Annotated in this window: 70 protein-coding genes and 1 pseudogene (2 of these 71 running past the window's edge); 37 read left to right on the top strand and 34 right to left on the bottom strand. The window is 73.2% G+C overall.

Features of this window, described 5'->3' with window-relative positions:
* The 10 genes in view from ACFYO5_RS02650 to ACFYO5_RS02605 are tightly spaced (at most 12 nt apart) and all read left to right on the top strand, a layout consistent with a single transcriptional unit that may run on beyond the window.
* A protein-coding gene (locus ACFYO5_RS02650) for an alpha/beta fold hydrolase (RefSeq protein WP_388703351.1) crosses the window boundary here: on the top strand, window positions 1-571 show its final stretch. It extends 605 nt beyond the left edge of the window; only the last 571 of its 1176 coding nucleotides appear in the window; its start codon lies beyond the left edge, outside the window; it ends in the stop codon at window positions 569-571.
* 12 nt (window positions 572-583) lie between these two features.
* The gene (locus tag ACFYO5_RS02645; protein WP_388703348.1) at window positions 584-13315 is read left to right on the top strand and encodes an amino acid adenylation domain-containing protein; all 12732 of its coding nucleotides are present in this window, start codon (window positions 584-586) and stop codon (window positions 13313-13315) included.
* Window positions 13312-35448, top strand: a complete 22137-nt coding sequence (locus tag ACFYO5_RS02640; RefSeq protein WP_388703346.1) for an SDR family NAD(P)-dependent oxidoreductase — start codon at window positions 13312-13314, stop codon at window positions 35446-35448. Before ACFYO5_RS02645 ends, ACFYO5_RS02640 begins: the two co-directional genes overlap by 4 nt.
* A complete protein-coding gene (locus ACFYO5_RS02635) occupies window positions 35448-36437 on the top strand; it encodes an LnmK family bifunctional acyltransferase/decarboxylase (RefSeq protein ID WP_388703343.1) in 990 nt (329 codons plus the stop codon). The genes ACFYO5_RS02640 and ACFYO5_RS02635 overlap by 1 nt, the downstream gene beginning before the upstream one ends.
* Entirely contained in the window at window positions 36421-36684 is a 264-nt protein-coding gene (locus ACFYO5_RS02630; protein WP_388703340.1) for an acyl carrier protein, read from the top strand. Before ACFYO5_RS02635 ends, ACFYO5_RS02630 begins: the two co-directional genes overlap by 17 nt.
* Window positions 36681-37922 (top strand): hydroxymethylglutaryl-CoA synthase family protein, encoded by a 1242-nt coding sequence (locus ACFYO5_RS02625; protein ID WP_388703338.1) that lies wholly within the window; start codon window positions 36681-36683, stop codon window positions 37920-37922. Before ACFYO5_RS02630 ends, ACFYO5_RS02625 begins: the two co-directional genes overlap by 4 nt.
* 12 nt (window positions 37923-37934) lie before the next feature.
* Window positions 37935-38177, top strand: coding sequence for a phosphopantetheine-binding protein (locus tag ACFYO5_RS02620; RefSeq protein WP_356559285.1), 243 nt, complete (start codon window positions 37935-37937; stop codon window positions 38175-38177).
* Window positions 38174-39445 (top strand): beta-ketoacyl synthase N-terminal-like domain-containing protein, encoded by a 1272-nt coding sequence (locus tag ACFYO5_RS02615; RefSeq protein WP_388703335.1) that lies wholly within the window; start codon window positions 38174-38176, stop codon window positions 39443-39445. The genes ACFYO5_RS02620 and ACFYO5_RS02615 overlap by 4 nt, the downstream gene beginning before the upstream one ends.
* A gap of 1 nt (window position 39446) precedes the next feature.
* Window positions 39447-40208, top strand: coding sequence for a thioesterase II family protein (locus tag ACFYO5_RS02610; protein ID WP_388703332.1), 762 nt, complete (start codon window positions 39447-39449; stop codon window positions 40206-40208).
* Window positions 40205-40924, top strand: a complete 720-nt coding sequence (locus tag ACFYO5_RS02605) for a PIG-L deacetylase family protein (RefSeq protein ID WP_388703329.1) — start codon at window positions 40205-40207, stop codon at window positions 40922-40924. Before ACFYO5_RS02610 ends, ACFYO5_RS02605 begins: the two co-directional genes overlap by 4 nt.
* 50 nt (window positions 40925-40974) lie before the next feature.
* Here ACFYO5_RS02605 and ACFYO5_RS02600 read toward each other — a convergent pair whose 3' ends face one another.
* Window positions 40975-41373, bottom strand: coding sequence for a DUF3224 domain-containing protein (locus ACFYO5_RS02600; RefSeq protein WP_356559277.1), 399 nt, complete (start codon window positions 41371-41373; stop codon window positions 40975-40977).
* A gap of 157 nt (window positions 41374-41530) precedes the next feature.
* Here ACFYO5_RS02600 and ACFYO5_RS02595 point away from each other — a divergent pair, with 157 nt between their 5' ends.
* The 6 genes from ACFYO5_RS02595 (at window position 41531) to ACFYO5_RS02570 (ending at window position 48968) form a co-directional block, all read left to right on the top strand.
* Window positions 41531-42997: an AMP-binding protein gene (locus ACFYO5_RS02595; RefSeq protein ID WP_388703326.1), complete on the top strand. Its 1467-nt coding sequence runs from the start codon at window positions 41531-41533 to the stop codon at window positions 42995-42997.
* A 454-nt stretch (window positions 42998-43451) separates the two neighbouring features.
* Complete coding sequence (locus ACFYO5_RS02590) at window positions 43452-44057, top strand: TetR/AcrR family transcriptional regulator (protein ID WP_388703324.1); 606 nt, start codon at window positions 43452-43454, stop codon at window positions 44055-44057.
* Window positions 44058-44183: 126 nt separating this feature from the next.
* Window positions 44184-45371, top strand: coding sequence for an NAD(P)/FAD-dependent oxidoreductase (locus ACFYO5_RS02585; protein ID WP_388703321.1), 1188 nt, complete (start codon window positions 44184-44186; stop codon window positions 45369-45371).
* 298 nt (window positions 45372-45669) lie between these two features.
* Window positions 45670-46035: a VOC family protein gene (locus ACFYO5_RS02580; RefSeq protein ID WP_356559269.1), complete on the top strand. Its 366-nt coding sequence runs from the start codon at window positions 45670-45672 to the stop codon at window positions 46033-46035.
* A 176-nt stretch (window positions 46036-46211) separates the two neighbouring features.
* Window positions 46212-47687 (top strand): class I adenylate-forming enzyme family protein, encoded by a 1476-nt coding sequence (locus tag ACFYO5_RS02575; RefSeq protein ID WP_388703318.1) that lies wholly within the window; start codon window positions 46212-46214, stop codon window positions 47685-47687.
* Window positions 47688-47723: 36 nt separating this feature from the next.
* Window positions 47724-48968, top strand: a complete 1245-nt coding sequence (locus ACFYO5_RS02570; protein WP_388703316.1) for a cytochrome P450 — start codon at window positions 47724-47726, stop codon at window positions 48966-48968.
* 11 nt (window positions 48969-48979) lie between these two features.
* Here ACFYO5_RS02570 and ACFYO5_RS02565 read toward each other — a convergent pair whose 3' ends face one another.
* The 7 genes from ACFYO5_RS02565 to ACFYO5_RS02535 form a co-directional block, all read right to left on the bottom strand.
* Window positions 48980-49519, bottom strand: a complete 540-nt coding sequence (locus tag ACFYO5_RS02565; protein WP_388703313.1) for a DUF1697 domain-containing protein — start codon at window positions 49517-49519, stop codon at window positions 48980-48982.
* A 344-nt stretch (window positions 49520-49863) separates the two neighbouring features.
* Window positions 49864-52077 carry a bifunctional serine/threonine-protein kinase/ABC transporter substrate-binding protein gene (locus tag ACFYO5_RS02560; RefSeq protein WP_388703310.1) on the bottom strand — a complete coding sequence of 738 codons (2214 nt, stop codon included), beginning with the start codon at window positions 52075-52077 and terminating at the stop codon, window positions 49864-49866.
* Window positions 52077-53249: a branched-chain amino acid ABC transporter substrate-binding protein gene (locus tag ACFYO5_RS02555; RefSeq protein WP_388703307.1), complete on the bottom strand. Its 1173-nt coding sequence runs from the start codon at window positions 53247-53249 to the stop codon at window positions 52077-52079. Before ACFYO5_RS02555 ends, ACFYO5_RS02560 begins: the two co-directional genes overlap by 1 nt.
* A 63-nt stretch (window positions 53250-53312) precedes the next feature.
* Window positions 53313-54317, bottom strand: a complete 1005-nt coding sequence (locus ACFYO5_RS02550; RefSeq protein WP_388703304.1) for a serine/threonine-protein kinase — start codon at window positions 54315-54317, stop codon at window positions 53313-53315.
* Window positions 54317-55171: a hypothetical protein gene (locus tag ACFYO5_RS02545; RefSeq protein ID WP_388703301.1), complete on the bottom strand. Its 855-nt coding sequence runs from the start codon at window positions 55169-55171 to the stop codon at window positions 54317-54319. Before ACFYO5_RS02545 ends, ACFYO5_RS02550 begins: the two co-directional genes overlap by 1 nt.
* 98 nt (window positions 55172-55269) lie before the next feature.
* Window positions 55270-55689, bottom strand: coding sequence for a MazG-like family protein (locus tag ACFYO5_RS02540; RefSeq protein ID WP_388703299.1), 420 nt, complete (start codon window positions 55687-55689; stop codon window positions 55270-55272).
* Window positions 55690-55914: 225 nt separating this feature from the next.
* Window positions 55915-56460 carry a DoxX family protein gene (locus tag ACFYO5_RS02535; RefSeq protein WP_388703296.1) on the bottom strand — a complete coding sequence of 182 codons (546 nt, stop codon included), beginning with the start codon at window positions 56458-56460 and terminating at the stop codon, window positions 55915-55917.
* A 153-nt stretch (window positions 56461-56613) separates the two neighbouring features.
* Here ACFYO5_RS02535 and ACFYO5_RS02530 point away from each other — a divergent pair, with 153 nt between their 5' ends.
* On the top strand, window positions 56614-56940 hold the full coding sequence (locus ACFYO5_RS02530; protein ID WP_388703293.1) for a nuclear transport factor 2 family protein: 327 nt from the start codon (window positions 56614-56616) through the stop codon (window positions 56938-56940).
* Window positions 56941-57212: 272 nt separating this feature from the next.
* Here the strand turns inward: ACFYO5_RS02530 and ACFYO5_RS02525 are convergent, their stop codons facing one another.
* The 4 genes from ACFYO5_RS02525 to ACFYO5_RS02510 form a co-directional block, all read right to left on the bottom strand.
* Window positions 57213-57941, bottom strand: coding sequence for an SDR family oxidoreductase (locus tag ACFYO5_RS02525; RefSeq protein ID WP_388703290.1), 729 nt, complete (start codon window positions 57939-57941; stop codon window positions 57213-57215).
* Between the two features lie 462 nt (window positions 57942-58403).
* Window positions 58404-59381, bottom strand: coding sequence for a small ribosomal subunit Rsm22 family protein (locus tag ACFYO5_RS02520; RefSeq protein WP_388703288.1), 978 nt, complete (start codon window positions 59379-59381; stop codon window positions 58404-58406).
* Window positions 59382-59569: 188 nt separating this feature from the next.
* Entirely contained in the window at window positions 59570-60679 is a 1110-nt protein-coding gene (locus ACFYO5_RS02515) for a serine hydrolase domain-containing protein (protein ID WP_388704701.1), read from the bottom strand.
* A gap of 11 nt (window positions 60680-60690) precedes the next feature.
* Window positions 60691-62037, bottom strand: coding sequence for a multidrug effflux MFS transporter (locus ACFYO5_RS02510; RefSeq protein WP_388703285.1), 1347 nt, complete (start codon window positions 62035-62037; stop codon window positions 60691-60693).
* A gap of 80 nt (window positions 62038-62117) precedes the next feature.
* Here ACFYO5_RS02510 and ACFYO5_RS02505 point away from each other — a divergent pair, with 80 nt between their 5' ends.
* The 3 genes from ACFYO5_RS02505 to ACFYO5_RS02495 all read left to right on the top strand — a co-directional run bounded on the left by ACFYO5_RS02505 (window position 62118) and on the right by ACFYO5_RS02495 (window position 64675).
* Entirely contained in the window at window positions 62118-63113 is a 996-nt protein-coding gene (locus ACFYO5_RS02505; protein WP_388703283.1) for a Gfo/Idh/MocA family protein, read from the top strand.
* Window positions 63114-63185: 72 nt separating this feature from the next.
* Complete coding sequence (locus tag ACFYO5_RS02500; protein WP_356559235.1) at window positions 63186-63809, top strand: TetR/AcrR family transcriptional regulator; 624 nt, start codon at window positions 63186-63188, stop codon at window positions 63807-63809.
* Window positions 63810-63943: 134 nt separating this feature from the next.
* Window positions 63944-64675, top strand: a complete 732-nt coding sequence (locus tag ACFYO5_RS02495) for a bifunctional DNA primase/polymerase (protein ID WP_388703280.1) — start codon at window positions 63944-63946, stop codon at window positions 64673-64675.
* 15 nt (window positions 64676-64690) lie between these two features.
* Here ACFYO5_RS02495 and ACFYO5_RS02490 read toward each other — a convergent pair whose 3' ends face one another.
* Genes ACFYO5_RS02490 through efeO form a run of 4 tightly spaced genes read right to left on the bottom strand, consistent with a single transcriptional unit; the run spans window position 64691 to window position 68946 of the window.
* Window positions 64691-65701, bottom strand: coding sequence for a hypothetical protein (locus tag ACFYO5_RS02490; RefSeq protein ID WP_356559231.1), 1011 nt, complete (start codon window positions 65699-65701; stop codon window positions 64691-64693).
* Entirely contained in the window at window positions 65649-66533 is an 885-nt protein-coding gene (gene efeU, locus ACFYO5_RS02485) for an iron uptake transporter permease EfeU (RefSeq protein WP_356559229.1), read from the bottom strand. The genes ACFYO5_RS02490 and efeU overlap by 53 nt, the downstream gene beginning before the upstream one ends.
* A 3-nt stretch (window positions 66534-66536) precedes the next feature.
* The gene (gene efeB / locus ACFYO5_RS02480) at window positions 66537-67790 is read right to left on the bottom strand and encodes an iron uptake transporter deferrochelatase/peroxidase subunit (protein ID WP_388703275.1); all 1254 of its coding nucleotides are present in this window, start codon (window positions 67788-67790) and stop codon (window positions 66537-66539) included.
* Window positions 67791-67806: 16 nt separating this feature from the next.
* Window positions 67807-68946 carry an iron uptake system protein EfeO gene (efeO, locus tag ACFYO5_RS02475; protein ID WP_388703273.1) on the bottom strand — a complete coding sequence of 380 codons (1140 nt, stop codon included), beginning with the start codon at window positions 68944-68946 and terminating at the stop codon, window positions 67807-67809.
* 444 nt (window positions 68947-69390) lie between these two features.
* Between efeO and ACFYO5_RS02470 the strand changes: the two genes are divergently transcribed.
* Together ACFYO5_RS02470 and ACFYO5_RS02465 are read left to right on the top strand one after the other, a co-directional pair.
* Window positions 69391-70035, top strand: a complete 645-nt coding sequence (locus ACFYO5_RS02470; RefSeq protein ID WP_388703270.1) for a PhzF family phenazine biosynthesis protein — start codon at window positions 69391-69393, stop codon at window positions 70033-70035.
* Between the two features lie 111 nt (window positions 70036-70146).
* On the top strand, window positions 70147-70359 hold the full coding sequence (locus ACFYO5_RS02465; RefSeq protein WP_356559221.1) for a hypothetical protein: 213 nt from the start codon (window positions 70147-70149) through the stop codon (window positions 70357-70359).
* Between the two features lie 69 nt (window positions 70360-70428).
* Here the strand turns inward: ACFYO5_RS02465 and ACFYO5_RS02460 are convergent, their stop codons facing one another.
* Together ACFYO5_RS02460 and map are read right to left on the bottom strand one after the other, a co-directional pair.
* Window positions 70429-71076, bottom strand: coding sequence for a heme oxygenase (biliverdin-producing) (locus tag ACFYO5_RS02460; protein WP_388703267.1), 648 nt, complete (start codon window positions 71074-71076; stop codon window positions 70429-70431).
* Window positions 71077-71230: 154 nt separating this feature from the next.
* Window positions 71231-72088, bottom strand: a complete 858-nt coding sequence (gene map, locus ACFYO5_RS02455; protein ID WP_356559217.1) for a type I methionyl aminopeptidase — start codon at window positions 72086-72088, stop codon at window positions 71231-71233.
* A gap of 58 nt (window positions 72089-72146) precedes the next feature.
* Between map and ACFYO5_RS02450 the strand changes: the two genes are divergently transcribed.
* Window positions 72147-72380, top strand: a complete 234-nt coding sequence (locus ACFYO5_RS02450; RefSeq protein WP_388703264.1) for a hypothetical protein — start codon at window positions 72147-72149, stop codon at window positions 72378-72380.
* A 55-nt stretch (window positions 72381-72435) separates the two neighbouring features.
* On the opposite strand, the gene ACFYO5_RS02445 is transcribed toward ACFYO5_RS02450, so the two are convergent.
* Window positions 72436-73035 carry a hypothetical protein gene (locus tag ACFYO5_RS02445; RefSeq protein WP_356559213.1) on the bottom strand — a complete coding sequence of 200 codons (600 nt, stop codon included), beginning with the start codon at window positions 73033-73035 and terminating at the stop codon, window positions 72436-72438.
* Between the two features lie 139 nt (window positions 73036-73174).
* Between ACFYO5_RS02445 and npdG the strand changes: the two genes are divergently transcribed.
* Window positions 73175-73891 (top strand): NADPH-dependent F420 reductase, encoded by a 717-nt coding sequence (npdG, locus tag ACFYO5_RS02440; RefSeq protein ID WP_356559211.1) that lies wholly within the window; start codon window positions 73175-73177, stop codon window positions 73889-73891.
* Between the two features lie 96 nt (window positions 73892-73987).
* Window positions 73988-74167, top strand: coding sequence for a hypothetical protein (locus ACFYO5_RS02435; RefSeq protein WP_356559209.1), 180 nt, complete (start codon window positions 73988-73990; stop codon window positions 74165-74167).
* Here ACFYO5_RS02435 and ACFYO5_RS02430 read toward each other — a convergent pair.
* Window positions 74157-74957, bottom strand: coding sequence for a site-2 protease family protein (locus ACFYO5_RS02430; protein ID WP_388703260.1), 801 nt, complete (start codon window positions 74955-74957; stop codon window positions 74157-74159). The two genes, ACFYO5_RS02435 and ACFYO5_RS02430, sit on opposite strands and share 11 nt — an antisense overlap.
* Window positions 74958-75329: 372 nt before the next feature.
* On the opposite strand from ACFYO5_RS02430, the gene ACFYO5_RS02425 reads away from it, so the two are divergent.
* Complete coding sequence (locus ACFYO5_RS02425) at window positions 75330-78689, top strand: BTAD domain-containing putative transcriptional regulator (RefSeq protein ID WP_388703258.1); 3360 nt, start codon at window positions 75330-75332, stop codon at window positions 78687-78689.
* A gap of 9 nt (window positions 78690-78698) precedes the next feature.
* Here the strand turns inward: ACFYO5_RS02425 and ACFYO5_RS02420 are convergent, their stop codons facing one another.
* The 3 genes from ACFYO5_RS02420 to panB form a co-directional block, all read right to left on the bottom strand.
* Entirely contained in the window at window positions 78699-79529 is an 831-nt protein-coding gene (locus ACFYO5_RS02420; protein WP_388703256.1) for an ABC transporter permease, read from the bottom strand.
* Window positions 79526-80554 carry an ATP-binding cassette domain-containing protein gene (locus ACFYO5_RS02415; RefSeq protein WP_356559201.1) on the bottom strand — a complete coding sequence of 343 codons (1029 nt, stop codon included), beginning with the start codon at window positions 80552-80554 and terminating at the stop codon, window positions 79526-79528. Before ACFYO5_RS02415 ends, ACFYO5_RS02420 begins: the two co-directional genes overlap by 4 nt.
* A gap of 554 nt (window positions 80555-81108) precedes the next feature.
* Window positions 81109-81975 (bottom strand): 3-methyl-2-oxobutanoate hydroxymethyltransferase, encoded by an 867-nt coding sequence (gene panB / locus ACFYO5_RS02410; protein WP_356559199.1) that lies wholly within the window; start codon window positions 81973-81975, stop codon window positions 81109-81111.
* A 168-nt stretch (window positions 81976-82143) separates the two neighbouring features.
* Here panB and ACFYO5_RS02405 point away from each other — a divergent pair, with 168 nt between their 5' ends.
* The 4 genes and pseudogenes from ACFYO5_RS02405 (at window position 82144) to ACFYO5_RS02390 (ending at window position 87323) form a co-directional block, all read left to right on the top strand.
* The gene (locus tag ACFYO5_RS02405; protein WP_388703252.1) at window positions 82144-83736 is read left to right on the top strand and encodes an MFS transporter; all 1593 of its coding nucleotides are present in this window, start codon (window positions 82144-82146) and stop codon (window positions 83734-83736) included.
* A gap of 213 nt (window positions 83737-83949) precedes the next feature.
* Window positions 83950-84660 (top strand): annotated as a pseudogene (locus ACFYO5_RS02400) (TetR/AcrR family transcriptional regulator); the annotation flags it as partial.
* Window positions 84661-84954: 294 nt separating this feature from the next.
* A complete protein-coding gene (locus ACFYO5_RS02395; RefSeq protein WP_388703250.1) occupies window positions 84955-86019 on the top strand; it encodes an endonuclease/exonuclease/phosphatase family protein in 1065 nt (354 codons plus the stop codon).
* An 86-nt stretch (window positions 86020-86105) separates the two neighbouring features.
* Window positions 86106-87323 carry an MFS transporter gene (locus ACFYO5_RS02390; protein ID WP_388703248.1) on the top strand — a complete coding sequence of 406 codons (1218 nt, stop codon included), beginning with the start codon at window positions 86106-86108 and terminating at the stop codon, window positions 87321-87323.
* A 244-nt stretch (window positions 87324-87567) separates the two neighbouring features.
* Here the strand turns inward: ACFYO5_RS02390 and ACFYO5_RS02385 are convergent, their stop codons facing one another.
* The 5 genes from ACFYO5_RS02385 to ACFYO5_RS02365 all read right to left on the bottom strand — a co-directional run bounded on the left by ACFYO5_RS02385 (window position 87568) and on the right by ACFYO5_RS02365 (window position 94935).
* The gene (locus ACFYO5_RS02385) at window positions 87568-88683 is read right to left on the bottom strand and encodes a DUF6215 domain-containing protein (protein WP_388703246.1); all 1116 of its coding nucleotides are present in this window, start codon (window positions 88681-88683) and stop codon (window positions 87568-87570) included.
* A 582-nt stretch (window positions 88684-89265) separates the two neighbouring features.
* Window positions 89266-91311: an NAD(+) synthase gene (locus tag ACFYO5_RS02380; protein ID WP_388703243.1), complete on the bottom strand. Its 2046-nt coding sequence runs from the start codon at window positions 91309-91311 to the stop codon at window positions 89266-89268.
* Window positions 91312-91539: 228 nt separating this feature from the next.
* Window positions 91540-93480 (bottom strand): protease pro-enzyme activation domain-containing protein, encoded by a 1941-nt coding sequence (locus tag ACFYO5_RS02375; RefSeq protein ID WP_388703240.1) that lies wholly within the window; start codon window positions 93478-93480, stop codon window positions 91540-91542.
* Window positions 93481-93664: 184 nt separating this feature from the next.
* The gene (locus ACFYO5_RS02370; protein ID WP_388703237.1) at window positions 93665-94279 is read right to left on the bottom strand and encodes a DUF305 domain-containing protein; all 615 of its coding nucleotides are present in this window, start codon (window positions 94277-94279) and stop codon (window positions 93665-93667) included.
* On the bottom strand, window positions 94276-94935 hold the full coding sequence (locus ACFYO5_RS02365) for a DUF3105 domain-containing protein (protein WP_388703234.1): 660 nt from the start codon (window positions 94933-94935) through the stop codon (window positions 94276-94278). The genes ACFYO5_RS02370 and ACFYO5_RS02365 overlap by 4 nt, the downstream gene beginning before the upstream one ends.
* 448 nt (window positions 94936-95383) lie before the next feature.
* On the opposite strand from ACFYO5_RS02365, the gene glnA reads away from it, so the two are divergent.
* Entirely contained in the window at window positions 95384-96745 is a 1362-nt protein-coding gene (glnA, locus tag ACFYO5_RS02360) for a type I glutamate--ammonia ligase (protein WP_388703232.1), read from the top strand.
* A gap of 112 nt (window positions 96746-96857) precedes the next feature.
* Here glnA and ACFYO5_RS02355 read toward each other — a convergent pair whose 3' ends face one another.
* On the bottom strand, window positions 96858-97559 hold the full coding sequence (locus ACFYO5_RS02355) for a hypothetical protein (protein WP_388703230.1): 702 nt from the start codon (window positions 97557-97559) through the stop codon (window positions 96858-96860).
* Between the two features lie 164 nt (window positions 97560-97723).
* Complete coding sequence (locus tag ACFYO5_RS02350; protein WP_388703228.1) at window positions 97724-98095, bottom strand: hypothetical protein; 372 nt, start codon at window positions 98093-98095, stop codon at window positions 97724-97726.
* Between the two features lie 112 nt (window positions 98096-98207).
* Between ACFYO5_RS02350 and ACFYO5_RS02345 the strand changes: the two genes are divergently transcribed.
* Window positions 98208-99713 (top strand): hypothetical protein, encoded by a 1506-nt coding sequence (locus tag ACFYO5_RS02345; RefSeq protein ID WP_388703226.1) that lies wholly within the window; start codon window positions 98208-98210, stop codon window positions 99711-99713.
* A gap of 67 nt (window positions 99714-99780) precedes the next feature.
* Here the strand turns inward: ACFYO5_RS02345 and ACFYO5_RS02340 are convergent, their stop codons facing one another.
* Entirely contained in the window at window positions 99781-100224 is a 444-nt protein-coding gene (locus ACFYO5_RS02340) for a VOC family protein (protein WP_388703223.1), read from the bottom strand.
* Between the two features lie 169 nt (window positions 100225-100393).
* On the opposite strand from ACFYO5_RS02340, the gene ACFYO5_RS02335 reads away from it, so the two are divergent.
* Complete coding sequence (locus ACFYO5_RS02335; protein WP_388703220.1) at window positions 100394-103390, top strand: bifunctional [glutamine synthetase] adenylyltransferase/[glutamine synthetase]-adenylyl-L-tyrosine phosphorylase; 2997 nt, start codon at window positions 100394-100396, stop codon at window positions 103388-103390.
* 137 nt (window positions 103391-103527) lie between these two features.
* Here the strand turns inward: ACFYO5_RS02335 and ACFYO5_RS02330 are convergent, their stop codons facing one another.
* A complete protein-coding gene (locus ACFYO5_RS02330; protein WP_388703217.1) occupies window positions 103528-104358 on the bottom strand; it encodes a phosphatase PAP2 family protein in 831 nt (276 codons plus the stop codon).
* A 129-nt stretch (window positions 104359-104487) separates the two neighbouring features.
* Window positions 104488-105522 carry a LacI family DNA-binding transcriptional regulator gene (locus tag ACFYO5_RS02325; RefSeq protein WP_356559172.1) on the bottom strand — a complete coding sequence of 345 codons (1035 nt, stop codon included), beginning with the start codon at window positions 105520-105522 and terminating at the stop codon, window positions 104488-104490.
* A 380-nt stretch (window positions 105523-105902) separates the two neighbouring features.
* On the opposite strand from ACFYO5_RS02325, the gene ACFYO5_RS02320 reads away from it, so the two are divergent.
* The 4 genes from ACFYO5_RS02320 (at window position 105903) to ACFYO5_RS02305 (ending at window position 111356) form a co-directional block, all read left to right on the top strand.
* Window positions 105903-107177 (top strand): extracellular solute-binding protein, encoded by a 1275-nt coding sequence (locus tag ACFYO5_RS02320; RefSeq protein WP_388703215.1) that lies wholly within the window; start codon window positions 105903-105905, stop codon window positions 107175-107177.
* Between the two features lie 229 nt (window positions 107178-107406).
* Complete coding sequence (locus ACFYO5_RS02315; RefSeq protein WP_356559168.1) at window positions 107407-108408, top strand: sugar ABC transporter permease; 1002 nt, start codon at window positions 107407-107409, stop codon at window positions 108406-108408.
* Window positions 108409-108421: 13 nt separating this feature from the next.
* Complete coding sequence (locus ACFYO5_RS02310) at window positions 108422-109330, top strand: sugar ABC transporter permease (protein ID WP_388703211.1); 909 nt, start codon at window positions 108422-108424, stop codon at window positions 109328-109330.
* Between the two features lie 277 nt (window positions 109331-109607).
* Entirely contained in the window at window positions 109608-111356 is a 1749-nt protein-coding gene (locus ACFYO5_RS02305; protein WP_388703209.1) for a glycoside hydrolase family 13 protein, read from the top strand.
* A gap of 200 nt (window positions 111357-111556) precedes the next feature.
* Here ACFYO5_RS02305 and ACFYO5_RS02300 read toward each other — a convergent pair whose 3' ends face one another.
* Window positions 111557-115343, bottom strand: partial view of a LamG-like jellyroll fold domain-containing protein gene (locus ACFYO5_RS02300; protein WP_388703206.1) — the 3' portion only. Its footprint extends 623 nt past the window's final position; 3787 of the gene's 4410 nt are visible here — the last part of the coding sequence; its start codon lies beyond the right edge, outside the window — the gene reads right to left on this strand; the stop codon is at window positions 111557-111559.

Here is a 115343-nt window from a genome sequence, read left to right as displayed (position 1 = left end):
CCGCTCCGCCCACCTGCTGGGGTTCTGTGGCGGCAGCGTGATCGCGCTCGCCGCGGCCCGCCGCGCCCCGGAGCGGATCCACTCGCTCAGCCTCTGGCACGGGGCCTACGAACTGGGCCCGGACTCACCGAAGTTGGACCATCACCGGAACATCCAGGCGCTGATGGCCATGGCCGCGGAGGACCGCGAGACCGCCGCCGCCGTGCACGCGGTGTTCCTCGGCACCATGCTCGGCGGCACCCCGCCGGACCTGGCCCACCTGGTGCTCTACCCGTTCGCCACCGCCGAACTCTTCTACCGCTACTGCCGGTTGAACGGCGCGATCACCGATATCGACGTCAACCCGCTGCTGGTCGGCGTCGACCACCCCACGCTGGTCGTCACCAGCGAGGACGACAGCACGGCGAATCCGCTCGGATCGGCCGAGGTGGCCCGGCGGCTGCCCAACGCGACGCTCAGCGTCGAGCCCACCGGCGATCACATCTCACTCTTCAAGTTGGGCGGCCGACTGGGCGAACTCGCGCTGGGCTTTCTGCGCGAGCACTCCGGCGGCCGGGCCGCCCCGCGCTGAGACGGGACTCACGTGGAAACGAGCAACGAGACAGGGACGACGGCTGTCCGGATCCTGCACCGGATACTGGCCGAGGTGCGCCCGGACGGAGCGGAACCACTGCCGCCGGGCGGACTGGCCGACTGGGGCCTCACCTCGCTGGCGCTGACCCGACTGTGGGCGGGCGTACGGCGCGAGTTCGGCCTCGACCTGCCACCGGCCTGGCTCGCCGCTGCCACCCTCGACGAACTCCTCGCGAGGGTGGCGGCGGAGACCGCCGGGATGACCGCCCCGCAACCGGCCGCCGAGGTCCGCGCCGACGAGCGGCAGCCGTTCCCGGTCACCGACCTGCAGCAGTCCTACCTGGTCGCCAAGTGCAGCGACCTGGGCGGTGAGACGGTCGGCTGCCACCTGTACCGCGAGTTCGCCGTCCCCGACCTCGACCCCGACCGGCTGCGGCAGGCCTGGCAGGACCTGATCGACCAGCACGGCATGCTCCGCGCGGTCGTCGACGACGACGGGCGGCAGCACATCCGGCCGGCCGCCGACGACTGGCAGCTGCCCGTGCACCGGCCCGGCGGCGCGGAGGACCGCGACACCGTCCGCGCCCGCCTCTCGCACCGCTGCTACCGGCCCGGCGAATGGCCGCTGTTCGCCATCGAGGTCACCCGCACCGGAACCGGCCCCGACATCGTCCACCTGAGCCTGGACACCCTGATCACCGACGGTCACGGCTACGCGGTGCTGCTCCAGCAGTGGCACCAGCGCTACCACCGCCCCGAGCAGCCGCTGCCCGCCGCCGGGCCGTCCGTCGCCGAACTGGTGCCCGCGCTGCTCGCCGCACGCGGCACGGACGCCCACCGAGCGGACCGCGACTACTGGGCCGCCGAACTGGCCGAGCTGCCGGCCGGGCCCGGGCTGGTCGCCCCGGTCTCCGTCCCCGCCCCCGCCGGCGGCTGCCGCGAACGCCGCCCGCTGGACGCCGTACTGCCCGCCGCCCCGTGGCAGGCGCTGACCGCGCGGGCCGTCCGGCTCGGCGTCTCGCCGACCGCCCTGGTGCTCGCCCTGTTTGCCGAGACGCTGGACCGCCGGCACCCGCAGCAGCGCACCGCCCTGGTGGTCACCACCAGCAGCCGCCCGTACCTGGCCACGGAAACTCCCCACCTGGTCGGGCCGTTCACCTCGACCGCCGTCCTGGTCCTGGAACGCGAGGCCGACGAGACCCTCGACGAGCAGGCGGCCGCGGTCCACGCCCGCCTCGGCGAACACCTGCGGCACGGCCTGGTCTCCGGTATCGAGGCGCTGCGCGAACAGCGCACCGGCCTGCCCGCGCCCGCCGTCGTCTTCACCAGCCTGCTCGACGTCGGCCCGCCGCCCGGCGTCGCCGGCGGCTTCGGCGCGGCCGTCGAGTACGGCGTCAGCCAGACCTCCGACGTCGCCCTCGACCACCAGATGTGGGAGCAGGACGGCGCCCTGCGCTACCGCTGGGACATCGACCCCACCCGGTTCGCCCCCGGCGCCGTCGAGACCGCTTTCGCCGCCTTCGGCAACGCCCTGGCCGCCGCCGGTACCGAAACCACCCTGGATCCGCGGCCGCCCCGCGCCCTCCAGGAGGCGTACATGGTCGCCCGCACGGTCCCCGGCGACGGGCCCGCCGAGGGCTGCCAGTGCTATCAGAGCTTCGAGGTCGACGCACTCGACCTCGAGGCGCTCGCCGACGCGCTGCGCCGCCTGGTCGACGGCCACGCGGTACTGCGCACCGCCTTCGCCGCCGACGGAGTCAGCGTCCGTCAGAACGGCCCGGCGCAGTGGTCGGTCCCGGTGATCCAGGCCGGCGACCCGGCCGCGCACCGCGCGCTGCGCGCGATGATCCGCGAGGAGATGACCAACCGGGCGTTCCCGCTGGGCAGGTGGCCGCTGTTCGACGTGCGGGTGACCCGCGACGACGGCGGGTCCAGCGTCGTGCACTGCGCCTTCGACCTGCTGGTCGCCGACGGCCTGAGCATCCACCGCCTGTTCCGCGACCTGTGGCGGCTGTACGCCGACCCGGCCGCCCGGCCCGTACCGGCCGGATCCGACCCGGTCCCCGCGAGCCCCGCCGCCGAGCAGGCCCGCTACTGGCGCGAGCGGCTCGCCGACCTGCCCGCCGGACCGCGACTCGCTCCGCCCGGCGGCCCCGCCCCGGCCGGCCGCGGCCGCACCCGCCTGGCCGGCCGGATCGACGGCTACCGCCGGCTGGTCCGCCGGGCCGCCGAGCACGGCCTGCACCCCGACGACCTGCTGCTCGCCGCGCTCACCCGGGCCGTCTCCAGCCGCACCGAACAGCCCTACGCACTGCCCGTGGTGCTGTGGCCGGAGAGCGCCGAGGCCGCCCGCCCCGGCGAGCACTCCTTCATGACCTGGGTCACCGCCGCGCCCGCCGAGCTGCCGCTCATCGCCACCGCGGTCCGCTACCGCCGCGTCCTCGACGCCGACCTCGCCGAGGGCGGCTCCGGCGGCCTCGGCGAGATGCGCCGCCAGGTGCTCCGCGGCGGAGACGCCGCCTACCCCGTCGTCTACACCGCCCTCGTCGACCTCACCGGCCGGCCCCTGCCGGACGGCGTCCGCCAGGGCGAATGGCTGACCAGCACCCCCGGCTGCGCCCTGGACAGCGTCGCCGTCGCCGAGGGCGACGAACTGCGCTACTGCTGGGACATCGTCGACGCCGACTTCCCGGCCGGCCTCGCCGAGCGGATGTTCGCCGCCTTCGAGAACGACCTGAGACAGCTCGCCGACGACGCCACCTGGGCCGGACCCCCCACCGGCGGGCTCACGGCGGAGGAACGGCACACCGTGCTGTACACCTGGAACGAGACCGGCGTCCCGGTGCCCGACGACGGCCCCGTGCACCTGATGTTCCAGCGTCGGGCCGCCGGTGCTCCCGAAGCGGTGGCCCTGCGCTGGCGCGGCGGCACCATGACCTACGGGGAACTCAACCGCCGCGCGAACCGGATCGCCCACCGTCTGATCGCCGCGGGGCTCGGCCCCCGGCAGCTCGTCGGCGTGCGGATCCGGCGCACACCCGAGATGGTCGCCGCCCTCTACGGCATCCTCAAGGCCGGCGCCGGCTACCTGCCGATCGACCCCGAGCTGCCCGGCGCCCGGGTCACCGCGATGCTCGAACTCGCCCGGGCCACCACCGTGCTGACCACCTCCGACACCTCCGCCGTGCCGCTGCCCGCCGGGGTCACCGTCCTGGAGACCGACAGCGACCCGGCGATCACCGGGCCCGCCGCCCGCGAGGACGACCCGGAGACCCGCGGCACCCGGGACGACACCGCGTACGTCATCTTCACCTCCGGCTCCACCGGCACCCCCAAGGGGGTCCAGGTCGCCCACCGCTCGGTGCGCAACCTGCTGAACTTCTGCCACCGCACCTTCGAGCTGCGGCCGTCCGACATCGGACTCGCCGTCACCTCGCTCAGCTTCGACCTCTCCGTCTTCGACATGCTCGGCCTGCTCGGCGGCGGCGCGGGTGTCTACCTCGCCGACGAGACCCAGCAGCGCGACCCGGAACTCCTGCTCGACGTCCTGCTCTCCGAGCCGATCACGCTCTGGAACTCGGCACCCACCACCCTGCACCAGCTCGTCCCGCTGCTCACCCCCGACACCGGCGACCCCGCCGCCGCCCACCTGCGGATCGTCGCGCTGGCCGGCGACTTCATCCCGCTGTCCCTGCCCGGTGCGATCCGCGAGGCCTTCCCGAACGCCGAGACCATCGCCATGGGCGGGCCCACCGAGACCACCGTCTGGTCGAACATCTACCGGGTGACCGCGGTCGACCCCGGGTGGCGCAGCATCCCCTACGGCAGGCCGATCGACAACACCCGGCACTACGTGCTCGACGAACACCTCGAGCCCTGCCCGATCGGGGTCGAGGGCGACCTGTACACCGGCGGCGAATGCCTGGCAGTCGGCTTCTGCAACCAGCCGGAACTGACGGCCCGCCTGTTCCTGCCGGACCCGTTCGCCGGCACCCCCGGCGAGCGGATGTACCGCACCGGGGACCGGGCGCTCTGGCTCCCCGACGGCAACCTGCGGATCGCCGGGCGCGGCGACCGCCAGGTGAAGATCCGCGGCCACCGGGTCGAACTCGGCGAGGTCGAGCACCGCCTGCGCGCGCACCCCGCCGTGCAGGAGGCCGTCGCCGTGCTGCGCGACAACGAACCGCCCGGCGGCGACGCCAGACTCGTCGCCTACGTCATCACCGACCCGGCAGCCCCCGCCGTCACCGCCGCCGAGCTGCGCGCCCACACCGCCGAGGCCCTGCCCGCGTACATGGTGCCGAACTTCGTGGCGCTGCTGCCGTCCTTCCCGGCCACCGCCAACGGCAAGCTGGACCGCGAGGCACTGCCCTGGCCACTGGACACCGCACCGCTCGTCGACCCCGAGGCACCGTCGACTCCGGTCACCGAAGCCGCCCCCGAGGCACCGCCGACTCCGGTCACCGAAGCCGCCACCGAGGTACCGCCCGCACCCGCGCCGGGTTCCCCGGCCGCGGCCGGGCTGGCCGAGGAGGTCGCGGCCATGTTCGCCCACCACCTCGGCGTCGACACCGTCGACCAGGCGCGGGACCTCTGGGACCAGGGCGCGACCTCCTTCACCATGGTCCAGGTCTCGGCCGGGCTGCGTCAGCGGTACCGGCAGCGGGTGCCGGTCTCGGCGCTGATCTCCGAGCCGACCGCCGCCGGCATCGCCCGGATCCTCGCCGACCGCCTCGGCCTCCCGGCCCGGCCCGAACCGGCCGCCGCCCCCGCCGTGCCGGAACCGCGGACGGGCCCCGGCACCGTCGACATGTTCTCGCCGCAGGAGCGGGACGCGTTCAAGGCCGCCAACTGGAACCTGCGCCGCCCCGCGCCCGGCGCACACCGCGTCGCGCTGCCGGAGACGACGGTCCACCCCGCGTACTACGACTGGCGCGGCAGCCGCCGCGACTACCGGAACACCCCCTTGCCGGCCGAGGCGCTCACCCGGCTGCTCGGCCTGCTGCGCGAGGCCCCGGCGGAGGGCGGCACCCGCCGCCTGTACCCGTCGGCCGGGGACACCTATGCGGTGCAGGCGTACGTGCACGTCAAGCCGGACGCCGTCGACGGGCTGGCCGGCGGCATCTACTACTACGACCCGCGCGGGCACGCGCTGGAACTGGTCAACGCCGAGCCGCGGATCGACCGCGCCGTGCACTTCTACTACAACCGGCCGGTGTTCGACGGGTCCGCGTTCGGGATCTTCCTGATCGGCCAGACGCGCGGCATCGCCCCGCTCTACCAGGAGGTCGCCGAGCGCTTCCTGATGCTGGAGGCCGGGTACATCGGCCAACTGCTGATGACCGGTCAGGCGGCCTGCGGCATCGGGCTCTGCCCGGTCGGCACACTGACCTTCGACGACATCCGCGACCAGTTCGCCCTCGACGACGGCCACGTCTTCCTGCATTCCTTCCTGGGCGGCGGTGTCGAGCGGACCGCCACCGCCGAACTGCGGCCACCCTTCGCCGAGCAGCCCGCGCGGGCCGCGGCCGGCGAGCAGCCGGAACCCGCCGAGGTCGCGGTGGTCGGCATGGCCGGGCGCTTCCCCGGCGCCGAGGACCTGGGGGAGTACTGGCGGCAACTGCGCACCGGTCAGTGCGCCGTCGGCCCGCTGCCCGCCGGGCGGGGCGTCGCCGAGGACGGCCGGCTGCCCGCCGGACTGCACGGCGGCTTCCTCACCGACATCGACAGGTTCGACAGCCTGCGCTTCCAGGTCGCCCCGGTCGAGGCCGCCACGCTCGACCCGCAGCTGCGGCTGCTGCTGCAGACCGTCTGGACCTGCCTGGAGGACGCCGGTCACACCGCTGCATCGCTGCGCGCCACCGCGCCCCGGGTCGGCGTGTTCACCGCGGCCATGTGGCACGACCACCAGCACAGCGGCAAGGAGACCTGGGACGCCGACGCCGCCGCCCGGGTCGCCGCCCTGGCCGGCGACATACCCGGCCGGATCTCGCACCACTTCGGCTTCGACGGCCCGAGCGTCGCCGTCGACACCGCCTGCTCCTCCTCCCTGACGGCCCTCCATCTCGCCGCCGAGGCCCTGCGGCGCGGCGAGTGCGACGCCGCCGTGGTCGGCGCCGTCAACCTGGTCGCCCACCCGTACCACCTCGCCCTGCTCGCCGAGGCGGGACTGCTCGCCGAGGGCGGACCGGTCCGGGCCTTCGCCGCCGACAGCTCCGGCTGGTGCCCCGGCGAAGGCGTGGCCGCCGTCCTGCTGCGCCCGGCGGCGGCCGCCGACCGGGACGGCGACCGTGTCCGGGGCGTGCTGGAGGCCACCTGGATCGGACATGCCGGCGGCGGCGGACGTTTCGGCTTGCCCAACCCGCAGGCGCTGGCCGGCTCGGTCGGCGCGGTCCTCGACCGGGCCGGGATCACGCCCGCCCAGGTCGACTACGTGGAACTCGCGGTGGCCGGAGCGGGGATGGCCGATGCCGCCGAACTCGAGGCACTCGCCACGGTGTTCGCGGGCAGTCCGGTGCTGGCCGGGACGGTGAAGCCGAACATCGGCCACCTGGAGTCCGCCTCGGGGCTGTCCCAACTGCTCAAAGTGCTCCTCCAGTTCGAGCACGGCCGGATCGCCCCCACGCTCACCGCGGAGCGGCGCAGCGACCTCGTCGACTGGGACGACCTGCCGCTGCGGGTCCCCGAGCAGCTCGTCGACTGGCCGTCGGCCGCGACCCCCCGCCGCGCCGTGGTCAACGCGGTCGGGGCCTCCGGCGCCTACGCCCACGCGGTGCTGCGGGCCGCAGCACCGTCCGCCGCCGACGGAGGGCCCGCGGCCGCCGCCCCTGCCCACGGGCACGCCCCCGGCCGGCAGGCGGTGGTGCTGTCCGCCGGCTCCGCCGACGGCCTGCGGCTCGCCGCCGAAAGGCTCGCCGCGCACCTGGAGAACGGCGCGCCGCCGGCTCTCGCCGACCTGGCGTTCACCTTGCAGGACGGCCGCGTCCCCATGCCGCACCGCCTCGCCGTGGTGACCTCCGACCTCGACGAAGTGCGCCTCGCACTGCGGGAGTTCGCCGCCGGGCGGAGCGCCCCGTCGCTGGCGGACGCGGTGGTGAGGCCCGGCCCTCCGGTGGCCGAGCTGGTCCCGGCGCACGCCGACGCCGCGGCCGCGGGGTGGCTGCGGGGAGCACCCGTCGCCTGGCACACCCTGTGGTCGCCCGGCCGCCGCCGCGTGCCGCTGCCGGGCACGGTGTTCGCGGGGGAGGAGTACCGCCTGACCGAGCCCGCGCGCCCCGCGACCATGGAAGCCCCGGCGCCCGTGGCTGCGCTCGCCCCCGGTGCCGAGGTGCCCGACGCCGTCGAGCAGTACGTGCTCGCCGCCTACGCCGAGGCATCCGGCATCCCCGTCGAACGGCTCGACCCGCGGGTGCGGTTGGAGCACTACGGCCTCACCTCGTACGTGGTCGGGCTGCTGAACGCCCGCCTCGCCGAGGACTTCGCCGAACCCGTCTCCCGCACCCTGTTCTTCGAGCACCAGGACCTGGCCGGCATCGCCGCCGCACTCGCCGTCCGCGCCGACGGCCCCTGGCGGCCCGCCGGGACCGAGGCCTCAGCCGGCCGGCGCGAACCTGCCGGGAACCGGCCCGAGGACACGGCGATCGCCGTCGTCGGCCTCGCCGGCCGCTACCCGAAGGCGGCGGACCCGCACCGGTTCTGGCAGCTGCTGGAGCAGGGCTACGACGCGATCGGGCCGCTGCCCTCCGACCGGCACCGGCCGGGCTGGCCCGTGGACCTGATGTGGGGCGCGTTCCTGGACGGCATCGACCGGTTCGACCCGCTGTTCTTCGCCATCTCCCCGCGCGACGCGGTCCTGATGGACCCGCAGGAACGACTCTTCCTCGAGGTCGCCTGGGAGGCGCTGGAGGACGCCTGCTACACCCGGGCCCGGCTGCGCGAGCAGCACGGCGGACGGGTCGGCGTGTTCGCGGGCGCGATGTACAACGAGTACCCCTTCCTCGGCGTCGAGCAGTCACTCGTCGGCCCGGCCGCCGACACCGGATCCGCGCTCGCGGGGATCGCCAACCGGGTCTCGTACTTCCTGGATTTGAACGGCCCCAGCCTGACCGTCGACACCATGTGCTCGGCCTCCCTGACGGCCGTACACCTCGCCGTCCGCGCGCTTCGCCACGGCGAGTGCGAGGCCGCGCTGGTCGGAGGCGTCAACCTGTCCGCGCACCCGCACAAGTTCCGCCAGCAGCACCGGCTGCGCATGGCGTCCAGCGACCACCGCTGCCGCAGCTTCGGCGCCGGTGGCGACGGCTTCACGCCCGGCGAGGGCGTCGGCGTGGTACTGCTGAAACCGCTGGCCCGGGCGCTCGCCGACGGCGACCGGATCCACGGCGTGATCCGCGGCACCGCCGTCAACCACGGCGGCCGCACCAGCGGTTACATGGTGCCGAACCCGGTCGCCCAGGGCGAGTTGGTCTCCGCCGCGCTGCGCGACGCGGGCGTCGAGGCGAGCAGCATCGGCTACCTGGAGGCGCACGGCACCGGCACCGCGCTCGGTGACCCCGTGGAGATCAACGGCCTGGCCCGGGCGTTCGCCGGGGTCGAGGCGGGGACGTGCCGGATCGGCTCGGTGAAGTCCAACATCGGTCACCTGGAGGCCGCCGCCGGGCTGGCCGGACTCACCAAGGTGCTGCTGCAACTGCGGCACCGCAGACTCGCGCCCTCGCTGCACGCCGAGCAGCTCAACCCCGACATCGACTGGGCGCGCAGCCCCTTCACCGTCCAGCACGAGGCCGCGCCGTGGCCCGTACGCCGCACCGCCGACGGCGGCCCGGCGCCGCGCCGGGCCGGACTGAGCGCGTTCGGCGCGGGCGGGGCCAACGCCCACCTGGTGGTCGAGGAATACCTGCCGGATCCGCCCGCCGAGGTGGTTCGCCCGGCCGGCCCGCAGCTGTTCGCGCTGTCTGCCCGGGACGAGCAGCGGCTCACCGAACTCGCGGTCCGCTGGACCGAGTTCCTGACCCGTCCGGAGCTGCCGCCGTTCGCCGACCTCGCGCACACCACGCAGTCCGGTCGCGAACCGCTGCGCGAACGCCTCGCCGTCATTGCCGCCGACCCGGCCGAGCTGCGCGGAAAACTGCTGCGCTTCCTCGACGGCGACAGCGGCGAGGTGGTCCGCGGCCGCACGCCGGGGGCCGACGCCCCCGCCGGACCGTACCCCGCCGACGGCTCCTACCGTGACCTGCTCTCGCTCGCCCGGCACTGGACGTCCGGAGGCCGGGTCGACTGGTCCCGCCTGCACACCGGCGACCGGCCCCGCTGGGCCGCCGCCCCGACCTATCCGTTCGCCCGCGGACGCTACTGGCCCGAGCCCGCGGTGATCGCGGAGGCGCCACCCGTGCAGGAGCCCGACGGGCGACAGCCCCTGATCTTCACCAAGAGCTGGCGGAGCGCCGCGCGGCCCCGGCCCGAGCCGGTGAGCGGACGGATCGTCTGCCTGTACACCGACCGCTCCCGGGAGGCCGCCCGGCAGGTGGCCGAGGCCTTCGGGCGCGACCGGGTGATCCTGGTCCGCGAGGGCGGACCCGCCGACGGCGACGCCGGGTTCACCGGCGAGCGGGACGCGATCGCCCTGCTGGACGGCCTCGCCGACCGGTACCCCGACCTCACCGGCTGGCTCGACCTGAGCGAACTCGACCGCCCGGTCCTCGACCCCGGCCCCTGGACGGCCCGACTCGGCGCCCTGCAACGTCTGCTGGTCCGCCGTCCCGGCATCGCGTTGCGGATCGTGCACGCGGTGCGCGACCGCCGCGACGCGGACGGCCGCCGCCTGGCGGGCGTGGTGCGGCTGCTCGGCGCGGAGTACCGCATCCGCGCCACCGTCGTCGAGAGCGACGCCGGACCCGCCGAACTGGCCCGCCAGTTGCTCGCCGAATGGGCGGGCCACGAGCCCACCGCCGAGGTCAGGCACCGCGGCGGCGAGCGGCTGGCGCCCGTGCTGGAACCGGTGCGGGTTCCGGCCCACGCCGAGTTCCCGGCCGACCCGGCCAAGGTCTACCTGGTCACCGGCGGCACCCGGGGCATCGGCGCCGAGGTCGCCCGCCGCCTCGTGGAACGGGGCGCTCGCCGCCTCGCCCTGACCGCCGCCCACCCGCTGCCGCCGCGCCACCGCTGGGCGGCACCCGAGCTGACGGACCGGGAGGCGGTCGCGGTGCGCAACGTGCGGGCGCTGGAACGGGCCGGCGCCCAGGTGATGCTGCACGGCGAGGCCCCCGCCACCGAGGCCGGGCTCGCCGCGTTCCTCGCCCAGGTCCGCAGCTCGCTCGGCCCGATCGAGGGCGTGGTGCACTGCGCCGGACTGCCCAGCCGGGGACGGCCCTCCTTCGTGCACAAGGCGGTCGCGGACATCGCCGAGGTGTTCGAGCCGAAGACGGCGGGCGTCGAACTGCTGGTACGGCTGTGCGCCGCCGACCAGCCCGAGTTCTTCGTCCTGATGTCCTCCGCCAGCACCCTGGTTCCCCGTCTCGGCGCGGGCGTCACCGACTACGCCGCCGCCAACGCGCACCTGGAGTACCTCGCCGACCGGACCCGCACCGGCCGCACCCGCTTCCACGGCGTGCACTGGCCGACCTGGCTCGGCACCGGCATGGGCGCCGGCCGGCCGGACGGCTGCGCGCCCGCCGGGCTGGACGCGATCACCGTCGAGGAGGGGCTGCGGGTACTCGAAGCCGTCCTCACCGGCACGCTGCCCGCCCAGCTGCTGCCCGTCGTCCCGCTGCCCGGACGCTTCGACCCGGCGACCCTGCTGCACGCGAACCGCGCGGCGGCAGCGCCCGTCGACGCGCCGTCGGCCACGGTTGCCCCGACGCCCTCCGACACGCCGCCGGACTGGCTGCTCACCCTGTTCTCCGAGGCGCTGGGGATCCCGCTGCCCGACCTCGACCCCACCGCGCCGTTCGCCGACCTGGGCGTGGAGTCGGTGATGCTCGGCGAACTCGTCGAACTGATCGAGCAGCGGACCGGCAGCAGCCTGGAGCCGGCCGTGCTGCTGGAGCACCACACCCTCGAACGGCTCGCCGCACACCTCAGGAAGGCCGGACCGGACCGCACGGCCGTCGACACCCCGCCGGCTCGCGGACCCGCGCCCGCCGCTCCCGCGACGGCGGCCGCCCAGCCCGTCCCGGTTCCGGCCCCGGTCCCGGCCCCGGTCCCGGTCACGCTTCCGGTCGTATCGCAGGAACCTGTCGACCGCAGGATCGCGATCATCGGCCTGGACTGCAGGTTCCCCGGCGCCCCCGACCCCGACGCCTTCTGGGCCGCCCTGGCCGCCGGCCAGGACTGCATCACCGAGATCCCGCCGAGCCGCTGGGACCATCGGGCGCTGTACCGGCCGGAACACCGGATCGGCAGCAGCATCAGCCGGTGGGGCGGCTTCGTCGACGGCATCGAGGACTTCGACCCGGAGTGGTTCGGGATGACCGAGGAAGAGGCCCGCTGCCTCGACCCGGCGGTCCGGCTGGTCCTCGAAGGGACCGTCAACTGCCTCGCCGACGCCGGATACCGGACCGAGGAGCTGGGCGGCCGCGAGGTCGGGGTGTTCGTCGGCGCCCGGCTCGGCGACTACGGTCGGCGGATCGGCCTGCGCCCCGGCGCGGCCGCGCTCGGCGGCGACCAGAACTTCGTCGCCGCCCGGGTCGCCCACCACTTCGACCTGCACGGCCCGAACCTGGTCGTCGACAGCGCCTGCTCCTCCGCCCTCGCCGCGGTCCAGCTCGCCTGCCGCAGCCTGCTGGAGGGCGAGTCCGAACTGGCGGTCGCCGGTGGCGTGGACATCCTGCTGGACGAGCGCCCCTACCTGGAGTTCAGCGCCGTGCGGGCGCTCTCGCCGACCGGACGGTGCGCCACCTTCGACCGGGACGCCGACGGCTTCGTGCCCGGCGAGGGCTGCGGCCTGGTGCTGCTCAAGCCGCTCGCCCGGGCGATCGAGGACGGTGACCGGGTGCTCGCGGTGGTCGACGCGGTGGCCGTCAACAACGACGGCCGCACCATGGGCCTGACCACCCCCAACCCGGTCGCCCAGGCCAAGGCGATCCGCCGCGCGCTGGCCACCGCGGGAATGTCCGCGGAACGGGTCGGCATGGTCGAGGCGCACGGTACGGGCACGATGATCGGCGACCCGATCGAGCTGCGGGCGCTCACCGACGTCTACCGGGAGACCACCGACGCGCGAGGCTTCTGCGCGATCGGCAGCGTCAAATCCAACATCGGCCACCTGCTCAGCGCGGCCGGCGCGGCCGGGCTGGTCAAGGCGGTACTGGCACTGAGGAACCGTCGACTCGTGCCGACCCTGCACTGCGCGAACCCCAACCCGCGCTTCGACTTCGCCGACTCCCCGTTCTATCCCAACACCGCCCTGCGGGACTGGCCCGACCCCGGCCGTCCCAGGGTCGCCGCCGTCAGCGCCTTCGGGCTCGGCGGCACCAACGCCCACCTGATCGTCAGCGAGCCCGACGCGCGGACGGCCGCCGCGCACCCGCCGACCCGCCACCCGCTGCCCCGGCCGGTCTTCGTCCGCCGCCGGCTCTGGCTGGAGGCCCCGGCCGCGCACCGCGCGGCCACTCCGCCGCCCGCGCCCGACGCGCCCGCCACCGCCGGGCGTCCGGTCCGTGCCGCCTCACTCCTCGACCTGCGCTTCGAACCGAACCCCGCCGCAGGGGCCGTCCTTGGCATCCCGGAGAGGACCCACCGATGAGCGACCCCATCATCGACTGTCGACTCGTGCTGCGGCACGGCGACTTCGTCATGCAGAACCACCGGGTGCACGGGGTGTCGGTGATGCCGGGAGTCACCTTCCTCGACATCGTGCTGCGGATCCTCGCGGCCCAGGGCCTGGACCCGACCGCCGTCGAGCTGCGCGGCATCGTCTTCGCCGAGGCGATCGCCACCGCCGAGGGCAACGACCGGGAGATCCGTGTGGTGATCGGCGAGCCGGTGGACGGCGTCCGCCCGGTCACCGGCACCAGCCGCTGGCTTCGGGGCGACGAACCGTACGGCGAGTGGCGGGAGAACATCCGCGCCGAACTGCACCCGGCCGGACCGTCCGCCGTCCCGGACCTGGACGCCGCCGCACTGGTGGCGGGCGCGGCCCGCACCCTGCCGATGGCGGACATGTACGCGCACACGCGCTCCCGGCAGATCGTGCACGGCGCGGCCATGCAGTGCGCGGGACCGATGCACCTCGCACCGGGCCGCCTGCTGGCCGAACTCTCGCTGGTCCTGCCGGAGACCGCCGAGGACCGCGCGTTCCTGCTGCACCCGGCGAAGCTGGACGCCGCGACCATCGTCGCGTACGGGCAGCGCGAGATCACCACCGCCGAGCCGTTCATCCCCATGTTCATCGACCGGTTCCGCGCACACGGCCCGCTGCACGGCACGTTCCTGGTGCACGTACCGCGGCCCGAGGAACTCACCGCGTCCGGCGAGCTGTTCCGCAGCACCTTCTCGCTGCACGACCGGGAGGGCCGCACCGTCGCCGAGTTCGACCGCCTCACCTGCAAGCGGATCCGCCGCCCCGAGTCGATCCGCGACCTGCTGCCGGAGGCGGCCGACCCGCAGCCCGCCGCCGACCCGCAGCCCGTCACCGGCGTGCAACCCGCCGCCGACCCGCAGCCCGTCACCGCGCCCGCCGCCGACTACCGGCACTGGCTGCGCGAGCGGATCGCCCGGATACTCGACCGGAGCGCCGACACCGTCGACAACGGAGCCGGCTTCTACGACATGGGCCTGTCCTCCACCGACATGCTGCGGATCAGCACCGAACTCGAGGAGGTTGTCGGCTCCGCGCTCTACCCGACGCTGCTGTTCGAACACACCACGGTGGACGGGCTGGCCGGTCACCTGGAGGAGACGTACGGCGCACCCGCCCCGGCTGCTCCGCGAGCGCCGGCGTCCGCACCGGCTCCGCAGGTGTCCGCGTCCGCCGTACGGGCACCGCACGCGTCCGGGTCCGCCGTACCGGTACCGCACGCGTCCGGGTCCGCCGGGTCCGCCGAGGCCGTCCGCCCGCACCGGGCGCAGTTGCTGCGCCCGGTCTGGCAGCGGGTCGCGCACTCCGCGCGGACCGTGCCCACCGACCTCGCCGTGCTCGGCGCCGACCCGGCGCTGCTCGCCGCGCTGACCGCGGGGGCCGCCGCGGCGGGCGCGCTGGTGGTCGCGGTCGACCCGGGCGATCGGGCGCTGCTCGGCGCGCAGTTCAGCGCGCTGCCGGAGCGTGACGGCCGGTCCTGGGCACTGCTGGACGCCACCGGGCTCGGCGGTCCGGCCGCCGACCCGGCCGAGGTCGCGGTCGCCGCGTGGGCGGCCTGCGCGGCGGCGAGCGAACGGCGGCCCACCCGGCTGCGCGCGGTGCTGTTCGCACACCGTCAGCAGCCGGAGTACGCGGCGGTCGCCGCGCTCGGCCGCACCGTGACGGCCGAGCTGCCGGCGTTGACCGTCCGCGCCGTCGAGGTGGACGTCGCCGGTCCCGCCGAACTCGCCGCGCTGCTGCTCGCCGAGGCCGCCGACCCGTCCGCGGAGAGCGAGGTCCGGCACGCGGGCAGGGCGCGCCGGGCCCGGCGCTTCCAGCCGGTGGAGAACCCCGCGCCGGCCGGGGACGCGGTGCTGCGCGAGCGCGGCGTCTACCTGATCACCGGCGGGGGCGGCGGCCTCGGCCCGATGCTGGCCGAGCACCTCGCCCGCACCCGCCGCGCCCGCATCCTGCTGTCCGGCCGCTCCGCGCCCAGCGAGGCGCTGCTCGGTCGGATGCGGGAGTGGCGGCGGTACGGCGCGGAGGCGCACTACCGGACCGCCGATGTCACCGACCCCACCCAGGTGCGCGAACTGGTCGCGGCCGTACGCGAGTCGTACGGCCGGATCGACGGCATCGTGCACTGCGCGGGGGTGGTCCGGGACGGCATCTTCCTGGCGAAGCGGCCCGAGCAGATCCGAGAGGTGCTGGCCCCCAAGATCGCCGGCATCCGCCACCTCGACGAGGCGACGCGCGCCGACGGACTGGACTTCCTGGCCGCCTACTCCTCGCTCTCCGCCGCCGTCGGCAACTCCGGCCAGAGCGACTACGCCTACGCCAACGCCTATCTCGACCACTACCTGGCGGCCCGGCCGGGCCGGGGCGTCTCCGTCGACTGGCCGCTGTGGGCCGAGGGCGGCATGCGGGTCGACGCCGAGGTCATCGAGCGGGCCGCCCGCACCCATGGTGCCAGCCCGCTGCCGACCGGCACCGGCCTCGAGCTGTTCGAGCGGGCGCTGGCCGGCGACGACAGCCGACTCGTCGTCACCCACGCCGACCCCGCGCGGCCCGACGACCGCCTGCCGCTCGCCGACCGCCGGCTCGTCGACCCGGACGCCGCAGGGCCGAGCGGGCACCGCCCGGACGCCATCGCGGTGATCGGCCTGGCCGGACAGTATCCGCAGGCCGCCGACGTCGACGCGTTCTGGCGGGTGCTCGCCGAGGGCCGCGACTGCATCACCGAGGTGCCGCAGGACCGCTGGGACCACGCGGCGATCCACGATCCGGAGCACGGCCGGCCCGGCCGCACCTACGGCCGCTGGGGCGGGTTCCTGGACGGCATGGACCTCTTCGACCCGGCGTTCTTCGGCATCTCCCGGCGCGACGCCGAACGGATGGACCCGCAGGAACGCCTGTTCCTCACCACCTGCTGGCAGACCCTGCAGGACGCCGGACACCCGGCGTCCCGGACCACCGCCTCGTCCGTCGGCGTGTTCGCCGGCGTGATGTGGAACCACTACCAACTGGTGCGGGGCGCCGAGGACGGCGTCCAGCCGACCGCGATGCACGCCGCCGTCGCCAACCGGGTCTCGTACACGCTCAACCTGACCGGCCCCAGCATGGCCGTCGACACCGCCTGCTCCTCGTCGCTGACGGCCCTGCACCTCGCCGTGGAGAGCCTGCGCCGCGGCGAGTGCGAGACGGCACTGGCCGGCGGGGTGAACATCGCCGCCCACCCGCAGAAGTACCTGCAACTCGCCCAGGGCCGCTTCCTCTCCGACGACGGCCGCTGCCGCAGCTTCGGCGCGGGCGGCACCGGCTACGTCCCCGGTGAGGGCGTCGGCGCGGTGCTGCTCAAACCGCTCGCGAAGGCCGAGGCCGACGGCGACCACATCTACGGGGTGATCCGGGCCACCCGGCTCAACCACACCGGCCGGACCAGCGGCTTCACCGTGCCCAGCCCCACCTCGCAAGCCGCGCTGATCCGCGACGCACTGGACGCCGCCGGCCTGCCGCCGTCCGGGATCGGCTACCTGGAGGCGCACGGCACCGGCACCGCGCTCGGCGACCCGATCGAGATCGACGGCCTGCGCAAGGCCTTCGCCGCCGCCCCCTCCGGGTCGGGCGGCTGCGCGATCGGGTCGGTGAAGTCCAACATCGGCCACCTGGAGAGCGCCGCCGGAATCGCCGGCGTCACCAAGACCCTGTTGCAGCTGAAGCACCGGCAGCTGGTGCCCTCCCTGCACGCGGAGGTGGTCAACCCGGCCATCGACCTCGCCGCCACACCGTTCCGTCTACAGCGCGAACTCACCGACTGGCCCGCCCCGGCCGACGGCTCCCCGCGCCGGGCCGGCGTCAGCGCCTTCGGCGCGGGCGGCTCCAACGCGCACCTGGTGCTGGAGGAGTACCGCGCCCCCGCGGAACAGCCCGCCCGCGGCGGACGGGAGTTGATCGTGCTGTCGGCGCGCGACGCGGACGCCCTGCGGGTGTACGCCGGGCGGATCAGGGCCGTGCTGCACGGGTCGGCGGAGCCGTCGCCCGCCCGGGCCGCGGAACTGCGCCGGGTGCTCACCGGCGCCGTCGCCCAGGTGCTGGGAGTCCCGGACGAGGCCGTCGACCCGGCCGAGCCGCTGGTCGACCTCGGTGTGGACCGCACCGGCCTGGACCTGGTCCGCAAGGTGTTGGACGAGAACCGGCCCGGCCTCGGCCGGCTGCTGCCGGCCGAGGGCGACCGGTCGATCGACCAGCTCGCCGGACAGCTCGACACCGAGCGGCAGCCCACCGTCCCGCTCGCCGCCCTCGCCCACACCCTGCGGGTCGGCCGCGACCAGCTGAGCAGCCGCCTCGCGGTCCTCGCCGCCGACCACGCCCAGCTGCTCGGCGCCCTCGACCGCTACCTGAGCGGCGCCGCCCCCGGGACCGGCCAGTACTGGGGACGCGAGAGGGCCGGCGCCCCCGAGCCGCGCACCGACCTGAGTGAACTGGTCCGTGCCGGACGGCTGGAGGAGGTCGCGCAGACATGGAGCGCCGGGGCCGACGTGCCGTGGGCGGACTGCGTGCCGAGCGGCCCGGTCCCGCGCCGGGTGTCGCTGCCGGTCCCGCCGCTGCGCGAGGAACGCCACTGGCTGGGCGGCTGGCAGCGCCGCAACGGCGAACCCGCCGTCACCGCAGCGGTGGCGGGAGTGGCGCCCGTCGCGCCCGCCGCCCCCGCGGTGGCCGAGCCGTACCACGGCGACGAGGTCGACCTGCGGGTCCTGGAACACGGGATCGCGCTGGTCACCATGCACGACCACGCGCACCGCAACATGTTCACGACCGGACTCACGCACGGTCTGGAGGCCGCCTTCGCGGAGATCGACACCCGCGACGACATCCGCGCCGTCGTGCTCACCGGCACCGAGACCGTCTTCAACCTCGGCGCGACACCGCAGGCCCTGGAGGAGCTGGCCGAGAAGCACACCAGGTTCACCGACACCCCGTTCGTCTACGAGGGCCTGCTGCGCTGCCGCCGCCCCGTGGTCTCCGCGATGCGCGGCCAGGCCTCCGGCGGCGGCCTCGCCTTCGGCCTCTACGCCGACCTGGTGGTGCTCGCCCACGAGGGCTCGTACGGGGCCAACTTCCTCAAGTACGGCTTCACGCCCGGCATGGGCGCCACGCTGGTGCTGGAGCAGCGATTCGGCCGCACCCTGGCAACCGAGATGTTCCTCACCGGCCGAAGCTACCGCGGCGAGGAACTCGCCCGCCGCGGCGCCTCGGTGACCGTCGTCCCGGCGGCGGACGTGCTGTCGACCGCGCTCGACCTGGCCCGCTCGATCGCCGCCAAGCCCGCCGAGGCGGTCGCCGAGGTCAAGGCGGAACTCGCCGGCCGACTGCTCGCCCAGCTGCCGGAGGTCGTCGAGCGCGAGGTCCGGATGCACGAACGAGTGCTCGGCGGTGGGTCCTTGGACCTGGTCCGGGAGCACTTCCGCAAGGTCCGCGACTACGGTGCGACGGCCACCGCTGAAGCGCCGGCCGAGGTGCCGCTCGCTCCGCCGGTCGCCGTGCCCGATGCGGTGGCGGTCGTCACGCCTGCCGAGCGCGTCGAGGTGCCGCTCGCTCCGCCGGTCGCCGTGCCCGATGTGGTGCCGGTCGTCACGCCTGCCGAGCGCGTCGAGGTGCCGGTGGCCTCGCAGCCGGTCGACGCCCCCGAGGCCGCGCTCCCCGACCCGTCGCAGGTGGAGCGACTGGTGGTCGACGCGCTCTGCGCGATCGTCTACGCCACCGACGAGGAGATCGACCGCCGGCTCAGCTTCAGCGAACTGGGCGTGGACTCGATCGGCGCGGTGGAGATCGTGCGGAGCCTCAACCAGCGCTTCGGCCTCGACATCGACTCGGTCGCCGTCTACGACCACCCCACGGTGGCCCGGCTGACGGGGCACGTCCTGGAGACCGCCGAGCAGGCCCGTGCGCTGCACCGCTCGGCGCTTGCCCCCGCGCCCGCACCTGCACCGGCGCCTGCCCCCGCCCCCGCGCCAGCCCCCGCTCCAGCGGCTGCCCCCGCTCCAGCGTCCGTGCCTGCTTCCGTGCCTGCTTCCGCGCCGGAGCCGCTGTCGGCGACCGAACCGCCCGCCGCGCCGCCGGTGCAGCCCGCGCCGCCGATCCCTGCCGCGCCCGTCGCTTCTACCGCGCCCGTCGCCGCTGCCGTCTCCGTCGCCCCTGCCGGCCCCGGACAGGTGAGCCTTCGGCCGCTGAACGGCGCTCCTGTCCAGCCCTCACAGCCCCGACCCGTGCAGCCCGCCCAGTCCGTTCAGGCCGCGCCACTCGCGCCCCGGGGCGAGCCCGCGGAGCCGACGCGGCGGCCGGCGTCCGACACGGACGGCATCGCGATCATCGGTGTGGCCGGCCGCTTCCCGGACGCCGAGAACCTGGACGCGTTCTGGGCCAACCTGGCCGCCGGCCGGACCAGCATCTCCGAGGTGCCGGAGTCCCGTTGGGGGACCCGCTGGTTCGACCCGGACCGCCGCGTCCCGGACCGCTCGTACAGCAAGTGGGCGGCGCTGCTGCCGGACCTCGGCGGCTTCGACCCGCGGTTCTTCCAGCTGTCTCCGATGGAGGCGGAGGCGATGGACCCGCAGCAGCGCCAGTTCCTGCAGCAGGCGTGGACGGCGCTGGAGGACGCGGGGTACGCGACCCCGGGGGAGCGGCGCCGGTGCGGCGTGTACGTGGGGGCCAGCGGCGGTGACTACTACCACGTCCTGCGGGCGGCCGGTCAGGCGGACACCGGGCAGGCGTTCCTCGGCAACAACATGGCGATCCTGGCGGCCAGGGTGGCGTACCTGCTCGACCTGAGCGGCCCCACGATGACGGTCGACACCGCGTGCTCCTCCTCGCTGACGGCCGTACACCTGGCCTGCGAGGCGATCAGGGGCGGCGACTGCGACGTGGCGATCGCGGGCGGAGTGGCGGTCATGACGACGGCGCAGATGCAGGTGTGGAGCAGCCGGGTCGGCATGCTCTCGCCGACCGGGCGGTCCATCCCGTTCGACGCCGAGGCGGACGGCATCGTGCTCGGCGAGGGCGTCGGCGCGGTGGTGCTGAAGAGTCTGAAGGCGGCGCTCGCCGACGGCGACCGGATCCACGCGGTGATCAGGGCGAGCGGCGTCAACGGCGACGGCCGCACCAACGGCATCACCGCGCCGAGCGCCACCTCGCAGGCCGAACTGCTGCGCGCGGTGCACCGCAGGGCCGGCGTGGAGGCCGGCGACATCGGGTACGTGGAGGCGCACGGCACCGCCACCCACCTCGGCGACCCGATCGAGGTCAAGGCGCTCAACCAGGTGTTGGGCACCGCCGACGGGCCGGGCTTCACCGCCCTCGGCTCGGTGAAGGCCAACATCGGCCACACCACCACGGCCGCCGGCATCGCCGGGCTGCTCAAGGTCGTGCTCGCGCTGCGCCACCGCGCTCTGCCCCCGTTGCCCGGCTTCGACGAGGCCAACCCCAAGCTCGACCTGTCGGGCGGCCGCCTGCGCGTGGTCCGCGAGCTGACGCCGTGGGATCCGGGCCCGAACGGCGTCCGGGTCGGCACGGTCAGCAGCTTCGGTTTCAGTGGCACCAACTGTCATGTGGTGCTGGCCGAACCGCCCGCCCGCCCCGCGCCGGAGCGCCGGCCGGAGGCGGTCCGCCACCTGGTCCCGCTGTCGGCCCGGACGCCCGAGACGCTCACCCAGGTCGCCGCGGACCTCGCGCAGGCGCTGGAGCGCGACCCCGCGCTGGAACCCGCCGACATCGCCCGCACCCGCGCACTGGGCCGCACCCACCTGCCGGTCCGCGCCGCGCTGCTGACCCGAAGCCGCGAGGAACTCCTCACGCAGTTGCGCAAGTTGACGGCCGGCGAGGAGCACCGCGGCTGCTACCTCGCGGACTCCGCGGGCCTGGAGGAGGCCGCCGGTTCGGACGACCCGCTGGTGCGGGCGGCCGCCGCGTACGTCCGGGGCGGCACTCCCGACTGGGCGGCGCTCACGGCCGGCGGGCGGCGGGTGACGGTGCCGACGTACCCCTTCGCGCAGGAGCACTACTGGATCACCGGCCCGTCCGTCACCGACCACGCGGTGGTGCCCGGCACGGCGGACGGCCGCCGGCTCCCGGCTCCGACGGGGCGGCCGGCCCGGGTGCCGGACCCGTCGGCGGGCCCGGACGGTGGTTCCGGCGACGTGGCGGTGGTGCGCCCCGAGGACCCCGTCGCCACCGACCACCGGGTGGCGGGCCGTCCCCTGCTGCCCGGCACGGCGGCGCTCGCACTGGCCGCCGACCTCGCGGGGCTGCCGTACCGGCTGTCCGCGGTGCGCTGGCTGCGGCCGTGCGAGCTGTCGGAGCCGCGCCGGCTGCGGCTGGCGGGGAAGGAGTCGACGGCGGGCCGCTCGGTCAGGCTGGAGACGGAGGACGGGGACGGCCCGTACGTGCGCGCCGAGTTCGCGGCGCCGACCGCCGAGGAGACGGCCGCGTTCGCCGCCGAGCCGCCGCTGGACATCTGGTCGACCGCCGACCGCTGCCGGGGCGTCCGGGACGCCGACGAGCTGTACGGGGCGTTCGACGCCGCGGGCCTGGCGTACGGGCCGTCGTTCCGCCGCCTCGAGCGGGTGCGGGTCGGCGGCGACGAGACGCTGGGCACGCTGCGACCCGCCGACGGGCCCGCCGGGTGGCAGGGGCTGACAGCGGTGCTGGACGCCGGGCTCCAGGTTCTCGCCCCGCTGCTGGACGCGGACGGCCCGCAGGCGCTGCTGCCGTTCGCCGTGGACCGGGTGACGGTGCTGCGCTCGCCCGAACTCGCCCGCTACTCGTACGCCCGGCGCACCGGCAAGGACCGGTTCACCGTGTCGCTGACCGACGGGTCCGGCGTGCTGTGCGTCAGGTTCGACGGCGTCTCGCTGCGCGCTGTGCCCCGCGAGGCAGCCGCTGCCGCCGTGGTACCCGAGGGCCCGGGAATCTACCGGCCGGCCTGGGGGAACGCGGGCCCCGCCCCGGAGGAGGCCGCGGGTGACGGCACCGTGCTGATCTGCCGCCCCGAGGCCGCCGGTGCGCTCGCCGACGCGCTGACGGACCGTCATGCCAGAGGGTCGGTACAGGTGGTGGGCTATGACGACAGCGACGCGGTGACCGAGGTCCCCGACCTCGTCTACTTCCTCACCGATCCCGCGCCCGCCCACCGGCCCGAGCAGGACCGGAGCGTGCCGGCGATGCTCCGGCTGGTCCAGCGGCTGCTAACCCTCGGCGCGGCGCACACCGGACTCGGCGTGCGCGCCGTCCTGTTCGGCGCCGTCGCGGCGACCGGCGGCGAGCCGCTTCAGCCGCACGCTGCCGGCCTGCTCGGCCTGTGCGCCACCGCGGCCGCCGAGTACCCGCGCTGGACGGTCGGCTGCGTGGACGCCGGGACGACACCGGCCGCCCCCGAGCAGTCGGCCGCGCTCCTGTCCCGCGAACCCGCCGCCGACCGGCTGATAGCGCTGCGCGACGGGCAGCGCCTGCGGCGCACCCTGGTGGCCGCCCGGCCGGCCGGCGGCGAACCGCCCTGGCGCGAGGGCGGCGCGTACGTGATCCTCGGCGGGGCGGGCGGCCTCGGCCGCACCCTCGGCCGCCACCTGGCCCGCACCCACCGGGCCCGGCTGGCGCTGATCGGCCGCCGCGCCCAGGACCCGGCGATCGACGCGGTGCTCGCGGAGATCGCCGAACTCGGCGGCGAGGCCGTCTACTTGCGGGCCGACGCCGCTGATCCGGCACAGCTCGACACGGCGGTGGCCGCCGCCCGGGCCCGCTTCGGCGCCCTGAACGGCGCCGTGCACGCCGCCCTCGACCTGCGTGACCGGACGCTGCTGCACGCCGACCCGGGAACCTTCCGCGAGGTGCTCGCGCCCAAGGTGGCCGGCACCGCCGCACTCGCCGAGGCGCTGCGCGAGGACCCGCTCGACCTGCTGGCGGTGTTCTCCTCCGCGGTCTCCTTCACCGACTCGGCGGGCCAGGCCGCGTACGCCGCCGCCAGCACCTTCCAGGACGCCTACGCGCAGTGGCTGGACTCCCGCGTCCGCTACCCCGTGCAGGTGCTCAACTGGGGCTACTGGGGCAGTGTCGGGGTGGTCGCCGACGAGCGCTACGGCGAACGGCTGGCCGGCTTCGGCGTCGGCTCGATCGAGCCCGCCGAAGGACTCGCCGCGCTCGACCGGGTGCTGGCCGCCGGCCTGCCGCAGGCCGTGGTGGTCAAGGCCGACGCGCGCGGACTGGCCCGGCTCGGCGTCCGGGCCGAGGGCGACGACCCGCCGGCCCGGCTCGGTGTCCGGGCTGAGGGCGACGACCCGCCGGCCCGGCTCGGTGTCCGGGCCGAGGCTGACGACCCGCCGGCCCGGCTCGGTGTCCGGGCCGAGGCTGACGACCCGCTGACCCGGGCCAGGGCCGGCTTCGCCGCGCTCGACGTGGTGGCCGCCGACCTGCTCCGCGCCGAGTTCGCCGCACTGCCCGAACTGCCCGCCCTGGGCGAGCCCTCGACGTTCGACGAGTTCGCCGAGCGGCTCGGCGCCGGCGGCCGCGGCCGCTCCGTGCTGGGCGCGGTGCTGCGGGTGCTGGAAGAGGCCGGCGCCGCCACCCTGGACAGCGACGGGACACTGACCTTCCGGCCTGCCCTGCTCGACCCGGCGCGGCTGCCGGTCGCCGAGTTCACCGCCGCCCACCCCGCGATGGCGCCGCATCTGAAGCTGCTCCGGGTCTGCGTGGCCGGCCTCCCGGGCATCCTCTCCGGCCGGGTCGCCGCGACCGAGGTGCTGTTCCCGAAGGGCTCGCCCGCCCTTGTCGAACCGGTCTACGCCGACGGGCCGGGCGCCGAGCACTTCCACCGGCTGATGGCCGCCGAGGTGGTCGGCTCCGCGCAGCGGCTCACCGGCGGCGAGCGGCCGCTGCGGATCGTCGAGATCGGGGCCGGGACCGGTTCCGCCACCCGCCACGTGCTGGCCGCCTGCGCCGCGTCCGGACTGCCGACCGCATACCGCTACACCGACATCTCACCGGCCTTCCTCCGACACGGCGAGGCCGACCACCGCGCGGACGGGATGCGGTACGAGCTTCTGGACATCGAGCGCGACCCCGCCGCCCAGGGCTTCGAGCCGGGCTGCGCCGACGTCGTGCTGGCCACCAACGTGCTGCACGCCACCCGGGATCTCGGCCGCACCCTGGCCAACGTCCGCACGCTGCTGCGGCCCGGCGGCGTGCTCGCGGTGAACGAGGTGACCCGCTCCTCCGCGTTCGTCACCCTCACCTTCGGCCTCACCGAGGGCTGGTGGCGGTTCGAGGATCCGCAGCGCCGCCTCCCGGACTCCGCGTTGCTCGGCCCCGCCCAGTGGCGGGCCGCCCTGGCCGATGCGGGATTCCGGGTGACGGGGGTGTGCGGGATCCCCGGCACCCCCGAGGACGAACTCGAGCAATGCCTGGTGACGAGCGAACGGGAGCCGAACGTGACAGCCGAGCAGACACCGGAGCCGACCGCGGCGCAGGTCCGTGACTACGTGCGGCAGATCTTCGCCGAGGTGCTGAAGTTCCGGCCCGCGGAACTCGACGACCACGCCACCTTCGAGACGTACGGGATCGACTCCCTGGTCGGCCAGAACATCGTCTACCGGATGGAGCAGGACCTCGGCGCGCTGCCCGCCACCCTGCTGTTCGAGCAGCTGACCATCCATCAGCTTGCCCACCACCTGCGCACCGACCGCGCCGAGCAGCTGACCGCACTCCTCCGCCCCGCAGCACCGCAGGTAGAGGCCGCGCCGGTGGACTCCGCGCCGGTCCTCCGCCCCGGCGCGCCGCAGGGCGGGGCCGCGCCGGTCGCCCCGGCTGTCCAGGCCGTGCGGACGCCGCCGCCCGTGCCCGTCGCGGAGCCGGCCCGCCCCCGACCGGCGGCGCACGGCGAGGCCGCCGACGTCGCCGTGATCGCCGTCAGCGGACGCTACCCGGGCGCGCCGGACGTGGAGACCTTCTGGCGCAACCTGGAGGACGGCCACGACGCCGTCACCGAGGTCCCCGCGGACCGCTGGGACTGGCGGGCCACCTTCGACGCCGAGCGCGGCCGCAGGGACCGCAGCTACAGCCGGTGGGGCGGATTCCTCGACGACATCGACAAGTTCGACCCCGCCTTCTTCAACATCCTGCCGCGCGACGCCGCCGACATCGACCCGCAGGAACGCCTGTTCCTGGAGACCTGCTGGGACCTGCTCGACCGCGCCGGCTACCTCGGCGGCTCCACCCACGAGACGATGACCGGGGTGTTCGCCGGCGTCATGTACGGCTCGTACGGGCGGCTCGCCGCCACCGGCTGGGCGCACGGCAAGCTCTCCGGCGCACACTCCGCGTACTGGTCGGTGGCCAACAGGGTCTCCTACCACTTCGACTTCCAGGGCCCCAGCTTCGCCGTCGACTCCGCCTGCTCCTCCTCGCTGACAGCGGTCCACCTCGCCGTCGAGAGCCTGCGCCGCGGCGAGTGCCGGATGGCCCTCGCGGGCGGCGTGAACCTGATCCTGCACCCTGCCCACCACGTGTCGCTGTCCTCGCTCAACATGCTGGCCGGGGACGGCGCCTGCAAGGTCTTCGACGAGCGCGCCGACGGCTTCGTGCCCGGGGAGGGCGTCGGCGCCGTGTTGCTCAAGCCGCTCGCCGACGCCGAGCGCGACGGCGACGAGATCCTCGCCGTGATCAAGGGCAGCACCGTCAACGCCGGTGGCAAGACCGGCGGTTACACGGTCCCCAACCCGCAGGCGCAGGCCGCGCTGATCGCCGAGGCGGTGCGCCGCTCCGGCGTCGACGCGCGCACCATCGGCAGCCTGGAGGCGCACGGCACCGGTACCGCCCTCGGAGACCCGATCGAGATCGCCAGCCTCACCCGGGCCTTCAGGGAACTGGGCGCGGCCCCCGAGGAGTTCCGCTGCGCCGTCTCCTCCGTCAAGGCCGCCATCGGCCACCTGGAGGGCGCGGCCGGAATCGCCGGACTCACCCGGGCCGTGCTCCAGCTCCGGCACGGCAGGATCACCCGATGCGTCAACCTGGAGAACGTCAACCCGAAGATCGCCTTCTCCGGTTCGCCGTTCTACCCGCCGCGCGAGACGGTCGACTGGCCCGCGCCCGCCGACGGCTCCCCGCGCCGGGCCGGCGTCAGCGCCTTCGGCGCGGGCGGCGCGAACGCCCATGTGGTGCTGGAGGAGTACCGCCCCCGCACCGCCCCCGCCAAGCCCGGACCGGACGACGGCGAGCAGCTGTTCCTGCTGTCCGCGCGCACCCGGGGCCAGCTGGTCCGCTACGTCGAACGGGTCGCCGACCTGCTCGCCACCCCCGGCGGCGCCGAACTCCCGCTCGCCGCCCTGGCCCGCACCAGCCAGATCGGGCGCCGCGAGATGGCCGAGCGGCTCGCCGTGCTGGCCACCGACACCAAGCAACTCGCCGATCGCCTGCGCGACTTCGTGAGCGGGACGGAGAACTCCGCGGTGGTCACGGGCAGCGCCGGCGGGGACGCCGGCGGCTGGTCGCTGCTCGACGACGAGGACGGGGCCGCGCTGGTCGCCACCATGCTGGCGAAGCGTCGGCTCCCGAAGCTGGCCCGGCTCTGGACGGCCGGCGTGCCCGTCGACTGGCAGGTCTGCTGGACCGCGCCGCACCCCCGCAGGGTTCACTTGCCGCCCTACCCGTTCGAGCGCAGTCGGCACTGGCTGCCCGACTACTCCGCCGAGCCGCTTCCCGGGACCGCGGCGCCCGCCGCACCGGCCCAGCCGGCCACCGCCTGCCGGTACCTGCGCCCGGTCTGGGAACCCGAGCCGCTCGCGGGTGTCGCCACCCCGCTCCCGTCGACGGCGCTGATCGTCGCGGTGGACGAGGAACTCGGTGAGGAACTCGCTCGCCGGCTCGGTGAACGCGGCACCCGCGCCGTCCTGGCCCGCCCCGGCGCCGGCTTCGCCGCCACCGGCGAGGACCGGTACACGGTGGCCACCGGAGACCGCGAGGACCTGCGGCGGCTCGCCGCCCACCTCGCCGAGACCGGCGCGCCGCCGAACGCGGTCGTCGTCGCGGCGGGCGCCGACGGAGCCGATCCGGACGCGGGGTTCCTCCCGCTGCTGTGGTCCTGTACCGCCCTGCTGGCAGCCGCCCCCGCGGGCACCGCGGTGCGCGCCGTCTACGCGCACCCCGGAGCGCCGCAGGACGCCCAGCCCGAGCACACCGCTGTGGCCGCCGCACTGCGCAGCCTCGCCCTGGAGCACAGCTCGTTCACCGGGAGCTGCCTCGCGGTCGGCCCGGACGGAGACACCGCCGGGCGGATCCTCGCCGCCCTCACCGCTCCCGCCGCGGACGACGCCGTCGTCCAGACCGGCTACCAGGACGGCGCCCGACTGCTGCGCCGGCTCACCGAGTTCACCCCTGCCACCGATGGCGAGCCCGCCGACCTCGCGCTCCGCCCCGGCGGCACCTACCTGATCACCGGCGGCGCCGGCGCCCTCGGCGTCCGGATCGCCGAGTTCATGGCCGTCCACGGCCGCCCGATCAACCTGGTCCTGGTCACCCGCAACGGACCCGACCGCTCCGCCCGCGACCGCCTCGACTCCCTCGCCGGCAGGGGCGTCACCGTGCACTGGGAACGCGCCGACGTCACCGACGCCGAACAGGTCCGCCTGTTGGTCGAGGAGACCGTCGACCTCTACGGCGCACTGCACGGCGTCGTCCACGCCGCCGGGGTCGTGCACGACGGCCGCGCCGTCGGCAAGGAACGCGCCGAGGTCGAGGCCGTGCTGGCTCCGAAGCTCGCCGTCGCCCACCTCGACCACGCGATCGGCGAGCGGCCACTCGACTTCTTCGCCGTCTTCTCCTCAGTGGCAGGCGAGGTCGGCAACATCGGCCAGGTCGACTACGCCTACGCCAACGCCTACCTGAACGGCTTCGCCGAGACGCGCGAACGCCTGCGCGCGCAAGGCCTGCGGAACGGACGTACCGTCGCCATCGCGTGGCCGCTGTGGAAGGACGGCGGCATGAGGGTCGACGACGCCACCCTCCGGCTGTACGCCCAGCGCTGGAACATGATCCCGATGACCACCGAGACCGGCCTGCGGGTGTTCTGCCAGGCACTGGGCGGTGAGGAGCCGGTGCTGGTCGCCGTCGAGGGCGCCGCCACCGCGGTGCCCGCGGCTGCCTCCGCGTCCGCAGCGGCGCAGGTGTCCGCCCCGGCCCCGGCACCCGTTCGTGCGGCGGTCGACCCGGACCTCGCGGTGCGGGCGGAACTGCGCCGGATCGCCGCCGGGTTCCTGCTGGTCGACGAGCACGAGGTCGACATGGACGGGGAGCTGCTGGACTCGGGCTTCGACTCGATCACGCTCACCCAGCTCTCGGTCGACGTCAACGAGACCTACGGCCTCGACCTGCTGCCCACCGTCCTGTTCGAATGCCCGACCCTCGACGACTTCGCCCGCTACCTGGTGACCCACCACGCGGACGTCATCTCAGGGACGGTCCGTCGGGCGACGGCGACCACCGCCGAGTCGGTCCCGCCGCCGGCCGGGCCCGCGGCGGTGGTGACACCCCGGCCGGTCGCATCCGCCGCACCCGCCGCCGCCGCCGCCGTCGTCGAGCCGGAGCCGGAGCCGGAGCCGGAGGCGCTGTACGGCCCGACGCCCATCGCGGTCGTCGGCGTCGCCGGCCGACTGCCCGGCTCGACCGACCTGGACGCGTTTTGGCGGCACCTCGCCGCCGGGGACCACCTCGTCGGCCCTGTCCCCGCCGACCGCACCGACCTGCGCCAGGACCCGCAGACCCGGGAGCTGCGTGGCGGATTCCTGGAGGACATCGCCGACTTCGACGCCGCGTTCTTCGGGATCTCCGCCACGGAGGCGGGCCTGATGGACCCGCAGCAGCGGCTCTTCCTCGAGGTGGTGTGGCGGGCCGTGGAGAACGCGGGCTACCCGCCGTCCGCACTCGCGGGCAGCGCCACCGGCCTGTTCGCGGGAGTCTCCACCACCGACTACGACGACCTGATGCGCACCAACGGCGTCGCGGTCCAGGCGCACACCGCCACCGGCCTGTCGCACGCGGTGCTCGCCAACCGGGTCTCCCGGCTGCTGGACCTGCGCGGCCCCAGCGAGGCGGTGGACACCGCGTGCTCGAGCGCGCTGGTGGCGATCCACCGGGCGGTCCGGGCGATCCTGGACGGCGACTGCGACCTCGCGATCGCCGGGGGCGTCAACGCGACGCTCAGCCCCGGCCTGTTCACCGCGTTCACCAAGTCCGGGATGCTCAGCCCCGACGGCCGGTGCAAGACCTTCGACACCGCGGCCGACGGCTATGTGCGAGGCGAAGGCGCGGGCGCGGTGGTGCTCAAGCGGCTCGACCGGGCGCGGGCCGACGGCGACCACATCCACGGCGTGATCCGCGCCACCGCCGTCAACCACGGCGGCCGCTCCGCCTCGCTCACCGCCCCCAACCCGGAGGCGCAGGCCCAGGTCCTGGTCCAGGCGTACCACCGGGCCGCTCTGTCGCCGGACACCGTCAGCCACATCGAGGCCCACGGCACGGGCACCTCGCTCGGCGACCCGGTGGAGACCGAGGGCCTGAAGCGCGCCTTCGCCCAGCTGTACGCCGAGGCCGGGCTGCCGCCGGCCGCCCGCCCGCACATCGCCCTCGGCGCGGTGAAGACCAACATCGGCCACCTGGAGGCGGCCTCCGGCATCGCCGGCGTGCTGAAGACCCTGCTCAGCCTGAAGCACCGTCAGCTGCCCGCCACCTTGCACCTCACCGAACTCAACCCGTACCTCCGCCTGGACGGCACCCCCTTCTACGTCAACGACCGCGCCGCGCCCTGGGACGGCGTCGTCGACGGCGCCGGCCGTACCGTCCGCAGGGCGGGCGTCAGCTCCTTCGGTTTCGGCGGCTCCAACGCGCACGTGGTGATCGAGGAGTACAGCGACGAGACCCCGGGGTACACCGAACTCCCGCCCGCCGCCCGGCTCTTCCCGCTCTCCGCGCCGACCGCCGCGGCCCTGCGCGACTACGCGGCGGCACTCGCCCGGCATCTGGAGGCCAACCCCGACGTCGAGGCCGCCCGTGTCGCCTGGACCCTCCAGACCGGACGCGACGCCCACGCCGAACGCGTGGTCCTCACGTCCGCCGACCGCGACCAACTGCTGGCCCAACTCGTCGCCCTCTCCGGTGGTGGCTCCACCGACGTCCCGTCCGACCCCGCTGCCCGCGAGTGGCTGGACACCGGCCGGACCGCATGGGCGTCCCACTGGCCCGCCACCCGCCCGCGCCGCCTCCCGCTTCCCGGCTTCCCCCTCAACCCCGTGCGCCATTGGTTCACCCCCCGCACCGCCACCCCCGCCCCGGCGGTCCTCGCGACCGCCGAGCTTGTGGCCCGCTCCGCTCCGCTCCCGGCACCTGACACCACCCCGGTCCGAAGCCCGGGCGGCCTGATCAGGCTGGCAGCGACCACGACACCAACTGCCGCCGCCGCTAAGGCCGGTGTGCCTGCGGCCCGGACCCTTGCCGCTGTCGCCGGTCCTGACCTGGCCGCTGTCTCCGCTCCGGCCTCGGCTCCGGCTCCGGCCTCGGCTCCGGCTCCGGCTCCGGCCTCGGCCTCGGCTCCGGCCTCGGCTCCGGCTCCGGCTCCGGCCTCGGCCTCGGCTCCGGCCCCGGCTCCGGCTCCGGCTCCGGCCTCGGCCCCGGCTCCGGCTCCGGCCCCGGCCTCGGCCCCGGCTCCGGCTCCGGCCCCGGCCTCGGCCTCGGCCCCGGCCTCGGCTCCGGCTCCGGCTCCGGCCTCGGCTCCCGTCCCGGAGCCTGTTGTCGTCCAGGTGTCGTCGGAGGTCCGGGAGGAGATCGCCGGCCTGATCCACCGGCGGCTGGCCGAGATCCTCGGCCTGGATCCGGCGACGATCTCGATGACCAGTTCGTTCGTCGACCTGGGCCTGGACTCGATCTTCCGGATGGAACTGGTCCGCGGCCTCAACGACCACTACGGCCTGGACCTCAAGGCGGCCGACCTCTACGACTACGACAGCGTCGAGCAGTTGACCGCCGCCGTGGTGGTCGCCATGGAGGAGCCACCCGCACCCGAGCAGCAGTCAGAGCCGGCAGCGGCAGCGGCTCCGGCACAGGTACCGGTACCGGCGCCCGAGCAGGAGGCAGCGCCGGCAGCGGCACCGGCACAGGTAACGGCGCCAACACCGGCGCCCGAGCCCGTTCCCCTCTCCCTCCCCACCCCCACTCCCACCCCCAACCCCGCCCCCGTCGGCGTACCGCCCGTCGGGTCCGCGCTCGACCCGCAGGAGCTGCTGGGCGACCTGATCTCGATGATCTCCGGCCGCACCCTCACCCCGGGTGTGGCGTTCACCGACGACGGCCTGACGTCCTTCGACATGCTGCGCACCGTGAGCGCGCTGGAGAAGAGGTTCGGTGCCCAGCGCAAGACCCTGATGTTCGACCACCCGACGGTGCCCGCCCTGACCGAGCACCTGCTCGCCGAGTACGGCCCGGCCACGACCGTCGGCCTGCGCGAGGTGCTGTCCTCGACGGCGGCCGGTCCCGAGCGGCCCGGCGTCCCGACGCAGGTCGCGACGCGGTCGCGACAGCCGGCCGGCGGCTGGACGGTGCTGCGCAAGAGACAGCTGCCGCAGCGTCCGGAGCTGGCGGCGGTGGTCGCGGAGGTCGACGCGCGGTGGGCGAAGGAAGGCGGCCTCGCGGGGCGCGACATCGCGCCGCTGATGTTCCTGGGCACCGAGCGGGAGGGGTACTTCAACTTCTCGCGGAAGGGCGGGGTGCTGTTCGCGTGGAGCTACGTCGGCTCGCGCGAGTACTTCCCGAAGCTGATCGAGCAGTACGTCGCCTACGCGGACCGGCACGGTCTCCAGCCCAACTTCCTCTCGGTGGAGCACATCGGGTCGGTGGCCGGTCAGCCGTTCACGGCCACGCCGTTCGGCGCGGTGCAACGGCTGGACGATCTGAGCACCTTCACCGTGGAGGGCAGCCGGATGCGCCGGCTGCGCTACATGGTGAACCGGTTCGCCGCGGCGGGGAAGTGCGCCACCGAGGAGTACCGGGTGGGCAGCGATCACGCGGTCGACCAGGAGATCGTGTCGATGATGAGCCGCTGGGGCGAGACCAAGCAGATGGTCAACCCGTACGTGGCGGTGGTCAGCGAAGAGATCGGCCGGGGTCAACTCGCCGACCGGCACCGGATGTTCCTGACCCGGGTGGACGGTGAGCTGGCCAGCGCGATCATCGTGACGAAGATCCCGTCGGAGTCCGGCTGGCTGCTCGACCTGGAGTTCTACCCGAAGGAGGCGCCGCTCGGCGGTCTGGAGTTCGCGATCGTCCGGATCATCGAGAGGCTGGCGGCCGAGGGCGTCGAGATCTTCAGCTTCGGCGCGAGCTTCGGCGTCAAGGCGGGCGAGTCCCCCAACTCCTCGCCCGAGGTGGAGAACGGCCTGGCCGAACTGCGGACGGTCGGCATCTTCGACGAGGGCAACTTCCAGTTCAAGAACAAGTTCCGCCCGACCAACTCGACGATCTACCTGTGCCAGCCGGACGACGAGCGGCGCAGCGCGGTCGCCGACGTGATCCTGATGATCGCCAGCCCGGACCTGGAGACCACCGCCCCGGAGGCCCTCGACGACGTCCGGGCCCCATCCGTCTCCGAATCCGGCTCCGAGGCTGGGTCGAGGGCCGTCTCCGAATCCGGCGGCTCCGAGGCTGCGTCGAGGGCCGGATCCGAGGCCGATCCGCGGGCTGCGTCCACGGCGGGATCCAAGGCGGCGTCCCTGGCCGCGGCCGAGGCCGATGAGCCGGTCCGGCCTGCTTCTCCCGAGCCGGCCGCGGCTCCCGCTCCGGAGCGCCCGGCACCCGCTCGGGCCGCCGTCCCGCAGCCGGCCGACAGCGTCTCCGCGTACGGCCACAACCCGATCGCCCTGCCCACCTCCGCGGTGCGGTTCGACCTGATCACCGACTCGTGGGCCGAGCTGGCCACCCCGGCGGTGGCCGAGCGGACGGCCCGGCTGACCAAGGCGGCGGCGGGCGTGGAACTCGGGGCGGAGGGCCTGCCCCGGGTGCCCTGGCTGGACTTCGCGTGCGTGGTGCCGACCCCGTCGGGGCGGACCGCGGAGGCGCTGCTGTGCCGTTCCTGGCCGGGCGTCCGCCAGGCGGCAGTGCACAACGGGCTGTTCCCGACCTTTCTGATGAGCCTGGCCGACAACGGCTTCGAGCCGGTCGCGCTGCCCGACTGCCGGCCTGTCACCAGGACCGGCCCGTTCCGGGATGTCGACCTGGCGGCCCTGGAGCGGGTCCTCGCGGAGCGGCCGGGCGGGGTGTCGATGATCTGCCTGGAACTCAGTGACAACGCCCAGGGCGGCTACCCGATCTCGCTGGCGAACCTGCGCGAGGTGCGCCGGATCGCGGTGGCGGCCGAGGTCCCGCTGGTGCTGGACGCCACCAGGGCGCTGGAGAACGCGGCGTTCGTGGCGGAGCACGAGGAGAGCGCGCAGAGGCGGGGCGTCTGGAAGGTGACGGCGGACCTGCTGGCCACCGCGGACGCGGTGACGATGGGCCTGTCGAAGGACTTCGGCATCGACTTCGGCGGTCTGGTCGCCACCTCCCGGCCGGGCCTCGCCGAGCGGTTGCGGGAGCAGATCTCGACCCGCGGCCACCAGGTCAACCTGGCAGGCCGGCGGCAGATCGCGGCGGCCCTCGCGGACTCCGGCGGTGTGGTCGAGCAGGTGGGCCGGCGCCGGGCCGCGGTGAAGATGCTGTGGGGCCTGCTGTCACGGGCGGGCCTGCCGGTGATCGGCCCGGCGGCCGGGCACTGCGTGCTGCTGGACGCCGGCGCGATGAAGCAGTTCGAGGACTTCGAGCACCCGGTGCCGTCCTGCCTGGACTGGATCTTCGAGCACACCGGCGTCCGGGGCGGCCCGCACCTGGCCACCGGTGCGGGCGCGTCTCCGCTGATCCGGCTCGCGGTCCCGGTCGGCACCGACACCTCGGACATCCGGGAGATCGGCAGGCGGCTGGCCGGACTGTACCGTTCCGGCCCGGCGCCGGTCGCGCTCATCCCGGTCGACCCGACCGCGGCCCCCGCGCAGGCGGTGTTCCACCCCGCGGCGGTGGTGCCGGAGGACATCAAGGCGGCTCTGCGCGAGGGCGTCCGCGCGAAGGACGACAACCTGGGCGTGCTGACCGACTTCGGGGCGCCGGTGGAGCACCGGATCGTCAGTGTCCCGCAAGGGGGCGAGGTGGAGGCCTTCACGGCGGGCACCGGGCCGACGCTGCTGTTCATCCACCCGTTCAACATCGGGGCCGGGTTGTTCCGCCACCAGTTCGCCGACCTCTGCGACCGCTACCGGGTGGTGGTGCTGCACGCTCCGGGCGTCGGCCGCACCAACGCCTCCGCCGACCTCACCCTGCACGGCCTCGCCCAGGTGCACCGGGCGGCCCTGCGCGCACTCGGCGCGACCGGGCCGGTGCACCTCGCGGGTGCCTCGTTCGGCGGCCTGACCGCTCAGACCTACGCGCTGGAGCACCCGGACGAGGTGGCGTCGCTGACCCTGATCTGCAGCTCGTACAAGTGCGCCAACCGGGTCGGCGAGGTCAACCGCCTGGACGTGGTGCTGCAGGAGGACTTCGACAAGATCGCCGCCGGCGGCGCGCAGGCTCCCGACGAGCAGCGGCGCCTGCAACTGGAGGGAGTGCTGCTGCGTTCCGAGAGCATGGATCCGCAGACCGGTCTGCGCTACCTGGACGTGTTCGCCACCGAACCGGACCTGCTGTCCCGGCTGCCCCTGATCGCGGTGCCGACGCTGGTCGTCCAGGGCCGCTACGACTCGGTGATCCCGCAGAAGACCGCACACCTGCTGCACGGCGCGATCGCCGACTCCCGGTACGCGGAGATCGACGGGGCCGGCCACTTCCCGGCGCTCACTCACCCGGAGGCGTTCAACTCCGTTCTCACCGCCTTCCTCTCCGAGCACGACACCGAGCACGACACCGAGCACGACACCGAGCACGACACCGAGCACGACACCGGGCACGACACCGGGCCCGGCACGCCGACCACCGTGAAGGGGGCGCAGTGATGCCCGGCACCCAGGATTCCCTGCTGCGGCCGGAGGCCTGGCGCGCCCCCGACGGCTCGGTCGGCCGGCTGGTCACCGTCAAACCCGGGATGTGCGGGCACAATTCGCTGTTCGTCGGCCAGGTGGGCGACTGGACCTGGGAGACCGTCAGCGAGGTCTGCGACACCGACGCGTTCAACGCGTGCAACGACCGGGGCCAGCCCACCTACCTCTCCTTCTACTACTTCAGGGTCCGCTCCGGGGGGCAGCTCCACCCGGGCGCGCTGACCTTCGGCGACCGCATCGAGACCACCTCGCGGGTGTTCGGCTTCGGCAGCGAGTCGGTGCTGACCCTCCACCGGATCCGCCGACTGCCGCCCGGCTCCGAGGCGAAGCCCGAACAGGGCCTGGATCCGGACGAGTTCTTCGCGGCCCGGCAGCCCGACTGCCTGTACGTGCAGAACTTCAACCGCTGGGTCACCCGTAGTCACGCCGACAGCAACGAGGGACTGATCACCTCCGCGCCGGCCGACTTCCGGCACGCCCACCTGCCGCGGCTGCCCGCCGCCTACTCGCCGCGGGCCGCGTACGGGTCGGCCCGGGTCCGGGGGACCTTCCACGACCCGCAGGACCCGGAGTGGGAGGAGCTGGTCGCCGCGGACGAGGTCGAGTACCCGATCGACATCACCCGTGACCTCAACGGCGTCGGACTCCTGTACTTCGCCTCGTACTTCTCCATCGTCGACGGCGCCCTGCTCAAAATGTGGCGGAACCAGGGACGCGCCGACCGTAGATTCCTCGATCGGACGGTGCTGGATCACCAGCTCTGCTACCTCGGCAACGCCGACGCCGACTCGGTCCTGCGGATCCGGCTGCGTTCCTGGCGGCGCCGCGACGACCCGGCCGAGGAACGCTGGAACGCGGTGGTCGAGGACGCCGCGAGCGGCCGCTGCCTGGCGGTCTGCACCCTGCACGTACGACTGGAGGGCTCGAATGCCGCAGCGCAGTGACACCGACCGCGCCGCAGTGGCCCGCCTGGTGCACGAGACCGTCGCCGCCATCCTGCCCCAGGTGCCCGCCGAGCAGATCACCGGCGACAAGCACCTCAAGGACCTCGGCGCGGACTCGGTGGACCGGGTGGAGATCATCATGGCGCTGATCGACGCGCTCGGAGTGCGCGAGCCGATGGCCGGCTTCAGCACCGTGCCCCACCTCGACGCCCTGATCGACTTCCTGGTGGAGGTGAAGCGGCGATGACCGTCCGGATCGGCATCGAGGCGCTGAACGTCCACGCCGGCTTCGCCCAACTGTCCACCGCCGAGCTGTTCGAGGGGCGCGGCCTGGATCAGGAGCGGATCGGCCACCTGATGATGCGGGCCCGCTCGATCGCCCTGCCCTGCGAGGACCCGATCACCAACGCCGTCAACGCGGCCGCTCCGATCGTCAACCGGCTCGCCCCGCAGGACAAGGAGCGGATCGAACTGATCCTCACCTCCAGCGAGTCCGGCGTCGACTTCAGCAAGTCGATCGCCTCCTACGTCCACGAGTTCCTGGGCCTGAGCCGCAAGTGCCGGGTGATGGAGGTCAAGCAGGCCTGCTACGCCGCCACCGGCGCCCTGCAGATCGCCGCCGGCTACCTGGCCTCCGGCGTCTCCCCGGGCGCCAAGGCGCTGGTGATCGCCACCGACGTGTCCATGGTGGACGCCCGGGCCGGCTACGCGGAACCCGCCACCGGCACCGGCGCCTCCGCCATGCTGCTCGGCGACGACCCCCGGGTCCTCGCCCTCGACCTCGGCGCGTTCGGCGCGCACGCCTACGAGACCATGGACTCGGCGCGGCCGATGCCGGACTACGACATCGCCGACGTCGACGGCTCGCTGTTCGCCTACCTGGACTGCCTGTCCAACAGCTTCGCCGACTACTGCGGCAAGGTCGCCGACGTCGACCTGCGGACCACCTTCGACCAACTCGCCCTGCACACCCCGTTCGCCGGGCTGGTCAGGGCCGCACACCGCAAACTCATGCGGGAACAGGCCCGGGCCACCCCTGACGCCATCGAGGCGGACTTCGCCGCCCGGGTGTCGCCCTCGCTGGTCTACCCCAGCCAGGTCGGCAACCTCTGTTCCGGTTCCGTCTACCTGGCCCTGGCCAGCCTCATCGACCACGCCCCGTACCGGGGCACCGCCCGGGTCGGCCTGTTCTCGTACGGCTCGGGCTGCGCCTCCGAGTTCTTCAGCGGACTCATCGACGAGGGCTCCCGCGCCGCGCTCGCCGAACTGGACATCGCGGGCCGGCTGAACGCCCGGGTCGCCCTGGACTTCGGCGAGTACCTCGAGCTGCTCGCCGAGAACAGCCGTTGCCTCGTCCCGGTCGAGAACCGCAAGACCGAGGTCGAGCGCTACCGGCGCTTCTTCGACGCCGGCCCCGGCGGCCGGGAGCCGGTGCTGGCGTACCGCGGCACCGAGGGCTACCACCGCACCTACGAGTGGGTCTAGGAGAGCAGCGAGATGGACGACAGCGACATCTTCGAGGCGGTCCGGCGGAATCTGGGCGTCGTGGTGTACGACCTGGACACCTCCACCGTCACCCTCGACGACAGCCTCGCCGAACTGGGCTGCAACAGCGTCGACCGGGCCGAGGTGGTGACCCTCACCATGGAGGACATGGGCATCAGCGTGCCCGTGATGGAGTTCCAGCAGACCCGGAACATCCGCTCGCTGGTCGCTCTGCTCGCCCGGCACTCCGCGTGACCCCCGGCGCCGGCGTGGTGGTCACCGGCCTAGGTGTGCACTGCGCGGCCGGCGCGGGCCTGGCGGCCTTCACCGACGCGCTGCGGGCCGGCCGCAGCGCCCTGCTGCCCGCCGCCGACCGGGACGCCGACTCGCCCGGCGCGCCGCTGCCGCCCTTCGACTACCCGGCCCTGCTCACGGAGCGGCGGGCCCGCGGCGGGTGGGTGCCCCGGAAGGCGGCCCGGACGGCGGCCAGGTCGCCGCTCGGCGTGCAGGTCTCCGTGCTGACCGCGGCGGAGGCCTGGGCGCAGGCCGGACTCGCCGAGGGGGCCCTGCCACCCGAGCGGCTGGGTCTGGTGGTGGCCGGCAACAACCTCACCGGCGCGGGTGCGCACCGGGCCGCCGACCGCTACCGGGACCGTCCCACCGCCGTCCCCGGCCGGTACGCACTGCACATGCAGGACACCGATCAGGTCGGCGTGGTCAGCGAGGTCCTCGGCATCGAGGGCGAAGGCTGCACCGTGGGCGGCGCGTCCGCCAGCGGCAACATCGCGCTGATCACCGCCGCCCGGCTGCTCGACGCGGGAACGGTGGACGCCTGCCTGGTGCTCGGCGCACCCACCGAACTCGCCCCCGTGGAACGCCAGGCCTACCGCGCGCTGGGCGCGATGACGCCCGCCGCCACCGGCGCCGACACCGACCACGAACCGCCCTGCCGACCGTTCGACCGGGCGCACCGCGGCTTCACCGACGGTGTCGGCGGCGCCGCCGTGGTGCTGGAGAGCGCCGCGGGTGCCCGCCGCCGGGGCGCGAGGGTGCTGGCCCGGCTGGCCGGGCACGCGCTGCGGCTGAGCGGCAACAGCCTCGCCGACCCGAGCGAGCAGGTGGAGGCCGCGGTGATGCGGGCCGCCCTGGAGCGGGCCGGAGTCGCCCCCGGGCAGCTCGGCTACGTCAACACGCACGGCACCGCCTCGCCGCTCGGTGACCGCACCGAGGCCGCCGCCCTGCTGCGCGTACTCGGACCGGACGCCCCCGCGCTGGTGAACGCGACCAAGGCCCTGACCGGGCACTGCCTGGGCGCGGCCGGGGTGGTCGAGGCGGTCGCCACGCTCGCTCAGCTGGCCGGCGGCTTCGCGCACCCCAACCCGTGGCTCACCGACCCGGTGGAGCCCCGGCTGCGGTTCACCGGTACCACCGCCGTACCGCTGGCCGCCGCGTTCGCGCTGTCCAACAGTTTCGGCTTCGGCGGCTTCCACTCCGCCGTGGTCTTCGCCAACGAGGGGGTATGACATGAGCAGGACCGAGGCGGAGCTGCGGCTGTTCTGCCTGCCGCACGCCGGCGGCGGCGGCGCGTTCTTCCACCCCTGGCGCGCCGCGCTCGCCCCCGGCATCGAGGTCCGCCCGGTGGTGCTGCCCGGCCGGGAGAGCCGGATCCGCGAGCTGCCGTACGTGACGATGGAACAGGCGATCGGCCCGCTGGCCGAACTGATCGGCCCCCAACTCGACCGGCCCTACGCCTTGTTCGGGCACAGTCTGGGCGCCGCCGTCTGCTACGAGCTGGCCCGGCGGTTCGTGGCGCTCGGCCTGCCCGCCCCGGTGCGGCTGTTCGTCTCCTCCCGCCGCGCACCGCATCTGCCCGCGAGCCGCGCGTCCTACGCGCGGCTCGACGACGCGGCCTTCCTCGCCGAGGTGGCCCGGCTCAACGGCACCCCGTCCGACGTGCTGGAACAGCCCGAACTGGTGCGGCTGTTCCTGCCGACGCTGCGTGCCGACTTCGAGTTGAACGACACCTACACGCCGCTGCCCGGGCCCCGCCTGCACTGCCCGATCACGGCGTTCGTCGGGCGGGACGACCCGGAGGCCGACACGGACGAACTGGCGGCCTGGGCGCAGGTCACCGCGGGCGCCTTCCGGTTCCGCGAGTTCGACGGCGACCACTTCTACCTCAAGGAACACGCGGCCGGCCTGCTGGACGAGATCCGGGCGGACCTCGACCTCCGGCCGTCCGCATCGACCAACCGTCAGCTGCCCACCGAAGGAGTGTCCCGATGACCGTCGAGGATCTGCAGAGCCTGCCCGACGACTGGAACCGCGCCCTGGCGGTGGTCGCCCACCCGGACGACATCGAGTTCGGGACCTCGAGCGCCGTCGCCGCCTGGACGGCCGCCGGGAAGAGCGTCTCCTACCTGCTGGTGACGAGGGGCCAGGCGGGCATCGACGGCCTCGCCCCGGCCGAGTCGGCGGTGGTCCGCGAGGCCGAACAGCGGGCCAGCGCCAAGATCGTCGGCGTCTCCGAGGTCGAGTTCATGGACCACCGCGACGGCGAGATCGAGTACGGGCTCGGCCTGCGCCGGGACATCGCCGCCGCGATCCGCCGCCACCGACCCGACTTCGTGCTCGGCTTCAACGGCCGGGAGACCACCTCGACCGGCAAGTGGAACACCCCTGATCACCGGCACACCGCGCACGCCCTACTGGACGCCGTCGGTGACGCCGGCAACCGGTGGATCTTCCAGGACCTGGGCCTGGAGCCCTGGTCGGGTGTCACGTACGTGGCGATGGCCAACTCCCCGCAGCCCACCCACGCCGTCGACGTCACCGACCATCTGGAGGCGGGCATCGCCTCGCTGGAGGCGCACCGCGCCTACCTGGGCGGCCTCAATCCGCCGGTCACCAGCGTCGCCGAGCCGATGAAGGCCTTCGCCGAGCTGGTCGGCCGGCGGTTCGGCGGCCGCCCTGCGGTGGCCCTGGAGATCGTCGCGCGCTGAACGCGCGACGTCCCCGGACCGGCCGCTGCCGGTGCGGGGACGTCGTCGTCTCACGGCAGCTGGTACTCCAGGCGGAAGTACGCCTTCCCCTCCTCGTCGTGGCCGAAGGCACAGGATCCGCTGAGGCCGGTCAGGCCGCCGGTGCCGGAGTTCGGGACCACGAAGCCCATGGACTGCGGCCGGTCGGCGCCCATCGACGCGCCGTGCTGGACCACGAAGGTGCCGGAGAGTCCCGCCAGCGTGGCGACGATGTGCTCGGTGGAGACGTATCCGGCCGATTTCTCGTCCGGGCGGCAGCACAGCAGAACCGCCTCGCCGGTGCCCTCCACATCACCGTGGAAGACGCGCTTCACATCGGCGCGGATAAGCGGCGGACCGTCCGCGGGCTCGAAATAGTTGGATTCTTCCCAGGAGGATGTCTCCCACGCGGAATTAGCAATCCGAGTCATGATCAGCTCTCTCCGGTCGGTCCGAGAAATAGATGCTGGTTCACCAACCTCTCGACGGTATACCGAAAGGCGCCACGGTAGTCGCGCAATTCTGAGCAGATAAGGCGATAGGGGCTTCGTAGCGTGGGATTTCCAGCCCCGCGGTCGAGGAGTCGACATGGAACGAGCGAGCACCGTGGTCCGGGTCACCGATCTGCTGCGCCAGCGGGCCGAACGGTACCCGGACCGTATGGCACTCAACATCGACGGAACCGACGCACTGAACTACGGCGACTGGCAGCGCCGGGTCGACCGCACCGCCCACGGCCTGCTCGCCGCCGGCGTCACCAAGGGCCGCCGGATCGGCCTGCTGTACGGCGGCATGGACTGGACCGGCTACGCGGTCGCCTACCTCGCCGTGCTCGGCGTCGGCGCCACCGCCGTCCACCTCAGCGACCGGCTCGGCGAACGCGAGATCGAACGCCGGCTCGCGGAGTGCCAGGTCGCCGGGGTGATCCACAGCGGCCCGCTGTGCCCGCCCGCGAGCTTCACCGGCTGGACCGCCGAGGTCGCCGAACTGGACAGCGGTGACGAGACGCCGGTCGACGTGCCGCTCGCCCCCGAGGACATCGCCGACGTGCTCTACACCTCCGGCACCACCGGGCCGGCCAAGGCCTTCACCAACCCGCACGGCAATCTCACCTTCGGGCGCGGCCCCGAGGGCCTGCTGCAGTTCGAGAACCCGACCCCGCTGCTCGCCCCGATGCCGCTGGGCACCACGTCCAGCGCCACCACGGTGGCCATCATCGCGGTCACCTCGCCGTCGGCGCTGGTGCTGGTCGCCGTCGACGACGTGGAGCGGATGGCCGAACTGATCAGCCGTCACCGGATCGGCTCGGTGATGATCACCCCGTGGATCGCGATGCGGATGCTGGCCGCCCGGCTCGGCGAACGCCACGACCTCAGCTGCGTCGAGCGGGTGGCGATCGCCTCCGCCCCGCTGGCCCCCGCGCTCAGTCGCGGACTGCTGAAGCTGTTCCCCGCCTCGGAGCTGAACACCGCCTACTCGCAGTCCGAGGCCGTCCCCGCGGTCGTCGTCAACACCTTCGACCCGGCCCGCCCCAGCACCCTCGGCCGGGCCGCCCGCGGCAGCGAGGTCCGGATCGCCGACGCCCTGGGGGCCGAACTCCCGCTCGGCGAGGTCGGCGAGATCCAGTTGCGCTCCGCCGCGCCCGGCCGCCACTACCTGGACGCCCGGCGTGACGCCGAGGTGCGGATCGACGGCTGGATCCGCACCGGCGACCTCGGCCACCTCGACGAGGAGGGCTGGCTGCACCTCTTCGACCGCGGCACCGACGTGCTCGACAGCGGCGCGGGGGTGCGGGTCTCCTCGGTGGCCGTCGAGGCGGCGCTGTACGAGCACCCGGCGGTTCGCGAGGCCGCGGTGGTCGCCGCGGGCTCGGGCCCGGCCGCGGTGGTGGTGCTGGAGGACCCGGCGGCCGCCGCCGAACTGCCCGCCTTCCTCGCCGGGATGCTCGAGCCGCACCAGCTGCCGGTCCTGGTCGAGGCCCGTGAGTCGCTGCCGCGCGGCATCACCGGCAAGGTGCTCAAGCGGATCCTGCGCCGGGAACTGGCCGACCGCTAGCGGGCCCGACACCCCGGGTCCCGCTCCGGCCGCGCCCGTCGCGGCGGAGGGACGTCCGCGATCGGGGCCGCGGGGCCGGACCCGTCGAGGTCCGCCTCGGGCGCGGCCGGCATCGCGGGGATGCGGAGCAGTGCACCCGCGTCGCGGGTGGGTGGTGACCACCCGGGACGGGTTCTCGGTGGGAATCCCGGCGGCGCTCCGGACCCGCGGCAGGGCGACGTCCACGATGGCCGCGTCGAGCACCGCCGTGCGCTGCGCGACGGCGAGCACGGCACGGCCCGTGCCGTCGCGGCGGCCACGCCGTGGCGCCGGGGCCGTCAGGGGGGAAGCGTCCAGCTCGGTCATCGCACTTTCGATCTTCGATAAGGTACTGCACAGTTTCCTATGCGGGGGACCCTACCGTGCAACAAATTGGGAACGCAAGAGTTCACTTGTCGCTCGGATGGGGGATGCCATGACAGCTGACGCCCGGTCGCTCACGGTCGCCGGTACGCCGATTCGGCGCCGGGGGAAGGCCCTTGAGCAGGCCATCTTCGACGCCGTGATCGAACAGCTGGCCCACGTCGGCTACGGGAACCTGACCATGGACTCGGTCGCCGCCACCGCGCACACCGGCAAGGCCGCGATCTACCGGCGCTGGTCCAACAAGGCCGCCCTGGTGATCGACGCCCTCGACAACAGGCTGCCGTCACCCGACGAACTCCCCGAGGGGGCCGACGTCCGCGAGGACCTGATCGAGCACATGCGCGAGAAGGCCACGGTGCTCAACTCCCCGGTCGGCCGCGCCGTACAGAGCCTGCTCGCCGAGATGGACCGGGACCGGCCGTTCATGGGCATCGTCAACGACCGGGTGGTCGCCCCCCGCCAGGACGTGTTCCGGCGGATCCTGGAACGGGCCGCCGAACGCGGCGAGGTCCGCAAGGGCTCGATCAACCCGCTGATCATCGGCATCGGCCCGGCCATGCTGGTCCAGCGCTTCCTGAGCGATCCCTCGCCGGTCCCCGACGACCTGGTGGTCTCCGTGGTCGACGACCTGATCCTGCCGCTGATCCGCCCCTAGCCGCCGGTCGTCGCGGGGCACGCTCAAAAGTGGGCGGCCCCGAACACCCGGGCTGCGTACGGTCGGGCCCGCAGTGGGCGCGGCGCAGACAGCGCGGGCCCGGACCGCTGCGGGAGGTGGCTCGTCGTGGAGTGGGACGTGATCGTGGTGGGCGCGCGATGCGCGGGCGGGCCGACGGCCATGCTCTTCGCCCGGCAGGGCTACCGGGTCCTGCTGCTCGACCGGGCGGCGTTTCGCACCGACACCCTCTCCACGCTGTACATCCAGCAGCCCGGCGTGTCCCGCCTGGAGCGCTGGGGCCTGCTGGACGCCGTCAAGGCCACCGGCTGCCCGCCGCTCGACCGGACCGTCTACGAGATCGACGACGTCCGCCTGGCCGGCTGCGCCGGCCCGAACGGCACGGTGCACGCCTCGTACGCCCCCCGCCGCCACCGGCTGGACGAGATCCTGGTCGAGGGCGCGGTGGCCGCCGGCGTCGAGTTCCGCGACCACTGCGGCGTCAACGAGCTGCTGGTCGAGGACGGCCGGGTGGTCGGCGTGCGCTGCACCGCCCCCGGTGGCCGGTCCGCCGTCGAACGCGCCCGGCTGGTGGTCGGCGCGGACGGCATGCGCTCCACCGTCGCCGGGCTGGTCGGCGCCCGCACCACCGTCGAACACCCGCGGCTGACCTGCGCCTACTACACCTTCTGGGACGGCCCGAAGACCGACTTCGAGCTGTACGAGGGCGAACGCGGCTGGGTCTCCGCCGTCCCCACCAACGACGCGGTGCTGATCTCCGCGTACTTCCCGCAGGACCGCTTCGAGGAGGTCCGCACCGACGCCTTCGCCGCCTACCGGGAGGGTGTCGAGGTCAACGCCCCGGCTCTGTTCGCGCAGATGGAGCGGGCCGAGCAGACCGAACGGCTGCGCGGCACCGGCGACCAGCGCAACTACTTCCGGGAGATGTCGGGCCCTGGCTGGGCGCTGGTCGGCGACGCCGCCCACCACAAGGACTCGATCACCGCGCGCGGCATCGGCGACGCCTTCCTCCAGGCCGAGCTGCTGGTCGACGCGGTCGCCGAGGGCCTGCACGACGAGGCCCGGCTGACCGCCGCCCTGGAGGCCTACGGCACCGAAGTGGTCCAGCAGTTGACGCCCCCCTACCAGGGCACCCTGTTGGTCGCCCAGGCCGACGCCCGCGAGAAGCGCCTGGCGCTGCTGCGGGCGGTCAGCACCAGCGAGGACCTCACCCAGCGGTACTTCGACACGGTGGCCGGGGTCCGCCCGGTCTCCGAGCTGTACACCCCCGAACTGCTGGCCCTGCTACAGGGCTAGGGCCTCTCGTGCGGATCACGCCGTGTCGGATGTCCGGAGAGCGCGCGTGGTTTTCGGCGAGCCAAGTCGCCGACACCTCGGCCGAGTCGAATGTGTGGAACTCCAGGTCCCGAGTCACCACACCGAGTAGCCTTCGACTCGAGAATGCGAGGCCTCGCACATTGCCATTCGTGTGCGGCCACGGTAGTTCTGAAATACAGTCACTATCGGCTTGCCGTCCTCGACCCGAGCCGCGGATGTCGTGCGCTGCTTTTCGGCCACCTCCGAATCCATGTATCTGCACCGAAGGAGTTTCGGCGTGCCCGTGCCCACCAAGTACTACGGTGTCACCCTCGACTGTTCCAACCCCACCGAGCTGGCCGAGTTCTACTCGGAGCTGAGCGGTCTGAAGGTCTCGTACAAGTCGGACGACTTCGCGGGCCTCGACGGCAACGGCGGCCCGGCCATGGGGTTCCAGAAGGTCGCCGACTACCAGGCTCCGCAGTGGCCCGGCCAGAGCGTCCCGCAGCAGTTCCACCTCGACTTCTCCGCCGAGGACCTGGACGCCGCCGAGAAGTGGGTGCTGGAGCTCGGCGCCGCCAAGGCGGAGACCCAGCCCGGCGGTGAGCGCTGGCGGGTCTTCCTGGACCCGGCCGGCCACCCGTTCTGCATCAGCCAGGGCTGACCCGCCCGCCCGGAACGGGCCCGCCGCAGCCGCGGCGGGCCCGTTCCGGCTTGCCCCGCACCACCGCACCGCCGGATCCGCCGATCCCCTCGACTGCTCAATCCTGTACGTCGGTCGGCCGGGCCCGTTGGGTAGCGTCGGCCCGCTGACAATCCCAGGGCCTTGGGGGTACGCACATGTCCGTCGCCACACCCGCGCTGGTTGTTCCCGACCTGCTCCGGCTGCGCGCCGAGATCCATCCCGACCAGATCGTCGTGAACATCAACGGGGAACGGACACTCAGCTACGGCGAGTGGTACAAGAGGGCCAACTCCGTCGCGCGTGGCCTGCTCGACCGGGGCACCAGCCGCGGCGAGCGGATCGCCCTGCTGTTCGGCGGCCTCGACTGGATCGACTACGCGATCGCCTACCTCGGCATCGTCAACGCCGGTGCCACCGCGGTGCACATGCACAGGGACATCTCCGCCGCCGAGTTCGCCCGCCGGATCGCCCAGTGCCAGGTCACCGGCCTGGTCCGCGGCCATGACGTCGCGGTGCCCGAGGGCTTCGAGGGCTGGGCCGCCACCGTCGACGAGATCGACAGCGGCGACTCAACCCCGGTCAAGGTCGACTTGAGGCCCGACGACCTGGCCGACATCCTCTACACCTCCGGCACCACCGGAACGGCCAAGGCGATCGCCACCCCGCACGGCAACCTGACCTTCGGACGCGGCCCCGAGGGCTTCAAGCAGCTCGGCAAGCCGAAGCCGCTGCTCGCCCCGATCCCGCTCGGCACCACCTCCAGCGCCACCACCATGGCCATCGCGCTGACCAACCCGGCGACCCTGGTGCTCTGCCCGGTCAACGACGTCCACCGCATGGGCGAACTCATCGAGCAGTACCGGATCGTCTCGGTGATGTTCACCCCGTGGATCGGCATCCAGATGGTCGCCGGGAAGATCCACGAGACCCACGACCTGTCCTGCGTCGAGACACTGGCCACCGCTTCCGCCCCGCTTCCGCCGGCCACCGCCTCCGCGCTCAAGCGGATGATGCCCAACGCCCAGGTCACCTCGGTGTACGCGGCCCGCGAGGCGGTGCCCGCGGTGATCGCCACCACTTTCGACGTGGACCGGCCGTTCTGCGTCGGCCGCCCCGGCGAGGGCTCCGAACTGCTCGTTGCCGACGCCGACGGCAACCCCGTCGCCACCGGTGAGATCGGCGAGATCTGGCTGCGCTGCGGCGCGCCCAAGCGCCTCTTCCTGGAGGGCGCCGAGCGCGACGAGCAGCTCACCGACGACTGGACCCGCACCCGCGACCTCGGCTACCTGGACGCCGAGGGTGAACTCCACCTGTTCGACCGGGCGGCCGACGCCGTCACCGTCGACGGCAAGCTGGTCTCCACCATCCACACCGAGGCAGCGCTGTACGAGTGCCCCGGCGTCGAACAGGCCGCCGTGCTGGGCGTGCCGGTGGCCGGCACCGACCGGGTCGAACTGGCCGCCGTCCTGGTGCTCGCCGACGACGGCCTGCCCGCCGTCCGGGCGGCGCTCGCCGAGCGGCTCGAGCCGCACCAGATCCCGACCCGCTTCCAGCTCGTCGACGCCCTGCCCCGCGGCGTGATGGGGAAGGTGCTCAAGCACCAGCTGCGCGCACAGCTCACCAGTAGCTGACCATCAGTCACCCTGCGAACAGCGAAGGGAGAACTCATGCCCGCCAGGCCCCCCGCGGAGCCCGTCGTCGCTCGCGCCGACGCCGAGGCCGAACAGCTCTTCTACACGATCATGATGCAACCGGTGGAGGACCCCTACCCCCTCTACCGCCGGCTCCGCGACGCGGCGCCCGCGCTGCTCACCAGCGACGGCACCCTGGTGCTCAGCCGATTCGTCGACTGCAACGCGGCGCTGCGCAACCGCTCGCTCGGCAAGGGCGACGAGTGGCTGAAGCTCCAGCTCAAGGACGTCGCCAAGGACGACCTGCGCGGCGTCATGGAGCTGATGCAGCACAGCATGATCCTCACCAATCCGCCGCAGCACACCCGGCTACGACGGATCGTCAGCTCCGCCTTCACCGGCCGGCACGTCGAGGCGCTGCGCGACGGCGTCACCCGGCGCGTCGACGGCCTTCTCGACCGGCTGGCGGCGCGGCCCGGCGCCGACCTGATGACCGAACTGGCGATGCCGCTGCCGGTCAGCACCATCGGCGACCTGCTCGGCATACCGGAGGCCGACCGGGCCGACCTGGTCCCCGTCATCCACGAGTTGGGCCTGCTGATGGAGCCGGCCGCCGGCCCCGCGGAGATCAACCGCGGCGTCGCCGCCCAGGCGCACCTCGCCTCCTACCTCGGCGGCCTCATCGCCGAGAGGCGGCAGCGCCCGCAGGACGACCTGCTCAGCCGGCTCGCGAGCACCTCGGCCGACGCGCTGGACGAGACCGAAGTGATCGCCACCGCGCTGCTGCTGTTCGGTGCGGGCAACACGCCCACCGCCAACCTGATCGGCAACGGACTGGACGCCCTGTTCCGCTTCCCCGAGGCGCGGCGGCGCCTCACCGAGGACCCCCAACTGCTGTCCTCGGCGGTCGAGGAGATGCTGCGCTTCGACTCGCCGTCCCAGTTCGACGTGTTCACCGTGCTGGAGCCGCACGGCTTCGCGGGCGCCGAACTCAAGCCCGGGCAGGGCGTGATGATGATGCTCGGCGCCGCCAACCACGACCCGGAGCGTTTCGACGACCCGGACACCTTCGACGTCGCCCGCAAGGAGAACGGCCACCTCTCCTTCGCGGCCGGCATCCACCACTGCCTGGGCGCGCACGTGGCCCGCCTGCAGGCCGAGGTGGTGTTCGGCCGGATGCTGGCCCGCTTCCCGAAACTGGAGCCCGCGGGTCCGGCGGTGCGCCACCCGGGTCTCGGCAACCGGGGCTTCGACAGCCTCCCGGTCAACCTGCTGGGCTGACCCCGCTCCCGTCAGGACGCCATCGCGTGCAGGGCGCTGACGGACTTCCAGTTGCGGGTGGTGGCGGCGATGCCCAGCCGACGCTCGATGAACGTGTTGTTCAGCTTGGTCCGCCCGTAGCCGCCCGGCACGTGCAGGTGGATCTCGTCGCCGACCAGGGTGAACTCGGCGGTCTCCCCGGCGGGCGTCCGCAGGCCGGCCGCCTGCTCGGCGGTCGGCCTCTCGGCGAGGAAGGTGACGTGCAGCTTGGTCGGGTCGTCCTCGCGGTCCAGGTACGGGTTGGCGGCGACCGTGCGGGCCAGCGACTCGCCGGTGCGCAGCAGCACGCCGGCCGGTACGCCCAGTCCGTCGGAGAGCCGTTTCTCGATCCGCTCCCGCAGTTCGCCCGGCGCGGCACCCGCGGGATCGGCGAACACCACGTTCCCGCTCTGGAGGTACGTCTGGACCTCGTCGAAGCCCATCTCGCCGAACAGCTCGCGGAGATCCTTCATCGCGATCTTGGCGTGGCCCCCCACGTTGATGCCGCGCAGCAGTGCGACGTACTTCGTCATGCCGCCCACCGTCCCACACGCCCCATGGCATCGACAAGGAAGGACTCGGTGGGCGCCCTCGATCGCGAGGCGCCCCGGCCCGGACCGCTCGGGGGCCGGCGCCCGCCGGTCGTGCCGACCGGCGGGTCGCGCGTCCTGCCTGCGCAGCCGCCGCCGCTGCGCGCGTCCCGACCATGTCGCTCTCCCCGGCTGTCGACGAAACGCCCGCCCGGCATCGTCGTCCCCGGCCAGGTCGTGCTGCCGGCCACCGGATCCGCCGAAGTCGCCCCTGCTCGATGTGCGGCCGACGGCGAACGGTGGTGTGCGTCCCGCTCCTGCCGGGCCCGGTCGCGGCCCTTCCCCGCTCAGGACACCACCGCCTCCTGATACTGCCCCAGGTACCTGAACGCCCCGTCCGCGGCCCGGAACAGGAACATCGCGTCGTGGTTGTAGCCGTACGCCTGCTCGAACCTGACGGTTCTGGTGATGCCCGCGTACGTGATCTCCGGCATCCGGCGGGCGATCGCGCCCCGTTCCGTCAGCACCGAGCCGTCCTTGGCGCACGCCCCCGCCAGGAACATTACGGCGTCGTGGGCCTCCGCCGCGTACCAGCCGGGAGGGGTGCCGTAGCGGGCGCGGTAGGCCGTGGTGAAGGCGCGGGCGCCGGGGCGGGCCGTCGGGTCGGTGAAGGAGGTGGCGAAGACCCAGTCGGTCGAGGCGGCCCCGGCCGAGGTGAGGAACCGCGGGTCGAAGGCGCGTTCCGTCGCCATCCGGGTGCCGGTGAAGCGGGCGGCGTCCAGCGCCGACGCGAGTCCGGCGGTCCGGGCCGCGTCGCCGGTGAAGACCACCGCGTCCGCGCGGGCGGAGATCACCGCGTCGGCCAGCGACGCGTAGTCGATCCTCCCGGCGGCGACACCGGTCACCGTCGCCTCGCGGCCGCCCTGCCGCAGTGCGCGCTGGGCCCGGTCGCACAGGGTCCAGGCGAAGTGGCCCTGCGCCCGGTCCTCCACCAGGAACACCTTCCGGGCGTCGACGTGGTCGCTGAGGTAGCGGACGCAGGGCGCGGCGAGGAGTTCGTCCACGACGCTCAGCGCGGCATGGCAGTGGAAGAGGTTCGTACCGATCGTCCTGCTCCGGGTGTCGACACCCACCGAGACGGACACGACGGGCATCACCGCCCTGGTGTACGTGACCTCGGACGCGAGGAAGCAGGCGTCGGTGGTGGGTCCGAGCACGGCGAGGACGTCGGCGTCCCTCGTCAGCCGGGTGGCGAGCCGAGCGGCCCGCTTCGCGTCGCCACCATCGTCGTACGCCCGCAGTCTCAGCCGGAAGGGGTGTTCGCTCCCGGCGTCGATCTGCTCGACGGCCAGTCGGGCGGCCTTGAGCTGGGCGTTCCCGGTCTCCTTCCGGGCGCCGGTCAGATCGCCGTGGAAGGCCATGACCAGCTCGGGGCGCGGACGGCCGGTCCCGGACGGCGGGGCCGTTCCCGACGTCGGCCGCGTGGTCCACCACCAGGCCCCGCCACCGCCCGCCGCCAGCGCGCCGGCGGCCGAGCCGAGGAGCAGGAGGCCGCGGCGGCCGACGGCGCGGGGCCGGGCGGCGGTGACGGTCGTCAGCGTCCCGGCCTCCGGTGACACGGTGCCCGCCGACGCGGCGGTGGGCACCTGGGTCGGCTCGATCGGCCCGATGGCGAGCAGGGCGGCGGAACGGTCGTTGATCAGCCGGATGACCGGCGCGGGCAGCCAGTCCGATCGCTCGGCGGAGTGGGCCTCGGGTTCTCCTGCGAGGGCCTCGCGGAGCCGCGCGAGGGTGGGGCGTCCGGGCGGATCCTTGCGCAGGCAGGATCTCAGCACAGGGGCCAGACGGTCCGGGATCGCCGTCGGATCCGGTTCGTCGTAGACCGTGCGCAGCAGCATGCCTGCCGCGGCCCCGCCGCCGAACGGCCGTACCCCGGTCGCGGCGAAGGCGAGCACGCACCCCAGCGAGAACACATCACTGGGCGGGCCGATCTCGCCGCCCCGCGCCCGTGCCTGCTCCGGCGACAGGAAGCCGGGCGAGCCGACGATCACGCCGCTGGCGGTGAGCGCGGTGGCCTCCGGCGCGCGGGCGATCCCGAAGTCGATGAGCCGTGGCCCGTCCGGGGCCAGCAGGACGTTCCCCGGCTTCACGTCACGGTGCACGAGTCCGGCCGCGTGCACCGCCTCCAGCGCATCGGCGAGTCGCACCCCCAGCACGCGCACCGAGGCGAGCGACAACGGCCCGAAAGCGTCCACCGTCTCCGCGAGCGAGGGTCCCGGCACGTACGAGGTCACCAGCCACGGTGTCTCCGCGTCGGCGTCCGCGTCGAGCAACGGGACCACCCAGCGGCTGTCCACCCGTCGGGCGGCCTCGATCTCACGGCGGAAACGGGCCCGGAAGCCCGGCTCGTCGGCGTACGAGGAGCGGACCGTCTTCACCGCGGCGATCGCTCCGCCCGGCGAGCGGGCCAGGAAGACCACGCCCATGCCGCCGGCGCCCAACCGTCGCAGCAGACGGTAGCGGCCGACCCGGGACGGGTCGCCGGTCCGCAGCGGTTCCATCAGGCGGTGAGCGGCGCGGGACCGGCATACACGAAGTCCCCCTGTTCGACCTTCCAGAGATAGCCGCCGTTGCCGTCGATGACGAGCTGACCGGTCTTCTGGAAGGCGAACGGCTTCGTGATGCCCTCGTACGTCCCCGCCCGCACGGCTGCGAGCAGGTTCTCCCGGGTGCGCTTCTTCGACGGCAGCCCCGACAGGGCGTCGAGCAGCATCCCGGCCACGTCGTAGGCCTCCGCCGCGTACCGGGGCGGCGCCTCCTCGAAGCGCTCGCGGTAGGCGGCGGCGAACGTCCTCGCCTCGGGCTTGCGGGTCGCGTCGATGACCGGGGCCACCAACACCCAGCCCTCGGCCGCCTCCTGGGCCCGCGTCAGGAACTCGCCGTCGAGCAGCGCCGGGCCGGACACCCGCGCACCCGGGAAGGCGCGTTCCCGCAGCGTCGCGGCGATCAACGCCCCCCGGTCGGGCAGACCGGCGAAGAACACGGAGTCGGCGCCGGCGGAGAGCACCGCGTCCACCGCGCTGCCGAAGTCGCGGCGCATCGCGCCGACCACTTCGGGCACCGACGGTTGCCGCACGTTGCCGAGGGCGTTGCTGAGGGACGTGCCGAGGTCCGTGCCGTAGTTTCCGGCCGGGCGGTCGACCACGATGCCGACCTTGCGCGAACGGGCGCTGCCGCGCAGGTAGTTGCCGGCGTAGATGGACAACACCGGGTCCGGCAGCCGTGCGTTCAGGAACGAGCGGAAACCCTGGATGGAGAGGATGGTCGAGCCCGGGGACAGGCCGATGACCGGCAGCAGTCCGGCGTCGTACTTCGACAGCGCTGTCTGCGCCGTGGCGTCGGTGGTCGGGCCGATCACGGCGAGGACCGCCGGGTCGTCGGTCAGCTCCGCGGCGAGCCGGGCCGAGGCCGCCGGATCGCCACCGTCGTCCACGGCCCTCACCTTCACGGTGAACGGAGCGTCGGCGTGCGCGTTGAACTCCGCGACGGCCAGCCGCAGTCCGCGCTCCTGGGCCCTGCCCGTGTCCCGCTGGGGGCCGCTGAGGTCACCGTGCAGCGCGACGGTGTGCACCGGGCGGCGCGAGGAGGCGCCGGCGGCGGGGCTGTCGCCGCCCGTGTCACCGTCCCGGGTGACCGCCCACCAGGCTCCGCCCCCGCCCGCCGCCAGCGCCACGGCCCCACCGGCGAGCAGCAGGAAACGACGCCGGCCGGCCCGGCCGGCGTCCTGCGGCTCCGGCTACGCGTGCGTGTCGCGTGCGGCCGGGTCGAGATCGGCCGGGTCGGGATCGGCCGGGTCGGGATCGGCCGGGGTGTCGGCCGGCGCCGACGTGGGCTCGATGTCCGGGAGGGCGAGTGCGGCGGCCGAGCGCTCGGCGATCAGGCGGGTGACCGGTTCGGGCAGCCAGTCGGCCGCCCCGCCGTCCCGCGGAGCGTCGCCGGCCGCCAGTTCCCGCACCAGTTCCCCGGCGTCCGGCCGCCTGGCCGGATCCTTCTCCAGGCAGCGGGCCAGCACCCCGAGCAGGCCCGCGGGTACCCCGTCGAGGTCCGCCGGATCGTGCACGGCCCGGTACAGCAGGGCGGCGGCCGCCCCGCTGCCGAACGGCGCCCGGCCGGTCGCCGCGAACACCAGGACACACCCGAGGGAGAACACGTCGCTCGCCGGGCCGACGCCGTCCCCGCCGAGTCCCTCCGCCTGCTCGGGCGACAGATAGCCGGGTGTGCCGACCACCATTCCGGTCGCCGTGAGCGTCCCGTCCTGCGGGGCCCGGGCGATACCGAAGTCGATGAGCCGCGGCCCGTCATGGGCGATCAGCACATTGCCCGGCTTCAGATCCCGGTGGACCAGCCCCGCCCGGTGCATCTCGGCCAGCGCCTCGGCCAGCCGGATGCCGAGCAGCCGCAGCCCGCGCTCCGCCAGAGGCCCGCAGGCGGCCACCGCCTCGCCCAGCGACGGCCCGGGCACGAACGCCGTCGCCAGCCACGGCGCCTCGGCGTCCGCGTCGGCGTCCACCAGTGGCACCGTCCAGGGGCTGTCGACCCGGCGGGCCACCTCGACCTCGCGGCGGAACCGCTCCTTGAAGCCCGGCTCCTCGGCGTACTCGGCGAGCAGCACCTTCAGCGCCACCAGCGCGCCGCCGGGTGTGCGCGCCAGGTACACCACGCCCATGCCACCGGCGCCGAGCCGCCCGAGCAGGCGGTGGTCCGCGATGCGCGCGGGATCGGACGGACGCAGCGGCTCCATCAGGCTCTCCCTCCCAGTTCGACCTCGACTCGGTCGAGCATCGCGGCGTTGGCGTTCGAGGCGTACTGGATCAACTCGTCGTTCTTATAGCCCTTGGCGCCCCGCACCGACACCGCCAGGGCCACCGTGCCGAGCCGGGTGACGTACGAGTAGTACGTCTGCTTGCCGTCCCCGTCGACATACGAACCGAGTTCCACGACCTGGTCGTCGGCGTAGGTGTTGTTGCCCTGGCCGTACGGGGTGGCGTTCGACATCAGTCCGGATATCCACTCGTCGCTACGGACCTGCTGCTCCCGGCAGCGCAACGGCTCCTCCAGCGTGGTGGCCAACTGCTCGTCCGCGTCGAGCACGGTGGCGTGCACGGTGACCGCCGCGGTCACCCTGATCCCGCCCTTGCCCGCGGTGCCGGGAAGCTCGCCGTAGCGGGACAGTGAGGCCAGGACGCTCCCGGGGAGCGTCCGCCGCTCCCACCGGCACTGTTCGTCGAGCACGGCGACGGTGCCAGGGGTGCTGGCGGCCGGCTGCCGGGCCCGGAAGCCGGCGCCCCACGCCTCCGGCTCCAGCGCGACCGCCTCCGCCAGCGCCTCGGCCCGTCGTCTCGTGCGGGGCACCTGAGCGGGGTCCGCCTCGAACGGCGTCGACGACGTGGTGTCGTCCGTCGAGGAGGACGCGGACGCGGAAGCCGAGGCGGCACCGGAAGCGGTCGCGGCCCGGGAGGATGTCGAGGGGTTCGGCCGGGCCGCCCCGCCGTCGGCCCCGGACACGCAGCCGCCGAGTACGAGGATCGCCCCGGCTGTCGCCGCCCCGACCCGCCACGGCCGAGCCGCCTTGTGCCCCACGCCGTTGCCGGCCATCGCCGCCCCCTCCGCCTGCCCCCGCCTCGCGTGCGGCGATCGTACAGAGGGACCCGTGGTGGGGGCGGGCGGTTCCGTGAACAACAGGGGACGCGGAGTCAGCGCACGTCGGCCCCGCCTCCGCCGGCACCCACCGACGACCGTTCCGCCACCCGCGCCAGGTGTTCCCCGAACACCGCCTCCGCCTCCGGCGTCAGCGTCCGCAGCGCCACCAGTGCCGTGATGGCCACGTCGCACAACTCGGACCGGACGTCCTCCCAGGAGTGGGAGACGCCCTTGCGGGGGTTGTGGCCGGTCGCGCCGATCACCGCCTGGGCGACCTCGCCGACCTCCTCCGACAGCTTCAGCATCCGCAGGAGCAGGCCCTCCCGACCGGCGGCCGGCTCGGCGGCGTCGAGCCAGGCCCGCAGCGCGTCGACGGTGCCCCACAGGTCGACCCCGGCGGAGGGGCAGGCGGGAGGGGGGACGGAGGCGGGCGGGTGCTGCGGACTCGGGTCGTGCGGACGGCTGTCACTCATGGGCGCAGCCTGCCCAGGACGGGCACCGCGCGAACAGCCGCCCTTCGGCGCGAGGCGGCCTTTCGGTCCTGCCTGCTCCGGCGGAGGCGGCCTTTCGGTCCTGCCTGCCCCGGCCGAGGCGGGCCCTTCAGACCTGCCTTCCACGGCGCGAGGCGGGCTTTTCAGTCCTGCTTCCCCCGGCGGAGGCGGCCCTTCACGCCTGCCTCCAGCGACAGAAGCGGTCCCTCACTCCTCGAACAACGCCTCCTGCTCGTCCTCCTCGCGCCGCCGCAGCCGCTTGGTGCGCAGGCCGACGATGACCGCCGTCGCCGCCGCCGTCACGCCCAGGGCGGCCGGGACCATCCAGTTCCGGTCGACGGTGTGGCCGAGGGCGTGGTCCAGGGAGAGGCGGCCCGGGCCGGTGACGGCGAGGCCCGCGGCGGTGAGGCCGAGGCTCGCCGCGTGCTCGTAGCCGCCGCTCATCGCGAAGAACCCGTTGGGCACGTGTACCGCGGAGGCGCCCGCCATCGCGCCGGCCGCCGCGGCCCCCGCCGCCGGGGTGGCCAGACCCAGCGCGAGCAACGCGCCGCCGCCGGCCTCCGCCAGGCCCGCCGCCGTGGCGCTCGCCTTGCCCGGCGCGTACCCGACGGACTCCATGAACTGGCCGGTCCCTTCCAGCCCGTGGCCGCCGAACCAGCCGAACAGCTTCTGCGCGCCGTGCGCCATCAGCACCCCTCCGGTTCCCAGCCGGAGCAGCAGCAGGCCCAGATCACGTCGGTCGTAACAGGTCACGGTGGACTCCCGGAGAGATGAGCGGACAAGCGGGCGGGCACCACAGGAACAACCCCTTCCGCGTGTCCACCGTCGCACCCCTCACACCTCACCGCCCCGCCCCGGAGGCCGTTCGGGTGGCGGGGCGGCGGGCGCGGTGTGAGGCTGACGCGCATGACGATCCAGACCGGAAAACTCACCGACCCGGCCGTCCGGGCCTTCGTCTGCGCGGTCAACGCCCATGACCGGGAGGCCTTCCTGAAGCTCCTCACCCCGGACGCGACCATGGCCGACGACGGCTCCGCGCGCGATCTCACCGAGTGGATCGACCGGGAGATCTTCTCCTCCCACGGTCATCTGGAGGTCGACAACGAGTCGGACGGCGGCCGGTCCCTCCTCGCCCGCTACAGCAACGACGCCTGGGGTGAGATGCGCACCAGGTGGAGCTTCGTCGTCGAGGACGACGGCCGGATCTCCCGCTTCGAGACCGGTCAGGCGTAACAGGGCGGAGCGGCGAGAAGGCCGGCCGGCCTCACCGAGCCGCCTGCCTCAGGCGCGCGGCCGGCCTCACCGAGCCGCCTGCCTCAGGCGCGCGGCCGGCCTCATCGGGCCGCCGGCCTGCCCGAGACCGGATCTTTATCCGGGCCCGTGTGCCGTACGGCAGCCGTTCCGCGGTCCGGCGCGCACCTCGCGGGTCTTCACACGAGGTCCACCCCCTTTCGACCGGCTCCGATGGGTCGCAATGCTCAAGTCCACTGGTGCGGGTCGACGGTTCAGCCACGTCCCACGTACGGCATCGCCGTCGCCAGCACCGTCGCGAACTGCACGTTCGCCTCCAACGGCAGCTCCGCCATGTGCCGCACGGTGCGCGCCACGTCCGCCACGCTCATCACCGGCTCCGGCGCGATCTCGCCGTTGGCCTGCAAGGCGCCCGTCTCCATCCGCGAGGTCATGTCGGTCGCCGCGTTGCCGATGTCGATCTGCCCGACCGCGATGCCGTACGCCCGCCCGTCCAGCGACAGCGACTTGGTCAGGCCGGTCAGGGCGTGCTTGGTGGCGGTGTAGGCGACCGAGTGCGGACGCGGCGCGTGCGCGGAGATCGACCCGTTGTTGATGATCCGTCCGCCCCGCGGGGCCTGCTCCTTCATCTGCCGGTACGCCGCCTGCGCGCACAGGAACGCCCCGTTGAGGTTGGTGTCCACCACGTGCCGCCAGGCGTCGTAGGGGAGTTCCTCCACCGGGACCCCGCCCGGCCCGAACGTGCCCGCGTTGTTGAACAGCAGGTCGAGGCGGCCGAACCGGTCGCGCACGGCGGCGAACAGGCCCGCCACCTCGTCGGGGCGTGAGACGTCCGTCCGTACGACGAGACGCGCGGCGTCCGGCACCAGCGCGGCCGTCTCCTCGAGGGTCTCGGTGCGACGACCGGCCAGGGCCACCGACCAGCCCGCGCGCAGCAGTTCCACGGCGACCGCCCGGCCGATGCCGGAACCGGCTCCGGTCACCACCGCGATCCTCGACCCAGACCCCGACACCGAAGCCCCCCTCGACTCCGACTCCGACTCCGACCCCGTCCCGGACACCGACACCGACTCCGGCTCCGGCTCCGACTCTCGGGCGGCTCGCTTGGCGTTGTTGGCGTTCATGGCCCCGCAGCGTACGGGAGCGGGTCCCGGCGGACCGCGCACAGCCCACCACGCACACCGCCGCACGGACCGCCATGCCGACCGCCGCCCAGCGTCAAGCCGACCGCCGCGCAGCCCTCACACCCACCGCCGCGCAGCCTCCACACCGACCGTCATCCGGAATCGGCGCGGCTATGTGACCGTCGCCCTCGGCCGCGACCTCGCCCGCGCCGACTTCAAGACCGTCCCCTACGTCACCCGTCACCCGGCCGGGCGCTCCGGTCTCCACCGCCGCGTCCTTCGTCACCGAGGTCGGCGACCAGGGGCTCAAGCCCGCCTGAGTCAGGAGGCGGGTGGCGGCCAGGCGTCGCCCCAGTCGGCGTCCCGCGCCGCCTTGTACAGGTCACCGTGGCGCTTCGTCACCGTCGTCCGCGCCAGCCGCTCCTCGGCCTCGCACAGGTCGAGGAGCACCTGGCCCTTGCGGATCTGCGGCCGCCGCACCACGCGGGAGGGGGCCGGGTCGACGGGGAAGCGGGCGGCGGCCACATAGGCGAACTTCTCGTCCTCGTACGACAGCGAGCCGCCCTTGACCTGCCGGTGCAGGGACGAACGGCTCACCCGCGCCGAGAAGTGGCACCAGTCCTCACCGGGCACCATCGGGCAGGCGGCGCTGTGCGGGCAGGGTGCGGCGACGCCGAAGCCGGCCGCGATGAGCCGGGTCCGGGCCTCGATGATCCTTCCGTAGCCGTCCGGGGTGCCCGGCTCGACGATCACCACCGCCTGCGCGGCGGCGGCGGCCGTGTCCACGAGGGCGGCTCGGTCGGGGGCAGACAGCTCGTTGAGCACGTACGACACGGTGACCAGGTCGGTGGGGTCCAGGGTGAGGGCCGAGCCGATCCGGGCACGCTGCCAGCGGGCCTGCTCCAGGGCCGGGTGGGACGCCGCGAGTTCGCGGCCGACGGCCAGGGCGGGCTCCGCCCAGTCCAGCACCGTCACCGGGCGCCGCCCCGGCCAGGTGGCGCCGACCGCCCAGGTCGCCGCGCCCGTGCCGCCGCCCACGTCGACATGGCTGCCGGGCGTCCAGTCCGGCACGGCGTCCGCGAACGCCTCCAGCGCCGAGCGGACCGCCTCGAAGGTGGCCGGCATGCGGTACGCGGCGTACGCGGCGACGTCCGCGCGGTCGCGGAGGATCGGGGCGTCGGTCGGGGTCGCCCCGCGGTAGTTGGCGATGAGCCGCTCCACGGCCTGACCGGCCTGCCGGGCCGGAAGCCCGTCGAGCAACGTATGGAGGGCTTCCGCCGGGGATACGGGGTCGTTCACCCACGAATTCTAAACGCGCCCCCACCGCGGCGGGGCCCTGGTGTCCCAGCCCGTCCGACGATCGAGGACGAGGCCGGCCGGGCGGAAGCGGGGGCCGGGGGCGGCAGCCCCCACGGCGACGGTGCCTGCCCGGCCGGCCCGCCGGGCCGGGTGGGGGAGTGGACACAGGTCAGGGGGGCGCGGCGCCCTCAGCGGACCGCGCGTCTCAGGCGCGTCCCCGCCGCCGCGCGCGGCGCACTGCTCACGGCCCGCCGCCGAGGATGCACCGTGTTCCCCAGCAGCACCAGGAACGTGTCCGTCGCCGGGTCGAGCACCAGGGACGTTCCCGTGAACCCCGTGTGCCCCGCCGCCCCCCGCCCCGCCAGCTCCCCCATGAACCACGCCTGGTCCACCGCGAAGCCCAGCCCCGGCGGCGTCAGCAGCAGCTCCACGAAGTCGGGCCCGAGGATCCGCGCGGGGCCGTACGAGCCGCCCGCCAGCAGCGTCCGGCAGAACACCGCGAGATCGGGCCCGGTCGAGAACAGCCCCGCGTGACCCGCCACCCCGCCCAGCGCCCAGGCGTTCTCGTCGTGCACCTCGCCCCGCAGCGGACCCCGGTCGGCCTTCGCCCACGGCCGCCGCTGGTCCTCCGTGGCGGCCGCACCGGGACAGGGCCCGAAGCCGGTGGACGTCATCCCCAGCGGGCGGGTGATCCCGTCGCGGATCAGCACGGAGAGCGTCCGGCCGGTGAGCCGTTCGAGGAGCCGCTGGAGGAGCAGCATGTTCAGGTCCGAGTAGACGTACGTCCCGGGCTCGGTCACCGGCGCCTCCGCCCGCAGCAGCTCCAGCCGTCCGGCGTCGTCGGCGCAGTCGTACAGCGGCAGCTCGGGCCGCAGCCCCGAGGTGTGCGTGAGGAGTTGGCGCACGGTGATGTCATGGGCGGCCGCCGCCCTGAAGTCGGGCAGATAGGCGCCCACGCGCGCGTCGATCCCCAGCGTGCCGCGCTCGATCTGCTGGACCGCCGCGACGGCCGTGAACAACTTGGTGAGGGACGCGAGGTCGAAGGGCGTGTCGACGGTCATCGGGACCCGGGACGAGGGCGGCAGCTCCACGCCGGCGTCGGTCCGCGGGTCGTGGCGCGCGTACCGCACCGCCCAGCCCGCCGCCTCCCGTACCGCGATCACCGGCCCGCGCCCCGCGACCACGACGACACCGGCCGCCCAGGGCCGTTCCCCGGTGGTCAGTTCGCGGACCTCGCGTACGAGGTGACGCAGCTCCTCGGGGTCGAGACCGGCCCGCTCCGGAGTGTCGACCCGCAGTCTCGGGGCGCTCAGCTGTCCTCTCCCGCTTCCGACCTCGCACGAGCGGAAGGCTCCGCCGGCCCCTTGCCGGGACCGCCGTCCGCCGCCTCCGTGTCCTTCCAGGGACGGCACATTCCCACGAAGCAGGCCACCGCCACCACCGCGGCCACCAGTTGGACGACGGCCATCGGGACGGCCGTGTCCTCGCCGGCGACACCGACGAGCGGGGAGGCGACCGCGCCGATCGCGAAGGAGGTGGTGCCCAGGAGCGCGGACGCGGACCCGGCGGAGTGGCGTACCCGCAGCAGCGCGAGGGTCTGGGCGTTGGGCAGGGTGACGCCCATCGCCGACATCAGCACGAACAGGGCGGCCGCCACCGGCACCAGCCCCACCTCGCCGAACACGCCCGTCGCCATGGCCAGCAGCGCGGCCGCGGCCAGCGTGACGACCGCGAGGCCGGCCGCCATGACCCGCTCCAGGCGGACCCGCCCGACCAGCACCTTGCCGTTGATCTGCCCGACGGCGACCAGCCCGATCGAGTTCACGCCGAACAGCAGGCTGAACGTCTGCGGCGAGGCGCCGTAGATCTCCTGGATCACGAACGGCGACGCCGAGATGTACGCGAACAGCGCGGCGAAGGCGAAGCCGCCGGTCAGCAGATAGCCGGCGAAGGGCGGGTCGGCGAGCAGCCGGCGCATCGAGCGCAGCGCCTCGCCGACGCCGCCGGAGTGGCGCTCCGCGGCCGGGAGCGTCTCGGGCAGTCTCGCCGCGACGACCCCGGTCAGCAGGATGCCGACGGCGGTGAGGACCACGAACACGCCCCGCCAGTCCGTCACCCGCAGGACCTGCCCGCCGATCAGCGGCGCCACCACCGGGGCGACGCCCGAGATCAGCATCAGGGTCGAGAAGAAACGGGCCATCGCCACGCCGTCGTACAGATCGCGCACCATGGCCCGCGCGATCACGATCCCCGCCGCGCCCGCGAGGCCCTGCGCCAGCCGGAAGGCGACCAGCAGCTCCACGGTCGGTGCCAGCGCGCACAGGGCGGTCGCCACGACGTACACGGCGAGCCCCGCCAGCAGCGGGCGGCGGCGGCCCCAGCGGTCGCTCATCGGGCCGACCACCAGCTGCCCCAGGGCCATCCCGGCCAGGCAGGCGGTCAGCGTGAGCTGCACGGTCGCGGCCGGCGCGTGCAGCGCGTCGGTGACCTGCGGCAACGATGGCAGGTACATGTCCATCGCCAGCGGGGGAGTGGCGGTCAGCCCGCCCAGCACCAGCGTGACGAGCAGCCCCGCCCGCCGCCGCACCCGCAGTGGCGCCCCCTGCCCGGCCACGGCCCGCCGCGACACCTCCGGTATCGCCCCACCCTCGGGCATGTGGACCCTCCCTCTGTGACGTCTGCGCCACCTATGCTCTCAGCTCGTAGGGACTGCTGGGACGGCACGAGGGTGGGCGGATGACGACGGACACGGTGCGGTGGGGGATTCTGGCGACCGGCGGGATAGCCGCCGCGTTCACGGCGGACCTGATCGACCTGCCGGACGCGGAGGTGGTCGCGGTCGCGTCCCGCACCGAGACCTCGGCGCGGGCGTTCGCCGAGCGCTTCGGGATACCCCGCGCGTACGGCGACTGGGAGACGCTGGCCAAGGACGCGGACATCGATGTCGTGTACGTCGCCACCCCGCACTCCGCGCACCGGACGGCCGCCGGGCTCTGCCTGGAGGCCGGCCGCAACGTGCTGTGCGAGAAGGCGTTCACGCTGAACCTGCGCCAGGCCGTCGAACTCGTCGGACTGGCCCGCGACAACGACCGCTTCCTCATGGAAGCCATGTGGATGTACTGCAACCCGGTCGTCCGCCGTCTGAAGGCCCTCGTCGACGACGGCGCCATCGGCGAGGTACGGACCGTGCAGGCCGACTTCGGCCTGGAGGGCCCCTTCCCGCCCTCGCACCGGCTGCGCGACCCCGCCCAGGGCGGCGGCGCCCTCCTCGACCTGGGCGTCTACCCGGTCTCCTTCGCCCACCTGCTGCTCGGCGAGCCCACGAGCGTCTCCGCGCAGGCCGTGATCTCCGCCGAGGGCGTCGACCTCCAGACGGCCGCCGCCCTGTCCTGGGACTCCGGAGCGCTGGCCGCCCTGCACTGCTCGCTGGTCGGCGGTACGGGCGTCACCGCGTCGGTCACCGGCTCACGGGGCCGCATCGACATCCCTGCCGGCTTCTTCCACCCCGACCGCCTCGTCCTGCACCGGGCCGGCCGCGACCCGGAGGAGTTCACCGCCGACCCGGCCGACGGGCCCCGCACGACCATGCGGCACGAGGCGCTCGAGGTCATGCGGGCACTGCGGGCCGGGGAGACCGAGTCCCCGCTCGTCCCGCTCGACGGCACCCTCGCCGTGATGCGGACGCTGGACACGATCCGGGAGCGGACCGGCGTGCGCTACCCGGGGGAGTAGGCCCCCGGCCGGCGGGCCCCGTCGGACCGGATGGCGAGACGAGCCGTCTCATGGTCTTGGTACGGTCGTCCCATGGTCACCCAGCCCGGAAAGCCGGCCCCCGACACCGCCCGCCGCAGCGAGCGGTCCCGGCGCGCGATCTACGACGCCGCCCTCGCCCTGGTGGCCGAGGTCGGCTACCCCCGGACCACCATCGAGGGCATCGCCGCCCGCGCCGGGGTCGGCAAGCAGACCATCTACCGCTGGTGGGGCTCGAAGGCCGACGTCCTGATGGAGGCGTTCCTCGACCTCAGCTCCGAGGCGGCCCGGGAGGCGGGCGGGGAACCGTACGCCATCCCGGACACCGGCGACCTCGCGGCCGACATCAAGGCGGTGCTGCGGGCCACCGTCGACCAGCTGACGGACCCCCGCTTCGAGGCGCCGTCACGCGCCCTCGCCGCCGAGGGCGTGGTCGACGAGGAGGTCGGCCGCCGCTTCATGACCCAGCTCATGGAGCCCGCCATCCAGCTGTACGTCGACCGGCTGCGGGCCGCCCAGCGGGCCGGCCAGGTCCGCGCCGAGGTCGACCCGCGCATCGCCCTGGAGTTCTTCATCTCGCCGCTGGCCCAGCGCTGGCTCCAGTACACGGGCCCGATCTCGTACGAATACACCGACACCCTCGTCGACTACGCCCTGTACGGCCTCGCACCCCGCTGACCTCGCCCGACCCCCGGACGGCTCACATCGCACGCCTCGCCCCACCCGCCCCTTTTGGGGGTCCGGACCCCCGATGCGCCGGATGGTGGGACCATAGGGCATGCTGTCCGCACCACAGCGAGGCGAGGGGATAGATGAGCGCGGAGTTCGGCGGCCGGACCGACAGGCAGGGCAGAATCTCCCAGTGGCTGCGGGGACGCCGCCCCAAGGAGGCCGCCGACGACGGCGGCCGTGAGGCCCTGCTGCTCGCCGCCGCCGCGGCGGGACTGCCGCTCGCGCCTGCCGCGCACCCCGTCTCCGGTTACCGCTGCTCCTGCGACCGCGTCGGCTGTCCGACGCCCGGCCGGCACCCGCTCTCCTTCGCCTGGCACACGCAGTCGACCACCGACCGCGCCCAGATCGAGCGCTGGGCCCGGCACCAGCCGCAGGCCAACTTCATCAGCGCGACCGGCACCACCCACGACGTCCTCGACGTACCGCTGGAGGCCGGCCGTGAGGCCCTGGAGCGGCTGCTCGGCGCCGGCGTCGAGGTCGGCCCGGTCGCCGAGAGCGACGACGGCCGCATGCTGTTCTTCACCCTCACCCGCGGCACCCCCGAGGACGAGGACGAGTGGTGGCCCTGCGAGCTGGACTGCCACCCCGAGACGATGGACGAGCACCCCGGCCTGCGCTGGCACTGCCGAGGCTCCTACGTCCTCGTCCCGCCGGCCCGCCTCCCCGGCGACGACGGTCAGTCCATGCACTGGCTCAGGGGCCCCGAACACCCCCTGCCGGACCCGCTGACGCTCCTGGAGCCCCTGACGGACGCCTGCGCCAAGTACGTGGGCGAGGACCGGGCGACGGCGACCTGGCCGACCCGCCACTGAGCGAGGGCAGCGCCCCTACTCGCCCTTCGCCGCCGTGAGCCCTTCCAGCCGGCTCACCATCGACACCTTGCCCCCGCCGGAGGCGACCGGCACCAGGGCCATCTCGTTGGCCACGAACTCCATCGTCAGCGCCTGCTCGATCTCCCCGGTGGTCAACGCCCGGACGTTCCGGTTCGGCGCCGGCACGGCCGCCCCCGCCGCCGCCGTCTGCTTCACGAAGTGGTGCGTGGCGAAGAACACCAGCGCCCCGCCGTCCGCCGTGCGCAGCGCCAGCGGCGCGAAGTCGCCGTCTTCCAGCGGCTCGTCGATGTACTGCGTGGCCAGCCCCGGCTTGCTGGCGTTCTTCGCCCGCGTGGAGCGCAGCTCACTGGTGTAGGGACCGTCCGCGAACGTGTCCCCGCCGTTCTTGAGGTACGCCGTGTAGTCGGCGCTCATGGCGACGGGCGAGCGCGTCAGCGCGGCGGTGTCGACCGGTACGGCCTCCGCCCAGCCGTCCTTGTCCTTGGGGAACTCCGGCAGCGCGCCCGGCGCCACGAGTGTGAGGTACGCCGCCTGCCACGGGTCGGAGAGGCCGGCGCGGGTGAACACCAGCACCCAGCGCGCGTCACCGCCCTTGTTGGCCCGCGCGTCGGCGACGAACCAGCGGGGCCAGCCGGGCTTCTCGGGGATGGTGTACTTCACGTCGGTCAGCGTCAGCGGCGTGTGCTCCGGGTTGCCGTCCGGGTTGTTGACGCGCCCCGCCTTCAGCCGTGCCGCGTCTATCGCGCCGAGCGCCCCGGTGGTGACGTCGGCGTCGAGGGAAGGGTCGTAGGCCGCGTCCGCCTTGTTGTAGGAGGCCGTGAACCGTTCGACCGCCTTGGCGGCTTCCGCCCTGGTGGCCGCGGGGAGCACCTCGCGCTCCCCGTGCACCACGACACATCCGCTCGCCGTCAGCACGACGGCGGTGAGCGAGACGGCGATCAGTGCCCCACGGTCACGTCCGCGGCGCCGCGGACGACCGGTCGTCAGGCTGCGTTCCCTGGTCATCAGGTGCGTTCACCTTCCCCTTCCCGGAGGCGAACCCTACCGGGGCGAGGAACAGCGCGAGTGTCGGGACCAGGTACAGCAGCCACACCGTGACCTGGAGGACCGTCGGATCGGGCTGGAAGTTGAACACGCCCTTCAGCAGCGTGCCGTACCAGCTGTCGGGCGGGATCGCGCCGCTGATGTCGAAGGCGCGGTCGGTCAACCCGGGCAGCCAGTCGGCCTCCTGGAGGTCGTGGAAGCCGTACGCCAGCACGCCCGCCGCGACGACGACCAGCATGCCGCCCGTCCAGGTGAAGAACTTGGCCAGGTTGATGCGCAGGGCGCCGCGGTAGAACAGCCAGCCCAGGAGGACCGCCGTGGCCAGGCCGAGGGCCACGCCGATCAGCGGGCGCGGGGTGCCGTCACCGGCGGCGTGCACCGACGCCCACACGAACAGGGCGGTCTCCAGGCCCTCGCGGCCCACGGCGAGGAACGCGGTGGCGACCAGCGCGCCGGTGCCCATGGCGAGGGCCGCGTCCAGTTTGCCGTGCAGCTCGGACCTGAGGTGGCGCGCGGTGCGCCGCATCCAGAACACCATCCACGTCACCAGGACGACGGCGAGGATCGACAGGGAGCCGCCGAGCGCCTCCTGTGCCTCGAACGTCAGCTCCTGGGAGCCGAACTCGAGGGCCGAGCCGAAGCCCAGCGCCAGCAGCACCGCGACGGCGATGCCCGCCCAGACCGGCTTGAGGGCGTCGCGGCGGCCGGTCTTCACCAGGTAGGCGATGAGGATGCAGACGACGAGGCTGGCCTCCAGGCCCTCGCGCAGTCCGATCAGGTAGTTGGAGAACACGGGTCAGGCCTCCTTGGCGAACAGGGTGCGGCCCCACCAGTCGTCGGCGTCCCGGACGCCCGGCGGGATCGCGAAGACGGCCGAACCCACGTGCTGGATGTACTCGTTGAGGGCGTCCTTCGCGAGGTTGCGCTGGACGGGGATGAACCCCTTGCGCACGTCCCGCTGGTAGGCGAGGAAGAACAGGCCCGCGTCCAGCCGGCCCAGACCGTCGGTGCCGTCGGTGAAGGAGTAGCCGCGGCGCAGGAGCGTCGCCCCGTGGTTGGAGTCGGGGTGCGCGAGCCGCACGTGCGCGTCGGGCTTCATGGCCTTCAGGAACGGCTCGTCGCGCTCCTTGGCCTTGCCGACCGGGGCGCCCTCGCCCTTGTCGCGGCCGAAGATGTCCTCCTGCTCCTGGAGCGAGGTGCGGTCCCAGGTCTCGATGTGCATGCGGATGCGGCGGGCGACGAGGTAGGAGCCCCCCGCCATCCAGGCGGGACCGTCCTTCTCGCCGACCCAGACGAACTTCTCCAGCCGGTCCGTCTCGGTGCCCGCGATGTTGCGGGTGCCGTCCTTGAAGCCCATCAGGTTGCGCGGGGTCTGCGCGTCGGGCGTCGTGGAGGAGGTCTTGCCGAAGCCGAGCTGCGACCAGCGGATGACGGTCCTGCCCATGCCGATCCGGGCCAGGTTGCGGATCGCGTGCACCGCGACCTGCGGGTCGTCCGCGCAGGCCTGCACGCACAGGTCTCCGCCGCTGCGGTTCGCGTCGAGGTTGTCCCCGGCGAACTTCGGCAGGTCCACCAGCGCCTCGGGCCGCTGCCCGGCGAGCCCGAACTTCTTGAACAGGGACGGTCCGAAGCCGATGGTCAGCGTCAGCCGGGACGGCTTGAGGCCCAGCGCCTCACCGGTGTCGTCCGGCGGTGCCTCGGCGAGCCCGCCGTACGCGCCCTCCCCGACCGGCTTCCCCTCGGTCATCCGCCGGGCGGCCTCCGTCCACTCCTTCAACAGCTGGACGAACGCGGCCCGGTCGGTGGTCGTCACGTCGAACGCGGCGAAGTGCAGCCGGTCCTGGACGGGTGTGGCGATGCCCGCCTGGTGGGTGCCGTGGAAGGCGATCGCGGCGCCCGCCTCGGCGCCGGCCGGGTCCACGTCCTTCCCGGCGCGGGTCATCGCGGCGGCGCCGCCGGCCGCGGCGGCGCCGAGCGCGAGGCCGGCCCCGCCCCAGCCGATGAGCGCGCGCCGGCTGGGCGCGGGCGAGGTGCTGTCCGTGTCCGTCATGTCGGTGAGTCTCCGGCTACTTGGCTACGGCGGCGGCGAGCTTGGAGAGCGGCTCCGCGAGCGCGTTGACCGCGTCCGACAGCTCCTTGCGGTCGGCGGCGCCGACCTTGTCGTACGAGGTGAACTCGTACGACGACGTGTTCGGACGGTACTTGTCGAGCAGGGTGTTCAGCGCCGTGAACTGCTTGTCCAGCTCGGTGACGAGTGTGGCGTCGTTCTCCTCGGCGACCGGCTCCAGCAGGTCGAACGCCTTCTCGGCGCCCTCGACGTTGGCCTTGAAGTCGACCAGGTCGGTGTGGGAGAAGAACTCCTCCTCGCCGGTGACCTTGCCGGTGGCGACCTCGTCGAGGAGTTCCTTGGCGCCGTTGGCCATGGAGGTCGGGCTGATCTCGGCCTTGCCGACCCGGTTCTGCCAGTCCTTCAGGTCGGTGACGAGCTGATCGGCGACGGCCTTGTCGTCGGCGGTGATCTTCTTGTCGTGCCAGAGGGCCTTCTCCAGGCGGTGCCAGCCGGTGAACTTCTGTCCGGCCTCGAGGTCGGGCTCGCGGATGTCGACCTTCGGGTCGATGTCGCCGAAGGACTCCGCGACCGGCTCGGTGCGCTCCCAGCCGATGCGGGACGGCGCGTACGCCTTCTTCGCGGCCTCCAGGTCGCCGGCCCGGACCGCCTTCACGAAGGCCTCGACCTTCGGCAGCGTCTCGTCGGCCTGCTGCTGCGAGTAGGCCCGGTAGGCGGCCACGGCCTTGTCCAGGCGCGGGTCGCGCTGCGCGGTCGTGCCGCCGCCGGTGACCTTGAGGTCCTGGCGGATGCCGTCGCCCTTCATGCCCGGCTTGCACGCGATCAGGTACGCGCCGGCCTTCACCTCGGCGGTGACCCGCTGCTTGGTGCCGGGGCCGATGTTCTCCCGCTCGGTCACCACCCGGTCGTCGGGGAAGAGCAGGTAGACCTCGGTGACCTTGGAACCCTTGTTCTCGATGGCGAGTTCGACGTGGCCGGCCGCGATCTCCTTGGTGGACGTCTCGCACTTGTCGTCGGTCGCCGTGACGCCGATCACCCGGTCGCCGGCGGCGGCGTCGCTCTTCTCGGTGCAGCCCGTGACCGCGGTCAGGGCCGCGACGGCGGCGGCGGTGGCGACGGAGAGTCTGGCGGCGCGCATGAAGGCTCCCAGCGTGGCTGAAAAATTGCGTGACAGGGTCACAGGCATCAGTGAGGCTTGCCTAACTTATCCAAGGCTTACCTGGGTAATACCCGCCTCGACCGTGATTCAGCTCTCATGGACGCTGTAAGAGCACGAGCCGATCACGGTGGCTCAAAACGAACCCCATGATCAGGTCAAGTCCTACCCATGGGTGACTCAAAGGAAGTTCAAAGGTTGCGGCGGGCCGTCACCGGGTGGCGCCCGTCGTGGAGGCGCGCCGGCACCTCGACCGGCTGGTTGCGGACCCTTCCGCGCCGGCCGATCGGTGAACGCCCAGGAGGGCGGGCGGCCGGGCCGACGGCCGGCCGCCGGGCGGCGCCGCGCCCCGTGGACGGCCCCACCCGGGCCCCGCCACCTGGCCGGACTCGACGGCGAAGGCCGGGGCAGTGCTTCAATTCCCCGGTGACCGACTACGACGTGCTCCGCGTGTTCTGCGCACCGAACGGCGGATACGGCAACGAACTGGGCGTCGTCCGCGAGGGATCGGTGCTGCCCGACCGCGAGGACCGGCAGGCCCTCGCGGCGAAGCTCGGCTTCAGCGAGACCGTGTTCGTCGACGACCCCGAACGCGGGGTCGTCGACATCTACACGCCCACCGTGCGGCTGCCGTTCGCCGGGCACCCCTGCGTGGGCACGGCCTGGCTGCTCGACGTGCCCGAACTCGTCACCCCCGCGGGGGTGGTGGGCGCCCGCCTGGACGGGGAGTTCAGCTGGATCGAGGCGCGGGCCGAATGGGTCCCGCCGCGCACGCTCCGTCAGTACGGGTCCGCCGCCGAGGTCGAGGGCCTGTCCGTGCCGCCGCCCGGCGAGTGGGTCTACGCCTGGGCCTGGGAGGACGAACCCGCGGGACGTGTCCGGGCGCGCGCCTTCCCCGGCCGTGGCGACGGCGTCGACGAGGACGAGGCGACCGGCGCCGCGGCCCTGCTCCTCACCGACCTGCTCGGCCGGGCCCTGAACATCACCCAGGGCGCGGGATCGCAGATCCTCGCCGCACCGCAGCCCCACGGCTGGACCGAGATCGGCGGCCGGGTCCTCCTGGAGCGCTGAACAGGCGGGAAACCGGGTCCGTCCGCCTCCGTACGGGTGGTCCCGCGTGTGCGCCGGACGGCGAGGGGGGACTACTGGCCGTGACTGTTCAGTCACTGTGAGAGGAGCATCATGCGCATCCGTTCTGCCCTGACCGCAGCCGTCCTGGGCGTCGCCCTGAGCGCCGCAGGCGCCGCGACCGCCACCGCCGACGAGGGCAAGCACTTCGAGGGCAACGACGAGGCCGTCTGCAGCCCGTACTTCGGCGCGATCGAGACGGTCACCAGCAAGCTCGTCTGGGGCGGGGCCCAGTGCGGGGAGTTCGCCGTCGGCCACGACAACTGACACGGCTACCGGGCCCGCCTTCCTCGCGACCGAGGAGGCGGGCCCGGCCCGTGTGCCGGGACGGGAGGCTCACGCCGTGAGCGGGAACTCCTCGCCCAGCGCCCTGAAGACCTCCGTGTTCAGGGTGAACGCCTTCCTGCACTCCGCCACGATCCGCTGCTTCTCCAGGTCGTCCGCGCGCACCGCGTCCAGCAGCTCCCGGTACTCCCGCTTGAAGGCGGCCGGGTTGCCGACCTCCTCGAAGACGTAGAAGCGGACGCCGTCGCCCTTCTTCTCGAAACCCCACGCCTTCTCGGCCCGGTCGCGGATGATCTGACCGCCGGAGAGATCGCCGAGGTACCGCGTGTAGTGGTGGGCGATGTACCCGCCCGGCCAGGAGTCCGCGCACTCGCGCACCCGCTCCGCGTACGCCCGCGTGGCCGGCAGCGCGGACAGCCCCGTCCGCCATCCGGCCCCCCGCAGATGCGCCAGGTCCCGCTCCAGCGCGCTCCGCCGGAACAGCTCCGGCCGTATGAACGGCCCCGCCACCGGATCCGACGCCAGCCGCCCGGCTCCGGCCTCCAGCGCCTCGTACACGAACCACAGTTGTTCGGTGTAGCGCGCGTACGCGTCGACGCCGAGCCCGCCGCCGAGCAGGTCGCTCATGAACGTGGAGGTCTCCGCCTCCACGTGCTGCTGGTGGGACGCGGTCCGGATGACTGTCGAGAAGGAGTCCATGGGCGGAGTTTCCCTGCTTAGGGTTACCTAAGTCAACGTTTTGCCGACCTTCTGTCGGTAACTTCTCCGACAGTCCGTCGGTAAAACCCCCTCCGGACGGCGAAAAGCCCGCCCTCCACAGGGAGGGCGGGCGCGACGACGGACGGTGGCGGTCTCAGGGCAGCGTGAGGATCTCCGCGCCCGTCTCCGTCACCACCAGCGTGTGCTCGAACTGGGCGGTCCGCCTGCGGTCCTTCGTCACGACCGTCCAGCCGTCGTCCCACATGTCGTACTCATGGGTCCCGAGCGTCAGCATCGGCTCGATCGTGAACGTCATGCCGGGCTGGATCACGGTCGTCGCGTGCGGGCTGTCGTAGTGCGGGACGATCAGCCCCGAGTGGAACGACGAGTTGATGCCGTGCCCCGTGAAGTCCCGCACGACGCCGTAGCCGAACCGCTTGGCGTAGGACTCGATGACCCGGCCGATGATGTTGATCTGCCGGCCCGGCCGGACCGCCTTGATCGCGCGGTCCAGCGACTCCCGGGTCCGCTCCACCAGCAGTCGGCTCTCCTCGTCGACGTCCCCCACCAGGTACGTGGCGTTGTTGTCGCCGTGCACCCCGCCGATGTACGCCGTCACGTCCAGGTTGACGATGTCGCCGTCCCGCAGCACCGTCGAGTCCGGGATGCCGTGGCAGATCACCTCGTTGACGGACGTGCACAGGGACTTGGGGAAGCCGCGGTAGCCCAGCGTCGAGGGGTAGGCGCCGTGGTCGCACATGTACTCGTGCGCCACCCTGTCCAGCTCGTCGGTGGTGACGCCCGGCGCGATCAGCTTGGCCGCCTCCGCCATCGCCCGCGCGGCGATCCGCCCGGCGGTGCGCATCGCCTCGACCGTCGCGGGCGTCTGCACCTCCGGACCGGTGTACGGGGTCGGCGCGGGCTTCCCGACGTACTCGGGACGGCGGATGTTTCCGGGCACGGAACGGAGGGGGGACAGCTCCCCGGGCACGAGCAGCGACTGGCCAGACATGTCGGCGAGTCTAACCAGCGCCCATGGGGGAACATGACGGTGGCGAGAGGAGCTGGTCATGGCCCTGTTCAAGAAGCGCACGGTCGGCAAGCCGGGCGAGTGGTACTACTGCCTGGAACACAAGAAGGTCGAGGAAGGGCCCGAGTGCCCGGCCAAGGACCGTTTCGGCCCCTACCCCAACCGTGCGGAGGCCGAGCACGCCATGCAGACGGCCCGCGAGCGCGACCTCCAGTGGGAGAACGACCCCAAGTGGCACGACACCCCGGCGGGCACCCCGCGGGACGACGACTGAGCGGGCTTCCCCCGACGGTGTGAGCACCCGGCACGACGCCCCCGCCCGCCCTCCCTCACCAGGGAGCCGGCGGCGGTGCCGTGAGGGAGTCCGCCAGACGTGACAGCCGGTCGCGCAGGCGTCGCCGGCCCCTGGGCGAGGGCACCGCCTGCTCGCCCGCCGCCGCGCTCACCAGGTGCTGCACCGTGTCCAGGTCCAGCTCCGAGCCGTCCGGAACGGCCAGCGTCTCGTGGGCCAGCTCCGTCAGTTCGCCGTCGCCGGGACCCAGGGCCAGCACGGTCACCCCCGCGCGCCGGGCGTCCGACACCCGCTCCAGCAGGGGCACGTCCCCCTCCGGCGCCACCACCAGCAGCGTCTCGCCCCGGCGGGCCGCCTCGATCCGGCCGAGCCCCACCGAGAGGTGCGCCGGGTCGCAGGGACGGGCGCCGTGCCGCACCAGCGTCGGGGCCAGCTCCGGCGTACCGGACCAGGCGGCCTCGTCCACCAGATGCGCGGCCAGGTGCCACGGCTCGTACTCCGCGGTGCCCACCAGCAGCAGCCCGCCCCCGTGCGACACCACCGACCCCCGCAGCGCCCCGGCGAACCTTCGGGTGGCGCCCAGCCACTCCGTCCCCGCGAGCACTTCGCGCAGCAGCGCGACCCGTACGGCGTCCATGGAGCCGCATCCTGCCCGAACCGGGCGCCCGGGCGCGGGCGTTCACCGTCGATTCCCCCGACCTGGGGAACCGCCCGGCGGCCGTGACGGCCCCCACCCCGCCCGGTGGGCCCGCCCCCGCGCACGTAAAGTCGGCCCCATGACCTCTACCGACAGCGCACCCACCGCCCCCGCGAAGGCCCCCGCCAAGGATCCGTGGGACCTTCCCGACGTGTCCGGGCTGGTCGTCGGCGTCCTCGGCGGAACCGGCCCGCAGGGCAAGGGTCTCGCCCACCGCCTCGCCAAGGCCGGCCAGAAGGTGATCATCGGCTCGCGCGCCGCCGACCGCGCGCGGGCCGCCGCGGAGGAACTGGGCAACGGCGTCGAGGGCGCCGACAACGCCGAGACCGCCCGCCGCAGTGACATCGTCATCGTGGCCGTGCCCTGGGAGGGCCACGGCGAGACCCTGGAGTCGCTGCGCGCGGAACTGGCGGGCAAGCTCGTCGTCGACTGCGTCAACCCGCTCGGCTTCGACAAGAAGGGCGCCTACGCGCTGAAGCCGGAGGAGGGCAGCGCCGCCGAACAGGCCGCCGCCCTGCTGCCCGACTCGCGCGTCGCCGCCGCCTTCCACCACCTGTCGGCGGTCCTCCTCCAGGACCCGGAGATCGACGAGATCGACACCGACGTGATGGTGCTGGGCGAGGAGCGCGCCGACGTGGAGATCGTGCAGGCGCTGGCCGGCCGGATCCCCGGCATGCGGGGCGTCTTCGCCGGGCGGCTGCGCAACGCCCACCAGGTGGAGTCCCTGGTCGCCAACCTGATCTCCGTCAACCGCCGCTACAAGGCGCACGCCGGGCTCCGCGTCACCGACGTCTGAGCGGATGGGGGACACTGGACGGCACCGGCCGTACGACCCGACCCGCGACCGGCCGTACCAGCGGTGCGGCAGTGTCCCCCGACAGGAGCCAGCCCCATGCCCCGTCTCGCCGTCTACTCCCTGATCGTCTGCGTCCTCGCGGTCGCGGCGGCGGTCGTCTCCTTCGTCCAGGGCAGCTTCCTGGGCGTCGTGTGGGTGCTGTTGGCGGGCCTGTCGTCCAACATGACCTGGTACTACCTCAAGCGCGAGAAGGTCCGCCGGTCCGTCACGGGCTGACGGCGCAGATCTCCGGGGTGCCCTGCCAGAACCGGTAGAGCGTCTCGCCGCAGTAGGTCTCGAAGTCGCCGATGCCCAGACCGCCCAGCACCGAGTCGACCACGTCGAAGAACGCGCCGTTGACCGCCGGCACCCACAGCAGCGCGAACACGAACAGCAGTCCGAACGGCGCGAACGGCTCCACCTGGCGCTTCACGTCGTACGGCAGCCACGGCTCGATGATGCCGTAGCCGTCCAGGCCGGGCACCGGCAGGAAGTTCAGGATCGCCGCCGTGACCTGGAGGAGGGCGAGGAACGCGAGCGCGAAGCGGAAGTCGGCCGGCACGCCGTCCAGGGCGTCCAGCCAGAACGGGGCGGTGCACACGACGGCGAACAGCACGTTGGTCAGCGGGCCCGCCGCCGAGATCAGGCTGTGCCGCCAGCGCCCCCGGATCCGTGCGTGCTCGATGAAGACGGCGCCGCCCGGCAGACCGATCCCGCCCATGATCACGAACAGCACCGGCAGCACGATGCTCAGCAGCGCGTGGGTGTACTTGAGGGGATTGAGCGTCAGGTACCCCTTCGCGCCGACCGAGATGTCGCCGCTGTGCAGGGCGGTGCGCGCGTGCGCGTACTCGTGCAGGCACAGCGAGACGATCCAGGCTCCGGTCACGAACAGGAACACGGCCACACCGGGCTGCTCGGCGAAGCCGGTCCAGGTGGCCCAGCCCGTGACCGCGGTGACGGCCAGTATCCCGAGGAAGACGGGGCTGATCCGCCGGTCACTGTGGCGGGAGAGGGCGGTGGTCATCAGCGGGGGCTCCTGGGGTGCGAGGTCGGGACCTGGTGTCCGGCTGCCCGACCGTACCGGGCGTAGGGGGAGAACGTCTCGCGGCCGGTCATCGGTTCCTGCACCCCGCCGTCACCTTCCCGCCCGCCCACGACGCCCGGCACGCACTCCCGCCGCACCGGGCGAAAGCCCGGGTACGCCCGGCACGAGGCCGTCCGCCCGGCACACCGGGGGCCCGCACCGGACACCGCCCCGCCCGCCCCGCGGACCGACGCCGAGAAGGACGACGACAAGGACGACGGCAAGGACGGCGGGACCCCGGCGAAGCGGGGCGACCGTCCGGCAACGGCCCGCGCCCTGCCCCCTTCCGCACCCACCGGAGAGAATGGACCCGTGCGCTATCGCATCCTCGGCACCACCCAGGCACTCCTCGCCGACGGCACCGCCGTCGCCGTCGGCGGGGCACGGCTGCGCGCCCTGCTGACCGTGCTGGCGCTGCGGGCCGGCCGGAGCGTGCCCGTGGGACTGCTCGTGGCCGAGGTCTGGGCCGACGAGCCGCCCGCCGACGCGCCCGCCGCGCTACAGGCACTGGTCGGCCGGCTGCGCCGGGCCCTCGGCGCCGACGCCATCGCCTCGGCGGACGGCGGCTACCGGCTCACCGCCCCGCCCGACGCCGTCGACCTGCACCGATTCGAACGGCTGACCGCCGACGGCCTGCGCGCGCTCGACGACGGCGACCCCGCCCGGGCCGCCGTCCTCCTCGACGACGCCCTCGCCCTGTGGCAGGGCCCGGCCCTCGCGGACCTGCCCGACCGCACCGCCGAGGCGGCCCGCAGGGAGGCCCGCCGCCTCGACGCGGTACGCGCCCGCCACACCGCCGCCCTCGCCCTCGGGCAGGCCGCGCGGTCCCTGCCCGAGCTGACCGCCCTGTGCGACGCCCACCCCCTGGACGAGCCCCTGCAGGCCCTGCGCCTGCGCGCCCTGCGCGCCGCGGGCCGCACCGCCGAGGCCCTGGCCGCCTACGAGTCCGTACGCCGCCTGCTCGCCACCCGCCTCGGCTCGGACCCCGGACCGGAACTCCGCGCCCTCCACACGGAACTCCTCACCCCGACGGAACTCCCGCCACCCCCACCGACCCGCACCGCCCCGGCCGCCGACCACCGCGCCCCGGCCCCCGCCCGGCCCGCCCCGCCCCCCGGAAACCTCCGCGCCCGGCTCACCTCCTTCGTCGGGCGGGAGGGCGACATCGAGGCCATCAACGCCGATCTGGGCGCTGCCCGGCTGGTCACGCTGCTCGGGCCCGGCGGGGCCGGCAAGACGCGGTTGTCGCAGGAGGCCGCCGAGACCGTGCGGGACGCCGCCCGCGACGGGGTGTGGCTGGTGGAGCTGGCGCCGGTCGCCGACCCGGACGCCGTACCGCAGGCCGTCCTCACCGCCGTGGGGGCCCGCGAGACCGTGCTCTACGGCGCCGGCGCCGAGGAGCTGCGGGTGGCGGTCGCCGAACGGCACGACGACCCCGTGGAGCGCCTCGTCGAGCACTGCGCCCGCCGCCGCATGGTCATCGTCCTCGACAACTGCGAGCACGTCGTCGAGAGCGCCGCCCGGCTGGTCGAGGACCTCCTCAAGCGCTGCCCGGACCTGACGGTCCTCGCCACCAGCCGCGAACCCCTCGGCGTGCCGGGCGAGTTGCTGCGGCCCGTGGAGCCGCTTCCCGAGCCGGCCGCGTTGCGGCTGTTCGCCGAACGCGGCGCGGCCGCCCGCCCCGGCTTCCGCGTCGACGACGACCCCGAGGCGTGCGCCGAGATCTGCCGCCGTCTGGACGGCCTGCCGCTCGCCATCGAGCTGGCCGCCGCCCGCCTGCGGATGCTCACCCCCCGCCAGATCGCCGACCGGCTCGACGACCGCTTCCGGCTGCTGACCTCCGGCAGCCGTACCGTGCTGCCCCGGCAGCAGACCCTGCGGGCCGTCGTCGACTGGTCCTGGGACCTCCTGGGCGAGGACGAACGCGAGGTCCTCCGCCAGTTGTCGGTCTTCGCCCGCGGCTGCGATCTCGCCGCGGCCGAGGCCGTGTGCGGTCCGGCCGCCCTGGACGCGCTCGGCTCCCTCGTCGACAAGTCCCTCGTCGTGGCCGCCCCCACCCCCGACGGCGCGATGCGCTACCGGCTCCTGGAGACCGTCGCCGAGTACGCCGCCGCCCGCCTCGACGAGTCCGGCGCCCGCCGCCGCGCCGAGCGCGCGCACCTGACGTACTACCGCGAACTCGCCCGCACCACCGAGCCGTCGCTGCGCGGCCGGGGGCAGCGCGCCGCCATCGACCGGTTCCAGCTCGAGTACGAGAACCTGCGCACCGCGCTGCGCCGCGCCGTCGCCGAACGCGACGAGCAGGAGGCGCTGTGCCTCGCCCTCTCCCTCATCACCTACTGGCACATGCGCGACCTGCGCATCGAGGCCCGCAACTGGTGCCTGGAGGTGATGTCCCTCGGTCCCGACCCGTTCGCCGAGCCCGTACGCCCCGCCGTCCCCGTCCGGAAACCCTGCACCGACGCCCCACCGCCGATGACCGGGGAGATCCTCGCGGAGGCCCGGCGCGGTGTCCACCTGGCCCATCTCGCCTGCATGGACACCGAACTGGACGCCTGGCAGAACCCGGCCGCCCAGGCCAAACTCCGAGCGATCGCCGACGCCTACACCCCCGGGCTCCCGCAGACCTGCCGCAGCCCCGGCCTGTTCTGGTTCTACGCCGTCATGCTCACCGGCGACGTGGAACGCATCCGCGTCCTCATCGACGCCAACATCCGCACCGCCCGCGAGACCCCCGGCTACGAGTGGGAGCTGGCCGTCTGCCTCCAGATGCGCGCCAACGTGCTGGCCAACCGCTCCGACTGGGCGGGCGACGCCACCCGGGACGCCGACGAGTCCCTGGAGATCTTCCGCCGTCTCGGCGACGCCTGGGGCACCGCCGAGGCGCTCTCCGCGCGCGCCGAGGCCCATGAGCGGGTGGGCCACTACCACCGGGCCGCCGCCGACTACGAGGCGGCCATGGCCCACGCCGAGGAACTCGACGCCCGCAGCCAGTCGGCGGTCCTGTCGGCCCGGCTGGGCAGCGTGCTGCTGGAGGCCGGCGAGGAGGAGCGCGGCGAACGCATCCTGCGCGAGGTCATCGACCGCATCGGCGGCACCGCCAACGAGGCGATGCCCGCCGCCCGGCTCTTTCTCGCCGCCCACCTCTCCCTGACCGGACGCATCGCCGAGGCCCGCGAGCAACTGAAGTTGCTGCGCGAGGAGTTCGGTCTCGCGCACTTCGTCGTCTTCGACGCCCTGATCCTCGGCGCGCAGGCCTGGCTGGACACGCTGGAGGAGCGGTACGACGAGGCCCTGGTGACGGTCCGCCGCGCCCTGCGACGGGCGAACGACCCGCTGTCCAAGGCCATCGCCCCGCACCTGTGCTCCTTCTACCTGACCATCGCGGCGATCGCCCTCACCGGCTCCGGCGACGACACCGGCCCCGGCCCCGGCGACGACACCGGCACCGGCCCGGACACCGGCTCCGGGCTCCGCGCCGAAACGGCCGCCCGCTGCCTCGGCGCCGCCGACGCCCAGCTGCCGCCCCGGCACGTCTCGCCGCGCCTGGAGTCCGAGTGCCGGGAACGGGCCGGTGCCAGGGTCCGCGCCGTGCTCGGCGCGCAGGCGTACGCGGCCGCGTACGCCGAGGGCGGCGGCCTCTCCTACGAGGAGGCCGCCGCCCTGGTGTGAGGCACCCGGTCAGCTCTTGGTGCGGAACTTGTGGATCGCGACCGGCGCCATCAGCGCGGTCAGCCCCACCGACCAGGCCAGCGTCACCCACAGACCGTGCGCGACCGGACCGCCGATCATCAGCCCGCGCGCGGCGTCCGCGAGGCCCGACAGCGGGTTGAACTCGGTGAAGTTGCGCAGCCAGCCGGGCATCGAGGCGGTCGGCGCGAAGATCGACGAGCCGAACTGGAGCGGCATCAGTACCAGGAAGCCCATCGCCTGCACGGACTGCGCGTTCTTCATCACCACGCCCAGCGTGAGGAACACCCACATCAGCGCGAACCCGAACGTCGCGGACAGCGCCACGGAGGCCAGCAGTCCGGTCCAGCTGGTGATATCGAACCCGACCAGCAGGGCGACGACCATCAGCACCGCCGTCGCGAAGATCATCCGCATCAGCTCGACCGCGATCTTGGCGAACAGCACCGAGCCGCGACCGATCGGCAGCGACCGGAAGCGGTCCATCACGCCGGAGTTGAAGTCCTGGTTGAACCCGGTGCCCACGCCCTGCGCCATGTTCATCCCCATCATGGCCAGCAGACCGGGGATGACGTACTGGACGTACTCCTCCTGCCCGCCGCCCAGGGACTGGCCGATGGAGCCGCCGAAGACGTACACGAACAGCAGGGTGAAGACGACCGGGAACAGGACGGCGTCGAACATCGACTCCGGGTCCTGCCGGATCCACAGCAGGTTGCGGCGGACCAGTGCGCCGGTGTGCCGCAGATGGGCCCGCAGCGAGATGGGCGCGTCGGCGCCCTGGAGGTCGGCCGGGGTGAGAGTGGCGGTGGCGGCGCTCATACGGCGACCTCCTCGAGGACGTTGTCGGCGGGCACGGTGCCCTGCGGCGCACCGGCACGGTGGCCGGTGAGGGACAGGAACACCTCGTCCAGGCTGGGCAGTTCGGTGGTGATGGAGGAGAGCGTGAATCCGCGCGCGGTGACCGCGCCGACCACGGCGGTGAGCTGTTCGTCGCTCAGCACCGGCACCAGCACCGAGCCGCGCTCGGTGTCCACGACGGTGTTGGCGAGGCCGGTGATGCCCATCTCGTCCAGGGCGCGGGCCAGCGGGCGCAGGTGCACCGGGTCGGCCGGGCGCACCCGCAGGGTCCGTCCGCCCACGCGGGCCTTCAGCTCCTCGATGCCACCCGTGGCGATGACCTTGCCCCGGTCCACGACGGTCAGCTCGGAGGCGAGCTGCTCGGCCTCCTCCATGTACTGGGTGGTCAGCACGACGGTCACCCCCTCGCCGACCATCGCCTTCACCTCGGTCCACACCTCGTTGCGGGTACGGGGGTCGAGGCCGGTGGTCGGCTCGTCGAGGAAGAGGACGGCGGGCCGGCCGATCATCGACGCGGCGAGGTCGAGCCGCCGCCGCATGCCGCCCGAGTACGTCCCCGCCGGACGCCGGGCGGCCTCCGTGAGCGAGAACCGCTCCAGCAGTTCGTCGGCGCGGATCCGGGCCTCCTTGCGGGGCAGGTCGAGCAGGCGCCCGATGAGGTACAGGTTCTCCCACCCGGGGAGCTTCTCGTCGACGGAGGCGTACTGGCCGGTGAGGCCGATGACGCGGCGGAGCTGGCGGGGCTGGCGTACGACGTCGTAGCCGACGACGGTCGCCCGGCCGGCGTCGGGGGCGAGCAGTGTGGACAGGATCCGCACGAGGGTGGTCTTCCCGGCGCCGTTCGGCCCGAGCACCCCCATGACGGTGCCCTCCCGCACGTCGAGGTCGACCCCGTCCAGTGCCTTGGTCTCCCCGTAGTGCTTGACCAGCCCCCGCACGGTGACGGCGCGGGACGCGCCGCTGGGGTTGTTGTCGATGCGTGTCATGCCACTGACGGTGCCACCCCCCACCGACAGACGACCTACACCCGACCGACAACCGCCTACGGCGCACCGACAGCCGACCAGAGGCACGGACCGGTGCCTGCGGAGCGGCCTCAGTCCCGGCCGGTCAGGAGTGCCGTCCGGGCGCCTGTGCGGTACCGACGGTCGCCTGCGGAGCAGTCGCGGCCGGCCAGGGGTACCGACAGCCGACCAGGAGTGCCGTCCGGGCGCCTGCGCAGCAGCCCCGGCCGACCAGGAGCCGTCCGGCCGCCTGTGCGACAACGACAGCCGCCTGTGCGGTACCGACGGGCGCCCGCGGGGCGGGGGCGGCCGGTTGCTCGCCGGCCGCCCCTCGGGCGAGGTCGTACCGGTGCCACCGTCGACACCCCCTCGTGCCCCGACGATCACGGCGACCGTCGGTCGAGGTCGAGGTGCCACGAGGCGGGCGGTCGTCTCCGCGAGGGCGGTGCCGGTCCGGGCACGCAAAGGGGCAGCCCGCCGACGGGGGATGATCGGCGGGCTGCCCGTGGTGCCGAGATGGCTCTGAGGGGTCGGCTCTAGTGGACGGAGTGCTCGTCCAGCGGGAACGTTCCGCCGACCACGTCCTCCGCGAAGGCCTTCGCCGCGTCGCCCATGACCCGACGGAGATCCGCGTACTGCTTCACGAACTTCGGCACCCGCCCCCCGGTCAGCCCCAGCATGTCCGTCCAGACCAGGACCTGCGCGTCCGTCTCCGCCCCGGCTCCGATCCCGACCGTCGGAATGTGCAGCACGCGCGTGACCTCGGCCGCCAGCTCCGCCGGCACCAGCTCCAGCACGACCGCGAACGCGCCCGCGTCCTGGACGGCCTTGGCGTCGCGCAGCAACTGCGCGGCGGCTTCCTCGCCACGTCCCTGCACGCGGTAGCCCATGGCGTTCACCGACTGCGGGGTGAGCCCGATGTGGGCCATGACCGGGATGCCGGACTCGACGAGGAGTTCGATCTGCCGGTGCGACCGCTCGCCGCCCTCCAGCTTCACGGCGCCGACCCCGGCCTCCTTGACCAGCCGGGTGGCGCTGCGCAGGGCCTGGACGGGACCTTCCTGGTAGGACCCGAAGGGCAGGTCGCCGACGATGAGGGCACGCTGGGTGCCCCGGACGACGGCGGCCGAGAGCATGGTCATCTCGTCGAGGGTGACGGGCACGGTGGTCTCGTACCCGAGGTGACAGTTGCCCGCCGAGTCGCCGACGAGCATCACGGGGATCCCGGCCTCGTCGAAGACGGACGCGGTCATCGCGTCGTACGCGGTGAGCATGGGCCACTTCTCGCCGCGCTCCTTGGCGGCGGCGATGTCGCGGACGGTGATACGGCGTGTGCCCTTGCCTCCGTACAGCGCCTTGCTGCCGTCGGAGGGCTTCGTCTGGGCAGCCGAAAGCTGCGTCATTGCAACGGCTCCTTACGTCATCTCGAGGCGCCCTCACGGCGTCCCCGGACCACGTCCATGGTGGCACTTCGTGCCAGGGAGGGCCAGAGGACCCCCTGTGGGTAAAACCTCAGTAAGGGAATCCGATACGAGACGGTCCCGTATCGAAATGGGCCTAGGCTCGGACTCATGACCATTCCTGCCGCGCCCACGGGGCCCCGCATACCGGAAGCCGTGCACCGGCGTCGCTGGGCGATCCTCGGCGTGCTGATGCTGAGCCTGCTGATCGTGGTGCTCGACAACTCGATCCTCAACGTCGCGATCAAGACCATCTCCACCCCGGCCCCGGTGGGCCTCGGCGCCACCCAGAGCGAGCTGGAGTGGGCCATCAACTCCTACACGCTCGTCTTCGCGGGCCTGCTCTTCTCCGCCGGTCTGCTGGGCGACCGGCTGGGCCGCAAGAAGGTCCTCCTCGGCGGCCTCGCGGTCTTCGGCATCGGCTCCGCGCTCGCCGCCGAGTCCGGTTCACCCGCTCAGCTCATCGCCTTCCGGGCGTTGATGGCCCTCGGCGCCGCGTTCGTGATGCCCGCGACCCTCGCCGTCCTGATGAACGTCTTCGAGCGCGAGGAGCAGCCGAAGGCGATCGGCATCTGGGCCGGCGGCGTCGGCCTCGCCATCGCCATCGGCCCCATCACCGGCGGCCTCCTCCTCGACCACTTCTGGTGGGGCTCGGTCTTCCTGGTCAACGTGCCGATCGTGATCGTCGCCATCGCGCTGATGGTGTGGCTGGTGCCGGACTCGCGCGATCCCGCCCCCGGCCGGATCGACCCCGTCGGCGTCGTCCTGTCGGTCGTCGGCCTGGTCCTGCTCGTCTACGGCATCATCAAGGGCGGTGAACTGGCCGACTTCACCGATCCGACCGTGCTGGCGACGATCTTGGCCGGACTCGTGGTCCTCGCCGCGTTCGTGGTGTTCGAGAAGCGGAGCGACCATCCGTCCATCGACGTCGGCTACTTCCGCAACAAGGTGTTCTCGGCCGCGATCGGCGTGATCGCGCTGGTCTTCTTCGCGCTGATGGGCGTGACCTTCTTCGCCGTCTTCTACACCCAGAGCGTGCGCGGCTACTCGCCGCTGGAGACCGGCCTGCTGATGCTGCCGCTGGCCGTCGCCCAGCTCGTCTTCGCGCCGCGGGCCCGGCTGGTCGTGGACCGCTTCGGCAACAAGGCCACGACCACCGGCGGCATGCTCCTCATCGCGGCGACACTGGCCGCGTTCGCCGCGCTGGACGCCGACACGCCGATCTGGCTGCTGGAGGTGGTGTTCTTTTTCATGGGCACCGGAATGGCCCACATCATGACCCCGACCAGCGTCGTCATCATGCAGGCCCTGCCCCGCGAGAAGGCCGGCTCCGCGTCCGCGCTCAGCAACACCTTCCGCCAGGTCGGCGGCGCGCTCGGCATCGCGGTCCTCGGCTCCGTGCTGTCGACGGCGTACCGCACGGGCATCGAGGACAAGCTCGGCCCGGTACCGGCCGGACTGCGCGACACGGCGGGGGAGTCGATCGAGGCGACCCTGGGTGTCGCGGCGAAGCTCGGCCCGCGCGGCGATTCCCTGGTCGGCCCGGCCAACGACGCGTTCCTGCACGCCATGCACGTCACCGCGCTGTGCGGGGCCGGGGTCGCGCTCGTCGGCGCGGTGGTCGTGGCCGTGTTCCTGCCGGGCCGGCCGAAGGAGTCCGAGGAGGCCGCGGAGAAGGGCGAGTTGGTGCCCACCGACTCCTAGCCGGGAGTCCTGCTCGTGAGGGGCGGCCGCGGACCGGCAGCTGGGGGGGGCCGGAGGTCGGCGGTCGCGGACCGGGCCGCCTCGGGAGCGGACGCCGGGCCGGGCCCGCACGGTGACTCTTGCGGCTCGCGGAACGGACCCGGGAAGCGCGTGGCAACCGTACGTGGCCGCCGTACGACGAGCCGCCGCCCCCCGCGGCGCGCCCGGGACGCCATGCCGGCCCGGGGAAACGCCCCGCGCTTCCCCGGGCGAGAATGTCCCGAGCATGACGAAAGGACGGCCGTGAGTTCTGCCGAGACCTCCGCCGACGGCGGCACCGCCGCCGAGCGGCCCGCGCGGCCCGTCCGGGGACGGCCGCGCAGCGAGGCCGTGGAACGGGCCATCGTCGAGGGGACGATGAAGCTGCTGGAGGAGGGCGTGCCGCTCGGTGAGCTGTCCATCGAGCGGATCGCCCGCACCGCGGGGGTCGGCAAGGCGGCCATCTATCGTCGCTGGAAGGGCAAGGAGGAGCTGTTCGTCGACGTCCTGCGGGCGGTGGAGCCGGAGGAACCCGAACTGCCCGGCACCTCCATGCGCGACGACCTCGTGGCCCTGCTGGAGTGGCTGCGCCGGCGCGGACTGGCCAGCCGCTCCTCGGCGCTCCTGCGCACCGCCCAGGCCCAGATGAAGAGCAGCCCCAAGATCTGGGAGGCGTACCACCACACGGTCATCGCGCCCCGGCGCCGGCTGGCGGCCGAGGTGCTGCGACGCGGCCAGCGCGACGGTGAGATCCGCGCCGACCTCGACGTCGACCTGGTCAACGACCTGTTCACCGGCCCCATGCTGGTGCGTGCCGTCCTGCGGCCCGACGCCGACCTCACCGAAGGCCTCGCGGAACGCATAGTCGACACGCTGCTCTGCGGTCTGGGACCGACCGGTACGCCGCCCGCAGGTACACAGCCCGCAGGTACGCAGCCCGCCGGTACGCAACCCGCCGGTGCAGAGTCCGCCGGTGGGGGTGTCGGCCCACGCTCCGTCAGTTCCCCGGCGGAGCCGCCCGAATGTGCGCGTTCCGTCACAGACCCTCCCTGACGGCCCGCGTTCGGAACCCCCGGCGCCGCTCCGTTCGTCCTCGTGCCCGTTGGGCCGTCATGGGACGGCGGGATCCGAGCCGATCATCCCCTAGGGTCGTACGCACGGGGGAGAGACGGTGTGCACGGCAGGTAGTGAGGCGACAGTATGGCGCAGCAGGCGTATGTGACGGAGACGGACAACGGCGGCTCGGGTCCCGAGCGTCGGAGAGCCCGGCTTCGGCGCCTGTTCGTACGACTGGCCGGACGCCTGTCGGCCGGCTGGCGCGGTGATCCGCGGATCTGGCGCCGCGGCCTCCTTCTCGCCGCACTCGCGCTGCTGCTCGCCCTGGTGATGCTGCTGCACTCGCGCATCCCCAACCGGTTCGGCAACCTCGGCAGTCTCACGGAGACGTTCCTGCCGTGGCTCGGCGTCTGCGTCCCGGTGTTCCTGGTGCTGGCGTTCGTGCGCAGGTCGGCGACCGCGCTGATCGCCCTGGTGCTGCCGGCCGTGGTCTGGCTGAACCTCTTCGGCGGGCTGCTGGGCGACAAGACCGGTGGCGGCGGCGGGGGTGACCTCACGGTCGCCACGCACAACGTCAACGCCGACAACGCCGACCCCTCCGGCACCGCGCGCTCCGTGGCCGCCTCCGGGGCGGACGTACTGGCCCTGGAGGAGCTGACCGAGTCGGCCGTGCCGGTGTACGAGAAGGCGCTCGCGGCGACCTACCGCTACCACTCCGTGCAGGGCACGGTCGGGCTGTGGAGCAAGTACCCGCTGAGTGACGTGGCGGCCGTCGACATCAAGCTGGGCTGGGTCCGCGCGATGCGCGCCACGGTGACCACGGCCGAGGGGCCGGTCGGCTTCTACGTCGCCCACCTGCCGTCGGTCCGCGTGAAGCTCCAGGCCGGGTTCACCGCCCGCCAGCGCGACAAGAGCGCGGACGCGCTCGGCGAGGCGATCGCCGGCGACCCGCTGAGCCGCAAGGTCCTGCTCGGCGACCTCAACGGCACGATGAACGACCGCTCGCTGAACGCCGTCACCTCGCAGATGCGGTCCGCGCAGGGCGCCGCGGGGAGCGGGTTCGGCTTCAGCTGGCCGGCGTCGTTCCCGATGGCGCGGATCGACCAGATCATGGTGACGGGCGTGGAGCCGCTCACCTCCTGGACGCTGCCGCGGACGAGCAGCGACCACTTGCCGGTCGCGGCACGTGTGAAGGTCACCACACCGTAACCTCCCGGAATACCGGGCCGGAGAGACTTTGTTCCGTAGTTGAACATACGATGACGGAACTCTCTCTGAAAGGCACAGGCTCTCCCATGCCCCTGGCCCTGCTCGCCCTCGCCGTGGGTGCCTTCGGCATCGGCACCACCGAGTTCGTGATGATGGGGCTGCTGCCCGACGTCGCCCACGACCTCGGCACCTCCATCCCGACCGCCGGACACCTCGTCTCCGCCTACGCGCTCGGCGTCGTCATCGGCGCCCCGCTGCTCGCGGTGGTCACGGCGCGGATGCCCCGCCGCACGGTCCTGATCTCCCTCATGGTGCTGTTCGTGGCCGGCAACGCCGTGTCCGCCTTCGCCCCGGGCTACGACTCGCTCCTGGCCGCCCGCTTCCTCAGCGGCCTCCCGCACGGCGCCTTCTTCGGCGTGGGCGCGGTGGTGGCCACGAACCTGGTCGCGCCGGACCGCAAGGCCCGCTCGGTCTCGCTGATGTTCCTCGGCCTAACGGTCGCCAACATCGCGGGAGTCCCGGTCGCCACGCTCGTCGGCCAGCACTTCGGCTGGCGGGCCACGTTCCTCGGCGTCAGCGCGATCGGGCTGGCGGCGATCGCGGCGCTGGCCCTGCTCATCCCGGCCGGCCACACCCACGCCGCCCCCACCGGCGGCCTGCGCGGCGAACTGGTCGCCCTTCGCTCCCTCCCGGTCTGGCTGGCGCTCGGCACGACGGTCGCCGGCTTCGGCGCCCTCTTCTCCGCCTACAGCTACGTGACGCCGATGCTGACGGACGCCGCCGGGTACGCCGACGCCAGCGTGACGCTGCTGCTGGCGCTGTTCGGCGTCGGCGCGACCGTCGGCAACCTGCTCGGGGGACGCCTGGCGGACGTCGCGATGCGGCGCACGCTGTTCGGGGGCCTCACGGCCCTGGTGGCCGTCCTCGCCCTCTTCCCGCTGCTGATGCGCACGCAGTGGAGCGGGGCGCTGGCGGTGGTCCTCCTGGGCGTCGCGGCCTTCGTCGCGGGCACCCCGCTCAACCTGATGGTCATGGAGAAGGCGTCCTCCGCCCCCTCCCTGGCGTCCTCCGCCAACCAGGCGGCCTTCAACCTGGCGAACGCCGGGGGCGCCTGGATCGGCGGCCTGGCGCTCGCCGCGGGCTTCGGCGTGACGTCCCCGGCGGTCACGGGCGCGGGGCTCGCGGTGCTCGGACTCGGGGTCGCCGCGACGGCGGCCGTGGTGGACCGGCGGCGGGAGTCGTCCCGGGCGGGCCACGTGGTCGCCGCTCACACGCCCGAGCGGTCGGGCGTACTGCATCACTGAGCTTCTTCGAGTCCGCCCCCGACCAGGTGGCGGATCACGAAGCGCGACGAGCGAGGTTCCGGGCTGTCGACCGAGATGTCCGACGTCTCGACCACGGTGCCCGGAGCCTCGCTCGTGGTGCGACCCCGGACCTCCGTGACGCGTGGTCGCCGGGCGTCGTTCGGCTTCCCCGCGCCCGCGCCCTCACCGGATTCGGCGGAGGCCGGCGGTGATACGCCTCAACGCTTCGGAGGTCGTGGGCGTTTCAGAGGGCGCTCCGATCGGAGATCGTCGGAAGAACCTTCTCGGCGATGCCGAGGAGGACCGCGTCGTCCGGGAGTGCTCCGGACTCGCTCCACACGGTGATGTCGTAGAAGCCACCCCGGTCCTTGCTGTCGAGCGCCACGGAGAGCGTCCTGGCCAGGGGACCCTCCTGCACCGGCCCGCTGGATCCCTCACCCCCGAAACTGATCTCGAACTTCATGGTGTGCTCGGAGGACAGGAACGCGGGCCGGCCCAGGACCGTGAGCGTTTTGAGGTGCTTCTCCACCTCGTCACCCGCGATCTTCACCAGCTGCACGTACTGGGCGGTCGACAGCTCGTTGTAGGTGGCCGACAGGTTCACGGTGTACGTGTCGAACGTGACCTTGGCCTCGGGCTCCGCGACCTTCCCGTCGGTCAGGGCGGCGGTGTTGCTGGTGCCGGAGGCCGAGGTCGCTATCTCCGAGGGCGTTCCGAGGAGTCGCGCCAGGTCGGGCCGGTTGAGCGCCTCGCACAGCTCGTCACCGGTCACGGGCCGGGGCGTCTTCGCGTAGGCCGCCGGCAGCGCCTCGTCCTCCGTGTCCGAACACGATGCGGGCCGCGGTGCGTTGACGTCGTCCGGCAGCACGCGCGGGGCCAGCCACAGCGCGGCCGCGAGTGCGCCGAACACGGCCACGGCCGCGACGGCCTGACCCCACGGGTTGGGCTCCTTCTCCGCGGCGGCCGGGCCGGGAGGCGAGCCGGCTCCGGCCGGTGGCGGGACCGGTATCTGTGCCGGTGCCGTCCCCTGTGTCGCCACCGGTGCCGCCCCCGGTGCCGCCCCGTGTGCTGTCACCGGTGCTGTCACCTGGGCCTGTGCCCAGGCCCGAGTGACGGCGTCGCCCGGTGCCCCGTCCGCGGAGGCCGCCGGAGCGGGGTTCCGGCGCGCGCGCAGCGCCCGGACCACCAGGCGGACGCGTACCGCGGTGAACAGCAGGAACACCGCGGCGAGACCGGCCGCGACCAGGTCGTGATCGTGGACGGCGAGGTACGAGATGCGTACGCCGAGGACGGACCCGAGGGCGATGAGCAGGGGCTCACGCACCCAGAAGGGCAGAACGCGCAGGAGTAGACCGAGCATCCGGTGATCTCACCAGGTCAAGCACGCGTACGCCATGGTGGAAGCCACAATTCCGGGAACAGTCGGGCCCTGCCGACGCCGCAGCCCCGCCAGAACCCCGCAGGGACGGTGCCTCGGCCGACGCCCCGGAACGGCCCGTTCGCACCGGACCGGCCTGTGGCCCGCCCCCTGAATCCACGCCCCGACGCCGGGCCGGCGCGCCGATCGGGGCCGGGCCGCGGCCGGACTCGGCGGTGCCGGTGGCCGACAGGAGTACGGGGACGGCGCGTGCGTCGGGGTCGGGGACCTCGACGCGGACGTGCCCGTGGGGCGTGTCGGTGACGCGGACCGTCACCGGGGTGCCCTCGCCGAGGCGGTGAGGAATGGCCATCATGGGCACAACACCCCGGCACCGGCCTCGCGATGATCCGCTGAAGGCGTGCGCCCATCCCCGGCCTCGCCCCCGTCCGGACTCCGAGGTCCCGGACGGCCCCCGCCGTCGTCCTCGGCGCCACCGCCCGGGCACCCTTCGTCGCGTCACTCAGGGGCTGCACCGGGCGCCGGGGACGAGCCCCCGGCGCCCGGTCTGCCACCAGGACGAGGTCAGCGTTCCGCCACCGCCGGGTCGATCCGGGCGACGTCGCGCAGCCAGGCCTCGGCCGTGCTGTCGGACGGTGCCCGCCAGTCGCCGCGCGGGGAGAGCGAACCTCCGGCCGAGACCTTCGGCCCGTTCGGCATGGCCGAGCGCTTGAACTGGGCGAACGCGAAGAAGCGGCGGCAGAAGACCTCCAGCCAGCTCCGGATCTCCGGCAGGTCGTACGCCACCCGCTTGGCCTCCGGGAAGTTCGGCGGCCAGGCGCCGGCCTTGGCGTCGTGCCAGGCGTGCCAGGCCAGGAAGGCGATCTTCGACGGCCGGAAGCCGTAGCGCAGCACGTGGAACAGGGTGAAGTCGTGCAGCGCGTAAGGGCCGATCTTCGACTCGGTGGACTGCATCTCCTCACCCGGCACGAGTTCGGGGCTGATCTCGGTGGAGAGGATCGCGGCGAGGATCCTCCCGGTCTCCTCGTCGAACTGGCCGCTGCCGATGATCCAGCGGATCAGGTGCTGGATCAGCGTCTTGGGCACACCGGAGTTGACGTTGTAGTGGCTCATCTGGTCGCCCACGCCGTACGTGGACCAGCCGAGCGCCAGCTCCGACAGGTCGCCGGTGCCCAGCACGATGCCGCCGCGCTGGTTGGCGAGCCGGAACAGGTAGTCGGTGCGCAGGCCGGCCTGCACGTTCTCGAAGGTGACGTCGTAGACCGGCTCGCCGGAGGCGAACGGATGGCCCATCTCCTCCAGCATCAGCCGTGCGGTCGGCGTGATGTCCAGCTCGGCCGCGGTGACGCCGAGGGCGCGCATCAGCTGGTGCGCGTTGTCCTTGGTGTGGTCGCTGGTGGCGAAGCCGGGCAGGGTCCAGGCCAGGATGTCGCTGCGCGGACGCCCCGCGCGGTCCATCGCGCGCGCCGCGACGATCAGCGCGTGCGTGGAGTCGAGACCGCCGGACACCCCGATGACGACCTTCGGGCCGCCGATCGAGGCCAGCCGCTGCTGCAATCCCGCGACCTGGATGTTGTACGCCTCGTAGCAGTCCAGGGCGAGCCGGTCGGGGTCGGCCGGCACGAAGGGGAACCGCTCGACGCGGCGGCGCAGCCCCAGGTCGGTGACGGGCGGGGCGAGTGCGAACGACACCGTCCTGAAGTCGCCGGTCCGCGCGGAATGCGTACGGCGGTTCTCGTCGAACGTGCCCATCCGCATGCGCTCCTGCCGCAGCAGGTCGAGGTCCACGTCGGCCACCGCGTACTGCTCGTCGAGCGGGAAGCGGTCGGACTCCGCCAGCAGTACGCCGTTCTCGTAGATGAGGGTCTGCCCGTCCCAGGACAGGTCGGTGGTCGACTCGCCCAGCCCGGCCGCCGCGTAGACGTACGCGGCGAGGCAGCGGGAGGACGCGGAGCGGCACAGCAGCTTGCGGTCCTCGGCCCGGCCGACCGTGATCGGGCTGCCCGAGAGGTTGACCAGGACGGTCGCGCCGGCCAGCGCGGCCTCGGCGCTGGGCGGCACCGGGACCCACATGTCCTCGCAGACCTCGGCGTGCAGCACCAGGCCCGGCACGTCCGCCGCCTCGAAGAGCAGGTCCACGCCGAACGGCACGTCCTGGCCGCCGACCCGGATCGTCCCGCCGCGCTCGTCGTCGCCCCCGGCGATCTGCCGACGCTCGTAGAACTCACGGTAGTTCGGCGGGTACGACTTGGGCACGACGCCGAGGACCCGGCCGCGGTGCACGACCACCGCGCAGTTGTAGACCCGGTTGCGGTGGCGCAGCGGGGCGCCGACGACCAGGACGGGCAGCAGCTCCGCCGCTCCCGCGACCACCTCCCGGAGCGCCTCCTCGACCTGGTCGAGCAGCGCGTCCTGGAGCAGCAGGTCCTCGATCGAGTACCCGCACAGCGCCAGTTCGGGGAAGACGGCGACGGCGACACCCTCCTCGGCGCACCGGCGGGCGTGGCGCAGGACCGCTTCGGCGTTGGCGTGCGGGTCCGCGATGACGGTGTGGCCCGTGCACGCGGCGACGCGCGCGAAGCCGTGCTGATAGATCGACCAGAAGTTCACACCGGCAGTGTAATCGTCAGTGCGACACGATGGGGGGGGGAGGCGTGTGCGGGAGGTGTGGATCCTCCCGGCGCACGGCGCACGGCGCACGGCGCACGGCGCACGGCGCCGCAGGGGGCGGGGGCAGGGGGCAGGGGGCAGGGGGCAGTGGGCCGCAGGCCGCAGGGGGCGCGGGACGGTCGGTCCCGCGCCCCCCCGGGACGCCGTGGCAGTCCTGGCCTCAGCGCCTCATCGCCGCCGGTACGACTCGACGTAGCCGTTCGCGGGCGTTCCCACGCCGGTGACGTCGTCGTACCCCTTCACCGCGGCCAGCGAGCTGTCCTTGCCGAGGCTGCGGACGGAGGTCAGCAGGCCGTCCGTCGCGTCGTAGGAGTTGGCGAAGTCGACGCGTGCCACGGCGAGGGCCGAGCCCGTCGGGTCGTCCGTGACGTCGTGGTAGACCCGCGATCCGGAGCGGGAGTAGATCGCCGGGTTGGCGAACCCGATCGGCCTGCCGCCGCGGGCCTCCTGGGCGAGGGCCTGGACGGCCGCGACGACCGGCGCGGCCAGCGAGGTGCCGCCGATGCGGTACTCGCTGTACTGCTGCGAGCCGTCCGGGAAGGTCTGCGTCTGGCCGACCCTGAAGCCGGTGTTCGGGTCGGCGATCGCCGAGATGTCCGGGACGACGCGGTTGCCGGCGGCGCTGTTGGCCGTGGCGAGCGCGTGCGGCACGACACCCTTCTGGTAGTACGGCTCGGCGACGGTTCTGCTGGTGCCGCCGCCCGCGCCCGAGGTGAACGCGCCGGGGAAGTCGGTCCAGCTCCCGCCGTCCGCGGAGAGCGAGGCCTTCTCGGTGCCCCAGCCGGTCTCCCACAGGTAGGTGTCGTTCCTGCCGACCGCCAGCGAGGTCCCGCCGACCGCCGTCACCCACGCCGAGTCCGCCGGCACGTCGACCTGCTTGGTCCCGGTGTTGGCGACCTCGTCGCCGTCGTCGCCGGAGGAGAAGTAGAAACCGATTCCCTCGACCGCGCCCAGCTGGAACACCTGGTCGTAGGCGGCCGCCAGTTCGGGCGTCTGGTTGGCCTCCACGTCGCCCCAGGAGTTGGAGACGATGTCGGCCAGGTGGTTGTCGACGACCTTGCCGAGCGAGTCGAGCAGGTCGTCGTCGTAGCAGGAGGCGGCGCCCACGTAGGTGACGTTCGCGGCGGGCGCGACCGCGTGCACGGCCTCGACGTCGAGGGTCTCCTCGCCGTACCAGCCGGCCGCCCCGCACTCCTCGGTCCTGGTGTAGTTCTTCGGCAGGACCTGGGTGAGCTGCCCCGTCCGCCAGGCCGCGTCGCCGTGCTTGCGGGCGTAGGAGGCCGCGTCGGAGGCGATGGTCGGCGAGGCGTAGGCGTCGGTGATGGCGACGCGCACCCCCTTGCCGGTCCGGCTGCCCGCGCCGTACGCGGCCCGCAGCTGCCTGCCGGTGTACCCCCGCACGGCGTACGGGATCTTCGCGCCGTACGCCTCCGGCAGCGAGGTCGCCACGTCGGAGCCGTAGTACGAGGAGAACGGCCCGGAGTTCCTGAACACCGCGTCCGGCGGCGGGAGCACGTCCTTGGCGCTCGCCTTGTGCGGGGCGTCGTCCAGGCCGGTCACGGCGAGCACCGCGCCGCCCAGGCTCGCCGGCACGGAAGCCGCGGCCGCCGGGGCGCGGTAGGTCTTCGCGCCCTTGGTGTAGTCGTGCAGCTGGGTGCCGAACGCCTTCTCGGCGGCGGCCACGTCGCCGCCGACCGAGACGTAGTGCCGCGTGACGCCGGTGATCTTCAGCCCGGCGGCGGTGAGCCAGGACCTGACCGCGGCCACCTGCGCGGTGGTCGCGCCGAAGCGGGCCTGCGTCTCGGCGGCGGTCAGGTACCTGCCGTAGGCGGCGGAGGAGGGGTCGGAAACCGCCTTCGCGTACGCGGCGAGACCGGTGGCGTCACGGCCCGCCAGGTAGACGCGGGCCGAGACGCCCGCGCCGTCCGGGGTGGCGCCCCGGTCCGCCTTCGCCGTGGCCCAGGCGGGCCTGGTGCCGGCCAGCGTCGTGCGGGACGGGCCGTCCGCGGCGTGCGCCGCGGGGATGCCGAGCGTCAACGCGCCGGCGATCATCGGCAGTGTCGCCGCCATGCTCGCTCCGGCGCGCAGCGCGGCACGTGTGGATCTCATGGGACCCCCTGGTAGGTGGTTCGTCGCGAGTGGATCACCCGACGGTGGCCACTCTGGCGATGAACCGTTCATGCCAGGGGAATGCGGAGACCAAGAAGAACCCTGCCCGCGCCAAGAAGCTCCCAAGGCTCCTGCGTGCGGGGCGATTTGACTCGTACGTCCGCCACCGGACGGCCCCGTCCCGCTACGAACGCGGCGCGGCACCCCGTGACTTGAGCAGGTCGGCCATCAGCTGGATCTCCGACCGCTGGGCCTCGACCATGCCCTGCGCGAGCCGCTTCTCCACGCCCACCGCGCACTTGTCCGCGCAGCCCTCGGCCATGTGGACGCCACCCCGGTGATGGTCCGTCATCAACTGGAGGTAGAAGATCTCCGCCTGCCTGCCGTTCAGCGTGCCGAGCTTCTTCATCTCGGCGTCGGTGGCCATGCCCGGCATCAGCGCGCCGTCCTCGCCGGACGCCATGCCGGCCATGCCCATCCAGGTCATCGGCTCGTCCGAGGACACCTTGGGCAGCCCCCACAGGTCGAGCCAGCCGATCAGCATGCCGCGCTGGTTGGCCTGCGTCTGCGCGATGTCGTAGGCGAGCCGCCGCACCTCCTCGTCCTTCGTGCGGTCGCGCACGATGTACGACATCTCGACGGCCTGCTGGTGGTGCACCGCCATGTCCCGGGCGAAACCGGCGTCCGCCGACTTCGCCGAGGGCACGTCGGAACCGTTGTCACCGGCGACGGAGTAGCTGATCGCCCCGGCCGCGACCAGCACCCCGGCCACGGCCACGGCGACTCCCGCGTACCTCACTTCGACAGACCGCCCGTGCACGCGGCGCCCGGCTCCGGCGTCTGCTCGCCCTGGACGTACTTCTCCAGGAACTTGGCCACGTTCGGGTCGCTCGCCCCGGTCACCGTCCGCTGGTGGCCCCACGCGGTCAGCACGATCGGATCGGCCTGCTTGTCGTCCGGGCTCATCAGCGTGTACGGCGTCTTCTTCACCTTCGCCGCCAGCGCGTCCACGTCGGCCTTCGGCGCCTTGGGGTTGTACGTCACCCAGACCGCGCCGTGCTCCAGCGAGTGCACCGCGTTCATGTTGTTCAGGGCCTTGGTGTAGACGTCGCCGTCGCAGTTCATCCACACCTGATTGTGGTCGCCGCCGACGGGCGGCTCCATCGGGTAGCTGACCGACTTGGTGACGTGGGTGCGCCCCAGCGTGCCCTTCCAGGTCTTCACGCCGTCCGAGCCGGTGACGAAGCTGCCCGAGGTCTTGGCGTCGGTGGCGGAGTCGTCGTCCGACTGCGACCGCACGAGGAACACGGTGCCGGCGACCAGCGCGGCGACCACGACGGCGCTTGCCGTGATCGTGAGGATCCGGTTGCGGCGCTCGCGCGACTGCTCGGCACGGCGCATCTCCTCTATGCGCGCCTTGCGCGCCGCGCTGGTGTTCTTCTTGGCGGAACCCATGGGACCTGTCCTTCTGGGGAAAGGGGGCGGAACGGTCGGGGCGTGCGGGGCGTGCTCCGGGCCTGCGGGGCGTGCTGGGGGTGCGGGGCGTGCGCGGTGGCCGCGGCTGTTCGAGTCGTTCGGTTCCGCTGATCGTAATGGGGGAACCGGCCGAACCCGTAGGCAGGTCACGGCCAAGGGCGGGCGGGGGCGACGCGGCGCCGACGGGCGCGAAGGGGTGCGCGGGGAAGGCGGCGGGGGCCGGGCGTTACGGATGTCGGTCCGAGCAGGCAAGATGGGCGGGGAGCGGTACACCTGCCGTACGCGAGGCGTTCACTCCGGGGTCGACCGGACGATCAAGGTGCGCAACGCGCACGAAATGGTGTTGTGGTGGGATGCTCAGGTGCCCGACCGCCTCCCGCGATGCGGGAGTCAGGCGGCCTGACCAGCAAGGATGGGGAAGCGGAAGATGGACAAGCAGCAGGAGTTCGTGCTCCGGACGTTGGAGGAGCGCGACATCCGGTTCGTACGCCTGTGGTTCACGGACGTGCTGGGCTTCCTCAAGTCCGTCGCCGTGGCCCCGGCCGAACTCGAACAGGCATTTGACGAAGGCATCGGCTTCGACGGCTCCGCCATCGAGGGATTCGCCCGTGTGTACGAATCCGACATGATCGCCAAGCCGGACCCGTCCACCTTCCAGGTCCTCCCCTGGCGGGCCGAGGCCCCCGGCACCGCCCGGATGTTCTGCGACATCCTCATGCCGGACGGCTCCCCGTCCTTCGCCGACCCCCGGTACGTCCTCAAGCGGGCCCTCGCCCGCGCCTCCGACCTGGGCTTCACCTTCTACACCCACCCCGAGATCGAGTTCTTCCTGCTGAAGGACCGCCCCCTCGACGGCTCGCGCCCCACCGCCGCCGACAACTCCGGCTACTTCGACCACACCCCGCAGAACATCGGCATGGACTTCCGCCGTCAGGCGATCACCATGCTGGAGTCGATGGGCATCTCGGTCGAGTTCTCCCACCACGAGGGTGCCCCCGGCCAGCAGGAGATCGACCTGCGGTACGCCGACGCGCTCTCCACCGCCGACAACATCATGACGTTCCGCCTGGTCATGAAGCAGGTGGCGCTGGAGCAGGGCGTCCAGGCGACCTTCATGCCGAAGCCGTTCTCCGAGCACCCCGGCTCCGGCATGCACACCCACCTCTCCCTGTTCGAGGGCGACCGCAACGCGTTCTACGAGTCGGGCTCCGAGTACCAGCTCTCCAAGGTCGGCCGCTCCTTCATCGCGGGCCTGCTGAAGCACGCGGCGGAGATCTCGGCCGTCACCAACCAGTGGGTCAACTCCTACAAGCGCATCTGGGGCGGCTCCGAGCGCACCGCCGGCGCCGGCGGTGAGGCCCCCTCGTACATCTGCTGGGGCCACAACAACCGCTCGGCCCTGGTCCGCGTCCCGATGTACAAGCCCGGCAAGACCGGCTCGGCCCGTATCGAGGTCCGCTCCCTCGACTCCGGCGCCAACCCCTACCTGGCCTACGCCATGCTGCTCGCCGCCGGCCTCAAGGGCGTCGAGGAGGGCTACGAGCTGCCGCCGGGCGCCGAGGACGACGTGTGGGCCCTGTCCGACGCCGAGCGCCGGGCGATGGGCATCGAGCCCCTCCCGCAGAACCTCGGCGAGGCCCTGACCCTGATGGAGCGCAGCGACCTCGTCGCCGAGACCCTCGGCGAACACGTCTTCGACTTCTTCCTGCGCAACAAGAAGTCGGAGTGGGAGGAGTACCGCAGCGAGGTCACCGCCTTCGAGCTGCGGAAGAACCTGCCGGTGCTGTAACCCACGGCGTCCGCGCACGGCGTCCGCGCACGGCGTCCGCGCGCCGCCCCGTACGGCGAGAGGGCCGGCGGCTGATCATCAGCCGCCGGCCCTCTCGTGTTCCGCGCGCGGGTCAGGCCGCGGTGGTGCTCCGGGCGCTCCGCCAGGCGTCGAGGACGTGCTCGGGCAGCGGACCGCGCGCCGGAACCGTCAGGCCGGTGGTGCGGGCCCAGGCGCGGACCGCCTTCGGGTCGTGGCCGGGCTCCCCGGACATCCGGTGCAGCCGGTCCCGGTGGGCGCGGGCCTCGGCCAGCCGCCGCACCAGGTCCCGCACCTCCGCGTCCAGCTGCTCCGCCGACCGCGGCCGACTGGCCGGGAACCAGCGGGTCAGCAGCGAGCCGCCCACCGTCAGCAGCATCACCAGCGCGCTCGCCGCCACCGGCGCCCCGTCGGCGATCGGCGGCGCGTCCGCCGGCGGCCGTGCCACGAGGAGCGCCGCCACCGCGCTGGACCCGGTGAACCCGATGTAGCCGAGCCAGCCGCTGCACATCCGCGAGAAGGCGTCGTCCGCCCGGGCGCGCACGGCCTTGGCGACGGCCGGCCCGACGACGAGGCAGGCCGCGTAGGCGAGGACGTACCAGAGGGGGTCGGCCGGGGCGAGGGCGTTCAGGACGGCGCGGGTGCTGGTGCCGGCTCCCAGGAAGAAGATCACGCCGTGCCAGCTCGGCCGCTTCCCGTACCAGGTGTTCGGCCGGCCGTGGCTGTCCAGCCACCAGGGAATCGATACCGCCCAGCCGTCCGCGCGCGTATCCTTCCGAACAGAAGAGAAGGCCATTGTCTGCGTCCTTTACACGCGTCAGTGGTAGAAGATCGCGCCCGATTCGCCGTCCGGCTCGATTTCTTCTCTTTCACACGACCCCCCGGTTCTGGCCGGGGGGTCGTTCTCCGATGCTTCAAGACTGGCGCACCGCGCGTGCGGGAAGCAAGTCCCCAAGGCCCTCAATGATTTCCTTTTCCGCAGGTCAGGGTGGCATTTTCCATGATCCACTCATCAAGCGGGAAGTGAATCACAACAACGGGCTGTCGCCTCGCATCAAGCGCTGCTACGTTCGCGCGATGGCACCTCCCCCGCACAGGCATGTGCTGAACGACATCGGAAATCATCGGGACCTGATCCGTTATGCCGTCGCGTCCCACATAGCGCGCCTCGACGAGCGTGGGGAATTCCAGGTGTCGAACAAGGAACTCGCCCAGCGGCTCGGGATGAAGGAGACCCAGTTCTCCCACGCGCTCGGTGAGGCGGCCGACCGGTTCGGCGACGCCCAGCTCGCGCGGCTCGACCTGATCATGACGGCGCTCGGCGTGGAGCACGCGGGCGGGCTCGGTGCCCTGGCCGTACGGCTGCGGGGCTCCCAGGACCAGGTGGGCCCGGTCGGTCGAACCGCACACCCCGGCCAGCCGGCACGGCGAACTCCTCGCCCGGGTGAGCGACGACGAGGACATCGTGCTCGCGCAGGTCGAGGCCCTCGTCTCGCAGTTGCGCGTCCTGGCCGACCTGCGCAGGCCCATGCACCGGCAACTGCGCGACCGCCGGGACACGGTCCGCAAGCTGGTCGCCCGGCTGATCCTGATCGGCGCCGCGCCCCCCACCCGCCGCAACGTCGAGGCGCTGATCTGGCTGGGCACCCTGTCCGGATACGCCTTCGACCTGATGGCGGGCCAGCTGGAGCAGACCGTGCGGACGGCACCCCTGGGGTTCCGGGTGTGGCGGGCGGTCACCAAGAGCGTCCTGCTGAACACCGCGAAGTCCGCCCACGCCGACAAGGTCGCGCTCAACGCGCTGCGCGCCTGTGTGCGGCGGCTGCTGGGCGACGCCGAGAAGCTGCGCCTGACCAGCCTGTACCCGGGACGTTCCCTGGACCTCGAACTCGCCATCGCCGTCCCCGCGGACTGGTCCGCGCCGACCGGCCCGCAGGACGAGGACGGCGACTGGGTCGGCCGGATGCTGCTCACCCGCGCCCGGAACCGGGACGCCACCCTGCGGGAGCGCGGGACCGCCGCACACGGCCTGTGGCAGCGGGCCGTCGCGGGCCGCGGCTGGGGCCCCGCGGTCGTCAGGAAGCATCTCGAGGCACTCATCGGCGACTTCGAGGAGGCCCGGGACCGCCCGGACATCGCCCTCGGCCTGCGCTGGACCGCCGCCACGCTCCGGGTGGTGATGGAGCAGGGCAAGGAGGTGTGCAACGACTGGCCCGACACCGACAAGCCGTGGTTCCGGACCGTGATGGCCGCCGCCGAGCGTCTCGGAGCCGACCCGAGCATCCCGGACCACGTACGGCCGGCGACGCGCACACTGTTCGAACACGCCCTGCTGCAGAACGCCGGGGTGCCGCGCCGCCAGGCCATCGACACCATCGTCGCGGCCGGCTGGGCCGAGCAGGTCGCCACCGCGCTGATCGAGGTCCTGGCCCAGGAGAGGGACGAGTCCTGGCTGCGGATCCGCGCCCTGTTCGCCCTGGGCTTCCTCCAGTGCCGCTCCGAGCACGTCGAGGACGCCCTGGTCGAGGCCACCGTCCTGGCCCACGGGAAGCTGTTCGGGCACCCTCCGGGCGAGCACCAGGCCACCGTCACCGAACTGCACGCCGCGCTGTTCAGCGTGGGCGACTGCTTCGGCGCCCGGGGGGCGGAGGCGCAGGCCCGCGCGGTCCGCAAGCGGCTCAAGGGGGTCCTGACGGAGCTGGCGACCCACGGCGGCACCCACACGCGGCAGGCCTGGCCGGTCGCCCGCGCCACCGCCTATCTGCTGACCGTCACCGCGCAGGACCGCGAGGACGACGAACCCGACCTGGCCGAGGGACTGCTCACCGCCCTGACCCTGCACCGCGACGAGGTGACCGGCAAGCTGAGCGCCTGGGCCCTCGACTTCCGGTTCGGCGACGACGCCAAGCACACGGTACGGCCCCTGATCGCCGCCGCCGGGCGGTCCTGAGTGGCGCCCGGCCCGGATCGGGCGCCGCATGCCCGTTGCCCGGCAGGCGGGAGGGTGACGGCAGGGCCTACGCCCCCGGTTGCCCGGCGAGGGCGGCGAGGACCTGGTGCAGCGGTTCCGTGGCGCGGCGGCGGTATTCCTGGACGGCCCAGCCGTTGCCGTCCGGGTCCTTGAAGTACATGAACGTCGCGCCGTCCTGCGGGGCGAACCGCTGCGGCTCGCTCACCTCCAGGCCACGGGCGGTCAGCTCCTCGTAGGCCGCCTTCGCGTCCGTCACGCAGAGCTGCAGGCCGTGGTACGTCCCCGGGGTCGGCGTGCCCGTCGGCATCTGGAGGCCGTCCGCCAGGGCGATCGAGCAGCCCGAGCCGGGCGGTGTGAGCTGCACGATCCGTACGCCGTCCATCACCTCGCCGTCGAGGTCCACGTGGAAGCCGACCTTGTCCCGGTAGAACTCCTTGGCGCGGTCCACGTCGGACACCGGCAGCAGGATGACTTCGAGGGTCATGTCCATGGCGTGACTCCTTTGTCGCGGCCGTCATGCGTGCCGTACGGCCGCCTCGGGGCGCCCTGAGACACATGGCTGCCCCCCAGACAACCCGAAGGCCGGCCGGGGCGCCACCGCGCCGACGCGGGTTAGGCTCGAGCCCGTACGACCTTGATCGGAGTCGAGGAGGCCGGGTATGACGGGGCCGGGGCGCAGAAGCAGCACCTTCACGCGACTGCTGCGGCACGGGTTCACCGATGCCTCCGCCGCCGAACGTCTCCTGGACGGCGCCGAGCTGTCCGCGGTGCGCAACGACCCGGTGCTGCTGGAGGCCCTCGGCCGCACCGCCGATCCCGACCTCGCCCTCCAGGGGCTCGTCCGGCTGCTGGAGGCACAGCCCGGCGCCGGCGCCCGGCGCGAGCTGATCGACACCGTGATAGCCGCCAAGCCGCTGCGCGACCGGTTGCTCGGGGTGCTCGGGGCCTCCTCCGCCCTCGCCGACCACCTCGCCCGGCACCCCCGCGACTGGGAGGCCCTGGTCACCTACGAGCCACGCGACCTGCACCCCGGCGTGGAGGAGTTCGAGCGCGGGCTCGCCGAGGCCGACGACCCGGTGTCGCTGCGGGTCGCCTACCGGCGCTGCCTGCTGTCCATCGCCGCCCGCGACGTGTGCGGGACCACCGATCTCGCCGAGACCGCCGCCGAACTGGCCGATCTGGCCACCGCCACCCTGCGGGCCGCCCTCGCGCTCGCCCGCGCCGCCGCCCCCGACGACGCCGCGCTGTGCCGGCTCGCGGTGATCGCGATGGGCAAGTGCGGCGGACACGAGCTGAACTACGTCTCGGACGTCGACGTCATCTTCGTCGGCGAGGCCGTCGACGGGGCCGACGAGGGCAAGGCGCTGCGCGCCGCCACCAAGCTCGCCTCGCACATGATGCGGATCTGCTCGGAGACCACCGTGGAGGGGTCCATCTGGCCCGTCGACGCCAACCTGCGGCCCGAGGGCCGCAACGGCCCCCTGGTGCGGACGCTCAGCAGCCACCTCGCCTACTACCAGCGCTGGGCCAAGACCTGGGAGTTCCAGGCCCTGTTGAAGGCCCGGCCGGTGGCCGGGGACCTGTCGCTGGGCGCGGAGTACGTCGCCGCCGTCGAGCCGCTGGTGTGGCAGGCCGCCGAGCGCGAGAACTTCGTCGCCGACGTGCAGAAGATGCGGCGGCGGGTCGTCGAGAACATCCCCGTCGCCGAGGTCGACCGCGAACTCAAGCTGGGACCGGGCGGCTTGCGGGACGTCGAGTTCGCCGTCCAGCTGCTCCAGCTGGTGCACGGGCGGGCCGACGCCTCGTTGCGCAGCGGCACCACCCTCGACGCCCTGCAGGCGCTCGCCACCGGGGGCTACGTCGGGCGCAGCGACGCCGTCCAACTCGACGCCGCGTACCGGTTCCTGCGCTCCATGGAGCACCGCATCCAGCTGTACCGGCTGCGGCGGACCCACCTCGTCCCCGAGCGGGAGGGCGACCAGCGGCGGCTCGGACGCTCCCTCGGGCTGCGGGCCGACCCGGTGGCCGAGCTGAACCGCGAGTGGAAACGGCACGCCGCCGTCGTACGGCGTCTGCACGAGAAGCTGTTCTACCGGCCGCTGCTGGACGCCGTGGCCCAACTCCCCTCCGGCGAGGTGCGGTTGAGCACCGAGGCCGCCCGTGAGCGACTCGTCGCGCTCGGATACGCCGATCCGGCCGCGGCGTTGCGGCACCTGGAGGCGCTGGCGTCCGGGGTGACCCGCAAGGCGGCGATCCAGCGGACACTGCTGCCCGTACTGCTCGGCTGGTTCGCCGACTCCGCGGAACCGGACGCCGGACTGCTCAACTTCCGCAAGGTGTCGGACGCCCTGGGCAAGACGCCCTGGTACCTGCGGCTGCTGCGTGACGAGGGGGCCGCCGCGGAGAACCTGGCCCGCGTGCTGTCGGCGGGGCGGCTCGCCCCCGACCTGCTGATGCGGGCGCCCGAGGCCGTCGCGCTGCTCGGGGACGGCGCCGCGGGCGGCCTGGCGCCGCGCGGGCGGCCCCATCTGGAGCAGGAGATCCTCGCCGCGGTCCGTCGCGCGGACGGTGCCGTGCAGGGGGTCACCGCGGCGCGCGGGGTACGGCGGCGAGAGCTGTTCCGCACGGCCGCCGCGGACATCGTCGCCTCCTACGGCACGGAGGCGCAGCCCGTCGAGGCCGACCAGGGCGCCCTCGTCGACCTGGTCGGCGGGGCTGTCTCCGACATCACCGCGGCCACCCTGGCCGGCACCCTGCGGGCCGTCGTGCGGGAAGGCTGGGGCGACACGCTGCCCACCCGGTTCGCGATCATCGGCATGGGGCGGTTCGGGGGGCACGAGCTGGGCTACGGCTCCGACGCGGACGTGCTGTTCGTGCACGAACCCCGCGAGGGGGTCGACGAGCACGAGGCGGGGCGGGCCGCCAACGCGGTCGTCGCCGAGATGCGGCGGCTGCTGCAGGTGCCGAGCGCCGATCCACCGCTGCTCGTCGACGCCGACCTGCGGCCCGAGGGGAAGTCCGGGCCGCTCGTGCGCACGCTGAAGTCGTACGAGGCCTACTACCGGCGCTGGTCGCTGGGGTGGGAGTCGCAGGCGCTGCTGCGGGCCGAGCCGGTCGCCGGGGACGAGGAGCTGGGGCGGCGGTTCGTCGAGCTGATCGACCCGCTGCGGTATCCGCGGGCCGGGCTCGGCGAGGACGCGGTGCGGGAGATCCGGCGGCTGAAGGCGCGGATGGAGTCGGAACGGATGCCTCGCGGCGCCGATCCCAAGCTGCACACCAAGCTCGGGCCGGGCGGGCTGTCGGACGTCGAGTGGACCGTGCAGCTGATGCAGCTGCGGTACGGGGCGCGGGAGGCGGGGCTGCGGACCACGCGCACGCGCGGCGCGCTGGCCGCGGCCCGGGACTGCGGGCTGCTGTCGGAGGAGGACGCGGCGACGCTGGACGAGGCCTGGGTGCTGGCCACCCGGGTGCGGAACGCGGTGATGCTGGTGCGGGGGCGGGCCGGGGACACCTTCCCGACCGATCCCCGCGAGCTGGCCGCCGTGGGGCGCTACCTGGGGTACGGGCCCGGTCACGTCGGGGACATGCTCGACGACTACCGGCGGAACGGGCGGCGGGCCAGGGGAGTCGTGGACTCGCTCTTCTACGGAGCGTGACCTCTCCGGCGGGGGCGGTGCGGTGGGTGCGGTGCGCCCCTCTCACGGTCGGGCGCACCGCGTGCCCCTAGGCTGCCGCTGCCGCTGCCGCTGCCGCTGCCGCTGCCCGACCCGGCGGGGGCGGGCCGCGCGCCGGGCTACGGTCTCGGCGGCGGCTGTCGCGGCAGGGCGTACGGCAGGGCGCCGTACCAGACCCGGGCGACCGTGTAGCCGAGGGCGAGGCAGATGAAGCCGCCCACCGCGTCCAGCCAGAAGTGGTTGGCCGTGGCGACGATGACGATCAAGGTGACGGTCGGGTAGAGCAGGCCCAGGAGGCGCACCCACGGGAGTCCGGCCAGGGCGAAGATCGTCAGGCCGCACCACAGGGACCAGCCGATGTGCATGGAGGGCATCGCGGCGTACTGGTTCGACATGCTCTTGAGGTCGCCGGAGGCCATCGAGCCCCAGGTCTGGTGGACGACCACGGTGTCGACGAACTCGTTGCCGTGCATCAGACGCGGCGGGGCGAGCGGATACAGGTAGTAGCCGACCAGGGCCACGGCCGTGGCGGCGAACAGGGCCAGGCGCGCTCCCGCGTAACGGCCGGGGTGGGCGCGGTAGAGCCAGACCAGGACGCCCAGGGTCAGCACGAAGTGCAGCGTGGCGTAGTAGTAGTTCATCCCGACGATGAGCCAGGTCACCGAGTTGACGGCGTGGTTGACGGACTCCTCGACGGCGATGCCGAGGTGGTGCTCCATCCGCCAGATCCAGTCGGCGTTGCGCAGGGCTTCGGTCCGCTGCTCCGGGACCGCGTTGCGGATCAGTGAGTAGGTCCAGTAACTCACCGCGATCAACACGATCTCGAACCAGAGGCGCGGCCGGCGCGGAGTGCGCAGGCGCTGCAACGGACCCGGGCGTTCTCCGGCCGTGACAGGCGCTGGGGCGGCCTTGTCACGGCCTTCCAGTGACGTCACGGTCGGTTCACCCATGGACACAGAGTCTGCCAGAAAAGCCTTCTCCTCCGATCATCCCCTGGTCCGATACGCCCCGCATGTTCTCCCACCGGGGAACCCCCGGGGGTACGGCGAAGGTACTGCCCCGATGCGGGCTTCTCCGCCCTACGGACGATTCCGCTCGCCGGGCGCCGAGGCCGTCGAGCCGCGCACCACCAGCTCCGGCATGAACACGAACTCGCTGTGGGGGGCGGGCGTGCCGCCGATCTCCTCCAGCAGCGTGCGCACCGCCGCCTGGCCCATCGCGGGGACCGGCTTGCGGACCGTCGTCAGGGGCGGGTCGGTGAAGGCGATCAGGGGCGAGTCGTCGAAGCCGACGACCGAGATGTCGTGGGGGACGGACAGGCCGCGCTGGCGGGCCGCCCGTATCGCGCCGAGGGCCATCATGTCGCTGGCGCAGACCACCGCCGTGCAGTCGCGGTCGATCAGGGCCACGGTGGCGGCCTGGCCGCCCTCCAGCGTGTAGAGGGAGTGCCGGACCAGATCGCGCTCGACCGTCTCCGCGTCCAGTCCGAGGGTGTCCTGCATGGCGCGGACGAAGCCCTCGATCTTGCGCTGCACCGGGACGAAGCGCTTCGGGCCGAGCGCCAGACCGATCCGGGTGTGGCCCAGGGAGGACAGGTGGGTGACCGCCAGGGTCATCGCCGCCCGGTCGTCGGGGGAGATGAACGGCGCCTGCACCTTGGGGGAGAAGCCGTCGACGAGGACGAAGGGGACGCCCTGCGCGCGCAGCTGCTCGTAGCGCTGCATGTCGGCGGTGGTGTCCGCGTGCAGACCGGAGACGTAGATGATGCCGGCGACCCCGCGGTCCACCAGCATCTCGGTCAGCTCGTCCTCGGTGGAGCCGCCCGGGGTCTGGGTGGCGAGGACCGGGGTGTAGCCCTGACGGGTCAGCGCCTGGCCGATGACCTGGGCCAGGGCCGGGAATATGGGGTTCTCCAGCTCGGGCGTGATCAGGCCGACCAGGCCCGCACTGCGCTGGCGCAGGCGGACGGGGCGCTCGTAGCCCAGGACGTCCAGAGCGGCGAGCACGGACTGGCGGGTGGTGGCGGCGACGCCGGGCTTCCCGTTGAGGACGCGGCTGACGGTCGCTTCGCTCACCCCCGCCTGGGCGGCGATGTCGGCAAGCCGTGTGGTCACAGGGGTGGACTGTACCGGCCAGGTGTCCCCTTGCCCACCGAACGGGCGCCGCCGGCTACCTGTGGGCAGGCGCCGACCGGGCTGCTGCGTCATCGCGCTCCCTCGTGAAAGTGATGGCAAGAGCTTGCAGAGTCTTGCACAACCCGCCCCTGACCGCTCCACCGTGGGAAAGAAGCGTCTCATGGCGGTCGCCAAGAGGTCACGTCCGGATAACTTCGGCGCTCTCTTGCGCATCTTTTCTGCAAGGTCTTTCGCAACGCTTACATCGCTGTTACGTTCTGGACGCCCGACGGCGGCAATGGCGCGGTCGGCAAGTCGACAGGGGCGGCGGACGGGGCCGCTTCCTGAGCTACACGGGCTTTCACCCTCAAGGAGAAACAATGCGGCGTGGCATAGCGGCCACCGCGCTGGTGGCGTCCCTCGCCCTCGCGGCGACGGCCTGCGGCGGAAGTGGCGACGGCGGCGACTCGGCCGACGGTCCGGTCACCATCACCTGGTGGGACACCTCCAACGGCACGAACGAGGCGCCGACGTACCAGGCCCTGGTCAAGGAGTTCGAGGCCGCCAACAAGGACGTCAAGGTCAAGTACGTCAACGTCCCGTTCGACCAGGCCCAGAACAAGTTCGACACGGCCGCCGGTTCCAAGGGCGCGCCGGACGTGCTGCGCTCGGAGGTCGGCTGGACCCCCGCCTTCGCCAAGAAGGGCTTCTTCCTGCCGCTGGACGGCACCGAGGCCCTCGCCGACCAGGCGAAGTTCAAGCCGAACCTGATCGAGCAGGCGAAGTACGAGGGCAAGACGTACGGCGTGCCGATCGTCACCGACACCCTCGCGCTCGTCTACAACAAGGCGATCTTCGCCAAGGCCGGCATCACCGAGGCGCCCAAGAGCTGGGACGACCTGAAGACCGCCGCCGCGACCATCAAGGCGAAGACCGGCGTCGACGGCTACTGGGGCTCCACCCAGGCCTACTACGCCCAGTCCTTCCTCTACGGCGAGGGCACCGACACCGTCGACGCCGACGGCAAGAAGATCACCGTCAACTCGGCGGCGGCGAAGAAGGCGTACGGCACCTGGCTCGGCCTGTTCGACGGCAAGGGCCTGCACAAGGCGGACACCACCGCCGACGCCTACGCCCACATCCAGGACGCGTTCGTCAACGGCAAGGTCGCCGCGATCGTCCAGGGCCCCTGGGAGATCACGAACTTCTACAAGGGCTCGGCGTTCACCGACAAGAAAAACCTGGGCATCGCCACCGTCCCGGCCGGCTCGACCGGCAAGGCGGGCGCCCCGACCGGCGGCCACAACCTCTCGGTCTACGCCGGCTCGGACGCCGCCCACCAGAAGGCCGCGCTGAAGTTCGTCAACTTCATGACCTCCGCCAAGGCCCAGGCGACCGTCGCGCAGAAGAACTCCACGCTGCCGACGCGCGACGACGCCTACACCGCCGCGGTCAAGGCCGACCCGGGCATCGCCGGCTACCAGACCGTGCTGTCCGCCGCCCAGCCGCGCCCGGCACTGCCGGAGTACAGCTCCCTGTGGGGCCCCCTGGACACCGAACTGCCCAAGATCGCGGGCGGCAAGGAGTCCCTCGACAAGGGCCTGAGCACCGCCGAGACCGCCATCGCCAAGCTGGTGCCGGACTTCAGCAAGTGAGCCCGGGCGGCCGCCGGATCACCCCCGCACGGGGAGTGATCCGGCGGCCACCGGCCCGTACCCAGGGCCTCTCGTTCGGATCATGCCGGGGCCGCGGGTCCTCCGCCCGGCGATGCACGGCACCGGGCCCCGCTCCCGGATCAGGCCTGATCCGGCCTGATCCGGCCTGATCCGCACGAGAAGACCCCAGCCCGCCCCTGATCTTCGAATTTCCAGAAGGTGTCGAACCATGACAGTCGCCATCGACCGCGCGACCGGCAAGCGCCGCGGTGACGCGCCGCGCCCCGGGCTGGGGCAGCGCCTGAAGCACGGTTACCAGAAGCACTGGTACGCCTACGTCATGATCGCCCCGGTCGTGGTCGTTCTCGGCGTCCTCGTGCTGTACCCCCTCGGGTACGGCATGTACCTCACCCTCACCGACGCCAACAGCCTCAACACGGCCCGCACGATCGGCGTCAACGAGATCGAGGCCACCTACCGGTTCATCGGCCTGGACAACTACGCCGACATCCTGTGGGGCGAGACCGCCTACGACCGCTTCTGGTCCCACTTCATCTGGACGATCGTCTGGACGGCCTCCTGTGTGGCCCTGCACTACACCATCGGGCTCGGCCTCGCCCTCCTGCTCAACCAGAAGCTGCGCGGCCGCACCTTCTACCGGCTGATCCTGGTCCTGCCCTGGGCGGTGCCGACCTTCGTCACCGTCTTCGGCTGGCGGTTCATGCTCTCCGACGGCGGCATCATCAACTCCGCCCTGGAGAGCCTGCACCTGCCCACACCGCTGTGGCTGGAGGACACCTTCTGGCAGCGGTTCGCCGCGATCATGGTCAACACCTGGTGCGGTGTGCCCTTCATGATGGTCTCCCTGCTCGGCGGCCTCCAGTCCATCGACTCCACGCTCTACGAGGCCGCCGAGATGGACGGCGCCAACGCCTGGCAGCGGTTCCGCCACGTCACCCTGCCCGGCCTGCGATCGGTCAGCTCGACCGTCGTGCTCCTCGGCATCATCTGGACCTTCAACCAGTTCGCCGTGATCTTCCTGCTGTTCGGCACCACCGCGCCGGAGGCCCAGATCCTCGTCACCTGGGCGTACTACCTCGGCTTCGGACAGCAGCCGCGTGACTTCGCCCAGTCGGCGGCCTACGGCATCCTGCTGCTGGCCATCCTGATCGTCTTCACCTCGTTCTACCGCCGTTGGCTGAACCGCAACGAGCAGCAGCTCGCGATCTGAGGCAGGAGTTCCCATGAGCACCACCACCGTCGAGACCTCCGCCGACGTGACCGGGCAGCGGCCCGCGGCCGGCCCCGGCAAGGGCCGGGACCGCGGAAGGCGCGGCGTCCTCACCTCGCTCGCCTCGCACGGCGTGCTGACCGCCGCCTGCCTGATCGCGCTCTTCCCGATCGCCTGGCTGGTCTACCTCTCCCTGGGCCCGGACAAGGACGACTACCTCCACCCCGGGCGCATCTGGTCGAAGATGACCTTCGACAACTACTCGTTCGTCCTGCAGAACACGAACTTCTTCGACTGGCTGAAGAGTTCGCTGATCGTGTCGCTCGGCACCACGGTGGTCGGCGTGCTGATCGCCGCCACCACCGGTTACGCGGTGTCCCGCATGCGCTTCCCGGCCTACCGCAAGTTCATGTGGGTGCTGCTGGTGACCCAGATGTTCCCGGTCGCCGTGCTGATGGTGCCGATGTACCAGATCCTGTCGGACCTCCAGCTCATCGACACCTACCTCGGCCTGATCCTGGTCTACTGCTCGACCGCGGTGCCGTACTGCGCCTGGCTGCTCAAGGGCTACTTCGACACCATCCCGTTCGAGATCGACGAGGCCGGCCGCGTCGACGGACTGAGCCCCTTCGGCACCTTCGCGCGGCTGATCCTGCCGCTCGCCAAGCCGGGCCTCGCGGTCGCCGCCTTCTACAGCTTCATCACGGCCTTCGGCGAGGTCGCCTTCGCCACCACGTTCCTGCTGGACGACGAGAAGTACACCCTCGCCGTCGGACTCCAGAGCTTCGTCAGCGAGCACGACGCCCAGCGCAACCTGATGGCCGCCACCGCCGTGCTGATCGCGATACCGGTCTCCGCGTTCTTCTACCTGGTGCAGAAGAACCTGGTGGCCGGCCTGACCGCGGGCGGCACGAAGGGATGACGCTCCGCCGGGAGGGCGGTCCCGCGACCGTCGCCGACCGGTGGCCGGCCCGCCGTGGCCGGCCGCTCCCACGCGGCGCGAGCCGCGGACGGACACCGCCCGGCGCCCCCTCCCGGAGCGCCGTCCCCCGAAGACCCGAGGCGGCCGCGGTCACCATCCGACCCCGCTGTGACCGCGGCCGCCTCGTCACCCGCCGCCGTACACCGTCCGAACCCGATGACTCCTCCCCCCTCCGACTACGCTCGGGCGGGGGGACCCCCACCGCATCAAGGAAGCCATGAGTCAGCAGCACTCCGCCGCCCCGGCCCCGACCACCCGGCCCGCCCCGGCCGTCGCCACCGTCGCGCAGCGCGGCGACTGGTGGCGGGACGCGGTCATCTACCAGGTGTACCCGCGCAGTTTCGCCGACAGCAACGGCGACGGCATGGGTGACCTGGAGGGCGTACGCTCCCGCCTCCCCTACCTGCGCGACCTCGGCGTGGACGCCGTGTGGCTCAGCCCCTTCTACGCCTCGCCGCAGGCCGACGCCGGCTACGACGTCGCCGACTACCGGGCCGTCGACCCCATGTTCGGCACCCTCCTGGACGCCGACGCCCTGATCCGCGACGCCCACCGGCTGGGCCTGCGGATCATCGTCGACCTGGTCCCCAACCACTCCTCCGACCAGCACGAGTGGTTCAAGCGGGCGCTCGCCGAGGGCCCCGGCTCCCCGCTCCGCGACCGCTACCACTTCCGCCCCGGCAAGGGCGCGGCCGGCGAACTGCCGCCCAACGACTGGGAGTCCATCTTCGGCGGCCCGGCCTGGACCCGGATCACCGAGCCCGACGGCACACCCGGCGAGTGGTACCTGCACCTCTTCGCGCCCGAGCAGCCCGACTTCAACTGGGACCACCCGGCCGTCGGCGACGAGTTCCGCTCCATCCTGCGGTTCTGGCTCGACATCGGCGTCGACGGCTTCCGCATCGACGTGGCACACGGCCTGGTGAAGGCGGAGGGCCTGCCCGACCTGGGATCCCACGACCAGCTGAAGCTCCTGGGCAACGATGTCATGCCGTTCTTCGACCAGGACGGCGTGCACGAGGTCTACCGGCAGTGGCGCCTGGTCCTCGACGAGTACGCGGGAATCGAAACAGGGCCCGAAGGGCCTTCCTCGGAAGGGCGGGGGCGGGAGACGGGTGGGCGAATTTTCGTGGCCGAGGCGTGGACGCCGACCGTCGAGCGAACCGCCAACTACGTCCGCCCCGACGAGCTGCACCAGGCGTTCAACTTCCAGTACCTGGCGACGGAGTGGGACGCCGAGGAGCTGCGCCAGGTCGTCGACCGCACCCTGGAGGCCATGCGCCCGGTCGGCGCCCCCGCCACCTGGGTCCTGTCCAACCACGACGTCACCCGGCACGCCACCCGCTTCGCCAACCCGCCCGGTCTCGGCACCCAGATCCGCACGGCGGGCGACCGCGCGCTGGGCCTGCGCCGCGCCCGCGCGGCCAGCCTGCTGATGCTGGCGCTGCCCGGCTCGGCCTACGTCTACCAGGGCGAGGAACTGGGCCTGCCGGACGTCGTCGACCTGCCCGACGAGGTGCGCCAGGACCCGGCGTACTTCCGCGGCGCCGGCCAGGACGGCTTCCGCGACGGCTGCCGGGTGCCGATCCCGTGGACCCGCGAGGGTTCGTCGTACGGCTTCGGCGGCGGCGGCAGCTGGCTGCCGCAGCCCGAGGGCTGGGGGGAGCTGAGCGTCGAGGCGCAGCAGGGCGTGCCCGGTTCCACGCTGGAGCTGTACCGCGCGGCGCTGGAGCTGCGCCGGTCCCTGCCGGACCTCGGCGCGGGCGACTCGGTGGAGTGGCTGCGCGCCCCGGAGGGCGTCCTGGCCTTCCGGCGCGGCGAATTCGTGTGCGTCGCCAACACCACCGGCGAGTCGGTGACGGTCCCGGCGTACGGCCGTGTCCTGCTCGCCAGCGGCGAGCCGACCGAGGCGGACGGCGAGACGAAGGTGCCCGCGGACACGACGGTGTGGTTCAGCACGGTCTGAGGCTCCCCGAGGCCGCTTCGCGCAGCAACCTGCGGTCGACCTGCAGGGCCAGGGCCCGCCGCTCAGTTGTTCGGGGCGGCGGGCCCTGCTGTTTTGGGTAATACGTCCGGAAAGCCGCGGGCTGAAACCCGGTTCGGTCCCGGGCCGTCGAGATGCTGTCGTGCATGGTGTGGACGGCCCGGCAGCGGTTGTGGGCTGTCTTACCAGCCGGTACCGATCTGCTGGCGGGTGCCGAAGGCGGTGGCACCACGGGGGTAGAGCCACAGGATGCCGGTGGCGTCGTCGCGGACGATGACGTCGGGGTAGGCGTCGCTGTTGAGGTCGGCGATGCCGGCGAAGGTGTAGGGGTTCCAGCCGGTTCCGATCTGGCTGCGGGCGCCGAAACCGTTACTGCCGTTGCCGGGGTAGAGCCACAGGATGCCGGTGGTGTCGTCGCGGACGATGACGTCGGGGTTGCTGTCGCTGTTGAGGTCGGCGATGCCGGCGAAGGTGTAGGGGTTCCAGCCGGTTCCAATCTGTACTGACGTTGCCAGGCTCGCGCCAGTGCCGGTGCCGGGGAACAGGTTGAGGGTGCCGTCGGGGTGGCGGCCGATCAGGTCGGTTCTACCGTCGCGGTTGAAGTCGGCTGCGCCGGCGAACGCATAACCGTTCCAGCCGCTGGGGAAGTTGGTGACCGGGGTCAGCAGGTCGTGTCCGATGTCGCCGGGGAACAGGCGCAGGGTGCCACCTGGAGCCATGGCGACGGTGTCGGCGTTGCCGTCACGGTTGAAGTCGCCGATTCCGGCGAAGGTGTAGGTGGACAGGCCGGAGCCGATGTACAGGGCGGCGCTGGACCAGCCGCCTTTGCCGTTGCCGGGATAGACCCACAGACTGCCGGTGGCGTCCGCGGCGACTAGGTCGACGTTGCCGTCGCCGGTGGCGTCGGCGACGTCGGCGAAGCTGTACGGGGCTTTGGGAAGGGTGATGTTGGCCATGGTGCCGACCTGGACGGCGGTGAGTGCGGCTCCGTTCCAGATCTGCACGTCGGCGAGGTTGCCGCGGAAGTAGGCGCTGCGCACATCGTTGATCAGGTCGTTGCCGAGGGTGAATTTTCCGGTGAAGCCGGACACTGCGGTGTGGGAGCCGCGGGCGACGGGCCGATCGTCCACGTACAGCGTCATGGCCTTGCTGGTCGGGTCGTAGGTGATGGCCAAGTGGGTCCACTGGCCGATGATGGCGCTGCCGCCGGCGATGCAGTCGTAGCCGCGGGTGGTGTCCGAGGTGGCCAGGCAGAACGACCACTGCTTGTCGGACTGGGAGTAGAGCAGGAAGCCGGAGTTGTGGACGCCGTCCTGGGAGGCGATGACGCCGCCGGTCGCGGCGGGTTTGACCCAGGCTGACAGAGTGAATGCGCTGGACGTCGACAGTGCCGCGCTCGAGGTCATGGTGCTGGAGGTGGTGCCGTCCAGAGCGAGGTTGGAGGAGAAGAACACGTTGTCGTCGGTGTCCCAGGTGGCGCCGGCGCCGCCGGTGAGGTTCAGTCCGGCGGAGGTGTCGGCAGCGCGGGTCGCACCGCCCTCGGTGCCGTCACTGAGCGGCCAGGTGTGGCCGGGGGCGATGAGGGTCTGGGTAGTCTGCGCGGTCAGGGTGCCAGTGGCCGGGCTGAGGATCCGTGTGGTGCTGGCGCCGTTGGAGGAGACAGTGCGCAGGTCCGGGGTGCCGTCGGCGTTGAGGTCGGCGGCCTGCAGGACCGGCTGGGTTGCGGAGGTGTAGCCGCTGCTGGCGACTTGAAGCGGGGTGACTGCCGTGCCGAAAGCCAGGTCCTGGAGCTGCTGCGGGGTGTAGTGGTACAGCGCGCCGGTGCTCGTGTTGCGGGCGAACAGCGCGGGCAGTCCGTCGGTGAGGCTGGAGGTGAGGGTCCAGCCGGTCCAGTCGCCGGTGCCGGTGGGGTTGGTGCCGGTCAGCCACACCGCGTTGTCGACGCCGACGAAGGCGCCCGGGAAGCTGACGCCGGGCTCGTCCCACAGTTGTCCGCCCACGATCACGAGCAGGTCGGGGTAGCCGGTGGCGGGTTCGCCGTTGAGGGTGTGAAAGAGGTTGCCGCCGCTGGTGATGCTGGTGGCTTTGCTGCCGGTGCCGTCGACGAAGGCGGTGGGATTGACATTCGCCTGGTCGCCGCTGTTGGGCAGGAGGATCGAGCCGTCGCCGCTGCCGTACAGCACTGCGCCCCGGCCGGTGGCCGGGTTGTAGTCCAGGATGTCGTTGAATCCGGCGCCGGATTGGAAGTGTCCGGTGATGGCCTGGGTGCCGTTCCAGTCCGTAGGGGTCCCTGCCGAGTTGGCCCCGGTGCCCTGTGCGCCGAGGTTGGTGGCGCTGGTGGTGAGCTGTCCGTCGGCGGTGCCGTGGGCCAGCCAGAGTCCTGCGGACAGGCCGCCCTGGGCGCCTACGGAGGTCAGGTCGGGGATGGTGTCGCCGGTCAGGTCTCCGTCGCCGGCGGTGGCTGCGGGGGCGGCGGTGAGAATGCAGTTCGCAGTGTCGCCGATGTTGCCGCCGGCCGAAACTGCAGTGACGGTCAGCACGTTCGTGCCTCGTGTGGGGGTGACGCTGATGGACGTGCCGGTGCCGGTGCTGGCCAGGGAAGTGGGGGTGGCGCCGTTGAGCTGGTAGAGGTAGCTGGCGGTGGTCCCGCCGGAGGCGTTGGGCGCGAGGGTGAAGCCGGCTGGGGTGCCGACTCGGTAGGTGACCGGACTGGCGTCATCGCTGCAGTCGGATCCAGAGGTGTCGGCGATGCCCGGTGCGCCCGGTCTGCTGGGATCGAACAGGAACTTGCAGGTGGCCGAGACGGCCGACGAGTAGGTGCCGTCCGAGGAGGTCACGTTCCACGACACTCCGAGGACCGAGCCGCCGGCCGCGGCCTCCAGCACCGATTTCTTCACCGTGTAGGCGGCGTTCTTGCCGGATGCGGCGGAGACGGTGGGCTTGGCGATCTGTGCGCCGCCGGACGTTTTGGTGATGTTGAAGGTGTTGGACAGGGTGCCGCCGTCGGGGTCGGAGACCTTCGCGTAGAACGTGACGTCACCGTCACCGGTTGTCTTGACCGCGCTGGTGCATGTGGTGGCAGGCGACGTGAGCAGCGTGGAGGGCTTGTTCGGCCGGTGGTCATAGGTGGTGGACATGGAGATGGCGGCGTGGTCGAACTTCTTCCACCCGTATTTGTCGTACTCGTCGCCGGCCTGCAGGCCCAGCGTGATGTTGCTCAGGTTCCCGTCGTTGGCGATGCTCTGCATGTGTGAGGTGACGTCGAAGCCGAGCGATTTGGCGGGGCATGAGGGGGAGTAGCCGTAGGCGACGGTCTTGGTGCCCCACTGGGTCTTCCAGCTGGGCTGGTTGCTCCAGGTGGTTGCGGAGTCGATCGAGTCGGTCTGCCACAGCTCCACCGCGGTTGCGGTGCACGAGGGGGCGTAGGTCTCGGTCGCGTAGTAGTGCGAGTCGATGATGGTGGCGCCGAAGATCCGGCTGTCCACGGCGAGCTTCGTGTACGTGCGCGACCGGTGGTAAGGCGTTTCCCAGCCCTGGTAGCCCACGTGCAGGCCGGTGGCGCTGCTGTCCTTCCAGTAGCTGGTGCCTGGATAGGCGGAGTTGACCCAGGTCCAGCTTGTCAGCGTGCCGCCGGCGGCGCTGTAGGTCGGATCGATGTAGACCGGGTACACCGTGGAGGGCGCAGACAGCAGGTCGGCGTCTGGGGTCAGTCGGATGTCGCCCGAAATGTAGGAGGCTGCGACCGGTGCGATGTGGGCGCCTGCGCCTGGCTCGTCGGTGGCCGAGACGGCTGCCTCGTTGGTACCGGTGACCGTTTGGGGGGTCTCGGCGACCGCAGTTCTGCTCGCGGACAGGGCACTCGGGCCGGCTTTTCCTGTGGTGGCGGAGTCCCACATCAGCGGGGCGGGGGCGGAAAAGACGGTTCGGTCCGCAGCGTCCGTGGCAGTGATGTTGCCCTCCGCGTCGGTG

The sequence above is a fragment of the Streptomyces sp. NPDC006259 genome, from assembly GCF_042870975.1.
GTDB lineage: Bacteria > Actinomycetota > Actinomycetes > Streptomycetales > Streptomycetaceae > Streptomyces.
The sequence above is the reverse complement of the archived record's forward strand: the minus strand, read 5'-3'. Positions and strand labels throughout refer to the sequence as shown.

What these genes read in the sequence shown, in the direction of transcription:
- ACFYO5_RS02640 (WP_388703346.1), top strand. Translation starts at nt 13,312, where the DNA reads ATGAGCGACCCCATCATCGACTGTCGACTCGTGCTGCGGCACGGCGAC.
- ACFYO5_RS02635 (WP_388703343.1), top strand. Translation starts at nt 35,448, where the DNA reads ATGCCCGGCACCCAGGATTCCCTGCTGCGGCCGGAGGCCTGGCGCGCC.
- ACFYO5_RS02630 (WP_388703340.1), top strand. Translation starts at nt 36,421, where the DNA reads ATGCCGCAGCGCAGTGACACCGACCGCGCCGCAGTGGCCCGCCTGGTG.
- ACFYO5_RS02625 (WP_388703338.1), top strand. Translation starts at nt 36,681, where the DNA reads ATGACCGTCCGGATCGGCATCGAGGCGCTGAACGTCCACGCCGGCTTC.
- ACFYO5_RS02620 (WP_356559285.1), top strand. Translation starts at nt 37,935, where the DNA reads ATGGACGACAGCGACATCTTCGAGGCGGTCCGGCGGAATCTGGGCGTC.
- ACFYO5_RS02610 (WP_388703332.1), top strand. Translation starts at nt 39,447, where the DNA reads ATGAGCAGGACCGAGGCGGAGCTGCGGCTGTTCTGCCTGCCGCACGCC.
- ACFYO5_RS02605 (WP_388703329.1), top strand. Translation starts at nt 40,205, where the DNA reads ATGACCGTCGAGGATCTGCAGAGCCTGCCCGACGACTGGAACCGCGCC.
- ACFYO5_RS02600 (WP_356559277.1), bottom strand. Translation starts at nt 41,373, where the DNA reads ATGACTCGGATTGCTAATTCCGCGTGGGAGACATCCTCCTGGGAAGAA.
- ACFYO5_RS02595 (WP_388703326.1), top strand. Translation starts at nt 41,531, where the DNA reads ATGGAACGAGCGAGCACCGTGGTCCGGGTCACCGATCTGCTGCGCCAG.
- ACFYO5_RS02590 (WP_388703324.1), top strand. Translation starts at nt 43,452, where the DNA reads ATGACAGCTGACGCCCGGTCGCTCACGGTCGCCGGTACGCCGATTCGG.
- ACFYO5_RS02575 (WP_388703318.1), top strand. Translation starts at nt 46,212, where the DNA reads ATGTCCGTCGCCACACCCGCGCTGGTTGTTCCCGACCTGCTCCGGCTG.
- ACFYO5_RS02570 (WP_388703316.1), top strand. Translation starts at nt 47,724, where the DNA reads ATGCCCGCCAGGCCCCCCGCGGAGCCCGTCGTCGCTCGCGCCGACGCC.
- ACFYO5_RS02565 (WP_388703313.1), bottom strand. Translation starts at nt 49,519, where the DNA reads ATGACGAAGTACGTCGCACTGCTGCGCGGCATCAACGTGGGGGGCCAC.
- ACFYO5_RS02560 (WP_388703310.1), bottom strand. Translation starts at nt 52,077, where the DNA reads ATGGAACCGCTGCGGACCGGCGACCCGTCCCGGGTCGGCCGCTACCGT.
- ACFYO5_RS02550 (WP_388703304.1), bottom strand. Translation starts at nt 54,317, where the DNA reads ATGGAGCCGCTGCGTCCGTCCGATCCCGCGCGCATCGCGGACCACCGC.
- ACFYO5_RS02545 (WP_388703301.1), bottom strand. Translation starts at nt 55,171, where the DNA reads ATGGCCGGCAACGGCGTGGGGCACAAGGCGGCTCGGCCGTGGCGGGTC.
- ACFYO5_RS02540 (WP_388703299.1), bottom strand. Translation starts at nt 55,689, where the DNA reads ATGAGTGACAGCCGTCCGCACGACCCGAGTCCGCAGCACCCGCCCGCC.
- ACFYO5_RS02530 (WP_388703293.1), top strand. Translation starts at nt 56,614, where the DNA reads ATGACGATCCAGACCGGAAAACTCACCGACCCGGCCGTCCGGGCCTTC.
- ACFYO5_RS02510 (WP_388703285.1), bottom strand. Translation starts at nt 62,037, where the DNA reads ATGCCCGAGGGTGGGGCGATACCGGAGGTGTCGCGGCGGGCCGTGGCC.
- ACFYO5_RS02505 (WP_388703283.1), top strand. Translation starts at nt 62,118, where the DNA reads ATGACGACGGACACGGTGCGGTGGGGGATTCTGGCGACCGGCGGGATA.
- ACFYO5_RS02500 (WP_356559235.1), top strand. Translation starts at nt 63,186, where the DNA reads ATGGTCACCCAGCCCGGAAAGCCGGCCCCCGACACCGCCCGCCGCAGC.
- ACFYO5_RS02495 (WP_388703280.1), top strand. Translation starts at nt 63,944, where the DNA reads ATGAGCGCGGAGTTCGGCGGCCGGACCGACAGGCAGGGCAGAATCTCC.
- ACFYO5_RS02490 (WP_356559231.1), bottom strand. Translation starts at nt 65,701, where the DNA reads ATGACCAGGGAACGCAGCCTGACGACCGGTCGTCCGCGGCGCCGCGGA.
- efeB (WP_388703275.1), bottom strand. Translation starts at nt 67,790, where the DNA reads ATGACGGACACGGACAGCACCTCGCCCGCGCCCAGCCGGCGCGCGCTC.
- efeO (WP_388703273.1), bottom strand. Translation starts at nt 68,946, where the DNA reads ATGCGCGCCGCCAGACTCTCCGTCGCCACCGCCGCCGCCGTCGCGGCC.
- ACFYO5_RS02465 (WP_356559221.1), top strand. Translation starts at nt 70,147, where the DNA reads ATGCGCATCCGTTCTGCCCTGACCGCAGCCGTCCTGGGCGTCGCCCTG.
- ACFYO5_RS02460 (WP_388703267.1), bottom strand. Translation starts at nt 71,076, where the DNA reads ATGGACTCCTTCTCGACAGTCATCCGGACCGCGTCCCACCAGCAGCAC.
- map (WP_356559217.1), bottom strand. Translation starts at nt 72,088, where the DNA reads ATGTCTGGCCAGTCGCTGCTCGTGCCCGGGGAGCTGTCCCCCCTCCGT.
- ACFYO5_RS02450 (WP_388703264.1), top strand. Translation starts at nt 72,147, where the DNA reads ATGGCCCTGTTCAAGAAGCGCACGGTCGGCAAGCCGGGCGAGTGGTAC.
- ACFYO5_RS02445 (WP_356559213.1), bottom strand. Translation starts at nt 73,035, where the DNA reads ATGGACGCCGTACGGGTCGCGCTGCTGCGCGAAGTGCTCGCGGGGACG.
- npdG (WP_356559211.1), top strand. Translation starts at nt 73,175, where the DNA reads ATGACCTCTACCGACAGCGCACCCACCGCCCCCGCGAAGGCCCCCGCC.
- ACFYO5_RS02435 (WP_356559209.1), top strand. Translation starts at nt 73,988, where the DNA reads ATGCCCCGTCTCGCCGTCTACTCCCTGATCGTCTGCGTCCTCGCGGTC.
- ACFYO5_RS02430 (WP_388703260.1), bottom strand. Translation starts at nt 74,957, where the DNA reads ATGACCACCGCCCTCTCCCGCCACAGTGACCGGCGGATCAGCCCCGTC.
- ACFYO5_RS02420 (WP_388703256.1), bottom strand. Translation starts at nt 79,529, where the DNA reads ATGAGCGCCGCCACCGCCACTCTCACCCCGGCCGACCTCCAGGGCGCC.
- ACFYO5_RS02415 (WP_356559201.1), bottom strand. Translation starts at nt 80,554, where the DNA reads ATGACACGCATCGACAACAACCCCAGCGGCGCGTCCCGCGCCGTCACC.
- panB (WP_356559199.1), bottom strand. Translation starts at nt 81,975, where the DNA reads ATGACGCAGCTTTCGGCTGCCCAGACGAAGCCCTCCGACGGCAGCAAG.
- ACFYO5_RS02405 (WP_388703252.1), top strand. Translation starts at nt 82,144, where the DNA reads ATGACCATTCCTGCCGCGCCCACGGGGCCCCGCATACCGGAAGCCGTG.
- ACFYO5_RS02395 (WP_388703250.1), top strand. Translation starts at nt 84,955, where the DNA reads ATGGCGCAGCAGGCGTATGTGACGGAGACGGACAACGGCGGCTCGGGT.
- ACFYO5_RS02390 (WP_388703248.1), top strand. Translation starts at nt 86,106, where the DNA reads ATGCCCCTGGCCCTGCTCGCCCTCGCCGTGGGTGCCTTCGGCATCGGC.
- ACFYO5_RS02385 (WP_388703246.1), bottom strand. Translation starts at nt 88,683, where the DNA reads ATGCTCGGTCTACTCCTGCGCGTTCTGCCCTTCTGGGTGCGTGAGCCC.
- ACFYO5_RS02375 (WP_388703240.1), bottom strand. Translation starts at nt 93,480, where the DNA reads ATGAGATCCACACGTGCCGCGCTGCGCGCCGGAGCGAGCATGGCGGCG.
- ACFYO5_RS02365 (WP_388703234.1), bottom strand. Translation starts at nt 94,935, where the DNA reads ATGGGTTCCGCCAAGAAGAACACCAGCGCGGCGCGCAAGGCGCGCATA.
- glnA (WP_388703232.1), top strand. Translation starts at nt 95,384, where the DNA reads ATGGACAAGCAGCAGGAGTTCGTGCTCCGGACGTTGGAGGAGCGCGAC.
- ACFYO5_RS02355 (WP_388703230.1), bottom strand. Translation starts at nt 97,559, where the DNA reads ATGGCCTTCTCTTCTGTTCGGAAGGATACGCGCGCGGACGGCTGGGCG.
- ACFYO5_RS02340 (WP_388703223.1), bottom strand. Translation starts at nt 100,224, where the DNA reads ATGGACATGACCCTCGAAGTCATCCTGCTGCCGGTGTCCGACGTGGAC.
- ACFYO5_RS02335 (WP_388703220.1), top strand. Translation starts at nt 100,394, where the DNA reads ATGACGGGGCCGGGGCGCAGAAGCAGCACCTTCACGCGACTGCTGCGG.
- ACFYO5_RS02330 (WP_388703217.1), bottom strand. Translation starts at nt 104,358, where the DNA reads ATGGGTGAACCGACCGTGACGTCACTGGAAGGCCGTGACAAGGCCGCC.
- ACFYO5_RS02320 (WP_388703215.1), top strand. Translation starts at nt 105,903, where the DNA reads ATGCGGCGTGGCATAGCGGCCACCGCGCTGGTGGCGTCCCTCGCCCTC.
- ACFYO5_RS02315 (WP_356559168.1), top strand. Translation starts at nt 107,407, where the DNA reads ATGACAGTCGCCATCGACCGCGCGACCGGCAAGCGCCGCGGTGACGCG.
- ACFYO5_RS02310 (WP_388703211.1), top strand. Translation starts at nt 108,422, where the DNA reads ATGAGCACCACCACCGTCGAGACCTCCGCCGACGTGACCGGGCAGCGG.
- ACFYO5_RS02305 (WP_388703209.1), top strand. Translation starts at nt 109,608, where the DNA reads ATGAGTCAGCAGCACTCCGCCGCCCCGGCCCCGACCACCCGGCCCGCC.